General features: G+C 69.4%; 113 protein-coding genes and 1 riboswitch (2 of these 114 cut by a window edge). Of the genes, 44 read left to right on the top strand and 69 right to left on the bottom strand.

Annotated features, from left to right (window positions below; genetic code table 11):
- The 4 genes in view from ACZ6ZD_RS36720 to ACZ6ZD_RS36705 are tightly spaced (at most 37 nt apart) and all read right to left on the bottom strand, a layout consistent with a single transcriptional unit that may run on beyond the window.
- Positions 1 to 1,304, bottom strand: the 5' portion of a protein-coding gene (locus ACZ6ZD_RS36720) for a gamma-glutamyltransferase (RefSeq protein WP_465679133.1). 241 nt of this gene lie to the left of the window's left edge; only the first 1,304 of its 1,545 coding nucleotides appear in the window; it begins with the start codon at positions 1,302 to 1,304; the stop codon falls past the left edge of the window.
- 1 nt (position 1,305) lies between these two features.
- Positions 1,306 to 3,873, bottom strand: a complete 2,568-nt coding sequence (locus tag ACZ6ZD_RS36715) for a phenylalanine--tRNA ligase subunit beta (RefSeq protein ID WP_465679132.1) — start codon at positions 3,871 to 3,873, stop codon at positions 1,306 to 1,308.
- Positions 3,873 to 4,982: a phenylalanine--tRNA ligase subunit alpha gene (pheS, locus tag ACZ6ZD_RS36710; protein ID WP_465679130.1), complete on the bottom strand. Its 1,110-nt coding sequence runs from the start codon at positions 4,980 to 4,982 to the stop codon at positions 3,873 to 3,875. The genes ACZ6ZD_RS36715 and pheS overlap by 1 nt, the downstream gene beginning before the upstream one ends.
- Positions 4,983 to 5,019: 37 nt before the next feature.
- A complete protein-coding gene (locus ACZ6ZD_RS36705; RefSeq protein ID WP_465679129.1) occupies positions 5,020 to 6,534 on the bottom strand; it encodes an MFS transporter in 1,515 nt (504 codons plus the stop codon).
- Positions 6,535 to 6,592: 58 nt separating this feature from the next.
- On the opposite strand from ACZ6ZD_RS36705, the gene ACZ6ZD_RS36700 reads away from it, so the two are divergent.
- Entirely contained in the window at positions 6,593 to 7,291 is a 699-nt protein-coding gene (locus ACZ6ZD_RS36700) for a TetR/AcrR family transcriptional regulator (RefSeq protein ID WP_465679128.1), read from the top strand.
- 3 nt (positions 7,292 to 7,294) lie between these two features.
- Here ACZ6ZD_RS36700 and ACZ6ZD_RS36695 read toward each other — a convergent pair whose 3' ends face one another.
- Positions 7,295 to 7,855, bottom strand: a complete 561-nt coding sequence (locus tag ACZ6ZD_RS36695) for a hypothetical protein (protein ID WP_465679127.1) — start codon at positions 7,853 to 7,855, stop codon at positions 7,295 to 7,297.
- Positions 7,856 to 8,042: 187 nt separating this feature from the next.
- Here ACZ6ZD_RS36695 and ACZ6ZD_RS36690 point away from each other — a divergent pair, with 187 nt between their 5' ends.
- On the top strand, positions 8,043 to 8,423 hold the full coding sequence (locus ACZ6ZD_RS36690) for a hypothetical protein (RefSeq protein ID WP_465679126.1): 381 nt from the start codon (positions 8,043 to 8,045) through the stop codon (positions 8,421 to 8,423).
- Between the two features lie 62 nt (positions 8,424 to 8,485).
- Here ACZ6ZD_RS36690 and ACZ6ZD_RS36685 read toward each other — a convergent pair whose 3' ends face one another.
- From ACZ6ZD_RS36685 to infC, 4 genes are all read right to left on the bottom strand, one after another.
- Positions 8,486 to 9,298 (bottom strand): TrmH family RNA methyltransferase, encoded by an 813-nt coding sequence (locus ACZ6ZD_RS36685; protein ID WP_465679125.1) that lies wholly within the window; start codon positions 9,296 to 9,298, stop codon positions 8,486 to 8,488.
- A gap of 29 nt (positions 9,299 to 9,327) precedes the next feature.
- Positions 9,328 to 9,714 carry a 50S ribosomal protein L20 gene (gene rplT / locus ACZ6ZD_RS36680; RefSeq protein ID WP_360159249.1) on the bottom strand — a complete coding sequence of 129 codons (387 nt, stop codon included), beginning with the start codon at positions 9,712 to 9,714 and terminating at the stop codon, positions 9,328 to 9,330.
- Positions 9,715 to 9,812: 98 nt separating this feature from the next.
- Complete coding sequence (gene rpmI, locus ACZ6ZD_RS36675; RefSeq protein WP_171676769.1) at positions 9,813 to 10,007, bottom strand: 50S ribosomal protein L35; 195 nt, start codon at positions 10,005 to 10,007, stop codon at positions 9,813 to 9,815.
- A gap of 73 nt (positions 10,008 to 10,080) precedes the next feature.
- Complete coding sequence (infC, locus tag ACZ6ZD_RS36670; protein ID WP_465679123.1) at positions 10,081 to 10,806, bottom strand: translation initiation factor IF-3; 726 nt, start codon at positions 10,804 to 10,806, stop codon at positions 10,081 to 10,083.
- 285 nt (positions 10,807 to 11,091) lie between these two features.
- Between infC and ACZ6ZD_RS36665 the strand changes: the two genes are divergently transcribed.
- The gene (locus ACZ6ZD_RS36665) at positions 11,092 to 11,463 is read left to right on the top strand and encodes a DUF1844 domain-containing protein (RefSeq protein ID WP_465679122.1); all 372 of its coding nucleotides are present in this window, start codon (positions 11,092 to 11,094) and stop codon (positions 11,461 to 11,463) included.
- Positions 11,464 to 11,465: 2 nt separating this feature from the next.
- Here ACZ6ZD_RS36665 and ACZ6ZD_RS36660 read toward each other — a convergent pair whose 3' ends face one another.
- The 6 genes from ACZ6ZD_RS36660 to gabT all read right to left on the bottom strand — a co-directional run bounded on the left by ACZ6ZD_RS36660 (position 11,466) and on the right by gabT (position 20,020).
- On the bottom strand, positions 11,466 to 12,668 hold the full coding sequence (locus ACZ6ZD_RS36660; RefSeq protein WP_465679121.1) for a JmjC domain-containing protein: 1,203 nt from the start codon (positions 12,666 to 12,668) through the stop codon (positions 11,466 to 11,468).
- On the bottom strand, positions 12,658 to 13,911 hold the full coding sequence (locus ACZ6ZD_RS36655) for an MFS transporter (protein ID WP_465679119.1): 1,254 nt from the start codon (positions 13,909 to 13,911) through the stop codon (positions 12,658 to 12,660). Before ACZ6ZD_RS36655 ends, ACZ6ZD_RS36660 begins: the two co-directional genes overlap by 11 nt.
- On the bottom strand, positions 13,908 to 14,459 hold the full coding sequence (locus ACZ6ZD_RS36650; RefSeq protein ID WP_465679118.1) for a flavoprotein: 552 nt from the start codon (positions 14,457 to 14,459) through the stop codon (positions 13,908 to 13,910). Before ACZ6ZD_RS36650 ends, ACZ6ZD_RS36655 begins: the two co-directional genes overlap by 4 nt.
- Positions 14,449 to 16,992 (bottom strand): class III lanthionine synthetase LanKC, encoded by a 2,544-nt coding sequence (gene lanKC, locus ACZ6ZD_RS36645; RefSeq protein WP_465679116.1) that lies wholly within the window; start codon positions 16,990 to 16,992, stop codon positions 14,449 to 14,451. Before lanKC ends, ACZ6ZD_RS36650 begins: the two co-directional genes overlap by 11 nt.
- Positions 16,993 to 17,330: 338 nt before the next feature.
- Positions 17,331 to 18,710 carry an NAD-dependent succinate-semialdehyde dehydrogenase gene (locus ACZ6ZD_RS36640; protein ID WP_465679115.1) on the bottom strand — a complete coding sequence of 460 codons (1,380 nt, stop codon included), beginning with the start codon at positions 18,708 to 18,710 and terminating at the stop codon, positions 17,331 to 17,333.
- Positions 18,707 to 20,020, bottom strand: a complete 1,314-nt coding sequence (gene gabT, locus ACZ6ZD_RS36635; RefSeq protein WP_465679114.1) for a 4-aminobutyrate--2-oxoglutarate transaminase — start codon at positions 20,018 to 20,020, stop codon at positions 18,707 to 18,709. The genes ACZ6ZD_RS36640 and gabT overlap by 4 nt, the downstream gene beginning before the upstream one ends.
- A 74-nt stretch (positions 20,021 to 20,094) precedes the next feature.
- Here gabT and ACZ6ZD_RS36630 point away from each other — a divergent pair, with 74 nt between their 5' ends.
- Complete coding sequence (locus ACZ6ZD_RS36630) at positions 20,095 to 20,988, top strand: LysR family transcriptional regulator (protein WP_465679112.1); 894 nt, start codon at positions 20,095 to 20,097, stop codon at positions 20,986 to 20,988.
- A gap of 81 nt (positions 20,989 to 21,069) precedes the next feature.
- Here ACZ6ZD_RS36630 and ACZ6ZD_RS36625 read toward each other — a convergent pair whose 3' ends face one another.
- Genes ACZ6ZD_RS36625 through ACZ6ZD_RS36615 form a run of 3 tightly spaced genes read right to left on the bottom strand, consistent with a single transcriptional unit; the run spans position 21,070 to position 24,148 of the window.
- Entirely contained in the window at positions 21,070 to 21,981 is a 912-nt protein-coding gene (locus ACZ6ZD_RS36625; protein ID WP_465679111.1) for a carbohydrate ABC transporter permease, read from the bottom strand.
- Positions 21,978 to 22,853 carry a carbohydrate ABC transporter permease gene (locus tag ACZ6ZD_RS36620; protein ID WP_465679110.1) on the bottom strand — a complete coding sequence of 292 codons (876 nt, stop codon included), beginning with the start codon at positions 22,851 to 22,853 and terminating at the stop codon, positions 21,978 to 21,980. The genes ACZ6ZD_RS36625 and ACZ6ZD_RS36620 overlap by 4 nt, the downstream gene beginning before the upstream one ends.
- Positions 22,853 to 24,148 (bottom strand): ABC transporter substrate-binding protein, encoded by a 1,296-nt coding sequence (locus ACZ6ZD_RS36615; RefSeq protein WP_465679108.1) that lies wholly within the window; start codon positions 24,146 to 24,148, stop codon positions 22,853 to 22,855. The genes ACZ6ZD_RS36620 and ACZ6ZD_RS36615 overlap by 1 nt, the downstream gene beginning before the upstream one ends.
- Positions 24,149 to 24,233: 85 nt before the next feature.
- Here ACZ6ZD_RS36615 and ACZ6ZD_RS36610 point away from each other — a divergent pair, with 85 nt between their 5' ends.
- Both ACZ6ZD_RS36610 and ACZ6ZD_RS36605 read left to right on the top strand, forming a co-directional pair.
- A complete protein-coding gene (locus ACZ6ZD_RS36610; protein WP_465679107.1) occupies positions 24,234 to 25,250 on the top strand; it encodes a LacI family DNA-binding transcriptional regulator in 1,017 nt (338 codons plus the stop codon).
- A gap of 45 nt (positions 25,251 to 25,295) precedes the next feature.
- The gene (locus tag ACZ6ZD_RS36605; RefSeq protein WP_465679106.1) at positions 25,296 to 26,459 is read left to right on the top strand and encodes a glycoside hydrolase 5 family protein; all 1,164 of its coding nucleotides are present in this window, start codon (positions 25,296 to 25,298) and stop codon (positions 26,457 to 26,459) included.
- Here ACZ6ZD_RS36605 and ACZ6ZD_RS36600 read toward each other — a convergent pair.
- Positions 26,448 to 27,146: a TetR/AcrR family transcriptional regulator gene (locus ACZ6ZD_RS36600; protein WP_465679104.1), complete on the bottom strand. Its 699-nt coding sequence runs from the start codon at positions 27,144 to 27,146 to the stop codon at positions 26,448 to 26,450. The genes ACZ6ZD_RS36605 and ACZ6ZD_RS36600 overlap by 12 nt on opposite strands.
- 120 nt (positions 27,147 to 27,266) lie before the next feature.
- On the opposite strand from ACZ6ZD_RS36600, the gene ACZ6ZD_RS36595 reads away from it, so the two are divergent.
- Complete coding sequence (locus ACZ6ZD_RS36595; protein ID WP_465679103.1) at positions 27,267 to 27,692, top strand: hypothetical protein; 426 nt, start codon at positions 27,267 to 27,269, stop codon at positions 27,690 to 27,692.
- Here the strand turns inward: ACZ6ZD_RS36595 and ACZ6ZD_RS36590 are convergent.
- Complete coding sequence (locus tag ACZ6ZD_RS36590; RefSeq protein ID WP_465679102.1) at positions 27,682 to 28,176, bottom strand: SseB family protein; 495 nt, start codon at positions 28,174 to 28,176, stop codon at positions 27,682 to 27,684. The two genes, ACZ6ZD_RS36595 and ACZ6ZD_RS36590, sit on opposite strands and share 11 nt — an antisense overlap.
- Positions 28,177 to 28,264: 88 nt before the next feature.
- On the opposite strand from ACZ6ZD_RS36590, the gene ACZ6ZD_RS36585 reads away from it, so the two are divergent.
- Positions 28,265 to 28,750 (top strand): hypothetical protein, encoded by a 486-nt coding sequence (locus ACZ6ZD_RS36585; protein ID WP_465679101.1) that lies wholly within the window; start codon positions 28,265 to 28,267, stop codon positions 28,748 to 28,750.
- Entirely contained in the window at positions 28,737 to 29,399 is a 663-nt protein-coding gene (locus ACZ6ZD_RS36580) for a uridine kinase family protein (RefSeq protein ID WP_465679100.1), read from the top strand. Before ACZ6ZD_RS36585 ends, ACZ6ZD_RS36580 begins: the two co-directional genes overlap by 14 nt.
- 28 nt (positions 29,400 to 29,427) lie before the next feature.
- On the opposite strand, the gene ACZ6ZD_RS36575 is transcribed toward ACZ6ZD_RS36580, so the two are convergent.
- Genes ACZ6ZD_RS36575 through ACZ6ZD_RS36565 form a run of 3 tightly spaced genes read right to left on the bottom strand, consistent with a single transcriptional unit; the run spans position 29,428 to position 31,611 of the window.
- Positions 29,428 to 30,003 (bottom strand): maleylpyruvate isomerase family mycothiol-dependent enzyme, encoded by a 576-nt coding sequence (locus ACZ6ZD_RS36575; protein ID WP_465679099.1) that lies wholly within the window; start codon positions 30,001 to 30,003, stop codon positions 29,428 to 29,430.
- The gene (locus ACZ6ZD_RS36570) at positions 30,003 to 31,253 is read right to left on the bottom strand and encodes an RNA polymerase sigma factor (RefSeq protein ID WP_465679097.1); all 1,251 of its coding nucleotides are present in this window, start codon (positions 31,251 to 31,253) and stop codon (positions 30,003 to 30,005) included. Before ACZ6ZD_RS36570 ends, ACZ6ZD_RS36575 begins: the two co-directional genes overlap by 1 nt.
- 4 nt (positions 31,254 to 31,257) lie before the next feature.
- Positions 31,258 to 31,611 carry a YciI family protein gene (locus ACZ6ZD_RS36565; protein WP_465679096.1) on the bottom strand — a complete coding sequence of 118 codons (354 nt, stop codon included), beginning with the start codon at positions 31,609 to 31,611 and terminating at the stop codon, positions 31,258 to 31,260.
- An 83-nt stretch (positions 31,612 to 31,694) separates the two neighbouring features.
- Between ACZ6ZD_RS36565 and ACZ6ZD_RS36560 the strand changes: the two genes are divergently transcribed.
- A complete protein-coding gene (locus ACZ6ZD_RS36560) occupies positions 31,695 to 32,579 on the top strand; it encodes an aldose 1-epimerase family protein (protein WP_465679095.1) in 885 nt (294 codons plus the stop codon).
- Here ACZ6ZD_RS36560 and ACZ6ZD_RS36555 read toward each other — a convergent pair.
- From ACZ6ZD_RS36555 to ACZ6ZD_RS36540, 4 genes are read right to left on the bottom strand one after another with little or no spacing between them, the layout of a single operon-like run.
- Complete coding sequence (locus ACZ6ZD_RS36555; RefSeq protein ID WP_465679093.1) at positions 32,554 to 33,021, bottom strand: PH domain-containing protein; 468 nt, start codon at positions 33,019 to 33,021, stop codon at positions 32,554 to 32,556. The two genes, ACZ6ZD_RS36560 and ACZ6ZD_RS36555, sit on opposite strands and share 26 nt — an antisense overlap.
- Position 33,022: 1 nt before the next feature.
- Positions 33,023 to 33,871 carry an ATP phosphoribosyltransferase gene (hisG, locus tag ACZ6ZD_RS36550; protein WP_465679092.1) on the bottom strand — a complete coding sequence of 283 codons (849 nt, stop codon included), beginning with the start codon at positions 33,869 to 33,871 and terminating at the stop codon, positions 33,023 to 33,025.
- Positions 33,872 to 33,919: 48 nt separating this feature from the next.
- A complete protein-coding gene (locus tag ACZ6ZD_RS36545) occupies positions 33,920 to 34,183 on the bottom strand; it encodes a phosphoribosyl-ATP diphosphatase (protein ID WP_465679090.1) in 264 nt (87 codons plus the stop codon).
- A 24-nt stretch (positions 34,184 to 34,207) separates the two neighbouring features.
- A complete protein-coding gene (locus ACZ6ZD_RS36540; RefSeq protein WP_465679089.1) occupies positions 34,208 to 35,203 on the bottom strand; it encodes a helix-turn-helix transcriptional regulator in 996 nt (331 codons plus the stop codon).
- Positions 35,204 to 35,257: 54 nt separating this feature from the next.
- Here ACZ6ZD_RS36540 and ACZ6ZD_RS36535 point away from each other — a divergent pair, with 54 nt between their 5' ends.
- Positions 35,258 to 36,196 (top strand): hypothetical protein, encoded by a 939-nt coding sequence (locus ACZ6ZD_RS36535; RefSeq protein ID WP_465679088.1) that lies wholly within the window; start codon positions 35,258 to 35,260, stop codon positions 36,194 to 36,196.
- Here ACZ6ZD_RS36535 and ACZ6ZD_RS36530 read toward each other — a convergent pair.
- Positions 36,193 to 36,900: an SDR family NAD(P)-dependent oxidoreductase gene (locus ACZ6ZD_RS36530; protein ID WP_465679086.1), complete on the bottom strand. Its 708-nt coding sequence runs from the start codon at positions 36,898 to 36,900 to the stop codon at positions 36,193 to 36,195. The two genes, ACZ6ZD_RS36535 and ACZ6ZD_RS36530, sit on opposite strands and share 4 nt — an antisense overlap.
- A 53-nt stretch (positions 36,901 to 36,953) precedes the next feature.
- Between ACZ6ZD_RS36530 and ACZ6ZD_RS36525 the strand changes: the two genes are divergently transcribed.
- Positions 36,954 to 37,496 (top strand): MarR family winged helix-turn-helix transcriptional regulator, encoded by a 543-nt coding sequence (locus ACZ6ZD_RS36525; protein WP_465679085.1) that lies wholly within the window; start codon positions 36,954 to 36,956, stop codon positions 37,494 to 37,496.
- Positions 37,493 to 37,834 carry a hypothetical protein gene (locus ACZ6ZD_RS36520; RefSeq protein ID WP_465679084.1) on the top strand — a complete coding sequence of 114 codons (342 nt, stop codon included), beginning with the start codon at positions 37,493 to 37,495 and terminating at the stop codon, positions 37,832 to 37,834. The genes ACZ6ZD_RS36525 and ACZ6ZD_RS36520 overlap by 4 nt, the downstream gene beginning before the upstream one ends.
- Before the next feature lie 79 nt (positions 37,835 to 37,913).
- On the opposite strand, the gene ACZ6ZD_RS36515 is transcribed toward ACZ6ZD_RS36520, so the two are convergent.
- The 7 genes from ACZ6ZD_RS36515 to ribD form a co-directional block, all read right to left on the bottom strand.
- Positions 37,914 to 38,612, bottom strand: coding sequence for a hypothetical protein (locus ACZ6ZD_RS36515; RefSeq protein ID WP_465679083.1), 699 nt, complete (start codon positions 38,610 to 38,612; stop codon positions 37,914 to 37,916).
- Positions 38,613 to 38,814: 202 nt separating this feature from the next.
- Positions 38,815 to 39,375 (bottom strand): hypothetical protein, encoded by a 561-nt coding sequence (locus ACZ6ZD_RS36510; RefSeq protein WP_465679081.1) that lies wholly within the window; start codon positions 39,373 to 39,375, stop codon positions 38,815 to 38,817.
- A 449-nt stretch (positions 39,376 to 39,824) separates the two neighbouring features.
- Complete coding sequence (ribH, locus tag ACZ6ZD_RS36505) at positions 39,825 to 40,295, bottom strand: 6,7-dimethyl-8-ribityllumazine synthase (protein ID WP_465679080.1); 471 nt, start codon at positions 40,293 to 40,295, stop codon at positions 39,825 to 39,827.
- On the bottom strand, positions 40,295 to 41,518 hold the full coding sequence (locus tag ACZ6ZD_RS36500) for a bifunctional 3,4-dihydroxy-2-butanone-4-phosphate synthase/GTP cyclohydrolase II (protein ID WP_465679079.1): 1,224 nt from the start codon (positions 41,516 to 41,518) through the stop codon (positions 40,295 to 40,297). Before ACZ6ZD_RS36500 ends, ribH begins: the two co-directional genes overlap by 1 nt.
- The gene (gene pnuC, locus ACZ6ZD_RS36495; RefSeq protein WP_465679077.1) at positions 41,518 to 42,192 is read right to left on the bottom strand and encodes a nicotinamide riboside transporter PnuC; all 675 of its coding nucleotides are present in this window, start codon (positions 42,190 to 42,192) and stop codon (positions 41,518 to 41,520) included. The genes ACZ6ZD_RS36500 and pnuC overlap by 1 nt, the downstream gene beginning before the upstream one ends.
- Positions 42,189 to 42,797 (bottom strand): riboflavin synthase, encoded by a 609-nt coding sequence (locus ACZ6ZD_RS36490; protein ID WP_465679076.1) that lies wholly within the window; start codon positions 42,795 to 42,797, stop codon positions 42,189 to 42,191. Before ACZ6ZD_RS36490 ends, pnuC begins: the two co-directional genes overlap by 4 nt.
- Entirely contained in the window at positions 42,798 to 43,826 is a 1,029-nt protein-coding gene (gene ribD, locus ACZ6ZD_RS36485; protein ID WP_465679075.1) for a bifunctional diaminohydroxyphosphoribosylaminopyrimidine deaminase/5-amino-6-(5-phosphoribosylamino)uracil reductase RibD, read from the bottom strand.
- Between the two features lie 139 nt (positions 43,827 to 43,965).
- Positions 43,966 to 44,100: riboswitch (FMN riboswitch) on the bottom strand.
- A 226-nt stretch (positions 44,101 to 44,326) separates the two neighbouring features.
- Between ribD and ACZ6ZD_RS36480 the strand changes: the two genes are divergently transcribed.
- The 4 genes from ACZ6ZD_RS36480 to ACZ6ZD_RS36465 are packed head-to-tail and all read left to right on the top strand — an operon-like array spanning position 44,327 to position 47,419.
- Positions 44,327 to 45,181 (top strand): ABC transporter substrate-binding protein, encoded by an 855-nt coding sequence (locus ACZ6ZD_RS36480; RefSeq protein ID WP_465679074.1) that lies wholly within the window; start codon positions 44,327 to 44,329, stop codon positions 45,179 to 45,181.
- The gene (locus ACZ6ZD_RS36475; protein WP_465679072.1) at positions 45,181 to 45,930 is read left to right on the top strand and encodes an amino acid ABC transporter permease; all 750 of its coding nucleotides are present in this window, start codon (positions 45,181 to 45,183) and stop codon (positions 45,928 to 45,930) included. Before ACZ6ZD_RS36480 ends, ACZ6ZD_RS36475 begins: the two co-directional genes overlap by 1 nt.
- On the top strand, positions 45,914 to 46,657 hold the full coding sequence (locus ACZ6ZD_RS36470; RefSeq protein ID WP_465679071.1) for an amino acid ABC transporter ATP-binding protein: 744 nt from the start codon (positions 45,914 to 45,916) through the stop codon (positions 46,655 to 46,657). The genes ACZ6ZD_RS36475 and ACZ6ZD_RS36470 overlap by 17 nt, the downstream gene beginning before the upstream one ends.
- A 45-nt stretch (positions 46,658 to 46,702) precedes the next feature.
- Complete coding sequence (locus tag ACZ6ZD_RS36465; RefSeq protein WP_465679070.1) at positions 46,703 to 47,419, top strand: polysaccharide deacetylase family protein; 717 nt, start codon at positions 46,703 to 46,705, stop codon at positions 47,417 to 47,419.
- On the opposite strand, the gene ACZ6ZD_RS36460 is transcribed toward ACZ6ZD_RS36465, so the two are convergent.
- From ACZ6ZD_RS36460 to ACZ6ZD_RS36425, 8 genes are all read right to left on the bottom strand, one after another.
- Positions 47,416 to 48,207 carry an HAD-IIA family hydrolase gene (locus ACZ6ZD_RS36460; protein ID WP_465679068.1) on the bottom strand — a complete coding sequence of 264 codons (792 nt, stop codon included), beginning with the start codon at positions 48,205 to 48,207 and terminating at the stop codon, positions 47,416 to 47,418. The genes ACZ6ZD_RS36465 and ACZ6ZD_RS36460 overlap by 4 nt on opposite strands.
- Complete coding sequence (rpe, locus tag ACZ6ZD_RS36455; RefSeq protein ID WP_465679067.1) at positions 48,204 to 48,866, bottom strand: ribulose-phosphate 3-epimerase; 663 nt, start codon at positions 48,864 to 48,866, stop codon at positions 48,204 to 48,206. The genes ACZ6ZD_RS36460 and rpe overlap by 4 nt, the downstream gene beginning before the upstream one ends.
- 35 nt (positions 48,867 to 48,901) lie before the next feature.
- A complete protein-coding gene (locus ACZ6ZD_RS36450; protein ID WP_465679066.1) occupies positions 48,902 to 49,684 on the bottom strand; it encodes a cobalt-precorrin-6A reductase in 783 nt (260 codons plus the stop codon).
- Positions 49,681 to 50,421 carry a precorrin-4 C(11)-methyltransferase gene (cobM, locus tag ACZ6ZD_RS36445; RefSeq protein WP_465679064.1) on the bottom strand — a complete coding sequence of 247 codons (741 nt, stop codon included), beginning with the start codon at positions 50,419 to 50,421 and terminating at the stop codon, positions 49,681 to 49,683. Before cobM ends, ACZ6ZD_RS36450 begins: the two co-directional genes overlap by 4 nt.
- On the bottom strand, positions 50,418 to 51,608 hold the full coding sequence (cbiE, locus tag ACZ6ZD_RS36440) for a precorrin-6y C5,15-methyltransferase (decarboxylating) subunit CbiE (protein ID WP_465679063.1): 1,191 nt from the start codon (positions 51,606 to 51,608) through the stop codon (positions 50,418 to 50,420). The genes cobM and cbiE overlap by 4 nt, the downstream gene beginning before the upstream one ends.
- Positions 51,598 to 51,978 (bottom strand): TIGR03618 family F420-dependent PPOX class oxidoreductase, encoded by a 381-nt coding sequence (locus ACZ6ZD_RS36435; protein WP_465679061.1) that lies wholly within the window; start codon positions 51,976 to 51,978, stop codon positions 51,598 to 51,600. The genes cbiE and ACZ6ZD_RS36435 overlap by 11 nt, the downstream gene beginning before the upstream one ends.
- Before the next feature lie 60 nt (positions 51,979 to 52,038).
- On the bottom strand, positions 52,039 to 53,895 hold the full coding sequence (locus tag ACZ6ZD_RS36430; RefSeq protein ID WP_465679060.1) for an alpha/beta hydrolase: 1,857 nt from the start codon (positions 53,893 to 53,895) through the stop codon (positions 52,039 to 52,041).
- A 100-nt stretch (positions 53,896 to 53,995) separates the two neighbouring features.
- Positions 53,996 to 54,640: an NBR1-Ig-like domain-containing protein gene (locus tag ACZ6ZD_RS36425; protein ID WP_465679059.1), complete on the bottom strand. Its 645-nt coding sequence runs from the start codon at positions 54,638 to 54,640 to the stop codon at positions 53,996 to 53,998.
- Positions 54,641 to 54,770: 130 nt separating this feature from the next.
- On the opposite strand from ACZ6ZD_RS36425, the gene ACZ6ZD_RS36420 reads away from it, so the two are divergent.
- Both ACZ6ZD_RS36420 and ACZ6ZD_RS36415 read left to right on the top strand, forming a co-directional pair.
- On the top strand, positions 54,771 to 55,466 hold the full coding sequence (locus tag ACZ6ZD_RS36420) for an SH3 domain-containing protein (protein ID WP_465679057.1): 696 nt from the start codon (positions 54,771 to 54,773) through the stop codon (positions 55,464 to 55,466).
- A gap of 210 nt (positions 55,467 to 55,676) precedes the next feature.
- On the top strand, positions 55,677 to 59,618 hold the full coding sequence (locus tag ACZ6ZD_RS36415; protein ID WP_465679056.1) for a glycosyl hydrolase family 18 protein: 3,942 nt from the start codon (positions 55,677 to 55,679) through the stop codon (positions 59,616 to 59,618).
- A 443-nt stretch (positions 59,619 to 60,061) separates the two neighbouring features.
- On the opposite strand, the gene ACZ6ZD_RS36410 is transcribed toward ACZ6ZD_RS36415, so the two are convergent.
- A complete protein-coding gene (locus tag ACZ6ZD_RS36410; RefSeq protein ID WP_465679055.1) occupies positions 60,062 to 61,099 on the bottom strand; it encodes a LacI family DNA-binding transcriptional regulator in 1,038 nt (345 codons plus the stop codon).
- 125 nt (positions 61,100 to 61,224) lie between these two features.
- Between ACZ6ZD_RS36410 and ACZ6ZD_RS36405 the strand changes: the two genes are divergently transcribed.
- From ACZ6ZD_RS36405 to ACZ6ZD_RS36395, 3 genes are read left to right on the top strand one after another with little or no spacing between them, the layout of a single operon-like run.
- On the top strand, positions 61,225 to 62,184 hold the full coding sequence (locus tag ACZ6ZD_RS36405) for a carbohydrate ABC transporter permease (protein WP_465679054.1): 960 nt from the start codon (positions 61,225 to 61,227) through the stop codon (positions 62,182 to 62,184).
- Positions 62,165 to 63,034, top strand: a complete 870-nt coding sequence (locus ACZ6ZD_RS36400) for a carbohydrate ABC transporter permease (protein ID WP_465679052.1) — start codon at positions 62,165 to 62,167, stop codon at positions 63,032 to 63,034. The genes ACZ6ZD_RS36405 and ACZ6ZD_RS36400 overlap by 20 nt, the downstream gene beginning before the upstream one ends.
- 10 nt (positions 63,035 to 63,044) lie before the next feature.
- Positions 63,045 to 64,319 carry an ABC transporter substrate-binding protein gene (locus ACZ6ZD_RS36395; RefSeq protein WP_465679051.1) on the top strand — a complete coding sequence of 425 codons (1,275 nt, stop codon included), beginning with the start codon at positions 63,045 to 63,047 and terminating at the stop codon, positions 64,317 to 64,319.
- 42 nt (positions 64,320 to 64,361) lie between these two features.
- On the opposite strand, the gene egtD is transcribed toward ACZ6ZD_RS36395, so the two are convergent.
- The 10 genes from egtD to ACZ6ZD_RS36345 all read right to left on the bottom strand — a co-directional run bounded on the left by egtD (position 64,362) and on the right by ACZ6ZD_RS36345 (position 73,807).
- The gene (egtD, locus tag ACZ6ZD_RS36390) at positions 64,362 to 65,327 is read right to left on the bottom strand and encodes an L-histidine N(alpha)-methyltransferase (RefSeq protein ID WP_465679049.1); all 966 of its coding nucleotides are present in this window, start codon (positions 65,325 to 65,327) and stop codon (positions 64,362 to 64,364) included.
- The gene (egtC, locus tag ACZ6ZD_RS36385; protein WP_465679048.1) at positions 65,324 to 66,058 is read right to left on the bottom strand and encodes an ergothioneine biosynthesis protein EgtC; all 735 of its coding nucleotides are present in this window, start codon (positions 66,056 to 66,058) and stop codon (positions 65,324 to 65,326) included. Before egtC ends, egtD begins: the two co-directional genes overlap by 4 nt.
- Positions 66,058 to 67,389, bottom strand: coding sequence for an ergothioneine biosynthesis protein EgtB (egtB, locus tag ACZ6ZD_RS36380; RefSeq protein ID WP_465679047.1), 1,332 nt, complete (start codon positions 67,387 to 67,389; stop codon positions 66,058 to 66,060). Before egtB ends, egtC begins: the two co-directional genes overlap by 1 nt.
- The gene (locus ACZ6ZD_RS36375; protein WP_465679045.1) at positions 67,386 to 68,612 is read right to left on the bottom strand and encodes a glutamate-cysteine ligase family protein; all 1,227 of its coding nucleotides are present in this window, start codon (positions 68,610 to 68,612) and stop codon (positions 67,386 to 67,388) included. Before ACZ6ZD_RS36375 ends, egtB begins: the two co-directional genes overlap by 4 nt.
- A 118-nt stretch (positions 68,613 to 68,730) precedes the next feature.
- On the bottom strand, positions 68,731 to 69,657 hold the full coding sequence (locus tag ACZ6ZD_RS36370; RefSeq protein WP_465679044.1) for a TIGR03619 family F420-dependent LLM class oxidoreductase: 927 nt from the start codon (positions 69,655 to 69,657) through the stop codon (positions 68,731 to 68,733).
- Between the two features lie 83 nt (positions 69,658 to 69,740).
- Complete coding sequence (locus tag ACZ6ZD_RS36365; protein ID WP_465679043.1) at positions 69,741 to 70,358, bottom strand: TetR/AcrR family transcriptional regulator; 618 nt, start codon at positions 70,356 to 70,358, stop codon at positions 69,741 to 69,743.
- A 9-nt stretch (positions 70,359 to 70,367) separates the two neighbouring features.
- Positions 70,368 to 71,045, bottom strand: a complete 678-nt coding sequence (locus ACZ6ZD_RS36360) for a (2Fe-2S)-binding protein (RefSeq protein ID WP_465679156.1) — start codon at positions 71,043 to 71,045, stop codon at positions 70,368 to 70,370.
- The gene (locus ACZ6ZD_RS36355) at positions 71,045 to 71,821 is read right to left on the bottom strand and encodes an ABC transporter ATP-binding protein (protein WP_465679041.1); all 777 of its coding nucleotides are present in this window, start codon (positions 71,819 to 71,821) and stop codon (positions 71,045 to 71,047) included. Before ACZ6ZD_RS36355 ends, ACZ6ZD_RS36360 begins: the two co-directional genes overlap by 1 nt.
- Position 71,822: 1 nt before the next feature.
- The gene (locus tag ACZ6ZD_RS36350) at positions 71,823 to 72,851 is read right to left on the bottom strand and encodes a FecCD family ABC transporter permease (protein WP_465679040.1); all 1,029 of its coding nucleotides are present in this window, start codon (positions 72,849 to 72,851) and stop codon (positions 71,823 to 71,825) included.
- On the bottom strand, positions 72,848 to 73,807 hold the full coding sequence (locus tag ACZ6ZD_RS36345) for a FecCD family ABC transporter permease (RefSeq protein WP_465679039.1): 960 nt from the start codon (positions 73,805 to 73,807) through the stop codon (positions 72,848 to 72,850). Before ACZ6ZD_RS36345 ends, ACZ6ZD_RS36350 begins: the two co-directional genes overlap by 4 nt.
- Positions 73,808 to 73,904: 97 nt before the next feature.
- Between ACZ6ZD_RS36345 and ACZ6ZD_RS36340 the strand changes: the two genes are divergently transcribed.
- A complete protein-coding gene (locus tag ACZ6ZD_RS36340) occupies positions 73,905 to 74,873 on the top strand; it encodes an ABC transporter substrate-binding protein (RefSeq protein ID WP_465679037.1) in 969 nt (322 codons plus the stop codon).
- A 10-nt stretch (positions 74,874 to 74,883) separates the two neighbouring features.
- Positions 74,884 to 75,501 (top strand): hypothetical protein, encoded by a 618-nt coding sequence (locus ACZ6ZD_RS36335; RefSeq protein ID WP_465679036.1) that lies wholly within the window; start codon positions 74,884 to 74,886, stop codon positions 75,499 to 75,501.
- Here the strand turns inward: ACZ6ZD_RS36335 and ACZ6ZD_RS36330 are convergent.
- From ACZ6ZD_RS36330 to folP, 3 genes are read right to left on the bottom strand one after another with little or no spacing between them, the layout of a single operon-like run.
- On the bottom strand, positions 75,494 to 76,177 hold the full coding sequence (locus ACZ6ZD_RS36330; RefSeq protein WP_465679035.1) for a class III extradiol dioxygenase subunit B-like domain-containing protein: 684 nt from the start codon (positions 76,175 to 76,177) through the stop codon (positions 75,494 to 75,496). The two genes, ACZ6ZD_RS36335 and ACZ6ZD_RS36330, sit on opposite strands and share 8 nt — an antisense overlap.
- Entirely contained in the window at positions 76,177 to 76,923 is a 747-nt protein-coding gene (locus ACZ6ZD_RS36325) for a pyrimidine reductase family protein (protein WP_465679033.1), read from the bottom strand. Before ACZ6ZD_RS36325 ends, ACZ6ZD_RS36330 begins: the two co-directional genes overlap by 1 nt.
- Positions 76,920 to 77,732, bottom strand: coding sequence for a dihydropteroate synthase (folP, locus tag ACZ6ZD_RS36320; RefSeq protein ID WP_465679155.1), 813 nt, complete (start codon positions 77,730 to 77,732; stop codon positions 76,920 to 76,922). The genes ACZ6ZD_RS36325 and folP overlap by 4 nt, the downstream gene beginning before the upstream one ends.
- Before the next feature lie 159 nt (positions 77,733 to 77,891).
- Between folP and ACZ6ZD_RS36315 the strand changes: the two genes are divergently transcribed.
- Genes ACZ6ZD_RS36315 through ACZ6ZD_RS36295 form a run of 5 tightly spaced genes read left to right on the top strand, consistent with a single transcriptional unit; the run spans position 77,892 to position 82,147 of the window.
- Positions 77,892 to 79,208 carry an L-fuconate dehydratase gene (locus ACZ6ZD_RS36315; protein ID WP_465679032.1) on the top strand — a complete coding sequence of 439 codons (1,317 nt, stop codon included), beginning with the start codon at positions 77,892 to 77,894 and terminating at the stop codon, positions 79,206 to 79,208.
- Positions 79,205 to 79,957 (top strand): SDR family NAD(P)-dependent oxidoreductase, encoded by a 753-nt coding sequence (locus ACZ6ZD_RS36310; protein ID WP_465679030.1) that lies wholly within the window; start codon positions 79,205 to 79,207, stop codon positions 79,955 to 79,957. Before ACZ6ZD_RS36315 ends, ACZ6ZD_RS36310 begins: the two co-directional genes overlap by 4 nt.
- A complete protein-coding gene (locus ACZ6ZD_RS36305; protein ID WP_465679029.1) occupies positions 79,954 to 80,913 on the top strand; it encodes an aldo/keto reductase in 960 nt (319 codons plus the stop codon). Before ACZ6ZD_RS36310 ends, ACZ6ZD_RS36305 begins: the two co-directional genes overlap by 4 nt.
- A gap of 35 nt (positions 80,914 to 80,948) precedes the next feature.
- Positions 80,949 to 81,401 carry an ester cyclase gene (locus ACZ6ZD_RS36300; protein ID WP_465679028.1) on the top strand — a complete coding sequence of 151 codons (453 nt, stop codon included), beginning with the start codon at positions 80,949 to 80,951 and terminating at the stop codon, positions 81,399 to 81,401.
- Positions 81,401 to 82,147 carry an MBL fold metallo-hydrolase gene (locus ACZ6ZD_RS36295; protein ID WP_465679026.1) on the top strand — a complete coding sequence of 249 codons (747 nt, stop codon included), beginning with the start codon at positions 81,401 to 81,403 and terminating at the stop codon, positions 82,145 to 82,147. The genes ACZ6ZD_RS36300 and ACZ6ZD_RS36295 overlap by 1 nt, the downstream gene beginning before the upstream one ends.
- Here the strand turns inward: ACZ6ZD_RS36295 and ACZ6ZD_RS36290 are convergent.
- Entirely contained in the window at positions 82,131 to 84,113 is a 1,983-nt protein-coding gene (locus ACZ6ZD_RS36290) for a copper-translocating P-type ATPase (protein WP_465679025.1), read from the bottom strand. The genes ACZ6ZD_RS36295 and ACZ6ZD_RS36290 overlap by 17 nt on opposite strands.
- A 128-nt stretch (positions 84,114 to 84,241) precedes the next feature.
- Between ACZ6ZD_RS36290 and ACZ6ZD_RS36285 the strand changes: the two genes are divergently transcribed.
- Positions 84,242 to 85,213: a hypothetical protein gene (locus tag ACZ6ZD_RS36285; RefSeq protein WP_465679024.1), complete on the top strand. Its 972-nt coding sequence runs from the start codon at positions 84,242 to 84,244 to the stop codon at positions 85,211 to 85,213.
- Between the two features lie 39 nt (positions 85,214 to 85,252).
- Here the strand turns inward: ACZ6ZD_RS36285 and ACZ6ZD_RS36280 are convergent, their stop codons facing one another.
- Together ACZ6ZD_RS36280 and ACZ6ZD_RS36275 are read right to left on the bottom strand one after the other, a co-directional pair.
- The gene (locus tag ACZ6ZD_RS36280; protein ID WP_465679022.1) at positions 85,253 to 86,833 is read right to left on the bottom strand and encodes an ABC-F family ATP-binding cassette domain-containing protein; all 1,581 of its coding nucleotides are present in this window, start codon (positions 86,831 to 86,833) and stop codon (positions 85,253 to 85,255) included.
- Between the two features lie 163 nt (positions 86,834 to 86,996).
- Positions 86,997 to 87,668, bottom strand: coding sequence for a FadR/GntR family transcriptional regulator (locus tag ACZ6ZD_RS36275; RefSeq protein ID WP_465679021.1), 672 nt, complete (start codon positions 87,666 to 87,668; stop codon positions 86,997 to 86,999).
- A 471-nt stretch (positions 87,669 to 88,139) separates the two neighbouring features.
- On the opposite strand from ACZ6ZD_RS36275, the gene ACZ6ZD_RS36270 reads away from it, so the two are divergent.
- From ACZ6ZD_RS36270 to ACZ6ZD_RS36260, 3 genes are read left to right on the top strand one after another with little or no spacing between them, the layout of a single operon-like run.
- Positions 88,140 to 91,922, top strand: coding sequence for a multifunctional oxoglutarate decarboxylase/oxoglutarate dehydrogenase thiamine pyrophosphate-binding subunit/dihydrolipoyllysine-residue succinyltransferase subunit (locus ACZ6ZD_RS36270; protein ID WP_465679020.1), 3,783 nt, complete (start codon positions 88,140 to 88,142; stop codon positions 91,920 to 91,922).
- A 1-nt stretch (position 91,923) separates the two neighbouring features.
- The gene (locus ACZ6ZD_RS36265) at positions 91,924 to 92,100 is read left to right on the top strand and encodes a DUF6104 family protein (protein WP_171676625.1); all 177 of its coding nucleotides are present in this window, start codon (positions 91,924 to 91,926) and stop codon (positions 92,098 to 92,100) included.
- Between the two features lie 33 nt (positions 92,101 to 92,133).
- Positions 92,134 to 92,853 (top strand): AAA family ATPase, encoded by a 720-nt coding sequence (locus ACZ6ZD_RS36260; RefSeq protein ID WP_465679018.1) that lies wholly within the window; start codon positions 92,134 to 92,136, stop codon positions 92,851 to 92,853.
- Here ACZ6ZD_RS36260 and ACZ6ZD_RS36255 read toward each other — a convergent pair.
- Positions 92,850 to 93,203 carry an ArsR/SmtB family transcription factor gene (locus tag ACZ6ZD_RS36255; RefSeq protein ID WP_171676621.1) on the bottom strand — a complete coding sequence of 118 codons (354 nt, stop codon included), beginning with the start codon at positions 93,201 to 93,203 and terminating at the stop codon, positions 92,850 to 92,852. The two genes, ACZ6ZD_RS36260 and ACZ6ZD_RS36255, sit on opposite strands and share 4 nt — an antisense overlap.
- Positions 93,204 to 93,317: 114 nt before the next feature.
- On the opposite strand from ACZ6ZD_RS36255, the gene ACZ6ZD_RS36250 reads away from it, so the two are divergent.
- The gene (locus ACZ6ZD_RS36250) at positions 93,318 to 94,547 is read left to right on the top strand and encodes a sodium:proton exchanger (RefSeq protein WP_465679017.1); all 1,230 of its coding nucleotides are present in this window, start codon (positions 93,318 to 93,320) and stop codon (positions 94,545 to 94,547) included.
- Here the strand turns inward: ACZ6ZD_RS36250 and ACZ6ZD_RS36245 are convergent.
- The 4 genes from ACZ6ZD_RS36245 to ACZ6ZD_RS36230 form a co-directional block, all read right to left on the bottom strand.
- Positions 94,544 to 94,846: a WhiB family transcriptional regulator gene (locus tag ACZ6ZD_RS36245; RefSeq protein ID WP_465679016.1), complete on the bottom strand. Its 303-nt coding sequence runs from the start codon at positions 94,844 to 94,846 to the stop codon at positions 94,544 to 94,546. The two genes, ACZ6ZD_RS36250 and ACZ6ZD_RS36245, sit on opposite strands and share 4 nt — an antisense overlap.
- A 61-nt stretch (positions 94,847 to 94,907) precedes the next feature.
- Positions 94,908 to 95,384 carry a GNAT family N-acetyltransferase gene (locus ACZ6ZD_RS36240; RefSeq protein ID WP_465679014.1) on the bottom strand — a complete coding sequence of 159 codons (477 nt, stop codon included), beginning with the start codon at positions 95,382 to 95,384 and terminating at the stop codon, positions 94,908 to 94,910.
- Positions 95,385 to 96,353: a zinc-binding dehydrogenase gene (locus ACZ6ZD_RS36235; RefSeq protein ID WP_465679013.1), complete on the bottom strand. Its 969-nt coding sequence runs from the start codon at positions 96,351 to 96,353 to the stop codon at positions 95,385 to 95,387.
- Positions 96,354 to 96,780: 427 nt separating this feature from the next.
- Positions 96,781 to 97,977, bottom strand: a complete 1,197-nt coding sequence (locus ACZ6ZD_RS36230) for an NAD(P)-dependent malic enzyme (RefSeq protein ID WP_465679012.1) — start codon at positions 97,975 to 97,977, stop codon at positions 96,781 to 96,783.
- A gap of 227 nt (positions 97,978 to 98,204) precedes the next feature.
- Here ACZ6ZD_RS36230 and ACZ6ZD_RS36225 point away from each other — a divergent pair, with 227 nt between their 5' ends.
- From ACZ6ZD_RS36225 to ACZ6ZD_RS36205, 5 genes are all read left to right on the top strand, one after another.
- Positions 98,205 to 99,053: a transporter substrate-binding domain-containing protein gene (locus ACZ6ZD_RS36225; RefSeq protein WP_465679011.1), complete on the top strand. Its 849-nt coding sequence runs from the start codon at positions 98,205 to 98,207 to the stop codon at positions 99,051 to 99,053.
- Positions 99,050 to 99,871 carry an amino acid ABC transporter permease gene (locus tag ACZ6ZD_RS36220; RefSeq protein ID WP_465679009.1) on the top strand — a complete coding sequence of 274 codons (822 nt, stop codon included), beginning with the start codon at positions 99,050 to 99,052 and terminating at the stop codon, positions 99,869 to 99,871. The genes ACZ6ZD_RS36225 and ACZ6ZD_RS36220 overlap by 4 nt, the downstream gene beginning before the upstream one ends.
- Before the next feature lies 1 nt (position 99,872).
- Positions 99,873 to 100,658 carry an amino acid ABC transporter ATP-binding protein gene (locus tag ACZ6ZD_RS36215; protein WP_465679008.1) on the top strand — a complete coding sequence of 262 codons (786 nt, stop codon included), beginning with the start codon at positions 99,873 to 99,875 and terminating at the stop codon, positions 100,656 to 100,658.
- 86 nt (positions 100,659 to 100,744) lie between these two features.
- Positions 100,745 to 101,137 (top strand): ATP-binding protein, encoded by a 393-nt coding sequence (locus tag ACZ6ZD_RS36210; protein WP_465679007.1) that lies wholly within the window; start codon positions 100,745 to 100,747, stop codon positions 101,135 to 101,137.
- Positions 101,134 to 101,928: an RNA polymerase sigma factor SigF gene (locus ACZ6ZD_RS36205; RefSeq protein ID WP_465679005.1), complete on the top strand. Its 795-nt coding sequence runs from the start codon at positions 101,134 to 101,136 to the stop codon at positions 101,926 to 101,928. Before ACZ6ZD_RS36210 ends, ACZ6ZD_RS36205 begins: the two co-directional genes overlap by 4 nt.
- Before the next feature lie 11 nt (positions 101,929 to 101,939).
- Here the strand turns inward: ACZ6ZD_RS36205 and ACZ6ZD_RS36200 are convergent, their stop codons facing one another.
- Entirely contained in the window at positions 101,940 to 102,350 is a 411-nt protein-coding gene (locus ACZ6ZD_RS36200; protein WP_465679004.1) for a hypothetical protein, read from the bottom strand.
- Positions 102,351 to 102,809: 459 nt separating this feature from the next.
- Between ACZ6ZD_RS36200 and ACZ6ZD_RS36195 the strand changes: the two genes are divergently transcribed.
- Positions 102,810 to 103,061 (top strand): WhiB family transcriptional regulator, encoded by a 252-nt coding sequence (locus ACZ6ZD_RS36195; RefSeq protein ID WP_132169366.1) that lies wholly within the window; start codon positions 102,810 to 102,812, stop codon positions 103,059 to 103,061.
- A gap of 45 nt (positions 103,062 to 103,106) precedes the next feature.
- Here ACZ6ZD_RS36195 and ACZ6ZD_RS36190 read toward each other — a convergent pair whose 3' ends face one another.
- Positions 103,107 to 104,585 (bottom strand): sensor histidine kinase, encoded by a 1,479-nt coding sequence (locus ACZ6ZD_RS36190; protein WP_465679002.1) that lies wholly within the window; start codon positions 104,583 to 104,585, stop codon positions 103,107 to 103,109.
- A gap of 75 nt (positions 104,586 to 104,660) precedes the next feature.
- Here ACZ6ZD_RS36190 and ACZ6ZD_RS36185 point away from each other — a divergent pair, with 75 nt between their 5' ends.
- Positions 104,661 to 105,566: a DUF2785 domain-containing protein gene (locus ACZ6ZD_RS36185; RefSeq protein WP_171676597.1), complete on the top strand. Its 906-nt coding sequence runs from the start codon at positions 104,661 to 104,663 to the stop codon at positions 105,564 to 105,566.
- Here ACZ6ZD_RS36185 and ACZ6ZD_RS36180 read toward each other — a convergent pair.
- A complete protein-coding gene (locus ACZ6ZD_RS36180; RefSeq protein WP_465679001.1) occupies positions 105,553 to 106,527 on the bottom strand; it encodes an endonuclease/exonuclease/phosphatase family protein in 975 nt (324 codons plus the stop codon). The two genes, ACZ6ZD_RS36185 and ACZ6ZD_RS36180, sit on opposite strands and share 14 nt — an antisense overlap.
- Before the next feature lie 84 nt (positions 106,528 to 106,611).
- On the opposite strand from ACZ6ZD_RS36180, the gene ACZ6ZD_RS36175 reads away from it, so the two are divergent.
- The 3 genes from ACZ6ZD_RS36175 to ACZ6ZD_RS36165 all read left to right on the top strand — a co-directional run bounded on the left by ACZ6ZD_RS36175 (position 106,612) and on the right by ACZ6ZD_RS36165 (position 109,307).
- Positions 106,612 to 106,887, top strand: a complete 276-nt coding sequence (locus tag ACZ6ZD_RS36175) for a DUF3311 domain-containing protein (protein ID WP_465678999.1) — start codon at positions 106,612 to 106,614, stop codon at positions 106,885 to 106,887.
- 17 nt (positions 106,888 to 106,904) lie between these two features.
- Positions 106,905 to 108,539 (top strand): monocarboxylate uptake permease MctP, encoded by a 1,635-nt coding sequence (gene mctP / locus ACZ6ZD_RS36170; RefSeq protein ID WP_465678998.1) that lies wholly within the window; start codon positions 106,905 to 106,907, stop codon positions 108,537 to 108,539.
- A 141-nt stretch (positions 108,540 to 108,680) separates the two neighbouring features.
- Positions 108,681 to 109,307 (top strand): DUF5317 domain-containing protein, encoded by a 627-nt coding sequence (locus ACZ6ZD_RS36165; protein ID WP_465678997.1) that lies wholly within the window; start codon positions 108,681 to 108,683, stop codon positions 109,305 to 109,307.
- Here the strand turns inward: ACZ6ZD_RS36165 and ACZ6ZD_RS36160 are convergent.
- On the bottom strand, positions 109,269 to 110,246 hold the 3' portion of the coding sequence (locus ACZ6ZD_RS36160; RefSeq protein WP_465678995.1) for an HD-GYP domain-containing protein. It continues 291 nt past the right edge of the window; only the last 978 of its 1,269 coding nucleotides appear in the window; its start codon lies off the right edge, out of view; it ends in the stop codon at positions 109,269 to 109,271. The genes ACZ6ZD_RS36165 and ACZ6ZD_RS36160 overlap by 39 nt on opposite strands.

Raw genomic sequence — 110,246 nt, 5'->3', positions numbered from 1 at the left:
AGACCGCCGTGCGTGTAGAGCGCGTAGACCTGTGCAATCGCGGTGGGGATCCGGTCCGAGCCCGGGGAGCTGATGGCGAGCACTGCGCCGTCGCTGTCGCGGCGGGCGACGCTGGGCGCCATGTTCGAGGTCAACCGAGTGCCGGGCGCCAGACTGTGCGGACCGCCGTGCAGCAGCTCCTGCTCACCGAGCGCGTTGTTGAGCCAGATACCGGTACCTGGAGTCAGTACGCCGGAGCCGTAGCCCGACGACACTGTGATCGCGCAGGCGTCGCCCTCGTCGTCCACTACCGAGACAGTCGCCGTGCTGGGCGAGGTGAGCGCCCGCAGGTCACCGGCCGCGGCCAGCTCGAGCAGCTTCTGCCCCTCCAGCTGCCGCAGGTCCTCTGCATCCAGCTCGGCCAGCCGCTGCCCGAACACCGCATGCTGGACGTCGATCAGCCGCTCCAGCTCGGTCGGGCTCCAGCCGCCGTCAGCCGGGACGCCGTCGAGTAGCGCCAGCATCGCGGCAATAGCGACCCCACCGACCGCAGGCGGCGGGTTGGTCGCGAGGCGCCACCCGTTCTGCCGCACTGTCAGCGCCGGACGGACGACGGCCTCGTACGCGGCCAGATCCGCCGCGGTGAGGATGCCGTCGTTCTCAGCCATGTCCCGGATCAGCAGCTGCGCCAGCTCACCGGTGTACAGCGTCTCGGCGCCGTCGCGGGCGATCAGCTCGAGCGCCTCGGCCAGCTCCGGGATGATGACCGCGCTACCGGCCTTGATCACCGTGCCGTCGTCGTCGTGCACGACCCGGTGGCTCGGCTGATGCCAGCCGAAGATGATCTCGTGGGTGAACCCCAGGTAGTAGCCCGACGTCCGGCTGAGCGGGAAGCCCTCGCGGGCGACCTCGATCGCCGGCTGCACGACCTCACGCCACGGCGCCTTGCCGGAGCGGGCGTGCGCCAGCGCGAGCGCCTTCAGCCCGCCCGGAGTGGCGACGGAGCCATGCCCGACCGTGGTCGTCGTCCCGCCGCCGTAGTCCGTGGTGACGTCCCAGACACCCCGGCCGAACGCCTCCGTCGGCAGACCGCGGCCGGGCATCTCCACCCAGCCGTCGATCGTGACCGCGTCGCCGCCGGCGACCTGCAGCGTGACGAACCCGCCCGAGGCCGGCGACACCACGCCGATCTCGTTGACCATCGTGACGAGGGTCGCCGCGATCGCCGCGTCGACAGCGTTCCCGCCTTCGGCCGCTAGGCGGACTCCGGCGTCCGCGGCCGCCGCATTCGGTGCAGCGACCGCGACCCGGGGGTGCCCACTCATGTCAGCCCACTCTTTGGACGGCGCCGAAGCGTTCGACAGCCACCTGGACGGCGGCCTGGCGGGCTTCGGAGACCTCGTTCTCCTTGAGGGTGCGGTCGGCGGCCCGGAAACGCAGGGCGAACGCGAGCGACTTCTTGCCCGCGCCGATCTGCTCGCCGGTGTACAGGTCGAACAGCCGGACGGACTCCAGGAGCTCCCCGGCGCCCTCGACCAGCGCGGCCTCGACTGCCGCCGCGGCGACGTCCTCCGCGACGATCAGCGCCACATCCTCCTTCGCGACCGGGTAGGACGAGAAGGGCACCGCAGTGACCGACTCCGGCCCGGCTGCGATCAGCGCGTCCAGGTCGAGCTCGACAGCACTCGACCGCGCCGGCAGGCCGAACGCCTGGCACACCTTCGGGTGCAGCTCACCTGCGTGGCCGACCACCTTGCCGTCGACAGAGAACTCTGCGCAACGGCCGGGGTGCCACGGAGCGAGCTCCGTGTTCCGGACGGTCGGCTCGACACCGACCGCGGCGGTGATGAGCCGCGCGATCTGGACGGCGTCCGCCCAGCCGACCGGACGGCTCTTGCCCCACCAACCGGCCGGGGTGAGCGCACCGGTCAGCACGACGCCGACATGCAGCGGCTGCGCCGGAAGCGCGTCGTACAGGGACTGGATCTCGGCGTCGCTCGGCCGGGACTCGACCAAGGGCAGCGGCGCCGGAGTGGCGTCAGCCTGCGGCAGAAAGACCAGACCGGTCTGGAAGATCGCCAGATCGGTCGCACCGCGGCCGACGTTGCGCTCGGCCGTCCGCAGCAGTGTCACGAGCAGAGTGGTCTGCATCGACGGCTCTTCGTCCGACAGCGGGTTGACCAGCTTGACCGTCGTCCGGCGGACGTCGTCCGCGGGCAGGCCCATCGCGTCGAAGTCAGCCGCACCAGTGAACGGGTAGGACACCACCTCGGACAGACCGGCGCCGACCAGCGCGGTCGCGACCCGGCGGCGGCGCTGCTGCGACACCGTGAGCCCCTGGCCGCCCGGCGCCTTCGGCAGCACCGACGGCACGTTGTCGAACCCGAACAGCCGGATGACCTCTTCGGCGAAGTCGTTCGGGTCGCGCAGGTCCGGCCGCCAGGACGGCGGGGTGACAGCCCAGAGCGAGTCACCGTTGAGGTACTCGCAGGAGTCCTCCGCAGGAAACTCGAGCGGCTTGGCCTGGACTCCGACCGCGAGCGGCGCTGCAATCGCACCCTCCGCAGCCGGGTCGGCCTTGCAGCCGACGGCCTCCAAGTGCTCCAACGCAACCTCGACGGCGATCGGCGCGCCGGAGACCCGGGCGGCGTGGTCGCCGCGGATGACCACCGGCGCCGGAGCGGGGTGGGTGTCGATGAGGGTCTCGTCGGGCAGGACAGTGCCGCCGGCGAGCTCGGCGAGCAGGTCGGCGACCCGCTGCGCGGCGTACCGCGGCAGCTGCGGGTCGACCTCGCGCTCGAACCGGCGCGACGCCTCCGACGAGAGCTTGTGCCGCCGCGAGGCGCGGGCGACCACGATCGGGTCGAAGTGCGCGGCCTCGATCACCACGTCGGTGGTCGTCGCGGAGATCTCCGTCGACGCGCCGCCCATCACGCCGGCGATGCCGATCGGGCCGGAGTCGTCGGTGATCAGCAGGTCCTCGGCGTCCAGCTCACGGGTCTGGTCGTCCAGCGTGACCAGCTTCTCGCCGGACTCCGCCCGCCGGACGACGATGTCGCCGCTCAGCCGGGCCTTGTCGTAGCCGTGGATCGGCTGACCCAGCTCCAGCATCACGTAGTTGGTGACGTCGACGCCGATCGAGATCGGCCGCATCCCGGCCGCCTGCAGCCGCTTCTGCATCCAGCGCGGCGAGAGCGCCTCGGCGTCGATACCGGTCACCGTGCGCGTCACGAACACGCTGCACGCCGCAGCGTCGTCCACCCGCACCGGGTACCCGGCCGAGCCCGAACCGGTCAGCGTCAGCCCCGCAGCGTCCTTGAGCGCGACGCCGTACGCCGTCGCGGTCTCCCGAGCCACTCCGCGGATGGACAGGCAGTAGCCCCGGTCCGGCGTCACTGCGATGTCCAGGACGTCGTCGCTCAGCGAAAGCAGCTCAATGGCGTCGTCACCCGGTACGCCCTCACCTGGCTCCAGAACGACGATGCCGTCCGAGCCGTCGTCACCGAGGCCCAGCTCGACGCTGGAGCAGATCATCCCGTTGGAGACGTGGCCGTAGGTCTTGCGGGCCGAGATCGCGAAACCGCCCGGCAGCACCGCACCCGGCAGCACGACGACGACCAGGTCGCCGACCTCGAAGTTGTGCGCGCCGCAGACGACCCACTGCGGCTCGTCCTTACCGATGTCGAGCGAGCACCAGCGGATGGTCTTGCCGTTCTTCTGCGGCTCGTTCTCGTAGGTGAGGACCTTGCCGACGACCAGCGGCCCGGTCAGCCCGGACTCCTCGACGGTCTCCACCTCGAGGCCGGCCCGGATCAGCTTCGCGCCGACGTCGCGGCCGGTGACGCCCGCGGGCAGGTCGACGTACTCCCGCAGCCATGACAGTGGGACTCGCATCAGATCTCCATCCCGAACTGGCGGCTGAACCGCACGTCACCCTCGACCATGTCCCGCATGTCCTCGACGCCGTTGCGGAACATCAGCGTCCGCTCCAGGCCCATTCCGAACGCGAAACCGGAGTAGCGGTCGGTGTCGATCCCGCAGGCGCGCAGGACGTGCGGGTTGACCACTCCGCAGCCGCCCCACTCGATCCAGCCCTCGCTGCCACAGGTGCGGCACGGCCGGTCCGGGTTGCCGACGGACTCGCCGCGGCAGACGAAGCACTTCAGGTCGACCTCGGCCGACGGCTCGGTGAAGGGGAAGAAGTTCGGCCGCAGCCGGGCCTCCAGCCCCTCACCGAACATCGAAACGACGAAGTGGTCGAGCGTGCCCTTGAGGTGCGCCAGGGTGATGCCCTCGTCCACGACCAGGCCCTCGACCTGGTAGAAGACCGGAGTGTGCGTGGCGTCCAGCTCGTCGGTACGGAACACGCGGCCCGGGCAGATCACGTAGATCGGCGGCTTGCGGGTCAGCATCGACCGCGCCTGCACCGGCGACGTGTGCGTGCGCAGCACCTTGCCGGAACCCGCGGGCTCCACGAAGAAGGTGTCCTGCATCTGCCGGGCCGGGTGGTCCGGCTGGAAGTTCAGCGCGTCGAAGTTCAGCCACTCGGCCTCGACCTCGGGGCCTTCGGCGACATCCCAGCCGAGCGCGGTGAAGACGTCCGCGACCTGCTCGGAGATCAGCGACAGCGGGTGCCGCGCGCCCAGCTGCGGGGTGTGCCACGGCAGCGTCACGTCGACGCGCTCGGTGGCCAGCATCCGCTCCTCGTGCTCCGCCTCGAGCACGAGGAGCCGCCCGGCGAACGCCTCGTTGATCACCTTGCGGGCCGAACCGATCCGCTGCCCGGCCTCTTTACGCGCCTGCGGCGGCAGTGCGCCGATTTCGCGGTTGGCCAGCGCGATGGGCGACTTCTCGCCCAGATGCGCGACCTTGGCCTCCTGCAGGGCGGCCAGATCGGCCGCCTTGGTAAACGCGTCGAGGGCCTCGTCTCGGCTCCGCTCCACCTCATTGGCGTGCAACGGCGTCACTTCGACCGGGTCGTATTCAGTGTTGGGACCGGACATGGCTCGCTCTCGATTCGGAACTTCTGCGACTTGCAGTCTAGGAAGCTCCGGCCTTCAAGCGTGAATCGGCCGTCTCATTCGTCCGGCGCGGCAGGACGACGAGGGCGACCACTGCGCCCGCCACCGCGCCGACCAGGCCCACTGTCATGGCAATGGTCATCGCATCGGTGAAGGCCGCGCGGGCGGCCGCAGCGAAGTCCGGACCGAGCGCCAGCGTGCTTGCGATCGAGTCCCGGGCGGACTCCGGGACGGCGTCCGGCAGATTGGCCGAGTAGGCCGCTGCGAGCACGCTGCCGAGCACTGCGACGGACAGCGCGCCACCTGTCTGTTGGACGGTGTCGTTCATCGCTGAGCCAACGCCTCGGTATTCGGCCGGTACTGCCTGCATCAGGAGCGTGTACGCCGCCGGCCCGGCCAGACCGCCGCCGATACCCATCACCATCAGGCCGACGATCAGCAGACCGTAGCCAGTGGAGCCGGAGACCTGGGAGAGGATGGCGAACGCGCCGCCGATGACTGCGAGCCCGAGAGTGATCAGAGTCCGGTCGGCCAGCTTCTTACCCAGAGTGGCCCCGAGGACGTTGAAGACGGTTGCGGCCACGGCGTACGGGACCAGGGCCAGTCCGGCCTTCAGCGGGCTGTAGCCGAGCACAAACTGCAGGTACTGCGTCAGTGCGAGCATCAGACCGCCAGCGGTGAACGACAGCAGCACAATCGAGAAGCTGGTGCCGCTGAAGCGGCGGTCCTTGAACAGCGCCAGCGGGACCATCGGTTGCGGACTGTGCTTCTCCCACAGCGCGAAGCCGGTCAGGGCCAGTACGCCGATGGCCAGCCCGCCGAGCACGCGCGGAGACCCGAAACCGTCGACCGGGATCTCGATGATCGCCCAGACCACCGCACACATTCCGATGATCGACAGGACCGCCCCGACCGGGTCGATCCTGCGGGCCGGGCCGCGGGACTCCGGGATCAGCACCAGCGCTCCGATGATCGCAGCGATCGCGATCGGGACATTCAGCCAGAAGATCGAGCCCCACCAGAAGTGGTTGAGCAGAACGCCGCCAATGGTCGGACCGGCGACGACACCGACCATTGCGACCATCGACCAGCCGGCCATCGCCTTGCGCTGCTCATCCGGTGCGAACACCGTGAACAGCAGCGACAGCGTGCTTGGCATCAGCAGGGCGCCGCCGACGCCCATCAGGCCGCGGCAGGCGATCAGCTGCCAGGGCGTCTCAGCGAACGTCGCCAGCAGAGAGGCGATGCCGAACAGGACCAGCCCGATCAGCAGCAGCTTCCGCCGCCCGTAACGGTCGGACAGGCTGCCTGCGGTCAGCAGCAGCCCTGCGAAGGCCAGGATGTACGCATCGATCACCCACTGGATGTCGGCGGGAGTTGCCCCCAGATCGCGCATCAGCGACGGGATGGCCAGGTTGAGCACGGTGTTGTCGACCACCAGCACCAGCAGGCTCAGACAGAGGATCAGCAGGATCCACCAACGGCGCGGATGACCCGTCGCGGCAGTGGACGACTCGAACGGTGTACTAGTCACTCGAACACTGTACGACAAGCTCGCACAGTGTTCCAGTGCGGTTGTTAGGATGGCGCTCGTGAAGGAATCGATCTGGACCCGGCCGCCGAAGGCCGCCCCGGCGCGCGAGACGCTCACCCGGGAGCAGATCGTCCGCGCCGCGATGGAGACGCTGGACGCCGACGGCCTGGCCGGGCTGAGCATGCGCAAACTGGCCGCCAAACTCGACGCGGGCGCGACCAGCCTGTACTGGCACGTCCCGACCAAGGACGATCTGATCGACCTGCTGATCGACGAGGCCTGGGGTGAGGTCGACGTCCCCGATCCGGAGCTGGCCGGCTGGCGGAGCGGCCTGCTGCTCTACGCGCACAGCCTGCGGGCCGTCACGATGCGGCACCCCTGGCTGCCCGAGGTGATGTACACGCGGCCGAGCATGGGACCGCAGGCGATGGCGATGGGCTCACGCGGCCTGGCGCTGATCGACGCCGCCGGCTTCACCGGCCGCGACGCGGACTTCGCCCTCGGCGCCCTGATGTCCTACGTCCTCGGCAGCGCCGGCGGCGAGGTCGCCACCCGCCAGATGGCCGCCCGCGCGGGCCAGTCGATCGACGAGCTGGCCGGCGCTGTCTTCGAGCAGACCAACCTCCTGGCCGACGAGACCATGCGCGAGTCCGCCCGCCGCCGCGTCGACGGCGACGTCGAGGGCATGTTCTACGACTCCTTCACCTACGGCCTGGAGATCATCCTCGAAGGACTCCAGAGCCGCGCCGAACGCTGAGACTCAGCGGCCGCTCAAGAACTCCCGCGCCTCCCGCTGCAGGCTCTCCGGGGCCGAGCTCCAGGCGGGAGTCAGCATCAGCTCGCGCAGCTTGACCTCTTGCACTTCCCGCGGCGCATCCCGCAGCAGCCCCAGATGCGACCACACCAGCGTCAGCTCACCGGGCAGCTCCCAGTGCGCCGCGAACGACCCCGTCGGCTCCGGCTCCACCGTCGGCACCAACACCTCGTCCGCCTGCGCCGCCGGCTCGATCTCCACCAGCGTCAGCGCGAGGTGGTCGATCGCCGCCCGGAAGCCTTCTCGTACCGTCGCCACAGTCTGTGCGGTCGGCCGCTCACCGGCACTGAACAGCGTGAGCACCCAGCCCGACTCGCCAGTCCTGGCCAGATCCAGCACGATGGCGGTACCGCTGCCATCCGTCGCGCGCCGATGCGCCAGGCTCTGCGCAGCCCCAGGCCCCTCCTGCCGAGGCCCTTCCGTCAAGCCGAACCGCTCCCGCAGCCAATCCACCTGCTCCGCGGTGAGGTCGCCGTACGCGAGGGCACGCAACGCAGGCCAAAGCATTTGAAGTCCTTTCGTCGTGTGCACCTTAGTTGCTGACCGGGGCGACGGCACGTGGCTCAGGGGCGCGCGGGTAATCACACGGAGTAGTGCCTTCGTCAACCCTTTCGACAAGAACAGGGAGTGACGACCGGTGACACTCAGTTCTCGCGCGATGGTTCCTTCGTCATCAAACGAAGGAGATCTGTTCATGATCAAACGCTTCGCCACGATTGCCGCCGCGCTTGCTCTCGGCATTGCCGGAACCGGCCTCGCCGCGACGCAGGCCTGGGCAGGGAACGTGGACTCGCGGGGCTGCGTACGGGTCTATGTCGAGTACGAATCGATCAGCACGACGCAGCGTCGCCTGTTGTGGGCCGAGTCGACCAACGCATGCAGCTATTCCTGGTCCGGTCACTTCCAGACCGCGGAGGTCAACGGCCCCGACCGGGACCCGGCTCCGTCACACCGGGTGGACCTCAAGGGTCGCATCGTCAACAGAGGTGATTACTGCGTCCCGGGAGTCGCCTGGCGCAACGACGGCAACGGCAAGTTCTTCGAACTCGGACGGGTCTGCACCAAGGTCCTCTGACCTCGAGCCGACGGGGTGCCTGAGACGTCGCGAAGTCTCAGGCGCTCGGTCGTGCAGCCCGGTTATTGGCGGTGGGCGCGGGCGGAGGCGTAGAGGCAGATGGCGGCGGCGGTGGCCAGGTTGAGGGACTCGGCGCGGCCGTAGATGGGGACGCGGACGGAGTGGTCGACGAAGGCGTCGAAGCCGTCGGGGAGGCCGTGGGCTTCGTTGCCGAAGAGCCAGACGGTGGGTTTGGCGAGGGTGCCGTCGTCGATACAGGTGTCGAGGTCGGTGGTGCCGTAGCCGTCGGCGGCCAGGACCTGGAGGCCTTGGGCGCGCCAGGAGGTGGCGGCGGTGGCGAGGTCGGCGTCCACGGTGATCGGCAGGTGGAAGATGCTGCCGACGCTGGCCCGGACTGCCTTCGGGTTGTGCGGGTCGACGGATTCGGTCGACAGGACGACGGCGTCCGCGCCGGCCGCGTCCGCGGTCCGGATGAGGGTGCCGACGTTGCCGGGGTCGCGGACCTGGAAGCCGGCGGCGACCAGCCGGGCGGTCGGGCGGACGGCGGCGCTCAGCTCGACGTCGACGAGGGAGCAGACCGCGACGACGCCCTGGGAGGTGACCGTCTCGCTCAGCGCCTCGACGCCGGCCCGGTTGACCTCGAACCACGGGACGCCGGCCGCGGCGGCCAGGTCGAACAGGTCGCGATGGCGGGTCTCGACGCCCGGTTCGGCGTACACCTCGAGAACCAGCTCGCGGTGCTCGAGCGCCTCGCGGACGGCCTGCGGCCCTTCGACCAGGAAGCGGCCGGTCTTGCGGCGGAACGCGCGAGTGGCGAGCCGCCGGGCCTGCTTGATCCGCACGGACTGTGCGGTCAGCAGACCAGGGCTCGCCACTCGGGTGCTACTCAGAGAACCGGTACGGCTCAGGCCGCGCTGGAGGGCGCGTTGACGTCGGCCGGCAGGGCGGCCTTGGCCACCTGCACCAGCGCGGAGAACGCCGCCGGGTCGTTGACGGCGAGGTCGGCGAGGATCTTGCGGTCCACCTCGACCTCGGCCAGGCGCAGACCCTGGATGAACCGGTTGTAGGTCAGGTCCTCGGCGCGGACCGCAGCGTTGATGCGCTGGATCCACAGCTTGCGGAAGTCGCCCTTGCGCGCCTTGCGGTCACGGTAGGCGTAGACGAGCGAGTGGGTGACCTGCTCCTTGGCCTTGCGGTACAGCCGCGAGCGCTGACCGCGGTAGCCGCTGGCCTGCTCGAGTACGACCCGGCGCTTCTTGTGGGCGTTGACTGCCCGCTTCACGCGTGCCATGAGGTGTTACTCCTTGATTCTGCGCCGCGGCCGGTGGACCGGCGCGACGGTGATGTTCGGGGGAAGGGCCTGGCGGATCGACCCGGGAGGCGGGAGCCTCAGATGCCGAGAAGCTTCTTGGCCTTCTTCACGTACGACGGAGCAACCTCGGTCGTCCCGCTCAGCTTGCGCTTGCGCTTGGACGACTTCGCCTCGGCGAGGTGCCGGACGCCGGTCTGCTCGCGACGCAGCTTGCCCGAACCCGTGACCCGGATCCGCTTCTTCGTCCCCGAGTGGGTCTTCATCTTCGGCATGGCTATGAACTCCTGTTGATCTTTCGTTGACTCGAACTCGGTGCTGGTGCTCCGGCGCGAACCGGAGCAACCGTCACTCCGGGTCGAGGTTGTCTGCCGGCCCCTTGGGCTTCTTGACGGCCCCGGCGGCGCGCTCGGCCTCGTGCGCCTGAACCTGCTCGGCGCGCTCGGCGCGCTCCGCCTCCAGCTCGGCTTCACGCTCGGCCTGCTTCGCGGCCTTGTCGGCCTCCACGTCCACGCGCGCCTCGGACTTCTTCTTGTGCGGCCCGAGCACCATGATCATGTTCCGGCCGTCCTGGCGGGCGTTCGACTCCACGAAGCCGAGCTCGCTGACGTCCTCGGCCAGCCGCTGCAGGAGCCGGAAGCCGAGCTCCGGGCGCGACTGCTCGCGACCGCGGAACATGATGGTGATCTTGACCTTGTCCCCGGCTCGCAGGAAGCGGACGACGTGACCCTTCTTGGTCTCGTAGTCGTGCGGGTCGATCTTCGGCCGCAGCTTCATCTCTTTGATGACGGTGTTGGTCTGGTTCCGGCGGGACTCGCGCGCCTTCTGCGCGGTCTCGTACTTGTACTTGCCGAAATCCATCAGCTTGCAGACCGGCGGGCGTGCCGTGGCCGCAACCTCGACCAGGTCGAGATCGGCTTCCTGAGCCAGCCGAAGGGCGTCCTCGATCCGGACGATGCCGACCTGCTCACCGTTCGGTCCGACCAGCCGCACCTCGGGAACGCGGATGCGCTCGTTGACGCGCAGTTCAGTGGTGATGGGTCCTCCTGGGTTGTTCTCTGTGTCGAGTGCCACCTGTCGCCGGGAGACTCCGGAAACGACGAAGGCCCTCGTGCGATGTCACACGAAGGCCCAATTCCCTGATCCCCGGCGGCCCAACCCTGGCGGGACGGTACGCCGTACGATCGCCGCGGCGCCCGGAGCGGAACTCCGGAACCTCGGCGTGACCGGGAACCCGCCGACTCTGCATCGACTGGGTGGGAGGTGGCCCTCCGCTTGGATCCAACCACCGGCGCTCCTCGGGTATTCCACCCAGGGGGCACCGCTGGACCGGATCGGTCGCCATGTAAGAGTAACAGCATGAGCGACCAACTCTCCACTCCGCAGTCCGGACCGACTCCTTCGCGCGATATCGCCGAGGTTCCGAGCGTGGAGATCATCTCGACCGCGGCCCTGCACCTGCTCAGCGCGGCCGCCGTCAATCTCGGCCTGGCCGAGGACCTGCCCGAACACCGCGACCTCGACGAGGCCCGCTCGCTGATCGACGCCCTCGCCGGTCTGCTCGACGCGGCCGCCCCCTCCCTCGGCCACCACCACGCCGCGCCGCTCAAGGACGGACTGCGCTCGGTGCAGCTCGCCTTCCGGGAGGCGTCGTCCATCCCGGACGAGCCGGGCCAAGGCCCCGGCGAGAAGTACACCGGGGCCGTCTATCCGGCCACGAAGGCCCACTGAGCTCAGACGCGCGCAGCAAGGCCGGTACGGAGTAGCAGCGTCACCAGCTCGACACCTTGCGCCGCCGGCAGGTCGAGGGACGCCGCCGTCCACGGTGTCGTGGAGTCGGCAGCAAGTAGGTCGGCGACGACCTGTGCCGGAGCGTCTTCGAACTCGACGATGGAGTCGCCGAGGTGGACCCGCAGGTTGCCGTTGGACAGCCAGTCGACTCCGGCAGCCGCTTCGGCCACCGTACGGACCTGCGTCTCCGCGGTCGGTGCCAGCAGGAAGTTGTCGAGCGGACGGCGGGCTGATTCCAGCGAGAAGCGCCGGTAGGTATCGGCCAGCTCGGAGTTGTCCGCCGGCTGCTCGGACAGGGCCGTGAAGTGTTCCGCCAGCAGTTTGGCCGTAGCCGCCAGCGCCTCACCGCGCAGCTCGGCGGACCGGCCGAACCCCCACGGCAGCTCAGCCCGGAAGGCCCGCTCGCCACCTAGCGCGCGGACGAGCTCAGCCGCCAGGAAGTACGGCGTCAGCGTTGGGAACGAGAAGCTGACGTGCAGCGAGTGCTCATTGGTCGCGAAGCCGTTGTGAATCCATCCGCGCGGGATCCACAGGCTGTCCCCCGGCTGAAGCGTCACTTCGAGGTACGGCGTACCGGTGCGCAGCCGGGCCCACTCCGCCTCGGTCACCTTCGAACCGTCCCAGGGCTGGTGCTCCAGCGGGTCGTTGTAGACCGGCGCGTGCAGCTGCCAGGTCTTGCTCCCGGCCGTCTGGACGATCAGCACGGAGTGGGTGTCGTAGTGATGCGCGAAGCCCTGGCTACCGGACGGCGTCAGGTAGGCGTTCGCACTGATCGGCAGACCGGTCTCGTGGCTGAGCCGCCGGCAGAGGTCCCCGATCGGCTTCCAGGTGCGATGCAGTGACTCCAGCACGGTCGTCGCACCGGCGCCGATGTACGCCGAAACCTTCGTCGAGCGCACGACGTCGGAAAAGCCGGGCTGGATCGGCTGCCCGGCCCAGGTGTACGCCGACTGGGCCACCCGCTTCCCGTCATTGACCAGACTCACCATCTGGCGCTGCAGCGAGCCGTGGTCGAGCAGCTCACTCACTGCGGCCAGACCGAAGTCCAGCGAGGACGAGTCCCGCCAGGTGACGGCTTCGGTCGGCGGCTGCGCCAGGAAGTCGGCGGCATCCGGGATCAGACTGGACAGAGCTTCAGTACGCATGACGAGACTCCTCTGGCACGAGCGGGCGGGAGGCCACCGGTTCCGGTGACAGTTGGGCCCGAACAGGCCGGGCCAAGGTGAACAGGACGCATCCGGCCAACGCGACGGCCATCACGCCGTACGCCGGGCCTGGTCCGTGGTACTGCAGCAGCCAGCCCATGACGATCGTGCTGACCGGGTAGAACAGTGAGCCGACCAGCGTCATCGTGCTCTGGGCGCGAGCCATCATCGAGTCGTCCACGACGTGGTAGACCTCGGCCGTCATAGCGATGATCAGCACTGGTGCGGTGGCGCCCAGCAGGGCCAGCGCGGCAACCACGACCGGCATCGACGGTACGACGGCGACTGCGGTGACCGCTCCGGCAACCACCAGCCCACCGAGTACGACGGCCCGGAACGCGCCGGTCGCCACCAACCGCGGTGCGACCAATGAGCCGAGCAGCGCGCCCGCTGCGGTGACTGCGGACATCGCACCGATGACTGCGGCCGGCGTCTTGAGACCGACGAGCATCGGGACCATTCCGAAGAACGCGGCGGCGGTGGCGAAGTTCAGGACTGCGGACCAGAGCGTCAAGGTCCGCAGGAACGGCTGCGTGAACACGTACCGCAGTCCTGACCACATGTCGGTCGTGAGTCGTTCCTGGGTGACATGACGGCCGCCGAGACCAGCTGTGATCCGAACGACCAGGTAGGTGCAGAAGAGGAAAGTGACCGCGTTGACCGCGAACGGGATCCAGTGCGCGACGGCGTACAGCCCACCGCCGACCGCAGGGCCGATCAGACTGGCGGCGTACGAGCGGGACTCGTTCAACGACACCGCTTTGGTGATGTCGTCCGGGCGCACCAGATGCCGCAGCGCGGCAGCCAGCGACGGGTTGTAGATCGAGCTGACCAGTCCGTCGACCACTCCGACGACCGCCAACGGCCAGACCGATCCGCCGCCGGTAAAGATCACCACGGCCAGCACTGCCCAAAGCACCGCGCGCAGCAGGTCAACAACGATCATGACCATCCGCCGGTCCCACCGGTCGGCCAGAGCGCCGGCGGGCAGCCGAGCGACGTTCAGCACGATCAGGCGAACCGTCAGCAGCGCACCGGCCCACAGCGCGGACCCGGTCAGATCCAGAACCAGCAGTGGGATACACACGTCGCTGACCCGCGCACCCAACGCCGTGAGCGCCTGGCCCCACCAGAACCGGCTGAAGTCCCGGTTGTCGCGCAGCAGCGCGGTCCGCCCGCTCATGCCGCGGCCAGAGTCCGCCACTGGGCAGCAATCACCGCAGCGGTCCGCACGGGTGCCGGCATCGCCTTACTGGGCTCGAACTCACCGCTCCAGAGCGTGAGTACTTCGGTGTCCTCGGGGGAGACCACTACGACGTCCTGCTCGCGTAGTGAGCGCACAGCCTGTTGGGTCGTGCGCGCCTGCCACATCCGCGGATTCATATGCGGGAACACGATCCGCGGCGCCGGAGTGGCCAGCATCGCGGTCAGCGCCGGTGACGACGCCAGACCGAGCGCAGCCGAGACGAGGAAGTTCGCTGAGCACGGTGCGACCACGAACAGCTTGGCCTGGTTGGCGAACGCGACCGGATTCACCACCGGACCGCCGGGCTCGATCACCTCATCAGCGATCAGCGCTACCGCCGACGGCTGGACAAAGGTCAGAGCCGAGTGCGTCAGCATCACTGCGAGCGGACCGCTCACCTCACGCCGCCAGTGCGCCAGATGCGACGGCAGATCCAGTGCGGCGCTCGCACCGGTGCAGACGACGGCCAGACGATCACCCGGCATGGCTCAACACCCCCGCGGGCTGACCGAAGCGGACGTCGAGCGTCGCGCCACCGTTCTGAACCCGGTGCAGCGTCATGGCCACCCCCGCGCTGCCGGAAGCCACATCACAGCTCTGCCGCATCAGACCGTCCCCGGGGAACCCTGTCCCGCTGGAATCGACGCAGCGCAGCGAGACGATCTGATCGACCAGCCGAGCGATGGTCGCGTCCACGGTCTCCGCGTCCGCGGGCAGTGCGGCCTTGGCGTCGAGCAGGAACTCGATCAGACCGCTCATCCCGGCGAAGTAGCCCGGATTCACCGAGAACGGCATTCCGACGCCACGGACGATCGACCAGAGCGGATCGACCAGCGTCTCGTCGCCGGTCAGGCGGAGGTGATGCGCGACCGCGATCCCGACTCCCGAGCCACCGCGGACGACGTACGGCTCGAACGCCGACGTACCGACGTACGCGCCGAAGCCGGTACCGCCGTTGGCGCGCGGGCGAGCGTGCGCCAGATCGAAGCCGAGCGCACGCCGTCCCATCCGGACCAGGAAGGAGTCGCCGACTGCGACTCCCAGCTCGGTCAGGTACGTCGAGATGCCGGCCGAGCCGTGCAGGAAGCCGAGCGGGTGCGGGTCGGCCTGCGGCCACCACAGCCCGGTGCCGTCGTCCGAAGCGCGGTCGATCAGCCGGTCCGCAATCACGCGGGACTGTTCGAGGTAGTCGGCGTAGCCGGTGAGTCGGTAGGCGTGCAGCAGGGCGACGCCGACGCCGGCGAGGCCGGTACCGAGTCCACCGCGCTTGTCACCGGTGAGGGCCTCATCGGTGGCGCTTACGAGCAGACCGCGATCGTCCTGGCCCAGCTCGAGCAGTGCGAGTCCGATGCCCGCGCGTCCGACGTACAGACCCATCGGCAGCGGCCGACCCTCGTCGAGCCGGTCGGTGAGCCAGCTGGTCAGCGCTGGGTCGACCGAGCCGTCCAGCACTTTCAGCGCCCGCAGGACGCCGGCTGCACCGTACGCGAGCGAGAGCGTGTTGCTCTGGAACTGCTCCGGGTGCCCGGGGAACAACCGATCCCGGCGCTCCGGCGTCGCTGCGGCGCGCAAACCACGCAGGACGTCGGGCACCAAGGAGTCGGTCGCCCCGTCGCCGGACGGCAAGCCCAACCGAGAGGGCAGGTCGCCGAGCGGCAGATCGAGCTGGCGAGCGGTCACAGCGAGAGCCCGGCTGAACACCTCAGGGCGGAAGGCGAGCAGGGCGTTGCGTGGCATGACCGTGGCAGCCTCGATCGCGTCGACGCCGTACGCGAGGTAGGCCGCGTCATCGGCCCACGCCGCCGTCCCGGGCTCCGGTGCGAACCCGCTGGTCCGCGGGTACTGCGCCGGGTCCGAGCCGACCGGACGGCAGGCTTCGAAGTCCACCAGCCGCACGGTGTCGTCGTCGTCGATCATGATGTTCGTGAGCGAGACATCGGAGTACACGATGCCGTGCTCCAGACAGGTGGTCAGTGCGGTCCGGATCTGCTGCAGGATCGCCTGTGCGCGTGCCGGGTACGTAGCGTCCGCTTTGCCGGTCGCGAAGGGGTGATTGCGGGACAGCCAGACCTGCATAGTGATGCCGGGAACCTTGGACTGGACCAAGAAGGTGTGCTCCCAGACAGTGGCGATCTCGACGCCGTCCGGCGCGACACCGGTGCCTGCGAGCGCCTGCAGGTAGTCGTACTCGCGCTGCAACCGCTCCGGGGCATCGGAGCCGTCCGGCGCGAAAGCCGTGTGCGGCCGCGCTTCCTTGAGCACGTACTCCGCACCGTCCGGACCGGCGGCAAGATACACCCCACCAGCCGGCGAGTGCCGCAATACAGAGGTCACCTTGTAGCGCTTGAACAAGCCACTCGGGTCGTCGCTCACCGCTGGCCGATAGAACGGGTCCTCCGAGACCCACGACGGCAGTGTGAACGTCGGCGTCCGGGAGTCGTTCCACGGTTTGCCGTCTGGACCGGTGACGACGCTGATCGGGTAGCCGTCGTCGTCGACACCAGGCGGCTTGCGGAAGGTGCCGTAGCGGTACTGCACCACTCCGCTGCCCGGGTACCGGCGGTCCGTCAGTACATGTGCGCCCTGCAGGTCAGCGAGCCTGGCAGTGAGCCGGTCCGCGAGCGAGCGGGCATGGTCGGCAGAGAGCGGGTAGACAGTCACCGCCTTGCCGGCGCCGCCGCGCGTCCACCAGCGGCTGAGCTGCGCCAGCCCGAGCTCAGGTGAGCGGATGACCTTGAAGCTGAACGAGTCGGCCAGGTACTCGTCGATCACCGCGTTCATCAGCGTGGCCAGGTCGTCCGGCCGCGCGGAGAGGTGCAGCTTCCAGCCGTACTCCGGCAGCTCTTCCAGCGGCCGGTCGAGGCAGCGGGCCCAGATGCCGACGCCGTCGAGGACGGCCGCCCGGTCGCCCACGCGCTCGCGCAGCAGCTCCAGGAACGCGCCCGGCTCCGAGGACCGCTCGACGCGGTCGTAATACTGCGGGTCACTGATCGTATAGGCCCGGAACGAGTCGATCATCTGCACTCCCACCCTCGAGGACGACATGCGAAAGGGGGCCTGGGCCAATCGGCACAGGCCCCCCTTGAGTAGCGAAAATCAGCAGTTGTAGCTGACGCCGCTGCCGTCCGTGTGCAGCACCGGACCGGTGACCTCGTCCTCGGACAGGATCTGCAGGTCGAGAACCTCAGCCATGATTTTCTCCTTCGGGGTGGTGGGCGGTTGGGCCGGTCGGCCTTCCCGATGACCAGAAGTCAACCCTGGGTAGCCACTCCCCCACATGGGGTACGCACCCCCAAATTCCCGACCCCCGCACCTACCGACCGACCGGCGGCGGAATCTGGGTGCCGAACACCCATTTACGGCCAATCGATGCTGAGGTACTGCGTTTCGGAGTACTCGCGCAGGCCGTCCCGGGCGCCCTCCCGGCCGAGCCCGCTCTGCTTGACGCCGCCGAACGGCGCCGAGGGATCCGAGACCAGACCGCGGTTCACGCCGACCATCCCGACATCGAGTGCCTCACCGATCCGGATCGCCCGCTGCAGCTCACCGGCGTACACGTAACCGGCCAGCCCGTACTCCGTGTCGTTGACCCGGGCAACCAGCTCGGCATCGTCGGACCAGGTCGCGATCGCGGCGACCGGGCCGAAGATCTCCTCGGCGAACAGCTCCGAGTCGTCGGCCACATCGCGCAGCACGGTCGGCGGGTAGAAGTAGCCGGCCGCGGCCGGAATCGCTGCCTGGTGGGTGATTCGGGCCCCGCCGGCCACCGCCGCGTCGACCACACGGGCGACCCGGGCGACCGCCGTCCCGGAGATCAGCGGGCCGATCTGGGCGCCGTCCGTATAGGGGCCGACGGCAAGTTTCTCGACCGCGCGCCCGAACAGCTCGGTGAAGCGATCGGCCACGGACTCATGGACGTAGAACCGGTTCGCCGCCGTACAAGCCTGACCGCCGTTGCGGAACTTCGCGATCATCGCCCCGGCGACGGCCTGCTCCAGATCGGCGTCCTCGGTGACCACGAACGGCGCGTTCCCGCCCAGCTCCATCGCCGTCACGACCACCCGATCGGCCGCCTGCCGCAGCAGCGTCTTACCGACCGCGGTCGACCCAGTGAACGACAGCACCCGCACCCGCGAGTCCGCCAACCACGTCGACACCACCCCAGCCGCGTCCGTCGTCGGCACCACTGTCAGGACGCCGTCCGGTACGCCGGCCTCGGTCATTAGCCGGGCAATCGCCAGCGCGGTCAACGGCGTCTCGGCGGCCGGTTTGAGCACCGCCGTACAGCCCGCGGCGAGCGCCGGGGCAATCTTGCGGGTCGCCATCGCGGCCGGGAAGTTCCACGGCGTGACGAGCGCCGCGACACCGATCGGTTTGTGCGTGACGACGGTCCGAACGCCGCCCGCCGGGGCCGAGCCGTAATCGCCACCGGGCCGGACCGCCTCCTCGGCGTACCAGCGGAAGAACTCCGCGGCGTACGTGACCTCGGCCAGCGCATCCGCCTCCGACTTGCCGTTCTCGGCGCTGATCAGCGCGGCCAGCGACGTCCGGTCCCGGTGCATCAGCTCGAACACCTTGTGCAGCAGCACGGAACGCGCGCGGGGCGCCGTCCGGGACCAGCCCGGGAAGGCCGCGGCCGCCGCGTCCACTGCCACGCGCGCGTCCGCCGTCGTACCGTCGGCAACCTCGCCGATCACGGTCAGGTCGGCCGGGTCCTCGACCTTGAAGTGGCTCACGACAGGCCTCCGACCACGATGTCGAGCGCCTCGACGAGCAGCTCGTCGCTGATCGTCAACGGCGGCAGGAAGCGCAGGACGTTCCCGTAGGTGCCGCAGGTCAGCACGATCACGCCCTGCTGATGCGCCGCCGCGGCCACAGCCTTCGCCAGCTCCGGCGCCGGTACATCGGATCCCGGCTGGACCAGCTCGACCGCGATCATCGCGCCGCGGCCGCGGATGTCGCCGATCCGGTCGTCCTCGGCCTGCGCCTTCTGGAGCCGGGCCTTGATCAGCTCCTCGATCCGCCGCGCGCGCTCGACAAGGCCGTCGGCCTCGATCGTCTCGATCGCCGCGAGCGCGGCCGCGCAGGCGAGCGGGTTACCGCCGTACGTACCGCCGAGGCCACCGACCTGCGGCGCGTCCATGATCTCGGCGCGGCCAGTCACCGCCGACAGCGGCAGGCCGCCCGCGATCCCCTTCGCGGTCGCGACCAGATCCGGGACGACGCCTTCGCGGTCGCACGCGAACAGATCGCCCGTCCGCGCGAACCCGCTCTGCACCTCGTCGGCCACGAACACCGCGCCGTTCGCCCGGCACCACTCGGCCAGCGCCGGCAGGAACCCGGGCGCCGGCTCGACGAACCCGCCCTCGCCCTGGATCGGCTCGATCACCACGGCGGCCACCTCGGTACCGCCGACCTGCTTCTCGATCACGTCCAGCGCCCGGGCCGCGGCCTCCGCGCCGGTCAGCCCGCCGTCCCGGTAGGGGTACGAGACCGGCGCGCGATAGACCTCGGCCGCGAACGGGCCGAAGCCCTTCTTGTACGGCTGGTTCTTGGCGGTCATCGCCAGGGTCAGGTTGGTGCGGCCGTGATAGGCGTGGTCGAAGACGACGACGGCTTGGCGGCCGGTGTAGGTCCGGGCGATCTTGACGGCGTTCTCGACCGCCTCGGCGCCGGAGTTGAACAGCGCCGTCCGCTTCTCGTGGTCGCCCGGAGTCAGCCGGTTCAGAGCCTCGGCGACGGCGACGTACCCCTCGTACGGCGTGACCATGAAGCACGTGTGCGTGAAGGAATCCAGCTGCTCGCGGACGGCGGCCACGACCCGCGGCGCCCGCGCGCCGACGCTGGTGACGGCGATCCCGGAGCCGAGATCGATCAACTGGTTGCCATCGGCATCGACCACGACGCCGCCGTCCGCGGCGACCGCGAAGACCGGCATGATCGCGCCCACCCCGCCGGCCACGGCCGCCTGTTTGCGGGCCATCAGCGCGGCGGAGCGCGGCCCGGGAATCGCTGTCGTCAGGATGCGTCGCTGTTCGATCGTCATCTCTTCAGTCTTCGAGGCGCGATCTATGCTGTCCAATACTTGTTTCGCACCTGAGGCATGCCTGGGAGGCATCGATGGAACTGCGCACGCTGCGGTACTTCGTGCAGACGGTCGATGCGGGCACCGTCACCGCCGCGGCCGACCGGCTGCACGTCACCCAGCCCGGTCTGTCCAGGCAGCTCCGCCAGCTCGAACAAGAGCTCGGCGTCGACCTCTTCCACCGTGGCGGCCGCCTCACCCCGACCCGCGCCGGGCAGGCCCTGCTCCCCCTCGCCCGCGAAGTCCTCGAGCGCGCCGACGCCCTCCGGGTCGCCGCTACCTACCAGGCCCAGGGCCGCCTCGACCGGCTGACGATCGGCGCTCCGCTGACCACCCTCCGGGACGTCGTCGCCCCCTTCATCACCACCCTGGACTCCGACGACCCAATCCCCGAGGCGTTCCAAGCCGACGGCCGAACCGCACCGGACATTCTCGGCGGCGGTGCCGATCTGGCTGTCACAAGCTTCCCGACCCGGGCGCCGTACGAGAGCCGGCCCCTGGCCGAGCTACCGGTCTGGGCCTGTGTGCCGTCCACGCACCGCTGGGCGAAACGAGCCCGCCTCCGACTCGCCGAGCTCGTCGGCGACCCCGCTCGGCTCATCCTGCCGCCGGACACCTTCACGTCGCGGATCTCACTGGACGCCGCCCTCCGGCGCGAGGGCCGCTCGTACGCCGACCCGATCGAGGCCGCCGACGGCACCGTCGCCCAAGCGCTCGCCGCCGCGGGGCGCGGGGTCGCGGTGGTCTCGGATGATCCGCAGTTCGGGCTGCGCGCGCTGCCGATCCACACCGACGACGGCAAGCTCTCCGTCCGCCTGATCACCGCCTGGGACAGCCGCCACCCGGCCCGTGCGGCCCTCGCCGCCATCGCCGACCGGCTCAGCCACTTCGTCGCGCAGCGCTACGGCGACGCCAAGGACATGACGTAGTCGTCTACGTATACCCGCCATCACGCCTGCCGGAGGAGGCGGCGGCCGCGATCCGGCCACCACCTCCTGTCGTTACCGACGCTAACCCTTGACTGCGCCCTCCTCGACACCCTTGAAGAAGAAGCGCTGCAGGGTGGCGAAGACGATCACGATCGGGATGAAGGCGATCATGGTGCCGGCGGCGATCAGGCGCGGGTTGTTGCTGAAGGTGCCGGACAGGTACTGCAGGCCGACGGTCAGCGTGTACTTGTCGGGGTCGGTGAGCACGATCAGCGGCCAGAGGAAGTCGTCCCAGGCGCCGATGAACGCGAAGATCGCGACCACGCTGATGGTCCCGCGGACCGACGGCAGGCCGATGTAGACGAATCGCTGCCAGGCGTTCGCGCCGTCGACGATCGCGGCCTGGTCGACCTCGATCGGCAGCGAGCGGAAGGCGTTGTACATCAGCAGCACGTTCAGCGCGCCGATCATGCCGGGCAGGGCGACGCCGAACAGCGTGTTCGCCAGGCCGAACTCCCGAACCGTCACGTACTGCGAGATGATCGTGACCTCACCGGGCAGGACGAGCGTGGCCAGGAACAGCCCGAGCACCAGCTTGCGGCCCTTGAACTGCAGCCGCGAGATCGCGAACCCGGCCAGCGACGCGCCGATCACGTTGCCGCCGACAACCAGTACGGCGACGAACAGCGAGTTGCGCGCGTAGTCCCATACCGGGATGGTGTCGGCCACGGCCTTGTAGTGGTCGAACGTCGGCTGCCCCGGGAGCAACCGCGGGATCCGGGTGTAGATGTCCTCGCCGGAGCCCTTCAGCGAGGTCGACAACTGCCACAGGAACGGGCCGATCGTGATCAGCAGCACGAACAGCAGCAGGACGTAGCGGGCGACCTTCTCCCGCGGGGAGATCGTGTTGAACCCGAAGGTCCCGCTCCGGCGCCGGCGCTTCGGCGCGTCCGGCAGAGCGACCGGCCGGGCCGGATCGGTCACGGTGGTCACGAGGCCCCCTGACGGTTGAGGCGCGCGAGCACCAGCATCGGTACGACGGTGACGAAGAACAGCACGATCGACAGCGCCGAGGCGTAGCCGAGGTTGCCCTCGAAACCCTGGCTGTACTGCTGGATCAGCATCACGACCGAGTTGTCGCGACCGCCCGGGCCGCCCTTGCCGCCGCTCAGGATGAACAGCTCGGAGAACACCCGCAGCGCCGAGACCGAGATCAGGATCGAGATCAGGATCATCGTGCCGCGGACGCCGGGGACCGTGATGTGCACGAACCGGCGCATCGGCCCGGCGCCGTCCACCGCCGCGGCCTCGTGCAGCTCACGCCCGACGTTCCCGAGGGCGGCCAGGTAGATGATCATGTAGTAACCGAGCCCCTTCCAGATCGTCAGGCTGATTGCGCTCAGCAACAACAGCCACTGGTCGGACAGGAACGGCAGCGGCCCGGAGATCACGCCGAGTTTCTCGGCCAGGCCGTTGACCAGGCCGCGATCGTCCAGGATCCACTGCCAGATCAGCGCCACGACGACCGCTGAGGCGACCACCGGGGTGTAGAACGCCGTCCGGAAGAACGTGATCCCGGGCAGCTTCTTCTCCACCAGGACGGCGAGCAGCAGCGGCAGCACGGTCAGGAACGGCAGGCAGACGACCATGTAGATCACGCTGTTCAGCAACGCCCAGCGCAGCTGCTCGTCCTGCAGCAGGGTCTCGAAGTTCTTCAGCCCGACGAACGTGCCGCCGCCGAGCGGTTTGGCGTTCGTGAACGACAGGATGACGGTGTTGATCGACGGCCACAGGTTGAAGACCAGCAACCACGTGAGTGCTGGGACGACCAGCACCCACGGGGTGAACCAACGCTGGTGACGCATCACTGGGTGAGCAGCTGGTTGGCCTTGGCGACGGCCGCGTCCAGAGCTGCCTGCGAGCTGATCTTGCCCGAGATCGCGAGCGAGATCTGCTGCCCGATGAAGTCGTTGGTGGCGCCGCTGATGACCGCCGGGGTGAGCGACTTCGCCTTGGCCAGCGACTCGAACGCGAGCACCTTCGCGTCACTTTCCGGCGTCCCGTCGGACTTCGAGAAGTACGGGTCGGACGCCGAGGCCTTGGTGGAGGGGAAGATGTTGACGATCTTCGCGAACGCGGCCTGGTTCTCGGCACTCGTCACGAACCGGGCCAGCGCGATCGCGGCCGCCTGGTTCTTGGTCTTGGCCGAGACCGACAGGCCCTGCACGTACAGCGGCGGGGTGTCGAGGGCCGGCGACGGGACGATCTTGCCCTTCAGCGACGGGTTGTCCTTGGTGAAGTCCTGGATGGCGTTCCCGCCGCCGGTGGTCCAGGCGACCTTGGACTGGGTGAAGAGCTTGGAGTTGCCCAGGTACTCCTGGGTCAGGATGTCGCGCGGCAGGTAACCCGCCTTGTAGGCCTCGCGGTACTTGTCCAGCAGCGCGGCGGCCTCGGGGGTGTTGAAGGTGAACTTCTTGCCGTCCTCGGACAGGATCTGGACGCCGGCGTTGGTGAAGTCCCCGATCCCGGGCAGCCGGCTCATCAGGTATTCCTTGCCGCCGGTCTTGTCGTGCATCACCTTGGCGGCGGCGAACAGCTCGTCGAAGGTCTTCGGCGGGTTCTTCACGTCCAGACCGGCCGCTGCGAACTTGTCCGCGTTCCAGTAGTCGATGTCGGTGTTCAGGTACCACGGGTAGCCGAACGTCCCGTCCAGGCCCTGGTACTGATACGCCTGGACGCCGCCCTCGACGTACTCGTCCTTGATCTTCGGGTCGGCCGCGCCGACGTCCAGCAGCAGGTTCTGCTTGGCCAGCGGGAGCGCGAAGTCCGGCGGCAGGTTGGTAACGTCGGGCAGCTGCCCGGCCGACGCCTGGCTCAGCACCTTCTTGTCGTACCCGTCCCCCGGCTGGTCCAGCCAGGTCACCTTCGTCCCCGGGTACTTCGCCTCGAACGCCTTGATGACGCCCTCGACGTACGTGGTGAACTTCGGCTTCAGGGCCCAGGTCTGCAGCGAGACCTCGCCGGTCACCTGGGCATCCGCGCCGACGGTCGGCTTCGCGCCGCCGCTGCCGGAATCATCGGAAGAGCCGAGGCCGCAGCCGGCCAGGGTGAGAGCCGAGGCGGCGAGCAACGCCACCAGCGCCGAACGGCGTCTACGCATGGGGATTCTCCAGGGTTTGATAAACCGGTATAGCTCCCGAACTATTCACATCGTAGAATCCGCTGTCAAGGGTGAGGGAGGTTCCGTGGCCAGACCGACGATTGCGGATATCGCGCAGCGGGCAGGCGTGTCCAAGGGCGCGGTGTCGTTCGCGCTGAACGGGCGGCCGGGGGTCAGCGACGCGACGCGGGAGCGGATCCTGCGGATCGCCGAGGACATGAGCTGGCGGCCGCACAGCGCCGCGCGGGCGCTGGGGGCCTCCCGGGTGGACTCCGTGGGGATGGTGATCGCCCGCCCGGCGCGCACGCTCGGGGTCGAGCCGTTCTTCGCCCATCTGCTGTCGGGCGTGCAGTCGGGCCTGTCGGCGGAGTCCATCTCGCTGCAGCTGCTGATCGTGGAGGACGCCGAGGCGGAGGTCGAGGTGTACCGGCGCTGGGCCTCCGAACACCGGGTGGACGGCGTCATCCTGGTCGACCTGACCGTGCGGGACCCGCGGATCGACGCGCTCAAGGAGCTCGAGCTGCCGGCCGTGGTGATCGGCGGCCGCGGCGGCAAGGGCGCGCTCGCCTCGGTCTGGGCCGACGACCGGGACGCGATGCTGACCATCGTCGAGTACCTGGCCGCGCTCGGCCACCGCCGGATCGCGCACGTCGCCGGTACGCCGATCTTCCAGCACACCCAGCGCCGGATCCGCGCCGTCCGGGACGCGGCGCCCCGCCTCGGCCTGCTGGAGGCGCCGTCGCTGACCACCGACTTCAGCGACGCCGAGGGCGCCGCGACCACCCGCCGGCTGCTCGCCCAGGCCGACCGCCCGACCGCGATCGTGTACGACAGCGACGTGATGGCCGTCGCCGGGCTCGGCGTCGCGATGGAGATGGGCGTCTCCGTCCCCGGCGACCTGTCGATCGTCGCCTTCGACGACTCGATCCTGACCCAGCTGATGCATCCGGCGCTGACCGCGATGTCGCGGGACACCTTCGACTTCGGGCGGCAGGCGGCCGAAGTCCTGCTTGAGGTGATCGCGAACCCGGACGCCGTGGTCAACCGGCGGACCGCCGACCCGGTCCTCACCGTCCGCGAGTCGACCGCGCCGCCGGCCTGATCGCCTGGTTGCCCCCAGGGGCTAAACCGTTTTAGCATGCGGATCATGCCCACAGAACCCCGCTTCGGCGCGAACTACGTCCCTTCGAACGGCTGGTTCTACAGCTGGCTCGACCACGACGGCGACGCCGTCCGGCGGGACTTCGCGGACCTGGCGTCGATCGGGCTCGACCACGTCCGGGTCTTCCCGGTCTGGCCGTGGATCCAGCCGAACCGGGCGATCATCCGGCAGCGCGCGATCGACGACCTGCTGGACACGATCGACGCCGCGGCCGAACACGGGCTGACGGTCGCGGTCGACCTGATCCAGGGGCATCTGTCGAGTTTCGACTTCCTGCCGTCGTGGGTGCTGACCTGGCACAAGACCAGCGTCTTCGAGGATCCGACCGTCCGCGACGGGCTGACGGCGTACGTCGACACCGTGGCGCGCGCGGTCGCGGAGAAGCCGAACCTGTTCGCGATCACCCTCGGCAACGAGGTGAACAACCTCTGGCCGGACAGCCCGACCAGCTTCGCGGCCTCGACGTCCTGGGCGCAGGAGCTGCTGGGCACGGTCAAGAAGGCCGCGCCCGACGTCCTCGCGCTGCACTCGGTCTTCGACGACGCCTGGTACAAGGCGGATCACCCCTTCCACCCGACCGACGCGGTGGATCTGGGTGACCTCAGCACGGTCCACTCCTGGGTGTTCAACGGGGTCTCACGAGTGGACGGGCCGCTGGGTCCGGCGACGCTCAGCCATGCCGACTATCTGGTCGAGCTCGCGGCTGCGACGTCGCTGGATCCCACGCGGCCGGTGTGGTTGCAGGAGGTCGGCGTCCCGGGGCCGGACATCCCGGTCGAGCTGCAGGCCGAGTTCACCCGGCGGACGGTCGAGCATGTCTTGCCGAATCCGGCGCTGTACGGCGTCACCTGGTGGTCGTCGCACGATATCGACCGGCGGCTGCTGGACTTCCCGGATCGCGAGTACGACCTCGGGCTGTTCACGGTCGACCACCAGCGCAAGCCGGCGGCGCAGGCGTTGGCCGGTGTGATCGCGGAGGTGCGGGCGAACGGCGTACCGGATGCGCCTGCCGTGACGACGCTGACAGCTCCGGTCAATCTGCGGACGCAGCCGGAGCGGCGTCCGGAAGTTGCCCCGGGCAGCGAGTTCCACCTGCAGTGGGTGGCCGCGCGGACCGAAGGACCGGTCCGGATCGCCTTACCCGATTAGGACCTGGATGCCGTCCAGGACGCGGGTCAGGCCGAAGTCGAGGTCGTCGTCCAGCCCGTCCTCGTACTCCTGGTTGGTGTAGAGGGCAACGAGCATCGGGTAGTTGCCCTCGACAAGTTTTGGGACCAGGAACGCGCCGACCTGCGCGGCCTGGACCGGTACGTCGGCGCTCGCGCCGAGCTGGCGGGCCAGGTTCGCGTAATTGCGGGCGTAGCCGTCGAGCAGCATCAGGCAGCCGAGGCTGTCGTGCTGACTCAGGCCGGTCGGGGCGAAGGCCTGCAGCATCACCTCGGCCCAGCGCAGGACGTTCGGCGTGGTGGGCGCGCCGCGGATCGGGACGTCGAGCAGCCACGGGCGGTCGGCGTACATCCGGACCTGGGCCTGGACCCAGGCGGTCGCGGCCGCGCGCCAGCCCTCGGGGAGTTTCGGCGGCTGACCGACGGCGTGGTCGTGGACGAGCACGATCAGCTCGTCCTTGGAGCGGACGTAGCGGTACATCGCGTTGGTGGTGACGCCGAGCTGCGCGGCGATCTTCTGCAGGGAGATGGCGGCGAAACCCTGCGCGTCGCCGAACTCGATCCCGGTCGCGACGATCTGCTCGATGGTCAGGCCGGGTTTCGGGCCCCGGCGTCCGGTCGGCTGGACACCCCAGGACAGCGCGAGGCCCGGCGGCAGCTCGTCGGTCATCTCGCCCTCCTGAAGGGGTGTTAGGCCCACCTGCAACAGGCTCCGCAGCACCCTGGGAGCGCATCTGTGCAATACCTACGCTTTTTCTATCAGACCAGATGGAAAGCGCAGGTACCCCTGATGACCACAGTTCTCGACCCGCTGTTGCTCCCGGACCAGGTGGAGCTCTCGGAGGCCGACCGGGTTTCGGCGGCCGGGAAGATCGATCACGTCGCCCGGTTGGGGCGGATCAGCCCGTCCGGCGCGCTCTCCCGGCGTGAGCTGCTCGGGCAGGTTCGCACCCGCGGTGAGCTGCGGGAGGTGTTCGCCGGGGTGGACGACGCCGTACCGCCGCGGGGGCTGACGAACGCGCTGCGGGTGGCGACTGCCGTCTGGCTGGTCGCCTGCGTGGTGCAGTTCGTCGTCTGGACGTCGCTGGCCTTCTTCGGGCATTTCGACTGGCCGTGGTGGCTCTGGTCCGACCTCGGGCTCGGGATGGTCGTCGGCATCCTGTGGTGGACGCACGAGTCGTACCACCGGCGGCGGACCGTCTCCGTCACTCGGTGACGGGCTCGACCCACCCGTAGCCGCCGTCCTCCAGCCTGACCACCTGGAGACCGGCGGCCAAGCGGCGTACGTCATCGGACTCGATCACGCCGGGCGCGGGGCCGGCGACGTCCAGGACGATCGCGGCGGCCCCCTCCTGGACGGCGGCGGTCGCGACCAGCTGGGTCTGCGCGGGCATCGGCCGCGCCTCGGGACTCCAGCGGGCCAGGCTCTCGGTGCTGGTGAATGCGAGCAGGGCGTTGCGGCCGTCCTGGCCCTGGAGCAGCGCGACGGCCATGTCCGACGTCTTGTCGTGGGCCAGTCCCTGCTCGTCGTACTCGACCTCGCCGAGCATCGCGACCACGGGCACCAGCAGCCGCGCCCGGGTCAGCGCCGCGAGGACGGCGCCGTGATCGCCGGCCTGGAGCGCCTGCGCCAGCACGGCGTCCGCCGACCCGTCGTCGTTGTCGAAGCCGGTAAACGCCAAACGCCGCTCAGGTTGCACGCCGCCATTCTCCCCCGAGCACACATTCAGGGTGGTGTCAGGGCTGTTCCCCTCTTGGATCGGCGGCGGTCTGTGCGAGCCTGGGTATGTGCCTGACTTCAACGATTTGACGCTGCTGCCGATCTGCGTGGGCCTCACGCTGCTCGGCCTGATCGGCTCGTGGGCCGCCTGGCGGCGCCGCGGCGCCGCGGCCGGCACGCGCGGGCTCGCCTGGTCGCTGCTGCCGGTCTCCCTCTACCTGACCGGCCTGCTCGAGCTGCTCTGGGACGTCGTGCGCTCGGCCGTCAGTTGGGTCACCCACCTGATCTTCTCGCCGACCGTCTGGGCGGGCGTCGCGCTGTTCGGCGTCTCCGTCGTGCTGTACGTCGTCTCCGGCGTCGCCCGGGCCCGGACGCCGAAACAGCCGAAGAAGCCGAAGACCGCCGCGCCGGCCGGTGAGCTGACCGCCACGGGCCCCAAGCCTGCGTCGGCCGCCCCCACCCAAGCTGCGAAGCCCACGACCAAGGCCAAGCAGCAGGATTCGTCGGAATTCGACGAGATCGAGGACATCTTGAAGCGCCATGGAATCAACTGAGAACGCATCCGACACCCCCCTGACCATCGACTCGCTGCTGGACCACGTCATGGGCGCCCCCGCCCGGCTCGGCCGGACCAGACTGATCTCGATCGACGGCCCGGCGGGCTCCGGCAAGTCCACACTGGCCGCCGGTTTCGCGGCCCGCGCCAAGGCGCGCGGCCTGAACACCGACGTCGTCCACATGGACGACCTGTACGAAGGCTGGTCCGGCGCGACCCGCGGCTTCGCCCTGCTCCGCGACCACATCCTGCAGCGCCTCGCCGACGGCCGCGAGGGCCGCTACCGCCGCTACGACTGGCACGCCGGCGCTTACGCCGAGCTGCACCTCGTCCCAGTCACCGTCGACCTCCTCATCGTCGAAGGCGTCACCGCCTGCGACCGCGACGCCGACCCGTGGCAGTCGCTGCGGATCTGGATCGAGACCACCAACGAAGTCCGCCTCGATCGTGGCATCGCCCGCGACGGCGAAGCCCTCCGCGACCACTGGCTCGAATGGATGCGCTGGGAACGCGACCACTTCGCCACCCAATCCACCCGCTCCCGAGCCCACCTCATCGCCGACGGCAACCCCACCCTCCCCCACGACCCCACCCTCGAACTCATCGCCACCTCCATCGCCCTCCCCCACGACACCGCCGCCTCTTAACCAACCCCACCTCCGCAGGCGGGTCGGGTCAGGGGGTGGGGCGGCCGGTAGCGATCAGGAGCAGGTCGGCCAGGGGGGCTTGGAGGAGGTTGGGGCCGGTGCCGTGGGACCAGTCGGTGTCGGTGGCGACCAGGCGGGTGTTGCGGAGGCGTTTGCGGGCTCCGTAGAAGGGGCTGCTGAGGACGTGGGTCAACGCGGCTTGGGCGGGTTCGAGGGGCATGGGACGGCGGTGGTTGAGGGGGATAGAGATGTCTTGGCCGTGGACCAGGGCGTCGGTGAGGGTGTCGAGGGGTTTGGAGCCGGGTGAGCGGCGGGTGGAGGCCGCGGTCTCGCGGAACTGGGCGATGAGCTCGGCGGGGGTGAACTGGGCGGCTCGGGCGCGGGCGATATCGGCTTCCATCCGGTCGAGGTCGCCGCGGGCGCGGAGGACGCCGCGGAGGAACATCGGCCAGGTGGTGCGGGTGGACGTCGTCAGGTGGGCGAGGACGTCGTGGAGCGTCCAGCCCGGGCACAGGGAGTCGATCCGCCATTCGGGCTCGGTCAACGAGTCGAGGTAGTCGGCGAGGTCGAGGCGCTCGGCCACGATCCAGGGGTAGTAGTCCATCAGTTGTCCTCAGGGTGCGAGATCCGCGGGTCGGCCTCGGTGAGTTCAGCGAGGCGGTGGCGGATGTGGGTTCGTTCGGGGTCGGAGCCTGCGGTTTTCAGTGCTTGTTCGTAGGCGGCGAGCGCCTCGGGCCGGCGGTCGAGGCGATGCAGGAGGTCGGCTCGGGCCAGGAGGTACGGGTGGTAGGCGCGGAGCTTCGGCTCGTCGGCCATCGAGTCCAGGAGGGTGAGGCCGGCTTCGGGGCCGTCGCGGAAGGCGACGGCGGCGGCGCGATTGAGGGCGATCACCGGCGAGGGGTCGATGGCGTGCAGGACGTCGTACAGCGCGACGATCTGCGGCCAGTCGGTGCTCGCGAAGTCGGGCGCCTCGTCGTGGACGGCGGCGATCGCGGCCTGGACGGCGTACGCCCCGGCCGGGCCGCCGGTCAGCGCGGCGACAACGAGCGTGCGCCCCTCGGCGATCAGGTCGGCGTCCCAACGGCTCCGGTCCTGTTCCTCGAGGAGGACGACGTCGCCGCCCGGCCCGGTGCGGGCGGCGCAGCGGGCGTGGACGAGGAGCATCAACGCGAGCAGGCCGGTGACTTCGCGTTCGTCCGGCAGCAGGCTGTGCAGGATCCGGGCCAGCCGGATCGCCTCCTCGGCGAGGTCGGTCCGCTGCAGGTACGGGCCCGAGCTGGCGGCATACCCCTCGGTGAAGACGGAGTAGATCACCTGCAGGACGCCGGGGAGCCGCGCGGGCAGCTCGTCGGCGTCCGGGACGCGGAACGGGATCCGCGCGTCCCGGATCCGCGCCTTGGCCCGGACGATCCGCTTGGCCATCGTCGCCACCGGGACCAGGAAGGCCCGCGCGACCTCCGGCGTGCTGAGCCCCGCCAGGCAGCGCAGCGTCAGCGCCCCGCGGTCCTCCGGCGCGAGCGCCGGGTGCGCGCAGGTGAAGAACAATTCGAGCCGCTCGTCCGGAAACCCGCCCGGCCGAGGCGCTTCGGCGCGGTCGGCATCGACCTGCAGGATCGCGAGTTTGGCGGCGTACGCCTGGTCGCGCCGCAGCCGGTCGACCGCCTTGCGCCGAGCGGTGGTCATCAGCCAGCCGCCCGGATTCGGCGGGACGCCGTCCACCGGCCAGCGCACCAGCGCCGTCTCGATCGCCTCCGACGTGACCTCCTCGGCCAGGTCGAGGTCGCCGAACCGCCGGGCGAGCGCGGCCAGCAACCGCCCCCGCTCCTCCCGGAACACCGCCTCGACCTGGTCCACGGCCCTAGGCTCCCGGGAACTCGGCGACCGGGCGGACGACGATCGAACCGCCAGCTCGCGATCCCGGGCACTTGGCCGCCCAGTCGAGCGCGACGTCCAGATCCGGGACGTCGATCACGTAGAACCCGCCGAGCACCTCGCGGGTCTCGGCGAACGGCCCGTCGGTGACGGTGCGGGAACCGTCGTTCGCGACCTGGACTCGGGTCGCGGTGACCAGGTCGGCCAGCGACTCCGACGCGACCACGACGCCCGCCTCGGTGATCTCCTTGTCGAAGCGCATCCAGTCCTCGGGCTCGCACCCGACGGCGCCCCCGCTCAGGTCGAGCTCACCGGCGTTGATCAGCAGCAAGTACTTCACGGTCTTACCTCCTGTTGGCGTGTCTACAGCATCACCACGAACGGGTCAGGCCCGAATGGACACGCTCCTGAAAAGATGTCGGTATGAATGTCTTCCCCTCGGGCGAACAGTGGACGATTCAGGGCGACGGGTACGCCGGGACCGTGGTCAGCGTGGGCGGTGGGCTGCGCGGGCTGACGTACGACGGCCGCGACGTCCTGCTCGGCTACCCGGAGGACGAGCCGGCCCACGCCGGGATCGGGCAGCACCTCTTCCCCTGGCCGAACCGGATCACCGACGGCAAGTACTCCTTCGCCGGGCGCGACCAGCAGCTCTACCTGACCGAGCCGGCCCGCTCGAACGCCATCCACGGCCTCACCCGCTGGGCGAACTGGACCCGCCTGGACGATGGCTCCGACCCCGCGGTCGTCGAGGCCGGGCACGTCCTGCACGGCCAGCCCGGCTACCCGCATCAGCTGGAGCTGCGGCTGAGCTACCGGATCGACGACGGGCTGACCATCACCGCGGCCGCCACGAACGTGGGCGCGACGGCGGCGCCGTACGGGTACGGAGCGCATCCGTATCTGAGCGTCGGGCGGACGATCGACGAGTGCGTGCTGGAGTTCACCGCGGCGCAGCGGCTGGAGGTGTCGGAGCGGATGTCGCCGACCGGGCTCGCGCCGGTGGACGGTTCGGCGTACGACTTCAGTACGGCGCGGGTGCTCGGCGAGCTCGACATCGACAACGCGTTCACCGGGCTCGCCGCTGAGTGGTCGGTCAGCCTGACCGACCCGGACACCGGCGTCCGGGCGGTACTGAGCGGGGACACGCCGTGGGTGCAGCTCTACACCGGCGGCGCGATCGGACGGGCGGCGCTCGCGGTCGAGCCGATGACGTGTCCGCCGGACGCGTTCGTGACCGGGCAGGACCTGGTGGTCCTGGAGCCCGGTCAGTCACACACGACTAGTTTTCGGGTGTCGGCGGCCTAGGCCGGGCGCCGTTCGCGCGGGCGACGGCCGCCAGCTCCTTGGCGGCGATGCTCGCGCGGCGGCCCTCGGTCGCCTGGATCGCGAGGATGCCGAGCCGGTTGCCCTCGGCATCGAACAGCTGGAGCCACGCGTCACCGGGGCGGAACCGCAGCGCGGACACCTCCGACCAGGTCAGCGTGTACGACTTGAACACGTTGCGGACCCGGAGCCGATCGGCGTACGCCGAGACGCGGACGGTCGCCAGCCGGTAGAGCAGCCAGAGCACGAACCCGAAGAACGCGAGCAGCGTGAGCCGCTGGAACAGCGTGAACGTCTCCTTGGACTCCGGCGCGAGCCGGATCCAGATCACGCCGAAGACCGAGATCAGCGACAGCGCCATCCCGGTCGACATCACCGCCACGATCTTCGGATGGAACGTGAAGAGCCGGTCGGTCGCGGTCATCTCAGATTCGGCAAGCGTGGATGTCAGTGGTGAGGATTGCACGCGCGCCCACCTCCCACAGCTGGTCCATGATGCGTTGGGCTTCGGCTCGCTGCACCATCACGCGGACGGCGACCCAGCCGGCCCGGTGCAGCGGTGACACGGTCGGCGACTCCAGGCCCGCGGCGACCTCGGTCGCCGCGTCGATCTGCTCGGCCGGGATGTCGTAGTCCATCATCACGTAGTTGCGCGCGATCAGGACGCCTTCGAGCCGGCGGACCAGCTGCTGCAGCCCGGGCGGCGGGTTCTCGACGCCGTGCCGCTTGATCAGCACGCCCTCGGATTTCAGGATCGGGTCGCCGAAGACCTCGAGCCCGGCCTGGCGCAGCGTCGTCCCGGTCTCGACGACGTCCGCGATCACGTCGGCGACGCCGAGCTGGACGGCGGACTCGACCGCGCCGTCCAGGCGGACGACGGCCGCGTCGACGCCGAACTCGGCGAGGTGGTCGGTCAGGACGCCGGCGTACGACGTCGCGATCCGCTTACCGGCCAGGTCCTTGACGGAGGTGGCGGCGCCGGGCGGGCCGGCGAACCGGAAGGTCGAGGAGCCGAAACCGAGCGGCATGATCTCGTCGGCGTCCGCGTGCGAGTCGAGGACCAGGTCGCGGCCGGAGATGCCGACGTCCAGGGTGCCCTCGCCGACGTACACGGCGATGTCGCGCGGGCGCAGGTAGTAGAACTCGACCTCGTTGGCGACGTCGGTCAGGGTCAGGTCCTTGGTGGACCGGCGCTGTTTGTAGCCGGCCTCGATCAGGATCTCGGTGGCGGACTCGCTGAGTGAGCCCTTGTTCGGTACTGCGACGCGCAGCATCGGCACTGCCCAATCTGTGTGAAGTGAACCTCTGGGTCGGGATCCCTCTTACAGATGTCGGTAGACGTCTTCCAGCTCCAGGTCGAGCGCGTGCATCATCACCTGGGCGTGGTAGAGCAGTTGGGACAGCTCTTCGGCCGCCCGCTCCTTACCTTCGTGCTCGGCGGCCATCCAGGACTCGGCGGCTTCCTCGACCAGCTTCTTGCCGATCGTGTGCACGCCCGCGTCCAGCTCCGCCACGGTCCCGGATCCTTCCGGCCGTGTGCGTGCCTTCTCGCCCAGCTCGGCGAACAGCTCCTCGAAACTCTTCATCGCGCGCCCAGCCTACGGGACTGCTCAGCTACCTCTGCCCGCTGGTCCATTTTCGGGCCCGTACACGGCGGTCAGGCGGCGGGCCAGGGCGGCGAGGTCGGCCCGGAGTTCCGCGGGTTCGAGGACTTCGAGGCCGTCGCCGAACCGGCAGAGCGCGGCGGCGGCGTTCGGGACGGATTCGATCGGGAGCGTGACGACGACGCTCCCATCCGACTCAGGGGCGGTGGCGTGGACGGCGGTGACGAGTTGGGGGAACGAGACGTCGTACATCTTGGCGGCCAGCTGAGCGGAGACGCGGACGACGGCCTCGGCGGTGAAGCGGGCCTCGTCGAAATGGGCCAGGTGGTCCTGCCAGTAGGTGGGCAGGTCGAAGTCGTCGGCTCGAGTGAAGGTTTCGGCGGTTGGGGTGAGTTCGAGGATGTTGGAGACGCGGTAGGTGCGCATGCCGGTTTCGGTGGCGGCGACGACGTACCAGCTGCCGTTTTTCAGGACCAGGCCGTGGGGGTCGAGGGTGCGGTCGACCTCGCGGGGCGCCTCCCAGCGGCGGTAGCGGACCGCGATCCGGCGGTCCTGGAGGACGGCGTCGGCCACTGCGGACAGGTGGGGTGACGTCTCGGCTTCGGCGTACCAGGCGGGGATGTCGAGGTGGAAGCGGTTCTTGAGCCGGCCGGCGCGGTCTCTTTGGTCGGGGGCGAGCGCCGCGAGGAGCTTGAGCTCGGCGGCGTTCGTCTGGGCGGTCAGGCCGAGCGCGGCGGCTGGACCGGGCATACCGACCAGAAACAGCGCTGCGGCCTCTTGCTCGGTCAGACCGGTCAGTCTGGTGCGGTAGCCCTCGACCAGGCGGTAGCCGCCGGTGCGGCCCTGGTCGGCGTACACGGGGACGCCTGCGGCGGCCAGGGCCTCGACGTCGCGGTAGATGGTGCGGAGGGAGACCTCCAGCTCGTCGGCCAGCTCACGCGCGGTCAGCTGCCTGCGGGTCTGCAGGAGCAGCAGGATCGACAGCAAGCGGCTGGAGCGCATGTCGTCGAGAATAACTGCCATGGTTTGTCAGGTTTGATCGGCAGGGTTCTGCCTATGACGACATGGACCAAGGCGACCAGCGATTTCGACTTCCTTCAGGGCGACTTCGACGTCCGGCACCGGCAGCTGGTCGACGGTGAGTGGATCACTTTCGAGGGGACGACGTCCGCGTCGACGTACTTCGACGGGGCGATCAGCATCGACGAGATGCGGTTCCCGTCCCGGGGGACGTACGGGTTGTCGGTGCGGCTTTTCAACCCGGCGACGGCGGAGTGGACGATCTGGTGGGTCAGCAGCTCGACGATGGCTCTTGGCGCGCCGGTGCACGGGCGGTGGACGGCGGATGGTTCCCGCTGCCGGATGGTTGGGGAGGAGACGCCGGGGGTGTTGTGCAGCTACGAGTGGTCGGGAGTGACTTCCACGACAGCGCATTGGGAGCAGGCGTACTCGTACGACGGGGGCGCGACTTGGGAGACGAATTGGGTGATGGACTTCACCCGGCGATCGACTCCGGCGCCGGCGCTCGACGTCCCGAAGGTGACCGGTGACTTCGACTTCCTGGTCGGGCGCTGGGACATGGCCAACCGGCGACGGCGTCCGGCGTTGGGCTCGCCGTTCGAGTGGTACGACGTCGCGTCGGTGATGCAGGTGACGACGTACTTCGACGGGGCGATCAGCTTCGACGAAGGATGGTTCCCGACGGAGGGGTTCCGCGGGGCGACGCTGCGGCTGTTCGACCCGGCCACCCGGACGTGGTCGATCCACTGGATCAACAGCCTGCGCGGCCAGTTGGAGACCCCGGTGATCGGCGCGTTCGATGCCGCCGGGATCGGCGTCTTCGAGGGGCCGGATGTCTGGGAGGGGCAGGAGATCGACGTCCGCTTCGTCTGGACGCCGGGGCAGGACAAGGCCGCTTGGGAGCAGTTCTTCTCGACCGACGGCGGCCGGAGCTGGGTCTCCAACTGGCAGATGGAGCACACGCGCATCGGCTAGTGGGTTGTGAGGGCGCCGCCGTTCACGTGCAGGATCTGACCGGTCAGGTGGCGCGCGGCCGGGGTGGTCAGGAAGTGGATGGTGTCGGCGATGTCGCCGACCTGCCCCTCGCGTTTGGTGAGCGTTGCCTCCAGCAACATCTGGCGCCGCTCGGCGGACAGCTTGCCCCGGAAGAACTCGGTGTCCGCAGTGAACCCGGGCGCCACCACATTCGAGGTGACACCCCGGACGCCGAGCTCCGCCGCCACCTCGGCGCTCCACAGACTCAGTCCGGCCTTGGCCGCGCCGTACGACCCCGCCCCGCGCGCCCCGGCGATCGACCCCACATGCACGACCGCCTGGGTGAGCCGCGGGGCGAGCGCGGTCGTCGTCAGCACCGCGCTGATCAGATTCGACTCCAGATTGGCCAGCCAGCTCTGCTTGAGTTGCCGCAGGTCGTCCTGGGTGTGTTCGAAGTCGGTATTACCGCCGGCGTTGTTGACCAGTACGTCGACCTGCTCCGGCAGCTCTTGAGCCAGCCGCTCGACCTGCTCCGGATCGGTCGCGTCACACACCACCGCCGTCGCCCCGATCTCCGCCGCCGCCTTGGCCAGCAACTCCGCCCGGCGTCCAGTGATGAACACCCGCTCGCCGTCCGCCCGGAACCGCTCGGCAGTCGCCCGCCCGATCCCCACCGCTCCCCCGGTCACCACGATCGTCCGCATCGCCGTCCTCACGTTTAGGTCTAAATATTTAGTCCTAAACGTAGCATGGCCCCGTGACCGACAACTACCCCCTCGACGCCCCCAGCCCCTACCCCGCCGCGGAGATCGCCCGCGCCTGGGAACGCGAGCGCCCCGGCACCCCCATCGACTCCATCGAGATCGTCACCCCGCTCTGGCGCCTGGCCAAACTCTTCGCCGACGACCGCCGCCGCGTCCTCGCCGCCCTCGCCATCGACCCCGCCACCCTCGACCTCCTCAGCGTCCTCCGCCGAGCCGGCGCCCCCTACCAACTCACCACCCGCGAACTAGCCCACCGCACCCTCGTCACCGCCGGCGCCATCTCCCAACGAGTAACCCGAGCCGAATCCACCGGCCTCGTAACCCGAACCCCCGCCCCCCACCGCGCCGTCCTCATCACCCTCACCCCAGCCGGCCACGCCCTCGTCGAACGCTCCGTCGACCAAGTCCTCACCCGAGAGTCAGACCTGATCTCCTCCCTAACCCCCGAAACCCGAGCCCACCTAGCCACCGCCCTCCACTCCCTCCTGGAAGACGTCACCACAAGAACCGCCAACCAGCCATACTCCCCCTCATGACCGACCCCACCGACCCCCGCCTCGCCCCCTTCCGCGACGCCGTCTGGGAACTCCGCCACAACGGCCAACTGGTAGGCCACCTCACCACCCAAATCTGGACCATGCGCTCCCTCCCCGCCCTAACCACCAAACGCCCCCAACTCTGGTCCCAAATCACCTGGCTGGACGGCACCAAAGAACGCCCCGAAGAGGACTACGGCCCCGACTGGACCACCCTCGCCGAACTAGAATCCGGCACCTACGACCCCACCCACGGCGAGTACTCCGACCTAGAGGCCACCCGCATCACCGGCCCAGCCCGAGACACCCTCTGGCAAACCCTCGGCCCACCCGACTAACCGCGCCGCACTGAGCCGCGCCGAAACCGCTAAGCGTGTCCTGCAAGTCCAGACGGTTGATGCCTCTCGCGCTTGCCGATCAGCCGATACCAAACCGCTGGCGAGCTTCGGGGATCCCTACGACCAATGCCCCGCTCGGAGGTACTGCCGGATTGGTGACCAGCGCGGCCGGTCCGGCATAGAAATCGTCGTCGAACGGCGCCAGTCCCAGCGCGGCGGCATACTCCGCCAACATCGAGGCAGTGAACCGGTCGACCACCTTACGACGCTTGTAGGCCTCCGCGTCCTCGAAGTCCTGCGGCGTACCGGTGGCATCGAATCGCCACCGCGATCCGCCCCGCACAAGCGAGATCGTCCGCACGTAGTTGAGAAAGTCGGTTGGCACCGGACCAAACATTTCAAGCTGCCGCGCCCCGAACCGCTCCTTACCTTCGGCGGCCGACACATCCGGGATCGACACCACGACCAAGCCCTCGATCAGCATCGTCCGGGACAGGTAGCCGACCGTGGTGGTCTGGTCGCCTCCTTGAACGCCGCAATCGAACAACGCTGTCCACTCCGGATTCTCGGTCGCCACCAGGAGTTCACGCGGCCGCACGCCGCCCGTGAGCGGCTCTAGCCTGCCGAGGTTCCCCAGTCCCCCGTCGATGTAAGCAACGGAGGCAGAACCGTGAATATCGGACCGCCAACGCCGCAGCGACTCGGCCGCATCCCGAAGTGGTGCGCGGAGGAATCCAATCGCCGAAGTAACCGGGGCGAACCGGTCATCAAGCAGCACTGCCGCTCTACCGATCATTGGATCGTGAACAGATTGACGGTGCTAGCAGGAAAGTTGGAGAGGATTCGATCCCTTACTCCCGGATCTTGCGTCGAAGGCGGAATGTCGAACTCCTGGTCACGGCGAATACTCCAGAGCCAAGGCGACACAACGCCTCACGAAAATCCGAAGCGCCTTCAAGCAGAAGGCCGGCTCCTATTGTCTACATACTGTCACTTGCACCACGCCGCAGCCAATCCAATGCCGCTTGATGTTCATCAATTCCCAGATCAAGCTGCAGATAAGGCCCGCTGATGTGACGCCGAACCGTGCTCGACTGATACGGATCCCGCATGAGGATGCAACCTACCGATGAACTCCATGTCGTCCCGGAAAGGACCGTGCGCCCATCCACGGAACTCATCCCGAACTCAGGGTAGCCGGACTGATATCCGGTGATCCCTGCCGCGGTTCCAGTACCGAAGATATCCCATGAATCCAGTAGACGGACCCGGACCCATCGAGCGCGTTCATCGTCACCACCAGGGTATATCAGCAGAAAAGTACCATCATTCGCGAAAAGCTCGTACTCCTGAGCGAGCTGCAGCCACATCGCATTGAATTTCGAACCAACCTCAGGATCATCAAACTGCACGGTTCGATCGACACGCTCGGAAGGAGGACAACTTGCAAGGATCCGAGGCACCCCGAGTGGCGGTGCGCTCTCGACACCAACCGCCTGCAACAACTCGAACCCAGCGTCCGCGAAGCCCTTCGGATCCATCTCCACATCCTCCCGCACTCGCGTGGGTAGCTGACGCGACTCGGCCGCGTTCTCAGGCAAGCGGACGCATCCGCCTCGTCCGTCAGCCAGGCGCCATATTTCGCGACCCCAGCTTCCCGCCGGATGCGCGGTAGCGCACCATTCCCGGCGGCAGCCGGGAAGTCCCCGGGCGGCAGCCCGGAAGTAGAAGCGCAGGGTGGGAGGGGGAGCGGGCGGGACGGGAGCGGAGCGGACGGCACGCGCGCGGGGAGTGCGCGGGCGGCAGCACGCAACGCCCGCGCGGCAGCGCGCCCACCCGGCGGCAGCCGGGAACAACCGGGCGGAAGCCCGGGGCTCTAACTGAGGGTGGGAGGGGGAGCGGGCGGGACGGGAGCGGAGCGAGCGGCGCGGGCGCGGGGGGATGCGGGCGGTAGCACGCAGTCCCGCGCCGTGCGCGGCGGCGTACTGGGTTAGAGGGAGCGGGTGGCTATGAGGGTGGCTAGGGCGGCTTGGGTGGCTTCGTAGCCTTTGTCTTCGCGGCTGTCGGGGAGGCCGGCTCGGTCTAGGGCTTGGGGGTCGTTGTCGCAGGTGAGGACGCCGAAGCCGATGGGGGTGCCGGTGGTGAGGGCTACTTGCATGAGGCCGTCGGTGGTGGCTTGGCAGACGTATTCGAAGTGGGGGGTGTCGCCGCGGATGACGACGCCGAGGGCGATGACGGCGTCGTAGTTGGATTTGGCGGCGTGCAGGGCGGCGACGGGGAGTTCGAAGGAGCCGGGGACGCGGACGACGGTGTGGTCGGTGACGCCGGAGTCGGTGAGGGCGCGGAGGGCGCCGGCGACCAGGGAGTCGGTGACTTTGGGGTGCCATTGGGCGGCGACGATGGCGACGCGGGCGCCTTCGGCGCGGGGGGATTCGATGGTGGGGGCTCCGCTGCCTGACATCAGCCGGCTCCGTTCTCTGTGCTCAGTAGGTGGCCCATGCGGTCACGTTTGGTGCGCAGGTAGCGCAGGTTGTGTTCGGTGGGGTCGATCGAGATGCCGCGGCGTTCGACGACGTCGATGCCGTAGCCCTGGAGGCCGTTCACCTTGTCGGGGTTGTTGGTCAGCAGGCGGGCCGCCCGGACGCCGAGGTCGGCGAGGATCTGGGCGCCGGCGGCGTAGTCGCGGGCGTCGGCGGGCAGGCCGAGGTCGAGGTTGGCGTCGACGGTGTCGCGGCCGGCGTCCTGGAGCTCGTAGGCCTGGAGTTTGTGCAGGAGGCCGATACCGCGGCCTTCGTGGCCGCGCAGGTAGACCACCACACCACCTTCGGCCGCGACCTGGCGCATCGCCTCGTCGAGCTGCGGGCCGCAGTCGCAGCGGAGCGAGCCGAAGACGTCGCCGGTCAGGCATTCGGAGTGCAGGCGGACCAGCACCGGCCCGTCGCCGATCTCACCGCGGACGAGCGCCAGCTGCTCCGACCCGTCGACGGTGTTTCGGTAGCCGTGGGCAACGAAGTCGCCGTACCGGGTCGGCAGGGTCGTGGTCGCGACCCGCTCGATCTGGGTCTCGGTACGCCGCCGGTAGCGGATCAGATCGTCGATCGAGACCAGCACCAGGCCGTGCTCGTCGGCGAACGTACGCAGCTCCTGGCCGCGCTTCATCGTCCCGTCGTCGTTCACCAGCTCGGAAATCACCGCGGTCGTGTTCAGCCCGGCCAGCCGCGCCAGGTCGACCGCGGCCTCGGTGTGCCCGGGCCGGACCAGGACGCCGCCCTCCCGCGCCCGCAGCGGGAAGATGTGCCCCGGCTGCACCAGGTCGTAGGACTCGGACGCCGAATCGGCCAGCACCCGGATCGTCCGGGCCCGGTCCGCCGCCGAGATCCCGGTGGTGATGTTGTCCCGGGCATCGACCGAGATCGTGTACGCCGTCCGCATCCGCTCCCGGTTGTGCGGGGTCATCAGCGGAATCCCCAGCCGGTCCAGCTCCGCGCCCTCCATCGGGACGCAGACCACGCCCGAGCTGTAGCGGATCAGGAACGCGAGCAGCTCCGGCGTCGCCTTGGACGCGGCGAAGATCAGGTCGCCCTCGTTCTCCCGGTCCTCGTCGTCGACGACGACCACCGGCCGCCCGGCCCGGATCTCGTCGATCGCATGCTCGATCGTGTCGAGTTTCAGCACGTCACCCATCAACCCACCACCACTGCTTCCGGCGGGCTGACCCGCTCCCGATTCTGAATTCTCCACCACGAAAAGAAGCCGACCACGCAGAACAGGCCGTAGATCACGTACATCGCCGCCGAAGGATAGAACTTCGCCTGCACCAGCAGCGGTACGCCGACCACGTCGACCGCGATCCAGATCAGCCAGAACTCGACGTACCCGCGCGCCATCCCGTACGTCGCCAGGATCGAACCGGTCAGGATCCACGCGTCCCACTGCGGACCCCACGAGCCCAGCGCCCGCAGGACGAAGAACCCGGCCGCATAGAGCACGACGCCGATCCCGAGCAGCTCCACTCGCTCCCGCGCAGTCGCCCAGCGCGGCCGCACAGCGACGGCAGCACCATGATGACGAGTCTGATACCACTGATACCAGCCGTACACGCTGAGAACGAAGAAGAACACCTGCCGCCCGGCCTGACCCCAGAGGTCCTTGTCCTGCGGCGTGTCGAAGATCCCGCCGACGAACACCGTGAACAGCAAGATGTTCCCGATGATGCCGACCGGCCAGGCGGCGACCAGCCGCCGCATCCCGAACAGCGCGCTCGCCAGCCCGAAGACGTTGCCGACGATCTCCCGCACCAGCACCGGCGAGCCGGCGATCGTCACCTGCGCGTGCAGCAACCAGTCGACCGCGTTCATCGGGTGCCCCCGGCAACCAACAAGCGCTCGACGTACTTCGCGATCACATCGACCTCGAGGTTGACCGTGTCCCCGACCTGGTTCGTCCCGAGCACGGTCAGCTCCAGCGTGGTCGGGATCAGGCTGATCCCGAACGTCCCCGACGCGTCGTCCACGTCGACGACGGTCAGCGAGACGCCGTCGACCGTGATCGACCCCTTCTCGGCGATGTACTTCAGGATCTCCGGCCCGGCCGCGATCCGGACGTCCTCCCAGTGCTCGGACGGCGTCCGGCTCGCGATCGTCCCGGTGCCGTCGACATGCCCCTGGACGATGTGCCCGCCGAGCCGTGAGTGCGCCGTGACGGCGCGCTCCAGGTTGACCTTGGAGCCCTTCTCGACCGCGCCCAGGCTGGTCCGCTGCAGGGTCTCGCGCATGACGTCGGCGGTGAACAGGCCGTCGCCGTACGAGACCACGGTCAGGCAGCAGCCGTTGACCGCGATCGAGTCGCCGTGGCCGGCGTCCGCGGTCACCTTCGGGCCGCGGATCGTGAGCCGCGCCGCGTCGCCGTCCAGCAGGTCGAGCGCCTCGACGGTGCCGAGCTCCTCGATGATTCCGGTGAACATCTAGTTCCCTCCCAGGGGTTCCAGGGTGAGGCGGACGTCGTCGCCCAGTCGCGTCACGTCCGTGAGGTTGAAGCGCCGCAGGTCGCCGATCGATTCCGCGCCCAGGTCGCCGAGCGCGGCGAAGCCCGAGCCGAGGACGGCGGGAGCGACGTACGCGACGATCTGGTCGACCAGACCGGCGCGCAGGAAGGCGGCGGCCAGCGTCGGGCCGCCTTCGAGCCAGAGATGCCGGATCTGCCGGTCGTCCAGCTGCCGGAGCACCTCGGCGGGGTCGTGGGTAGGCAGCAGCAGCGTCGCCGCCCGGTCGTTGCGGACCCTCGCGGACGCCGGGATCTCGCGATCGCCGACCACCACCCGCAGCGGCTGCCGCGCCGCCGGGACGTCGTCCGCGTCGCGCACGGTCAGCTCGGGGTCGTCGGAAAGCACCGTTTGGGTACCGACCGCGATCGCGTCGCACTCGGCCCGCATCCGGTGGACGTCGGCACGCGCGGCCGGCCCGGTGATCCACTTGCTGGACCGATCCGGCGCCGCGGAGCGACCGTCCAGCGTGGTCGCGAACTTCCAGGTCACGAAGGGTCGCCCGGCCCGCACGCTGTGCAGCCAGACCTGGTTCCCGGCTTCGGCCTCGGCCTGCAGCAGCCCCTGCTCGACCTGGATGTTCTTCTCCCGCAGCTTCACACCGCCGCCGGCCGCCTGCCGGTTCGGATCCGGGACGGCGAACACCACCCGGGCCACCCCGGCCTCGATCAGCGCGTCGGCGCACGGCCCCGTCCGGCCGGTGTGGTTACAGGGCTCGAGCGTGACGTACGCCGTCCCGCCGCGGGCTCGCGATCCGGCCATCCGGAGCGCCTCGACCTCGGCATGCGGGCCGCCGGCAACGGCGTGGAAACCCTCGCCGGCCGGATGGCCGTCGGCGGCGGTGATCACGCAGCCGACCACCGGGTTCGGGTGGGTGCTGCCGACGCCGCGGGCGGCCAGCTCGATCGCTCGCCGCATCCAGGCGACGTCGATCGGCGATGCGTTTGTCACGTACGGTCCCTCGTCGTCACGGACGCACACCGGGGCCGTTGACGACCGGCGACTCGGACTCCGAAACCCGGTCAGCGCCGTCACGAGAGCACACCTGCTCCCGCGACGCCCAGCCCGGACGTCGGAGCTCTCCCGCCGATCGCGTGCTGCCTCCCATCCGGACTTTCACCGTCGGTCCCGGAATTCCACCAGGTCAACCGGCTGCCAACCTGCAGCAGCCGGGTCGCGGACTATCACCGCCGGCTCGGAATTTCACCGACCCCGGAGCACGCGAGTGGGTTCACTCGTACCTCCAGTATGCACCCGGCCCCAAAGGCCGCAACGACCTGGATCACATCCCGGGACGCCGCGGCGGGCGACTCATATAACACGAATCCGGTCGACATTGCGGGGCCGTCTCACCGGGTGTCGGACGGGAATCGGCGACCAGCGGGTGGTGTTGGCTCTGTCTGCGGGGTGGTTCGCCCTGCGTACCACTTGTTCGTTCTAAGGAGACACCCGTGCGCGCCTTCAGCGCTCCCTTCCGCCGGATCGCCGCCGCCGGCGCCGCCGTCACGCTGGCCCTCTCGATGGTTGCCTGCGGCAGCAATGACGACAAGGCCGCCGACGGGCCGGACCTCGGCCTGCTCAAGGCCGGCACGCTGCGCATCGGCACGCTCACCGACGCCCCGCCGAACGTGTACGTCAAGGACGGCAAGTTCACCGGGTTCGACAACGACCTGATCACCGCGGTGGCGGCCAAGCTGAACCTGAAGCCCGAGTTCGTCGGCACCGACTTCTCGGCGCTGCTGTCGCAGGTCAACGGCGGCCAGTTCGACCTCGGCAGCTCGTCGATCACGATCACCGAGGCCCGGAAGAAGACGGTTGCCTTCAGCAATGGCTACGACTTCGGCTACCTCGGCCTGAACACCACCAAGGACTCCGGGATCACCAAGTTCGACCAGCTCACCGGCAAGCGGGTGGTCGTTGTCCAGGGCACCGTCCAGGACGACTACGCGACCGGCAAGAACCTCGACCCGGTCCGCGTCCCGAACTACAACGCCGCCGTCGGCCAGCTGAAGGCCGGGACGGCGGACGCGTGGATCTCACCGGCCGAGATCGGCGAGAAGATGGCCAAGGAGCAGGGCGGCGGCGTGGTGGTCCTGGCCGCGAAGGAGCTCAGCTCCGCGCCGACGGCGTACGCGGTGGCCAAGAGCAACGACAAGCTGCGCGAGGCCGTCAACAAGGCCCTCGACGAGGTCATTGCCGACGGCACCTGGACGAAGCTCGTCGAGCAGTACTACCCGGGCCGCGCGGTGCCGGAGTCGTTCAAGCCGGGTAGCGGCACGGTCAAGTTCACCGCCCCCAAAGCCTGATGGATATCTGGTCCACCCTGAACGACACCTTCCTCGACTGGGAGTCGATGAAGGCGGTCCTGCCGGAGATGCTCAAGGTAGGCCTGGTCAACACGCTGATCCTGGCGGCCGCCTCGGTCGTGCTGGGCACTGTGCTCGGCATGGTCGTGGCGGTCTTCGCCCTGTCCAAGAAGCGCTGGCTGCGCTGGCCGGCCAAGATCTACACCGACATCTTCCGCGGCCTGCCGGCGATCCTGACCATCCTGCTGATCGGTCAGGGCCTCTCCCCCATCACCCGGCACTGGTGGGGGCCGAACCCGTACCCGCTGGGGATCCTGGCGCTGTCGCTGATCGCTTCGGCGTACATCGGTGAGATCTTCCGGTCCGGCATCCAGAGTGTGGAGAAGGGCCAGCTGGAGGCGGCGCGGGCGCTCGGTTTCAGCTACACCAGCGGGATGCGGCTGGTCGTCATCCCGCAGGGCGTCCGCCGGGTGCTGCCCGCGCTGGTCAACCAGTTCATCGCGCTGGTGAAGGAGTCGAGTCTGGTCTACTTCCTCGGGCTGCTGGCCAGCCAGCGGGAGCTGTTCCGGATCGGGCAGGACGCCGCCGCGACCAACGGCAACCTGTCGCCGCTGCTGCTGGCCGGGATCTTCTACCTGGTCATCACGATCCCGCTGACCCACCTGGTGAACTACTTCGACAAGCGGTTGCGCGAAGGCCGGCCCGCGCCCGACGTACTGGAGGAGCCCGCGTATGCCGACCACCGTTGAGGACGCCGCCAGCCTGGAGGTCCGCGGCGTCGAGCTGGCCTTCGGCGCGAACAAGGTGCTGCGCGGGGTCGACCTCGCGGTCCCGGCCGGGCGGACGGCGTGCGTGATCGGCCCGTCCGGATCCGGTAAGTCGACCCTGCTGCGGACGATCAACCGGCTGATCGAGCCGGACGCCGGCGACGTCCTGCTCGGCGGCGAATCCGTGCTGCCCGGCAGCCCCGACGTCCTGCGCCGCCGGATCGGGATGGTGTTCCAGCACTTCAACCTGTTCCCGCACAAGACCGTCGTCGAGAACATCACGCTCCCGCTGCGCAAGCTCAAGAAGCTGGACGCCGGGGCCGCGCGCGCCGCCGCGATCGAGCAGCTGGAGCTGGTCGGCCTGGTCGAGAAGGCGGACTCCCGCCCGGGGAACCTGTCCGGCGGTCAGCAACAGCGGGTCGCGATCGCCCGGGCGCTGGCGATGAAACCCGAGGTGATGCTGTTCGACGAGGCGACCTCGGCGCTCGACCCGGAGCTGGTGAAGGGCGTCCTCGGGCTGATGGCCGACCTCGCGCAGAGCGGGATGACGATGGTCGTGGTCACCCACGAGATGGGGTTCGCGCGGGAGGTGGCCGACCAGGTCGCGTTCATGGATCACGGCGTGGTGGTCGAGTCCGGCGTCCCGGATCAGATCTTCACCGCCGCCGAGTCCCCTCGCCTGCGGCAATTTCTGTCCCAGGTGCTCTAGTTTGAGCGGGTGAGGTCGTGAGGCACCCACCGCCATGGGGGACTTATGCAATTGACGCGGGCCGGTCAGCGCCTGGTCGGGCTGGCGATGATGATCGTCGTCAGCGCGGTGATCGGGACGGTCGTGGTGGTCGCGGCGCGCCCGCGGACGGCCCCGCCGCCCCCGGCGCCGGTGGTGACGCCGAGTAAGACCCCGTTACCGGCGAAGTACGTCGTCCTCACCTTCGACGACGGGCCGGACCCGGCGTACACGCCGAAGGTGCTCGAGGTGCTGAAGAAGTACGAGGCGAAGGCGACGTTCTTCGAGGTCGGGAAGAACGTCGCCAAGCACCCGGAGCTGACCAAGGCGATCCACGCGGCCGGGCACAGCATCCAGAACCACACCTGGGCGCATCAGGATCTGCGACACCAATCGGCTTCGGCGTTCCGGCAGCAGGTCCAGTCGACGGACGAGGCGATCCGCGCGGCCGGCGGTGCTGTGCCGACGTGCTTGCGACCGCCGTACGGCGGGGTCAGCGCGACCGTCCGGCAGCGGGCGAAGGCGCTCGGCAAGGAGCTGGTGCTCTGGACGATCGACTCCCGGGATTGGTCGAAGCCGGGGTCGCCGGCGATCGTCCAGCGGGTGCTGACCGGTGTGAAGAGCGGCTCGGTGATCCTGCTGCACGACGGCGGCGGCAACCGGAGCCAAACGGTCGCCGCGCTGCCGCAGATCCTGGAGCGACTGAAGGCCCAGGGCTACGGCTTCCGCACGTTGAGCTGTTAGGCCAGCGAGTCGATCAGAGGGACGACGTCCGCGATCGACTCGACGATCCGCGTCGGGCGGTAGGGGAAGCGGTCGACCTCGTGCTCGCCGGTCGAGCCGGTCAGGACGAGCACGCTGCGCAGGCCGGCCTCCAGGCCGCTGATGATATCGGTGTCCATCCGGTCGCCGATCATCACCGCGGTCTCCGAATGCGCCTCGATCCGGTTCAGCGCGCTGCGCATCATCAGCGGGTTCGGCTTGCCGACGAAGTACGGCGCGACGCCGGTCGCCCGGGTGATCAGCGCGGCCACCGACCCGGTCGCGGGCAGCGGGCCCTCCTGGGACGGGCCGGTCGGATCCGGGTTGGTCGCGAGGAAGCGGGCGCCGTCCGCGATCAGCCGGATCGCCTTGGTGATCGCCTCGAACGAGTACGTCCGGGTCTCGCCGAGGACGACGTAGTCCGGCGCGCGCTCGGTCAGCACGTAGCCGACCTCGTGCAGCGCGGTGGTCAGGCCGGCCTCACCGATCACGTACGCCGTCCCGCCCGGGCGCTGGTCCTCGAGGAACTGGGCCGTGGCCAGGGCGCTCGTCCAGATCGCCGCCTCGGGGATGTCGATCCCCGCGGCCAGCAGCCGGGCGCGCAGGTCGCGCGGCGTGAAGATCGAGTTGTTGGTGAGGACCAGGAACTTCTTGCCCGACCGCTGCAGGTTCGCGATGAACTCCGCGGCGCCCGGGATCGCCCGCTCCTCGTGGACGAGGACGCCGTCCATATCGGTCAGCCAGCTCTCGACCGGCTTGTGGTCGCTCATTGCGCGGCCCCTTCGGCCAGGGCGCGGAGCTTCTCGACCATCGCGTTCGGGTCGTCGGCGGCGTAGACGGCCGAGCCGGCCACGAAGACGTCGGCGCCGGCGCCGGCGCAGCGCTCGATCGTCTCGGTGGAGACGCCGCCGTCGATCTCGATCCAGAGGTCGAGGCCGTGTTTGTCGAGGAGGGCCTTGGTCCGGCGGATCTTGGGGACGCAGACGTCGAGGAACTTCTGGCCGCCGAAACCGGGCTCGACGGTCATGATCAGGATCATGTCCAGCTCGGCGAGCATGTCCTCGTAGGGCTCGATCGGCGTCGCCGGTTTGAGGGCCATCGCCGCCCGGGCGCCCTTGGCGCGGATCTCCCGCGCGGTCCGGATCGGGGCCCGGCAGGCCTCGACGTGGAAGGTCACGCTGGACGCGCCCGCCTCGACGTACCCCGGGGCCCAGCGGTCCGGGTCCTCGATCATCAGGTGCAGGTCGAGCGGGGTGTCGGTCGCCTTGGCCAGCGACTCCACGATCGGCATCCCGAGCGTCAGGTTCGGGACGAAGTGGTTGTCCATCACGTCGACGTGCAGCCAGTCCGCGTTCGACACCGCGCGGGCCTCGTCCGCGAGCCGGGCGAAATCCGCGGACAGGATGCTGGGTGCGATCTGAATGCCCATGGGCGTCAATCTATCGGTCGCGGATCGCTGGGCCATCACAACCGTCGGTCCGGCGGCGCCGCAGGCGGGGCGGCCGGTGGCGCGTCCGATTGTGATGGCCTGGCGGAACGTACCCACGTCACCACGGCCGCCACGCTGCCGACCACCTCGACCCCGTCCGGCAGTTGCGGGCGGTGGATCAGGACGACCGGGAGCTTCAACTGCCGGGCGGCGGTGAGTTTGGCCTCGGTTTGGGGGCTGCCGCTGTCTTTGGTGACGAGGACGTCGATGCGGTGGTCGCGCAGGAGCTCGAGTTCGGCGGGGACGGCGTACGGGCCGCGGTCGAGGAGGAGGGTGCACCAGGCGGGGGCCGGGTCGGGCGGGTCGACGCAGCGGGCGAGGGTCCAGAGGCCGGTGGCGGCGAACTCGTGGAGGCCCTGGCGGCCGATGGTCAGGAAGACCCGGCTGCCGAGGGCCGGGAGCGCGGCGGCGGCTGCCTGCGCGTCGTTCGCCCAGTGCCAGTCGTCACCCGGGCGCGCCGTCCAGCCGGGGCGCCGCAGGACCAGCAGCGGTACGCCGGCCGCGCGGCTGGCGGCGACGGCGTGCTCGGTCATCGTCGCGGCGAACGGATGCGTGGCGTCGATCACCGCGTCGATCGCGTGCTCGCGGAGCCAACCGGTCAGCCCCTCGACGCCGCCGAAACCGCCGACCCGGACGTCGCCGTCGGGGAGCCGCAGGTCCTTCGTCCGGCCGGCCAGCGAGGACACCACGTCGTGATCGTCGAGCTGCTGGGCCAGCTCGCGGGCCTCGCCGGTACCGCCGAGCAGCAGGATCCTCATCGGTCGCGGGTCGTCGAATACAGGTGGCTGTCGCGGAACTCGGTTGCCGCCAGCACCTTTCCGACGACGATCACCGCAGTCCGCCGGATCCCGGCCGCGGTGACCTGGGCGGCGATATCGGCGAGGGTGCCGCGGAGGATCTCCTCGTCGGCGCGGGAGGCTTTCGCGACGACGGCGACCGGGCAATCGGGACCGTAGTTCGGGAGGAGTTCGGCGACGACGCGGTCGATCTGCTGGACGGCGAGATGCAGGACGAGGGTGGCACCGCTCGCGCCGAGCGTGGTCAGATCCTCACCGGGCGGCATCGCCGACGCGCGACCGCCGATCCGGGTCAGGACGACCGTCTGCCCGACCTCGGGCACGGTCAGCTCCCGTTGCAGGGTGGCCGCGGCGGCGGCGTACGCCGGGACGCCGGGCGTCACGTCGTACGGGATGCCGAGCGCGTCGAGCCGGCGCATCTGCTCGGCCATCGCGCTGAACACCGATGGATCGCCGGAGTGCAGCCGCGCGACGTCCCGCCCGGCAGCGTGCGCCGCGGCCAGCTCGGCGACGATCTGGTCGAGGTCGAGGTTCGCGGTGTCGACCTTGTGGGCATCCGGCGGGCAGTGGTCCAGGAGTTCGACCGGTACGAGCGCTCCGGCGTACAGGCAGACCGGGGACGCCGCGATTAGGTCACGGCCGCGGACGGTGATCAGGTCCGCGGCGCCCGGGCCGGCCCCGATGAAGTGCACGGTCACTTCGTCACGCTCCAGATCGTTACCGGCATCGCTGGGCGCCAGCCGGTCATCCCGCCGACCGCGGAGGCGCGCTGCACATCCAGCCGGACCAGATCGCCACCGAGCTTCTGGTACCACTCGGCGATCAGCACCTCGGTCTCCAGCGTCACGCCGTTGACGACCAACCGACCGCCGGGCTTGAGGGCGTTCCAGCAGGTCTCGATCATGCCGGGCGCGGTGGCTCCCCCACCGACGAACACGGCGTCCGGTTCTTCAAGCCCAGTAAGCGCTTCTGGCGCCGCACCGAGGACAGCGGTGACATCGGAGCCCAGGGCAACGACATTTCGCTGGAGCCGATCGGCGCGCTCGGCATCACGCTCGACGGCGATCGCGCGGCAGCTCGGGTGATGCCGCGACCACTCGATCGCGATACTGCCGGCGCCGCCGCCGACGTCCCAGAGCAACTGTCCAGGGACCGGCGCCAACCGCGAGAGCGTCACCGCGCGGACTTCGCGCTTGGTCAGCTGACCGTCACTCTCGTACGCGTCGTCCGGTAGGCCGGGCGCGGTCGACAGGACCTGCGTGCCTTCGCAGTGGACGCCGATGACGTTGAGCGCGTCAACCGCGCCGGACCACGCATCGGCCGTCGTACTCGTGACGCGCTCGCCTGGACCGCCGAGCTGCTCGAGGACTGTGAACGCGCTGGAACCGTAGCCCCGGGCAACCAACAGCTCCGCGACCTCAGCCGGCGTCTGCGCGCCCCAGCTCAAGACGACCAGGCGACGTCCGGGCTGGACGTGCGGGTGGACGCGCGCGGTCGGATGCCCGACGAGGCTCACCACCTGCACCTGATCCTGCGGCCAGCCCAGCCGTGCACAGGCCAGCGAAACACTCGACGGATGCGGGAGCACGCGGACGGCGCTTGCCCCCAGCAACCTCGTCAGCGTCGTAGCGATCCCGTGGAAAGTCGGGTCCCCACTCGCCAGCACGCACAACCGGCGTCCGGCGTACTCACTCAGCAAACCGGGCAGCGCCTCCGACAATGGCGACGGCCAAGCGCGCCGCTCCGCCGTCCCCTCCGGTACCAACCCCAGCTGCCTACTGCTCCCCAGCAACACCTCAGCCGCGCCGATCGCCTGTTGCGCCGCCGGCGACAGCCCCTCCCACCCGTCGGCGCCGATCCCGACGACCGTCGCCTCAGCCGCCATTACCGAGCACCTTCGTCACCGTGATCTCAATGACCACCCGCTGCGGATTCACCCGCGGCTCCTTATACCGCGCCGCGTACCGCCGCTCCGCATCCCGAACCCGCTCCGGCGCATCCACCACCACCGCCCGGCCCTCGACCGTGCTCCAGCGCCGTCCGTCCACCTGAGTCACCGCCACCGCGGCCTCCCCCAGCCGCCGAATGACCCGAGCCTTGTACGACGTCCCCGAACAAATCACCCGAACCACCCCCGCCGCCACATCCAACGTCGCCCCCACCGGCGTCGCATGCACAGTCCCATCCCGCCGCACCGTGCTCAACACGCACAGATGCCGCTCACCCCAAAACTCCGCCAACCGCTCACTGAACACCCAGCGATCGTAAACACCAAGGCCCGCCCGCCCACCGGGCGGGCCTCGGCAGAGCGAGGGTCAGCGGAGGGTGCCGGCGGCTACGGTGTCGAGGACTTGCTGGAGGAAGGGGGTGACTTTCTGGGAGGTGGTGCGGGACTTGGGGAGGTGGACGGCGTTGCCGTCGAGGGGGCCGTTGACGGGGTAGACGGTGAGTTCGGCGGGGAGGGGGGTGGTGCCGCAGATCTTGTTGCGGGCGGGGAGTTCGCCGGTGAAGACGAAGGTGTCGCCGATGGCTTCGGCGCAGGCCGAGGCGGAGCCGACGTACTGGCCGTGCTGGCCTTCGTCGTCGATGGCGACGAAGCGGGTGGCCTTGGCGGTGTCCTTGTGGGTGCGGAGGGCGCCTTCGTAGGCGGTGGCCGGGTCCAGTTCGCCTTGGACCATGAGGAGGCGGGGGGAGCCGGTGAGGTCGAGTTTGCGGTCCTGGGGCTTGTACTTCCAGAAGGCGCACATCGGGACGCCGTTCATGTAGCCGAAGAAGTCGTACTTCTTGGCCATCTTGTCGGCTTCCTTGAGGTAGAACTTCGGGTCCTTGTTCCAGGCGGTGTCGTTACAGCGGACCGTGGTGCCGATCGCGGGTAGCAGGAGCGGCTGGCCGGCGGACTTCGTCCGGGCGGCCGCGCGGGCGTCGGCGAGCAGGGTCCGGGTCGAGTCCGAGCTGGCGGCCATGGTCTCGACCGCGGTCGCGGCGGCCGTCACCTCGTAGCGGGCGCGGATGTTGGCGATGGTGTCGAAGGCCTGCAGCTCCGGCGCCAGCCGGGCCCAGGCGCGGTCGATGTGCTTGGCCTCGATCTTCTTGGAGGCGGGCGGGTCCTTGACGAACTCGTCGTGGACGAGGACGTCCATCGTGCCGCGGATGAAGCGGACGTTGCCGTAGATGACGCTGTAGATCTTGCCGTCCAGGTCGACGCCCTGGACGTCGGACCGGTTCGCCTTGACCAGCTTGATCAGCTCGGCGCGGACCTTGTTGTACTTCGCCTTCACCTGCGCCGGCGTCGCACCGAGCCCCTGGATCTGGTCGGCGTGCCGGCCGATCCACGGGAAGAACTGGGTGTCGCGCCGGCGCTGGCCGGAGAACGGGTCGAAGTTCACGTTGTCCCACTGGGTGTGGGTCCAGTCCATGTTCGAGTCGATCACGAACCGGCCGACCCGCTGCGGGTAGGCGTCGGCGTACCAGCCGCCGAGCCAGGTGCCGTAGCTGTAGCCGATGAAGTTCAGCTGCCGGGCCTTGAAGAGCGCGCGCAGGAACTCCATGTCGTAGACGGTCTGCTGGCTGCTGACGAACTGGCCGAACTCCTCGGCCGCGCAGGCCTCGGCGTACAGCTTGGCCTCGGCGACCTCGACCTTGTGGGTCTGCGCCGTGCGCTCCTTGTAGTCCGGCGTCGTCGGCAGCGCGTTCAGCTTCTCGACGGTGGTGACGCAGCGCAACGGCGTACTGCCGCCGAAACCGCGCGGGTCGAAGCCGAGCAGGTCGAAGTCGCTGAACAGCTGGGGCTTCTCGGTGCCGAGTGCGGCCGACAGCCGCAGACCGGCGCCGCCCGGGCCACCCGGGTTGGTGGTCATCAGGCCCTTCGACGTACCGGTCGCCTTGCTGTAGGCGATCGCGACCTCGACATCGGGGTGCGCGTTCGGGTTGGCCCAGTCCATCGGGACCTTCACCTTGGCGCAGTTCGTGGTCGGCGCCTGCGGGTACGACGCCTTGATCGCGGCGTCGAACGCGCACGGGGCCCAGCTGATCTGCTGGTCCAGGTACCGCTGCGGGATGGACGGCGTCTTCGGGTCGACCGGCCCGCGGTGGGCGGCGGCGGTCCCGACGGCCAGCTGCGGCACGACGAGTGCCACCGCCAGCCCGACGGCGAGGGTGCGAAGTCTTCTCACGCTGAAACTCCTGAAGTCCGGGCGGGGTTCAAGAACAGCTTGCAACGTATGCCGGATCCGCGCCGGATGACAGGTACTACCGCTACGACAAGGGCATTCCCTAGAGCTCGTAGACGGTGAAAATGGTGCAGTAGACGGGTGGGGACTCCAGACCTGGGTAGTACAAACGGCCCGCGTCGTCGGTGATTTTGAAGTACGCCGTCGACGCTCCGACCTGCGACGGGGCCTGCAGCAACATGGTGACCGTCACCACGTCGCCGGGCTCGGCGTCCGGGACCCGCGCGCGGACCGGCGAGCGCAGCCACCCCGGCGTCCCGGCGGCGCCCTGGCGGGTCAGCCAGCGGTCCCGCCACGGCCGCTCGCCGCTGTTGCGGATCTCCCAGGTCTTCTCGAACGCCTGCTCCCGGCTCACCCGCGTCCCGTCCGGGATGGTCTCCCCGAACAGCTCGGCCCGGTCCTCCGGGTGATGGTCCGCCGGGACCGAACCGCCGAGGGACGTCGGGACGACGGCACGCCGCAGGTCCCGCTGCGACGTGTCGCGACCAGCCCGGACGGCGGCGTCCAGCTCGGTCAGCTGGTTGATCAGCGCCTGACCCGCGCCGAACGAGCCGTCGTACCACTCGATCAGCTCGCGGCTCGGCTTGGTATGGCCGCGCTCCACGCGCGACAGATGTCCCTTGTCCCAGCCGGACAGGACGGCGGCCCGGGACAACGGCACTCCAGCGGCCTCCCGGAGCTCACGCATCCGACAGCCGATCACAAAGCGAGCCTGCGCTGGCCTCACTGCCCACTCCCCAGTCATCTGTTGCCCACTGCGACAACACCGTAACGCTCTGATTGTCTGAAAGTCAGCGCCTTCCGGAAAGGACATTCTCATGCGTACCGCCCTCCTGCGCATCACCGCCCGCCTGTCCGCCCTGTCCCTGCTCACTGCCGGCGCCGTCCTCGGCACCGGCGTACTACCCGCTCACGCCGCCACCGGCACCGTTGTGACCGACAGCGGCGCCGGTGTGACCATTCGGTCCGGTAACGCGACCAGCTTCGGTTCAGTCGGCACCCAGCCGAACGGAACGGTCGAGATCGACTGCCAGATCTACGGCGAGCCGGTGACCGGCAAGTTCGGCCGCAGCCTGATCTGGGACCACATCCCCGGTAAGGGCTTCATCTCTGACGCCTACGTCAACACCGGCAGCACCGGGCTCGTGGCGCCGCTGTGCACCAGCAACCCGCGTGCCGACAAGGCCATCGCCTGGTACGCCGCCCGCAACGGCTCGACCGCGTTCCAGGGGTACTGCGAGATGGCCGCAGAGAACTCGTACGGCAAGACCGGCGTCTGGCCGTCGGCCAAGGCGGACTGGAACGACGCCGTCGCGCGCGGCGTCGCGCACCGCGGCGATCTGAACCCGCCGAAGGGCGCTCTGGTCTTCTGGGACCTGGCCGCCCCTTACGGTCACGTCGGCGTCGCCCGCGGCGACGGCTACTTCTGGGCCACCAGCGTCGGCGGCAAGATCGGCCTGGCGAAGCTGCCCTACTTCTCCAACTACCTCGGCTGGGCCTGGCCCAACTTCTGAGCCTGCCGCGAGTCTCGGACCCCCGCCGCCCCGGGGGTCCGAGACTTTCGAACGCTCAAACGTCGCCGTCCGTGTTAAGTCGATCACGGATAGCGTTTGCTGCCGATACCTTCCGCGACAGCTTTCTGTACGGTGCCGTGGGAGCGCTCCCATGCTTAGCTGGAAGCGCTCCCAAACGCAGTTCTTTCCGCCCCTACAGAAGGACTTCGCATGAGCTCACCACGCTCCCGAACCTGGCGCCGGCGCAAACCGCCGGCCTTTCTGATCGCCATCGTGACGGCGATCGCCGTACTGGTCTCCAGTACCGGCATCCAGCCCGCCACGGCCGCACCGGACGCCGTGTTCGTCCCGGCCGCCGGTCAGGACCACACCGTCCGGCACGACTTCCAGGACCCGGCGCTGGCCGCGCACTACGTCCAGCAGTTCGACGAGATCCGGGCCAGCGGCAAGAAGCTCAGCCAGGTCCTGGACGAGCGGACCAAGGGCCAGCTGCACGACGTCATGCCCAAGCTGCGCTACGTCGAGTTCGACGCCGAGATGCGGGTCGAGGGCACTGTCGCCGTCATCGTCATCAAGGATCCGGGGGTCGTCGTCGACGAGTCCTGGTGGCAGGGCGCGCTGATCGTCGCCGGAGCGATGCTGGTCGGAGCCGGCGCCACCGCGCTGTGCCTGACCTACGGCGGCGGCGTGCCGCTGTGCGCGGGGCTCGGCGGCTTCATCGGTGAGTTCGTCAACGGCGCCCTGACCCAGTGGGCCAACGGTGAGCTCGGCAACGCCGACGAGTGGGCCAAGACGATGGCCAAGTCGATCGCGGCCGGCCTGACCGGGTTCCTGATCGCCTTCGCGGGTACTGCCGAGGCGCTGGCCTGGTACAAGGCGACCAGCGCGTCCCTGGTGCGCTTCGTCCGGACAGTCGAGGCGTTCTTCGGCGGCACCACCGCCGGCGACACGCTGGCTAGCATGCTCGACGCCCTCGAGCGCTACCTGCCCAGCTACCTGCGCAACTCCGCTTCCGCCACCGGCACCTGCCGGGAGCCGGTCGGCGAGCCCGAGCCCGGCGGCGGCTGGACCCCGCTCGGCCAGATCATCTTCGCCGCGGACGGCGCCCAGACCCGGTTCATGGACGTCGACGGCGACCTCGACGTCGACCGCGCCATCTCGGTGAACGGCCGCCTGTACACCTGGCACAACGCCGGGTGCGGTCTGGACGGCAGCCGGGTCTGGATCCCGCGCGGCAACACCGCGCCGGGCGGTGTGTCCAATGTCGCCTACTTCGGCGACCTGGACGGCGACGGCAAGGACGACCTGGTCAACTTCCTGACCGCCGCCGAGTCCCCGACCGGCTTCGCCGCGATGCGGGTCTGGCGCAACGAGTCCAGCGGTTCGTCGGTGCGCTGGGCCAACCCGGTCATCGTCGCCAACGACCTCAGCTACGTCGGGATCCCGGTCTTCGCCGACCTGGACGGCGACAAGGACGACGACCTGATCATCCCGGACCGGATGGGTTTCGTCATCGCCTGGGAGAACCGCAAGTCCAGCGGGCTGCCCAAGCCTGGTGACTGGCGCAAGATCACCGGGTTCACCCACCCGGCCGAGGGCCGCGTCGGCACCGTCTCCTACCCCGACATCAACGGCGACCTGCGTGCGGACGTCGTCGTGGTCAAGTACATGACCGGCGACGTGGAGGCCTGGCAGAACCTCGGCACCGGCTGGGAGGAGGCCAAGTCGGGCAAGGCTGCGGCGGCCGACCCGTGGAAGTCGCTCGGCGTGATCCGGTCCGGTGACGCGTTCGGCGGGACGGTCGGCGACTTCGGCGACCTGGACGCTGACAAGGTCTCGGACTTCCTGTTGTTCAACTCGACGTCCAAGGGCGTCGACGGCTGGCTGCTGCCCAGTGACGTGGCCGCAGGCGCCAACGGGGGCGTCGGCGACCCGATGGAGGCGCACCCGGGCGGTGACGACGGCGGCACGCGCCCGCCGGCCAGTGGGGATTGCAGGCCGGACGGTCTGGCGACGACGCCTGGTGTCGCGACGCCGTACTGCAAGGTCTACCAGGGCGACGGCCGCGAGTGGCTCGGCCAAGGCCGGGACCGCCGGGTCGTGGCGTACTTCAACGGAGCCCGTACGGGCGCCGACGGGACGCCGCACTACCTGGTCAAGAACATCCCGTGGTCGAAGGTGACCCACATCAACTACGCCTTCGCGACGGTGGCGAACAACCGGATGTCGGTCGACGCCGCGGCCACCCAGATGGAGTGGCCGGGTAAGTTCGGCGCCGAGATGGACCCGGGGCTGCCGTACAAGGGGCACTTCAACCTGCTGACGAAGTACAAGCGGCTGCACCCGCGGGTGAAGACGCTGATCTCGGTCGGCGGCTGGGCCGGGTCCGGCGGGTTCTACGCGATGACGACGAACGCCGACGGCTCGGTCAACCAGGCCGGGATCGACACCTTCTCGGCGTCCGCGGTGGAGTTCTTGCGGACGTACGGCTTCGACGGGCTCGACATCGACTTCGAGTACCCGACGGTGCTGGACGACACGGGGAACCCGAGCGACTGGGCCACGGCGAATCCGCGGCGCAAGGGGTTGCCGACGTCGTACACGGCGTTGATGAAGACGCTGCGTGATGCGCTGAACCGGGCGTCGGTGGCGGACAACAAGTACTACCTGCTGACCTCGGCCTCGTCGGCGTCCGGGTACCTCGTCCGCGGGATGGCGAACCAGACCGCGCTGGACTACCAGGACTTCACGAACCTGATGTCGTACGACTACCACGGCACCTGGAACGACGTCGTGGGGCCGAACGCGGCGCTGTTCGACGACGGCAAGGACCCGGAGCTGGCCGAGCAGTACGCGACCCCGGAGTACGGCGGGATCGGGTACTTCAACACCAACTGGGCGATGAAGTACATGCGCGGCGCGTTGCAGGCCGGCCGGGTGAACCTGGGCGTGCCGTACTACACGCGCGGCTGGAAGAACGTGACCGGCGGGACGAACGGCCTGTGGGGCAAGTCGGCCAAGCCGAACGGGTGCGAGCCCGGCACCGGGATCAAGCGGCCCTGCGGTGACGGCGCGGTCGGGATCGACAACATCTGGCACGACAACACGTCGAACGGCGGCGAGCTCGGCTCCGGCACGAACCCGCTGTGGCACACGAAGAACCTGGAGAAGAACATCCTCCCCAGGTACGCGCCGAACGTCGGGCTCGACCCGACCAAGCCCGAGGACCGGCTGACCGGCTCCTACACGAGGCACTGGGACAACACGACCAAGACCTCGTGGCTGTGGAACAACGACAAGAAGGTGTTCCTGTCCACCGAGGACGAGCAGGGGATCGACGCGATCACCGACCTGGTGAAGTCGACCGGCGCCGGCGGCGTGATGATGTGGGAGCTCGGCGGCGACTTCGCCTGCCCGGCGGTCGTCGACGCGCAGCGCTCGTGCGGGATGGGCTACACGCTCACCACGCGACTGAACGACAAGCTGAACGGATCCGGTGCCTACAGCAACAGCCTGCGCGCGGGGAGCACCGCGCCCGCGCCGACGGCGACCGCCAACATCAGCGTCGACATGGTGAACTACCCGACCGCGACGGCGAACCTCTGGCCGTTGCAGCCGACCGTCCGGATCACCAACAACACCGGCCGGACGCTCGGCGGCGGCAAGGACACCAAGCTGGCCTTCGACATCCCGGCCTCGACGTCCCCGCTGGTCAAGGACGTCAACTGGCAGACCGGCGACCAGGGCGGCCAGTGGAAACTCACCGCCGGCTCGACCTTCCACCGGATCTCCACGACGCTGGACTACTGCCAGATCATCCCCGCGGGGAAGTCGCTCGATCTCCCGATCATCTACTTCCTCCCGATCACCGGCCCGATCAACACGAGCCTCTCGATCGGCAGCACGTCCTACTCCCCCGTCACCGACAACCTCAAGGGCCTGCCCGCCGCCACCCCACCCGCGGGCGGCTGCAACGCCGGCAACTGGGACGCGACCAAGATCTACGACCCCGCGACCCAGACCGTCGAACAAGTCACCGTCAAGTACAACAACAAAATCTGGAAAGCCAAATGGCAAACCCAGAACAGCGCCCCCGGCACCGGCCCCGACCCCGACCACGAACCCTGGAAACTAATCGGCAACGCCACCTAACCCCCTAACCCCACCGGAGGCCGGCGCCCCCCGCGCCGGCCTCCACCCATGCCGAACCCCAGCCACCCACCAACTCCCCGACAGGCCCACGACACGCCGCACCAACCGGCGCGTCGCGAAGCCCAACCCCAGTTGGTCAGTGCTGGCACGCGGCACGCGGCACGCGGCACGCGGCACGCGGCACGCGGCACGCGGCGAACCCAACCACCCAGTGTCGGCCTAGGCAACCACCTGCTTTCCGGCCGCAGCGCGGCCCGACCACCGGCAGAGAACCCGGCCGTGGCGACCAACCGGGGGCACGCTACGGCTGGGGGCTGGTGGAGCTGGCTGGTCGACTGCGGGGTACAGGCTCGGCTGGCTCGCAGCTCGGTGCCCTGGCTACCTGGGCCGGGCGAACGGGCGGTGCTGTGTAAGGACCCGCGTCGGCGGGTGGCGGGCTTGGTTCAGCGTTTGCGTTTGGGGGGTGGGCGTTCGCCGGAGCCGCGTTGGATGAGGGCGCAGGGGAGGACTATGCGTTGGGGTGGGCGGGTGTCGGTGCCGGCGGCTCGGTCGAGGAGGAGGCGGGCGGCGCTGCGGCCGAGTTCGGCGATGTCGGAGGCTACGACGGTGACGGGGGTGGGGAGCATGTCGGCGAGGCGGAAGTCGTCGAAGCCGACGACGGCGGGGTCGCGGCGGAGTTCGCCGAGGGCGCGCAGGACGCCTTCGGTGAGGAAGTTGGTGGAGGCGAAGATCGCGGTCGGGGGGTCGGGGCGGAGCATGAGTTCGCGGGTCGCCTTGGCGGCGGACTCCGCGTTGCCCTCGGGGAGCTGGACGACGAGTGACTCGTCGACGTCCAGGCCCGCCGTCCGGTGCGCCCGGCGGAAGCCGCGGAGGCGGCGTCCGGTGGTGTAGTACGACGGGGCGAGCAGGATCGCGATCCGTTCGTGGCCCTGGCCGAGCAGGTGCTCGGCGGCCAGCCGCCCGCCGCCCTCGTTGTCGACCATGACGATGTCGGCGTCGATCCCGGTGGCCGGCCGGTCGACGAACACGACCGGGACGCCGGCGCCCTGCAGGAATGCGTGGTCACCCTGGTCCGGGACAATCATCAGCCCGGCGACCTGCCGGCTGACCAGCTCGCGAATCGCGCGCTTCTCCCCCTCCGGGTCCTCGTCCACACTGCCCAGGACGACGGCGAACCCGGACTGCCCGGCGACCTCCAGCGACGCCTTCGCGATCGTCGCGTAGAACGGGTTGGTCAGGTCCCCCAGCACCAGCGCCAGACTCGACGACTTCTTCCCCGGGCGCAGCGCGCGGGCGACCTCGTTGCGCTGGAAGCCGAGCTGGTCGATCGCCGTCCGGACCCGCTGCGCGGTCTCGTCCCGGACGCCGTGCCCGCCGTTCACCACCCGGGACACCGTGCCCAGCCCGACGCCGGCCCGCCGGGCCACGTCGATCATCGTCGGCCGAGCGGCCTCGGGAGTGTTTGGAAACGTTTCGGGCACGGGGTTGACTTCCTTTTCACGGCACGGCATCGTCCACTCCACACTAAAACTTGGAAACGTTACCGTCCAGGACGTCGAGCGAGGAGATCCGATGAATCGAGGGCACCGATGCGGCGGTTGAGCGGGTGAATCGATGGAGGCTGCCGTTCCAACGTGAGAATGGTGGGAGGAGCCGGAATGCGCAGTCTCGTGGCGCCGGTTCGGACACGCTGGCGGCGTACCTGTTCATCTCCCCGGCGATCCTCGGGTTCACGGTCTTCGTCGGGTATCCGCTGATCCGGTCGTTCTACCTGGCGCTGACCAAGTACAACGGCCTGACCGACCCGGTCTTCGTTGGTCTCGGCAACTTCCGGCGGCTGTTCACGACCGACCCGGCGTTCTGGCCGGCGCTGCGGGCGACCGGCTACCTGGTGGCGCTGTACGTCCCGCTGTCGCTGATCCTCGGCCTCGCGCTGGCGATGTTCTGCAACCAGCGCTTCCGCGGGGTCCGGATCGTCCGGACGCTGTCCTACCTCCCGGTCGTCCTGCCGGCGGTCGCGACGATCACGCTCTGGAAGTTCATCCTGAACCCGCAGCTCGGTCTGCTGAACACGATCCTGGAGCGGCTCGGCCTGCCGACCAGCCTGTGGCTGCAGAGCCCGACGATGGCGATGCCGTCCGTCGTCCTGATGATGCTGTGGGGCGTCGGCGGCACGATGATCATCTTCCTGGCCGCGCTGCAGGCCGTCCCGACCGAGCTCTACGAGGCGGCCAAGGTGGACGGCGCCGGCCCGTGGTCGGCCTTCCTGCGGATCACGATCCCGACGATCAGCCCGATCATCCTGCTGCAGGTGATCCTGCAGACCACGGCCGCGCTGCAGACGTTCAACCAGCCGAAGATCCTGACCAACGGCGGGCCCGGGTTCAGCACCAACGTGCTGATGCTGTCGATCTACAACAACGGCTTCCCGAATCTCGGCCGCGTCCCGCAGCTCGGCTACGCCTCCGCGCAGGTGTGGGTGCTGTTCATCGTCATCATCGCCGTCATCGCGCTGGCCGCGAAGTTCACCTCTCTTTGGACCTACAGTGACAACACTCCCGACTGATCCGAAGCCACGCCGCCTGATCGGTACGACGGCGTGGTACGTGACGGCGTTGTTCATCGCCGCGGTGATGATCGTCCCGCTGCTGTGGATGATCACGATCGGCCTGAAGAGCGGTTCGGCGGTCTTCGAGATCCCGCCGCGGCTGCTGCCGCGCGAGTGGACCTGGCGGAACTTCATCGACGGGCCGCAGGCGATCAACTTCCCGCGGCTGCTGCTGAACTCGACGATCATCACTGCGCTCAGCGTGCTCGGCGGGGTGATGACCGCGATGATGACCGGCTACGCGCTGGCGCGGCTGCGCTTCCCCGGCCGGAAGCTGTGGTTCTACCTGTTCGTCGGCAGCATGCTGCTGCCGGGTGTGGTCGGGCTGATCCCGCTCTTCCAGCTCTACAAGAGCATCGGCTGGTACGACACCTGGCTGCCGCTGATCGTGCCGGCGTTCCTCGGCGGGAACCCGCTGTTCATCTTCCTGGCCCGGCAGTACTTCCTCGCGATCCCGTACTCGATCGACGAGGCGGCCAAGATCGACGGCGCCGGGCACCTGCGGATCTTCACCCAGGTGATGCTGCCGCTGACCCGGCCGGCCTGGATCACGATGGCGATCCTCGCCTTCCAGGCCTCCTGGAACGACTACCTGAACCCGCTGGTCTACCTCTACTCCTCCGGCAAGTGGCCGCTCTCGGTCGGGATGGCGGCGTTCATCTCGCCGTTCGCCGGCAAGACGCCGGACTGGAGCTACTACATGGCCACCAACCTGCTCTACATGCTGCCACCGCTGATCCTGTTCTTCGCCGCGCAGCGCTACTTCATCCAGGGCCTCGGCTCACTCGGCAGCACCACCCAGAAATGAGGGCATATCCGTGAAGACCAAGCTCATCGGCGCCGCGCTGGCCTGCGCCGGGTTGCTGACCGCCTGCGGAGGTTCGGACTCCGGCTCGGCCGACGGGCCGGTCACCGTCACCGTGATGACGTGGGAGTCGACGCAGACGAACGCTGTGATCAAGAAGGCGCTGGCCGAGTTCAAGGACGCCGACATCACGGTCGAGCTGCTCGACACCCCGAGCGGTCAGTACGGCGACAAGCTGTCGTCGCTGACCCAGGCGAAGAAGCTGCCGGATCTGTTCTGGTGCGGTAACGACACCGAGCAGCAGTACACGCAGCAGGGGCTGCTGGTCGACTGGAGCCCGAAGCTCACCGGCGACTTCGGGGCGGACAAGTTCGTCGCGTCCGCGATCAAGAACTGGACCACCGCGGACGGGCAGATGGGCGGGCTGCCGTCGCTGATGAACACGTACGGCGTCTGGTACAACGCCGACGCGTTCACCGCGGCCGGCGTACCGATCCCGAAGAGCGGCTGGAGCTGGGACGAGATGTACGCCGCCGCCGCGAAGCTGACCGGGAAGGGCGGCGCGAAGTACGGCCTGGTCGCGGACCAGCTCACCGGGCCGGACGGGCCGTTCACGATGAGCATGTACGCCGTCTCGGCCGGTGGCGCGCCGTTCACGGACGACGTCAACCACCCGACCAAGGCCGAGGCGGACGCGAAGTACACCGAGGGCGTGCAGAAGCTGGTCGACGCGGTCAAGAACGGCTCGGTCGCACCGCCCGGGTACGACGCCTCGAACGCGCAGTCGCTGTTCGCGGCCGGCAAGGTGCCGATGATGTTCGGCGGCCAGTGGCTGGCGGCCGGTTTCCAGGTCGACAAGCCGAAGGTCAAGTACGGTTTCGCCCCGTTCCCCCAGGTCACCACCCCGGCGACGCTCTACGACTCGGTCGGCATCTGCACCCCGCAGTACACCAAGAACCAGGACGCCACCTTCAAGGTCCTCGAGTACATCAACACGAAGGTCTGGGACGCCGTCCTGCCCGAATCCCCCGTCGCACCGCCGGCCTACACCCCGGCGCAGGCCAAGTACTTCGGCGCGCTGGCCGAGCAGCCGACCGTCGTCGACACCGTCAAGGCCGACCTCGCGATGGAGAAGACCGTCGGCGTCCGCTTCACCACCCAGTGGGCCCAGCAGGTCGGCGACCTCACCACCGCCGACTACCAGCCCATCCTCTCCGGCAAGAAGCCGATCACCGATCTCCCGGCGTACGTCGAGAAGATCAACGGCCTCATCAAATCCGGCGGCTGACCACGAACCCCCGCCCCGGCTATCGCGGGGCGGGTGGGGTGGTTAGGTGGCTTGCCAGAGGGATAGGGCGAAGCGGGCTTGGGGGTCGGTCCACCAGGCGGTGCGGGTGAAGTTGGCGGTGGCGAGTTCTTGGGTGACTTTTTCGGGGCGGAACTTGGCGGAGATCTCGGTGTGGAGTTCTTCGCCGGCGGCGAAGTTGATCTCGAGGTGGACTTCGGGGATGAGGACGCGCTGGGCGGTGGTGGCGCGCAGGCGCATCTCGATCCACTCGTGGTCGGGGTCCCAGGCGGCGACGTGGTCGAAGGCCTCGACGTCGAAGTCGGCGCCGAGCTGGCGATTGATGACGCGGAGGACGTTGCGGTTGAACTCGGCGGTGACGCCCTGGGCATCGTCGTAGGCGGCGACCAGGGTGGCCGGGTCCTTGACCAGGTCGGTGCCGAGCAGGAGCCATTCGCCGGGCTCGAGGACGTCGCGGATCGAGCGGTAGAAGACGGCGCGCTCGGCGGGGAGCAGGTTGCCGATGGTGCCGCCGAGGAAGGCGACCAGGCGCGGGGCGTCACCGGGGAGTTTGTCGAGGTGGGCGGTGAAGTCGCCGACGACGCCGTGGACGTCGACGGTCGGGTAGTCGGCGTTGATCGCGTCCGACGCCTCCCGCAGCGCGGACTCCGAGACGTCGAGCGGGACGAAGCTGGTCAGCGTGCCGTGGTCGCGCAGGCCGTCGAGCAGCAGCCGGGTCTTCTCCGAAGAGCCCGAGCCGAGCTCGACGAGTGTGTGCGCCTTGGTCAGCGCGGCGATCTCCCCGGCGCGGGCCTGCAGGATCTCGCGCTCGGCCCGGGTCGGGTAGTACTCCGGCAGGCGGGTGATCTCCTCGAACAGCTCACTCCCCCGCGCGTCGTAGAACCATTTCGGCGGCAGCCACTTCGGCTCGGCCGTCAGCCCGGCGCGCACGTCCTCGCGTAGCGCTCGAGCGGCGTAGTCCGGCGTCAGGTGTACGTCGATCTGGGTCACTGCGGTCCTTCCATCGAGGTGATGCGCACCGTCGTGGCGGTGGCCACGAGCAACGAGTGGTCAGGCACTTCCTCCCAGTGCCCGGCTCCGAACGGTTCCGAACTGACCGTCGTCGAGTCGTCGGTTCGGCGTACCCACAGCGAGTGCGTCCAGGTCGTCGCGACCAGCTGCTCGCCGTCCATCAGCAACACGTTCAACCGCGCCCCGGGCGCGGCCTCCGCCACCTCCCGGACGGCGGACTCCACCGCCGCCACCGGCTCGCCCATCCGCGAACGGATCAGCGCGAACAGGAACGCCGAATCCACCCCGGCGCCCAACGTCAACAGCTCAGCCACCGGCAAGCCCTCCGCCAGCTTCAGCACCGACCCCGGCCAGCCCGGAATCTTCCCGTTGTGGCTGAAGCTCCAGTTGCCGCTCTGGAACGGCGCGACCGCGGACTCGTCGTGCGGCATGTCGTCCGTCCCGTTGCGGACCGCGGCGAGGACGGCGCCCGAGCTGATCGACCGCGCGAGACCGGGCAGGTTGTCGTCGGTCCAGATCGGCACGTTGCGCCGGTACCTGACCAGCTGACCGTCGGCGTACCAGGCCAGGCCGAAGCCGTCGGCGTTCACGGTCCCGCCGCCGCGCATGTCTTTAGGCGCCCAGGACTGTTGGTAGAGGGAGTGCTCAGGGTCGAGGACGAGCCTGGCAAGGGGCACGGGTGGGCCCAGGTAGGCGAGGTGGCGGCACATCAGAGCTCTTCGGGGCGGGGGTCACGGGCGCAGCGGAAGCCGGCGAAGATCTGCCGGCGGATGGGGTAGTCCCAGTTGCGGAAGGTGCTGCGGGCGACGACGTCGTCGGTGCCGAAGGAGCCGCCGCGAAGGACCTTGTAGTCGGGGCCGAAGAAGACGAGCGAGTACTCGTCGTAGGGGAACGCGCGGAAACCGGGGTACGGGTCGAAGTCGCTCGACGTCCACTCCCAGACGTCGCCGATCAGCTGCTCGACGCCGAGCGGTGAGGCGCCGGCCGGGTACGCGCCGACGGGCGCCGGGCTCAGGTGGCGCTGGCCGAGGTTGGCGTGCTGCGGGCCGGGGCTCTCATCACCCCAGGGGAAGCGCCGTGTCCGGCCGGTGGCCGGATCGAACCGCGCGGCGAACTCCCACTCCTCCTCGGTCGGCAGCCGCTTCCCCGCCCACTTCGCGTAGGCCTCGGCTTCGTAGAAGCAGACATGCATGACCGGCTCGTCGAGCGGGAGCGGCTCGCGGTGGCCGAAGCGCGTCCGCCACCAGTCGCCGTCCACCTGCTCCCAGAACCGCGGGCCGACCAGCGAGCCCTTCTGCACATGCGCCCACCCGGCCTCAGACCACCACTGCGCCTCCTGATACCCGCCGCCGGTCACGAAGCGCAGATAGTCCCCGTTGCTGACCGGCACGGTGTCGATCACGTACGGCGCCACCCGGACGGCGTGCGCCGGCCGCTCGTTGTCGAGCGCCCACGGCTCTACCGACGTCCCCATCTCGAAGACGCCGCCCGGCACGAACACCTCAGGCGCCGGCAACCGCCGGCCAGCCGGTGGCGGCGGCGCGTCCAGCACCGGGACGCCGTTGCGCAGCTGGTGCGTCGCCAGCATGGTCTCGTCGTGCTGCTGCTCGTGCTGGACGATCATCCCGAAGGCGAACCCGTTGTCGACCAGCTCGCGCCCGGCGTCGAACTTCACGTGATCGAGGACGTCGAGGACCTTGTCGCGCACCTCCTCGACGTACGCGCGCGTCTCCACCGGATTGAGCAGCGGCAACGCCGGCCGATCCGCCCGCGGGTGCATGAACGCGTCGTACAGCTCGTCGATGTCCTGGCGCAGGGGCTCGCGGCCGCCGACGTCGCGGACCAGCCAGAGCTCCTCCTGGTTGCCGATGTGGGCGTAGTCCCAGACCAGAGGCGACATCAGCTTCGAGTGCTGCTTGACCAGGTCGTCGAGGTCGACGGCGTCAGCCAGCTGCGCCGTCCGCCGCCGCGACTTGCCGAGTTGCTCGGCGACGAACGAGCGGAGCCCCTCGTCGGACAGATCGGACAGTTGGTGGTTCATGAAGCTCGCCTTCCGTGGGTGTCGTCGACGATGCGCTGCAGCCGGATCGCGGCCGCAGCCTGTAGCTCTGTCGGGACGCCGGTCCGATCCAGCAGACCGGCACCCAGCTCGACCACGCTGCGCGCGGCCTGCCGGACGAGGTCGTCGCGCAGCCCCACGCGCGCGGCGGGCAACCAGCGCCCGGACGCCGGCTCGGCAGCGGCCAGCACCTCATCGAGGACGGCGGGGTCAGCCAGCAGCGCACTGAGCAGCAGCGTCGGGGCGATCCAGCCGTCACCGGACTGGGTGTCCAGGTATCTGACCTCCAGATAGCCCCGTGGGCGCACCGGCGGGAACAGCGTCGACAGGTGGTACTCCAGATCGTCGTACGTCGGTCTGTCACCCGGCAGCCGGCCGTCGGCCCAGGCGCCGAAGGTGAGCCCGGCCGGCGCCTCCCAGCTGTCGCCGCGGCGCAGGCACAGCACCGGCGCCTCCATCGCCATCCGCGCCCAGGCCGCGGCCGGGTCGCCGTCCAACGGCGGGGGCTCGGTGAACGGCGCACAGGTGCCGAACGTCGCCTCGGTGCGCGCGGAGGCCCAGCCGGTGGCGGAGCCCTCGCGGTACGCCGAGTTGGCGAAGAGGGCGATCAGAGCCGGGCCGAGGTCGTGGAGGGCCCGCCAGCGCAGCGCGGCCTGGCCGGCTTCACCGGCGTCCAGACAGACCTGCAGACCCGCTGTACTGCACATCATCCGCGGGCCGTGCGGACCGAGGCGCGCGAACGCCTGCTCCATCGCGGCGTAGCGCGGGACGGTGAGGATGCGGCGCGGACTGCGGAACGCATCCAGGCCGTGGTCGCCGAGGACGAGGCCGGCGACGTCCACAAGTTTGGCGAGCTCGGCCGCGTCGGCGGCCGTGTCGTCGATCAGCCCCGCGACGGACGCCGAGGCGGGGCCGGAGATCTCCACCTGGCCACCGGGCTCGACGGTGACCAGAGCGCCCCGGCCGAGCGGCAGCTGCGGGCTGCCGGGGACCAGGGTGGCGGGCGCGTGGACGCCCAGCGCATCAGCGAGCCGACCGGCGTCGAGGGGCCGGCGCGGATCCTCCGCGTGATGCACGGTCCACTCCAGCTCGACGCCGTGCAGGCGGGGCGGACCGTGCTTGAAACAGACCATCGCGACATAACCCTCCGCCTCGGCCCGGGAGCCGATCGGGGTCGTCGCCGGAGAACCACCGGACGAGGTCACGTCAGCGACCGTAGCCCCGGAGTCGGCCCTGGACAACCAAGACCGGATTACCCATCGGTGACGCCTTGCCTGTCTTCGTCATGCCCAGCATCCTGCAAGGCGCCACCGACATTTTTCCTTACAGGGCTAGAAATTCCTGGTGGAAGCGCTTCAATAGGTCGCTGTACTCCTCGATGTCGCGGGCGATCGTGTGCAGCGTCAGCACGGCCTCCTCGACCCCCACCTCGGCCAGCTCCGCGAGATCGCCCATGATCTGCTCAACACTGCCCTGGTACGGCGCCCGCTCGGCCGAGTCGACCCGGACGAACTCCCCGCCGAGCGCCACGATCGCGATCGCGCGCACCGACGCCGGGTCGCGGCCGAACTGCTCGGCCTGTTTCCGCAGGTCGCCGAGCGTCTCGCCGATCTGCCGCGGCGGGACCATCACCGGGAGCCACCCGTCGGCCCGCTTGGCCACCCGAGTCAGCGCCTTCGGCCCCCACCCGCCGAGGAACACCGGGATCGGCTCCGCCGGTTTCGGCCCGATCTCCGCGGGCCACAGCTTGTACCGCTCGTTCTCGAACGCCACCGGATCCGGCCGCCAGACGGCGTCCGCGACGTCCAGGAACTCGTCCAGCGCCGCACCCCGCTCCTTCATCGGCCGCGGCGCCGCCACCGCGAACTCGTCCACCGACCAACCGGTCCCGAGCCCCGCCACCACCCGCCCACCGCTGGCCGCCCCGATCGACGCCAGCGAACTCGCCAGCCGGAACGGCACGTGCAGCGGCGGCAGGATCACCGCGCTCCCCAACCGCACCCGCGACGTCACCGCCGCCGCCATACTCATCGCCACGATCGGGTCCAACACCTTCCGGTACACGTCCGGCCAGGCCCCGTCCCCGTACTCCGTCAGCCGGTGAATCCCCGTCTGGTCCTCCGGATACAAGATCCGCTCCGAGACCCACACGCTGTCGTACCCCACCTCCTCCGCCTCCCGGGCCGCCCGGATCAGATGCGCCCCCGGCGCGAACCGCCAGTTCTGCGGCAACATCACACCCAGCCTCATATCCACTCCCTACTGATCACCAGTCATTGATTGAAAGTCAATGAAAATCCTACGCGGGACTGGTTGAAGATCAAATGGGTGGGTCAGAGCTGGTCGAGAGCCGGGGTGAGGTCGAGGGTGGGTTCCAGGGCCTGGGCGGCTCGGAGAGCGCCGGTCAGGAGGGTGGTGACGGCGTCGACCATGGCCGGAAGCGGGTAGGGCTGGTTCTCGCGCAGCCAGGTGGTGGTGAGGCCTTCGGCGGCGTCGGCGAAGGACTGGAGCGCGGCCGACAGGGGTGGGCTCGGGGTGAGGGAGAGCAGGCGACTGATCTCCCGGAGACCGTGGGCGCGGCGGTCCACGAAGGCGGCGTCGCGGGTGGGGGCCAGGATGAGGTTGAGCGCGGTGGCGGGGCTGGCGGCGACGAAGGTGAGGAAGGTGCGGAAGCGGGCGCGGAGTTGCTCGACTGGGGTGCCTGAGGTTTCGGTGTCCTCGGCGGCCCGGAGCTGGTCGTAGACGGCGTCGACCGCGGCGGTATAGGCACCCTGCTTGCCGTTGAAGTGATGCGAGACCAGGCCGTGGGCGACGCCCGCAGTACGGGCGATGCCGGCGACGGTGACTTCGTCGTACGGGCGCTGGGAGAACTCCGTGATGGCGGCGGCGAGCAGCTTCTGCCGGGTCTGTTCGGCGGCGGCTTGGCGTGCGGTCAGGCGTTCTGGGGACACGGCCGCAGGCTACTGCAGCCGGGTCGGCAGCTCGCGGAATCTGGGGCAAGTGGTGCAGGCGTTCACCCGTGGCAGCACGTAGAAGTAGCAGCAAGAGGTGCGGAGTTTCTGCTCCAGTGACACGCCGAATGCGGCGGCAGCGCGATCGGCGTGCGGCGCGACCTCCAGAGACCGGATCGCGGACCTGACCTCGTCGTCGACGGCTCCGAACCGTTGTAGCGAGCTGAGCTTCACACCGGGGCGAAACGAGTCCAGAAACGCCGCAGTGTGGGCTCTGAGCTGAGTGGCCGCAGTTTCGACCGGAACGACCTGATCGGCGAGCAGCGCGACCTCAACCGGGTAGTGCGCCTTCGGATGCACCCGGAACGCCAGCGCGGCGGGCGAGACGTCCGGAGCGACGCCGAGCGCGGCTCCACTCACCGCAGCCATCAGAGCCGGCACCTGGACGTACCACATCAGCGTGAACATGGCCGCGACCTGCACCGGCGGATCGATCGCGTACTCCAGCGCATAGTCGTTCGCCACTCGGCGACGCCAGTCCGCGGTCGGGTCACCGCCCGCCTGCTGCTCCGCGACGACCGCCGCGCACGACACCCACTCCGACCCCGGCACGGCGTCCGCCGTCCGCACGGACAGCCAGCTGACCGAATCGGCCAGGGTGTCCACCAGGGTCTCGAAGGAGGGCATCACCCAGCCAGCCTACGATCCGGTACGACGACCGGCGCACCACCGACCTCCACCACGGTTGCCTGCAGCCCGAACACGGCGTCCAGCAGCTGCTCGGTCAGGACGTCGACCGGCCGCCCCTGCGCCGCGATCCGCCCCTCCCCCATCACCACCAGGTGCTCGGCGTACTGCGCGGCCAGCGTCAGGTCATGCAGGACGACGACGACCGTGCGCGCCGCAGTGTGCGCGGCCGCGTGGACGACGTTCATCACGTCGACCGCGTGCGCCAGGTCGAGGTACGTCGTCGGCTCGTCGAGCAGCAGGTGCGGAGTGCCCTGGGCGAGCACCATCGCGATCCAGACCCGCTGCCGCTGCCCACCGGACAGCTGCTCGACCGGGCGGTCCCGCAGCTCGGTGAGCTCGACCGCTGCGAGCGCCTGGTCGATCGCAGCGTCGTCCTCGGCCGTCAGCCGACCGAACAGACCCCGGTGCGGATGCCGACCACGCGACACCAGCTCCGCAGCAGTAATACCCTCCGGCGTCACCGGACCCTGCGGCAGGACGCCGAGCTTGCGCGCCAACTCCCGCGCGGGCAGTTTGTGGATGTCCTGCCCGTCCAGCACCACCTGACCGCTCTGCGGCGTGAGCAACCGGCTCATACCGCGCAACAGCGTCGACTTGCCGGAGCCGTTCGGCCCGACGATCGCAGTCAACCGACCGGACGGGACCTCCAGGGTCAGCCCGGCCACCACAGGTGCGTCCGTGCCGTAAGCCAGGGTGAGGTTCTCGACGTGCACTTCAGCGTCCTCTCTGCTGACGGCCGATCAAATGCAGCAAGTACGGCGCTCCGGCCGCAGCGGTGATCACGCCGACCGGCAACTCGTACGGTCCCACGTGAAGCCAGCCCAGCCCGTTTCGCGCGACCAGATCGGCCAGTACGACGAAGACCGCGCCGAGCAGCGCCGTCGTGACCAGTGGCGGCCGCTCCATCCTGGTGAGCCGCAGCGCGACCTGCGGCGCAACCAGAGCCACAAACGCGATCGGCCCGGCGCCTGCGGTCGCCATGGCGGCCAGCAGCGTCGCCACGATCAGCAACAGCAGCCGGATCCTCGCTACCCGGACGCCAAGGGACGACGCCACGTCGTCACCGAGCACCATCGCGGACAGATCCCGGTTGAACAAGATTGCCACCGGCAACAACACCACTACGGCGATCAGCACCGGGACGGCGTCGCTCCAGGCCCGGGCGTTGAGTGAACCGGCCAGCCAGGCCGCAGCCCGACCAGCGTCGTTCACATCACCGATGACCAGCATCCAGGCGACCAGCGAGTTCGCCGCGGCCGCGATGCCGACACCGATCAGCACGACCTTGCCGCCGTCCACCTGGCCACGCTGGATGGACAGCACGCCCACGATCACCGTCGCGAGCAGACCGCCCAGGATGGCAGCCAGCGGGATGCCAACCTTGCCGGCGAAGCCGGAAATGTTGCCGCCGCCGGTGCCGGCCAACACGATGACGGCTACTGCGCCAGCAGATGCGCCCGAGTTCACTCCGACGACATCCGGGCTGGCCAACGCGTTCCGGGAGAGCGTCTGCAGCAGGGCGCCAGAGACCGCGAAAGCGATGCCAACCAGCAGACCGGTCGCCACGCGCGGCAGCCGCAACTCCAGCACGATCAGCCGCTGCCCACGCCGCCCACCGCCGAGTAGCACCTCGACCACGTCACCAACCGGCACCTTCGACGTACCGATACTCAACGACAGCAGGGCGATGCCGATCGCCAGCGCGGCAAAGACCAGGCTCAGTACGACGGTGCGCGACTTCACAGCACCACCGCCCGACGACGTACCACCAGGACGAATAGCGGCGCACCGACGATGCCGAGGATCACACCGGCCTGTACTTCGCCCGCGCCACCGACCAATCGGCCAATCAGATCCGCGAGCAGCAGCGCGATCGCACCGATCACCCCTGCGGCCGGAATGAGCCAGGTGTTGCGCGCACCGAAGACCTGCCGGGCCAGATGCCCACCGAGTAGACCGAGAAAGCCGATCGGACCGCAGGCAGCCACTCCGGCCGCGGTCAGCAGACCGATCGCGCCCAGCCCGACCAACCGAGCCCTACGGATCGAAAGCCCCAGACCGGCCGCTACGTCGTCCCCGAGTGAGAGCAGGTCGAGGTCGCGCGCGTTGAACGCGGCAAGGGCCAGACCGACCAGCGCGAACGGCAGCACCTGGACTGCGACGTCCAGACCTCGCCCGGAGACCGAACCGACCGCCCAGAAGCGGTAGCCATCCAGAGTGTTGTTGTCGAGCAGGACGATCGCAGAAGTGAACGCACCGAGCATCGCGGCCACCGCCGCGCCAGTCAGTGCCAGACCGACCGGACTGGCGCCGCTCCCCCGCGAGGCCAGCCGCTGGACGCCGTACGTCGCTAGCAGCGCACCGACGAGCGCTACCCAGACCGTGGACGACACCGACTCGACCAGGCCGACCTGCAGCCCGAGGACCACCGCGAAGGCCGCACCGGAGCTCACCCCGAAGATGCCCGGCTCGGCCAGCGCGTTACGGGTGTGGCCCTGCATCAAAGCCCCAGCGACGCCGAGACAGAGCCCGATCAGGACGGCGACCACGCTGCGCGGCAACCGGAGGCTGCGGATGATCACATCGGCGTCCGAGCCGTTGTGAGCCGTGATCGCGTGCCAGAGCGCACCCGGCCCGAGCCAGCGGGAGCCGAAGGCGAGGCTCGCGACGAAAGCGAGTGCGAGCAGAATCACCAGCACCACAAGGGATGTGGCCCGCCGCGCCGAGGGGTGCATGAGTTAGGGTTGCCTTACTTGTCAGTGGTCAGGTGTCACCTTAACCCCTCTGGAGAGACCCGTGCGTCTGCGTCGCATCACCGCCCTGCTCGCCGTCACGGCGCTGGCCCTGACCGGGTGCGGCTCGACGGCGGATCCGAAGTCCCCCGAGGCGCCGGCCGCCGCCGGTTTCCCGCGCACGATCGAGCACGCGATGGGCAAGACCGAGCTGAAGACCAAACCACAGCGGGTCGTCGCGCTGGACGCGAGTTTCGTGGACGCGACGCTGATCCTGGACACCCCGGTCGTCGGCTACACCGACTACCGCAGCATCAAGGACAAGCTGCCGGACTACCTCGGCGACGACCGGAACACCCTCGGCAAGGACGCGCAGGCGGTCGGCACGCTGGCCGAGCCGAACCTGGAGAAGATCGCCGAGCTCGACCCGGATCTGATCATCACCGCGAAGGTCCGGCACGAGAAGCTCTACGACCAGCTGTCCGCGATCGCGCCGACGATCATGTCGGAGACCACCGGCCCGACCTGGAAGGACAACATCCGGCTCGAGGCCAAGGCGCTCGGCGCCGAGGAGCTGGCCGAGCGGGAGCTGACGGCGTACGAGACGGCGGCCAAGACCGTCGGCGCCGCGATCAACGCGAAGGCGAAGAACCCGACGATCTCGGTGGTCCGGTTCGTCGACGGCCCGACCCGGCTCTACCAGAAGTCGAGCTTCTCCGGCATCGTGCTGGCCGACGCCGGCCTGGCCCGGCCCAAGTCGCAGGACGTCGCCGGGTTCGCGCTGGAGATCGGGCCGGAGCGGATCAAGGACGCCGACGCGGACGCGATCTTCGTCACCGAGTTCGCCGACGACAAGGGGCTGAGCGCGAAGACCGCCGGGCAGTTCAAAGCGAACCCGCTGTGGAAGCCGCTGGCGCCCAAGGTCCGCGAGGTGCCGGACCTGACCTGGATGACCGCCGTCGGACTGCAGGGCGCCTGGACCATCCTCACCGACCTGGCCAAGTCCTTCGGAGTCGAGGCTCCGGCGAAGTAGTGTCAACGGCGTGACTGCACTGGAGCGTTGGCACGTCGGCCCGTGGACAACCCGCGGAACCGCTGTCGGTGAACCGTTCGCTCCGGGGCAGAAACGCACACCGGACGAGCTGAACTTCGACGTCGTCGGGCTGTCGCGCATCCTCGGCCGCCGACAGACGCTGCCGGAAGAGATGCTGATGCGCCGCGCGCAGGCCGCTCTGCGCCCGACCGACCCGCGCCCCTGCGGAGTCGCCGCGTTGGCCGATCCGGTGCTCGCACAGGAGCTGGCCGAGACCGCGGACCGAGCGTTCGCGTGGATCGCAGAGCGCGCGCCGAGCGGCTACGAGTTCGTCCGTACAGATGCGGTTGAATTGCGCCCGCTGCTCGATCTCAACGCACCAGTGGTCGCCGTCGAGGCAGTGCTGCACCACGCCGGCCAGCAGGCTCCGCTAGCGGTATCGCACGTACGCCGGGCACCATCGGGTGACTGGTACGCCGGCGACGCTGTGTGCAACTGGTCGGGGCCACACGAGACAGCCGCGGCGGCAATCGCTGCCGTCGAGGCGGCTCGCGCAGAGCTGGTCAAACGGCTCGGCCCGGCGCTGGCGGCGACAGCACCGCGTTGGGCACCGGTGCCTGTCAGCTGAAGCGGGCCACGAAGTAGCCAACGCCGTACGGCGCCGCGTCGTACAACAGCTCGCCGGTCAGCGGCGGACGCGCCCCCGCAAGCACCTGCCAGGGCGCCCGTCCGGCAGCATGCAGCTCCGCGCCGAGAGCTGGGTCGAGCGCTGCCAACAGGCCCCAGTCGGCCGTTGCGAGTGCACGCGCCACCGCGCTGTCGAACACCTCGGCGCGTGGATGCAGGTGCACCGGTGCATGGTCGCTGCGCCGTGCTGAACCGTCACCCATCACCAACAGAGCGATCCGCCGGTCGTCGTTCGCCAGCTCGTCCCCGAGGGCAGCGCAGGACGCGGGGGTCGCGTCCCCGGCGACCTCCAGGTAACTCCGCGGCAGGTCGGACGCGGCGGTTCGTTCGAGGAGCCAGGCAGCGACTGTGTGGGCAAGTGGCAGCACCGGAGCCCCGGAGCCGACGCGGACCTGCGGTGCGCCGTACGGTGCGAAGCTGCCACCGGCATCTGCTTCGTGACGGCGGCCGGTGACAGCCCCGGAGCCAACCACGACCAGCTCGTCCGCGACCGCGAGGCACGCAAGTGCTTGGCTGCAGGCGGCACGGAGGGAAGCCAACTCCGGGGCGGCGCCGAAGGCCAGCTCCGGAATGATGAGGGGTGGGTGCGGGCAGACGGCGGCGGCGACCACGGCCACTAGCTGTCTCCCCGACTGTGCCGAAGGAACAGGAAGCCGTCATCAGTGCTGAGAACATGTCGCAGCGCGAGCTGCCGGGCTTCGGTCGCAGCCAGGCCGTCGGTGATCCGGCGGGCACCTGGGCCGGCGAGCACCGGGGAGACGGTGAGGCAGAGCTCGTCGACCAGGTCAGCAGCGGTCAGCGCACCGAGCAGGTGCGGGCCGCCCTCGCAGAGGATCTGGGGCAGCCCACGCGCAGCCAACTCGCCGATGGCCTGCTCCAGGTCGACAGCGCCCTCACCACAGACCAGGACGTCGGCCACTTCAGCTAGCGCGGCCCGCTGCTCCGCCGGCGCTGAGGCGCAGGTGATGACGACAGCTCGCACCGGTGCCTCGGTGAAGACCGCACTGCTCGCAGCCAGCTCCAGCCGGGCCGAAACCACAGCGAGCACCGGATTCGCGGACAGGCCCTGGGCGGTCCGCCAAGAGCGTCGGGCTGCGCCGAGCTTCAGACCACCGTATCCCTCGGCGCGGATGGTCCCAGCGCCGACCAGTACGACGTCGGCCAGCGACCGGAGGCGGCCGAGCATGTTCTGGTCGTCCTTGCTCGACAAACCACCCGACAAACCGTCCAGCGTGACCGCACCGTCCAGACTGGTCACGAAGTTCGCCCGGACGTGGCGAACCGCTCGGTCGGGCACCGTGTAGGCCTCGATCAGCTCCTGCTCGGTCAGCTCGCGACCGTCACTCGTACGGCGATGGATCACGCCAGGCTCCTTCGGGTGTACGCGGGTGTCGCGGTCTTCCGCAGGACGGCGACCAGGTCGAGCGCTTGCCGCGCTCCGGCCACGTCGTGGACCCGGAAGACCCGAGCACCGAGCCAGGCAGCGACGGTCACCGCCGCGAGCGTGGCCGGGCCGCGCTGCGCGGACGGCAGGTCCAGCGTTTCACCGATGAAGTCCTTGTTCGACATCGCCACCAGCACCGGCCACCCAGTCGCCGCGAGTTCGTCGATGCGGCGGGTGACATCCAGCGAGTGCAGCGTGTTCTTGCCGAAGTCGTGCGTCGGATCGATGACGATGCCGTCCGGATGGACACCGGCCGCGACCGCACGCTCGGCCAGGGCAGTCGTCGTACGGATCACGTCCGCGACCACGTCGTCGTACGCCATCCGGTGCGGGTCGGTACGCGGCTTCAGCCCGCCCACATGACTGCAGACCAGACCGGCGCCGGACTCCGCGGCCGCCCCCGCCAGCTCAGGGTCATGGCCGGACCACGTGTCGTTGATCAGATTCGCACCGGCTGCACCGACCCGGCGCGCCACCCCGCTGCGATAGGTGTCCACGCTGATCAGCAGGTCAGGGTGCCGCTCACGAACGGCGGCCACGAACTCCACCGTCCGGCGCAGCTCTTCGGTCTCGTCGACCGGCTCGCCGTACCCGGCTTTGACACCGCCGATGTCGACCAGATCGGCGCCGGCCGCCACCGCCTGGTCGATCGCGGCCAGCGCGGCCGCGTCGGCGTACGTCGCGCCGCCGTCGAAGAAGGAATCCGGCGTCCGGTTCACGATCGCCATCACCGCGAACTCGCCGGCCCCGAACGACCGTTGCCCCAACCGGAGATCCGTCACACCGCGACCCTACGGGACGGCGGCCGGGAACCCCCTGCCCAAGCTGCCACATATCCTATAGGATTCGTCTCGACAGACCGCCCACCGCACCAGATCGGGTCCTCCATGGCACGTTTCACCGAGTTAGAGACGTACGACGTCCGCTTCCCCACCTCGCTGGACCTCGACGGCTCCGACGCGATGAACACCGACCCGGACTACTCCGCGGCGTACCTGATCCTGCGGACCGACGCCGGCGACGGGCTGGAGGGGCACGGGTTCGCGTTCACGATCGGGCGCGGTAACGACGTCCAGACCGCGGCCATCGAGGCGCTCCGGGACCATGTCGTCGGGCTCGACCTGGAGGCGACGCTCGCCGACCTCGGCGGTTTCTGGAAGTCGCTCGTGCACGACTCGCAGCTGCGCTGGCTCGGCCCCGAGAAGGGCGTCATGCACATGGCGATCGGCGCGGTCGTGAACGCCGTCTGGGATCTGGCCGCCAAGCGCGCCGGCGTCCCGGTCTGGAAACTGCTCGCGGACATGACGCCGGAGCAGATCGTCGACCTGATCGACTTCCGCTACCTGACCGACGCGCTGACGCCCGACGAGGCGCTCGCCATCCTGCGCAAGGCCGAGCCCGGCCGCGCCGAGCGGGAGGCGCTGCTGCGCGAGCGCGGCTACCCGGCGTACACGACCACGCCCGGCTGGCTCGGGTACGACGACGCCAAGCTGGTCCGGCTCTGCCACGAGGCGGTCGCCGAGGGGTTCACCCAGATCAAGCTCAAGGTCGGCGCCGACCTGGACGACGACATCCGCCGGATGCGGCTGGCCCGCGAGGCCGTCGGCCCGGACATCCGGATCGCGATCGACGCCAACCAGCGCTGGGACGTCCCGGACGCGATCCGCTGGATCGAGGCGCTCGCGCCGTACGACGTCTGGTGGGTCGAGGAGCCGACCAGCCCGGACGACGTCCTCGGGCACGCGACGATCGCGAAGGCGATCGCGCCGACCCGGGTCGCGACCGGTGAGCACGTCCAGAACCGGGTCGTCTTCAAGCAGCTGCTGCAGGCCGGCGCGCTGGCCGTGCTGCAGCTCGACAGCGCCCGCGTCGCCGGCGTGAACGAGAACGTCGCGATCCTGTTGCTGGCGGCGAAGTTCGGCGTCCCGGTCTGCCCGCACGCGGGCGGGGTCGGGCTCTGCGAGCTGGTCCAGCACTTGTCGATGTTCGACTACCTGGCAGTCAGCGGCTCGGTCGAGGACCGCGTGATCGAGTACGTCGACCACCTGCACGAGCACTTCCTGGACCCGGTCGTGATCCGGGACGGGCACTACGTGGCCCCGGTGAAACCCGGTTTCGGCGCCGAGATGGATGTCGAGACGCTGACCGACTTCCGCTTCCCGGGTGGCAAGATCTGGAACGACCTCACCAAGGAGAACCAGTGACGGACTTCAGTGGCCTCAAGGCCGTCGTGACCGGCGGCGCGTCGGGCCTCGGGCTCGCCGCCGCGCAGCTGCTCGCCGCCCGCGGCGCGCAGGTGGTCGTGTTCGACCTCAAGCCGGACGTCGCCGAGCCGCTGACCGGGATCGCCGCCGATGTCACCGACGACAGCTCGGTCCGCTCCGCGGTCGCCGCGGCCGCGCTGCAGCTCGGCGGGATCGACATCGTGGTGAACAACGCCGGCATCGGCGCCCAGGGCAACATCACCGCGAACGGCGACGACGAGTGGCACCGCGTCCTGGACGTGAACGTGGTCGGCATCGCCCGCGTCACCCGGGCCGCGCTGCCCTACCTGCGCAAGTCGGCCGCGGCCGCGATCGTCAACACCTGCTCGATCGCCGCGACCGCCGGCCTGCCGAACCGCGCGCTGTACTCGGCCAGCAAGGGCGCCGTCCTCGCGCTGACGATGGCGATGGCCGCCGACCACGTCCGCGAAGGCATCCGGGTGAACTGCGTGAACCCCGGCACCGCCGACACCCCCTGGGTCGGCCGGCTGCTCGACGCCGCCGACGACCCGGACGCCGAGCGCGCGGCCCTGGAGGCCCGGCAGCCGATGGGCCGCCTGGTCTCGGCCGACGAGGTAGCGCAGGCGATCGCCTACCTGGCCAGCCCGCTGTCCGGTTCCACCACCGGTACGGCGATCGCCGTCGACGGCGGCATGCAGAACCTGCGCCTCCCGGCGGCCCGGTCGTGAACATCTTCGGCGACCTGAAGGTCGGCCTCGGTGGCGCGCCGCTGGCCGGCCTGCGGACCGAGGTCAGCGAGGCGGACGCCGTCGCGACCGTGAACGCCGCCTGGGACGCGGGCTGGCGGTTCTTCGACACCGCCCCGCACTACGGGCTCGGGCTCGCCGAGGAGCGGCTCGGTCTGGGCCTGGCGGACAAACCGCGTTCGGAGTACGTGCTGTCCTCGAAGGTCGGCCGGGTGATCTACGAGGCCGACACCGAAGCGCCCGACGGCCAGGGGTTCGCCGTCGTCACCAAGCGCCGCCGCCGCTGGGACTTCAGCCGGGACGGCGTCCTGCGCAGTATCGAGGACTCGTTGCAGCGGATCGGCACCGACCGGCTCGACATCGTCTTCGTCCACGACCCGGACGACCACTACGACGAGGCCGTCGCGACCGCGTTCCCGACCCTGATCGAGCTGCGCGAGCAGGGCGTGATCGGGGCGATCGGCTCCGGGATGAACCAGTCGGCGATGCTGACCCGGTTCGTCGAACAGGTCGACGTCGACGTGATCATGCTGGCCGGCCGCTACTCGCTGATCGACCCGGACGGGTTGGACGACGTCCTCCCGGCCTGCCTGGCGAACGACGTCCAAGTGGTTGCCGTCGGCGTCTTCAACTCCGGCCTGCTGTCCGAGCCGCGGCCGGCGGCGGACGCGACGTACAACTACGCCCAGGCGGACGCCGCGCTGATTGCCAAGGCCAACCAGCTCGCGGATGTCTGCGAGGCGCACGGCGTACCGCTGCCCGCGGCCGCGCTCGCGTTTCCGCAGTTCCACCCGGCAGTCGCGGGGATCGCGGTCGGCTGCCGGAACGCGCACGAGGTCCAGGTGAACCACGAGCTGTACACGGCGGCGATTCCGGCCGCGCTGTGGTCCGACCTGAAGTCAGCTGGCCTGCTTCGGACAGACGCGCCGACCGGCTGAACGGCGTCCGCCCGGCAGTCGATAGGTTGCCGGGCATGGGACTGAGTGTTGACGCTGACCTGGCCGCCCGGCGGATCGCGGTGATCCAGGAGCACATGGACACCGAGGTGACGCAGGAGTTCGAGCTGACGCTCGCGACCTTCGACGGGCACCCGCTGTACGAGATCGTGCCGACCGGGCAGACCTTCGACGGCGCCGAGCAGGTGATGGCGTACTACACGCTGACCCGGACGGCGTTCCCGGACCAGCGGCACGAGAACGCGCGCTTCCACGCGGCCGCGGACTCGGTGATCGTCGAGTTCGACCTGCTCGGGACGAACCTGGGCGAGTTCTACGGCCTGCCGCCGACAGGTCAGGCGTTCCGGGTGCCGGTGATCGCGGTGTTCTTCTTCACCGGCGACCGGATCACGCTCGAGCGGGTGTACTTCGACACCGCGTCGCTGCTGCTGCAGATCGGCCGGCCCGAGCTGCTCACCGCGCCGCGCTGATGCGCGTCCACCACCTGAACTGCGGCTCGCTCCGCCTGCTCGGCGCGCCGCTCGTCTGTCACGTGCTGCTGATCGAGTCGGACGCCGGACTCGTGCTGGTCGACACCGGATTCGGGCTCGCCGACATCGCGGACCCGGCGCGGCTCGGGCCGTTCCGCCGGGTGATCCGGCCGGCGCTCGATCCGGCCGAGACCGCCGTCCGGCAGGTGCAGGCGCTCGGGTACGCGCAGGACGACGTCCGGCACGTGGTGCTGACGCATTTCGATCTCGACCACATCGGCGGGTTGGCCGATTTCCCGGCGGCCGCCGTCCACGTCACGGCGGCCGAGGCGCGGGGCGCCGTCCATGCGCCGTCCTGGCAGGAGAAGCGGCGGTATCGGTCAGCTCAGTGGGCGCATGGGCCGCGGCTGGTCGAGCATCCGGCGGACGGCGAGGCCTGGAACGGGTTCACCGCGCGGGAGATCCTGCCCGGAGTCGCGCTGGTTCCGCTACCCGGCCATACCCGCGGACACACGGCCGTTGCCGTGGACAACGGTCGGTTGCTGCATGCCGGGGATGCCTTCTTTCACCACAACACGCTGGCCGGCGAGCGGATCCCGCTGCCGCTGCAGCTGAACGAGCGCGGAGTCGCGTTCGATGCCGCGCTGGTGCGGGACAACCACGCGCGGCTCGCCGAACTCCATCAACAGGGCACGTCGACCGTGTTCTGCGCGCACGACCCTGAGCAGTTCAACGCCCTGGCCTGAGGTCGAGACGGCGCAGCAGCTGCGCGTTGAGCGCGACGACGATCGTCGAGATCGACATCAGCAGCGCGCCGACCGCCGGGGAGACCAGGATGCCGGCGAAGGCGAGCACACCCGCGGCCAGCGGGACGGTGATCACGTTGTAGCCGGTCGCCCAGACCAGGTTCTGCCACATCTTGCGGTAGCTCGCCTTCGACAGGTCGATCACCGACAGCACCGCCCGCGGATCGTCAGCGGCCAGCACGACCCCGGCCGACTCGATCGCGACATCCGTCCCGGCGCCGATCGCGATCCCGACCTCGGCCCGGGCCAGCGCGGGCGCGTCATTCACGCCGTCGCCGACCATCGCCACCTTCAGGCCGCGCGCCTGCAGCTCACTCACCTTGGCGTCCTTGTCACCCGGCAGGACCTCCGCGAACACCTCGTCGATCCCCAGCTCCGCCGCGACGGCGTCCGCGACCTGGTGCGCGTCCCCGGTGACCATCGCCACCCGCACACCCCGCTCGTGTAGCGCATCCACGGCCTGCCGCGACTCCTCCCGCACCGCATCTGCCAACGCCAGCGCCCCAACCACTTCGCCACCCCGCACTACATGCAGGACCGCGGCCCCCTGCGCCTTCCACTGCCCCGTCTCCAACTCCCGCAGCCCCAGCTCCCGCAACAACCCTGGCCCACCGACAGCCACGACCTCACCCCCGACAACAGCTCGCACTCCCCGCCCGGTCAGCGACGTGAACTCGGACGCAACCAACCGCCCTTCACCGCCACTCACCTCGGCGTCCGCCGCACGGACGATGGCCTTGGCCAGCGGGTGTTCGCTGTCGGCCTCGACCGCGGCGGCGAGCTCCAGCAGCTCCTCTTGGGTCAGCCCCTCGGCGGGGGCGACGCCGATGACGGCGGGCTCGCCTTTGGTGAGCGTGCCGGTCTTGTCGAAGAGGACGACGTCGATCGTCCGCATGCGTTCGAGCGCCAGCCGGCTCTTCACGAGGACGCCGGCCCGGGCGGCGCGCTCGGTGGAGATCGCGATCACCAGCGGGATCGCGAGACCGAGCGCGTGCGGGCAGGCGATCACCAGCACGGTGACCGTCCGCGTGACCGCCTGATCGAGATCGCCCAGCAGCGCCCACACCACGAACGTGAGGACGCCGACACCCGCCGCGAAGTAGAACAGGAACGCAGCTGCCCGATCGGCCAGCGCCTGCGCCCGCGAGGACGACGCCTGCGCCTGCGCCACCAGCCGCTGGATCCCCGCCAGCGCGGTCTCCTCCCCGACCGCACTGATCTCGACCCGCAGCGCGTTGTCCGTGGCAACAGTCCCCGCCACCACGGCGTCCCCCACTCCCCGCGCCACCGGTCGCGACTCCCCGGTGATCATCGCCTCATCGACCTCGGCCCGCCCGTCGACGACCGTCCCGTCCGCCGGTACGCGACCGCCCGAGCGCACCAGGACGACGTCCCCCACCCGCAACTCGTGCAGCGAGATCTCGACCGTGCCGTCGGGCGTGACCTTCTCCGCCGAGTCCGGCAACAGAGCCGCCAGCGCATCCAGCGCCCCGGACGCCGCCCCCAGCGCCCGCATCTCCAGCCAATGCCCCAGCAACATGATCACGACCAGCAGCGCCAGCTCCCACCAGAAGTCGAGATCGAACCCCCCGATCCCCAACGTCGTCACCCACGACGCCACGAACGCCACCGTGATCGCCATCGAGATCAGCAACATCATCCCCGGCCGCCGCGACCGCAGCTCCGCCCACCCACCACTCAAGAACGGCTGCCCGCCGTACAGAAAGATCGCCGTCCCCAACACCGGCGCCACCCACTCGGCCCCGGCGAACTCCGGCCGCGTGTACCCGAGCAGCTCCGCGAACATCGCGCTGAACCCCACCACCGGCACCGCCAGCCCCAAACTCACCCAGAACCGGTCCTTGAACCGCGCCGCATGATCCCCATGCCCGTGTTCCATCTCCATACTTCAAACCATACCCCCCTGGGGTATATGATCCAAACTGTTCGGAACAAAAGTGCCGCTGAGCGACACTTTGTTTCCGGCCAGCGGGTTATCCACAGGGCGCCCTGCAGGGGCGGCCGGGAGGGGTCATGCTGGAGCGGGTGGAGTGGTGGTGGGAGCGGCAGCTGGCCGACGCCGGAGTCGATGCGGTGATCCGAAGTCAGTACGGCGTCGTTGCTCGGGCTCAGCTGCTCGCCGCCGGCTGGTCGATCCCGCGGATCCGGCAACCGCTCCGCGGCCGCCGCTGGCAGGTCGTCCACCCCGGCGTCTACACGACCCACACCGGCCCGATCCGGTACGACGAACGCCTGGTCGCAGCCCTCCTCTACGCCGGGCCGACCGCAGCGTGGAGCCACCACACCGCCGCCGAACAACTCGGCCTCCTCAAACCCGACCCCAGCCGCCCGGTCCACGTCGTGATCCCCGACCACCGCCGCGTCCGTCCCCAACCCGGCCTCGTCGTCCACCGCGACGTCCACTGGGCCGATCGGCTCGCGCGCGCCAGCCCGCCTCGGCGTACGGCGGCGCACGCGGTCCTCGATATCGTCGGCGGCAGTCGTTCGCTGGATCAGGCCGCGGCGGTCATCGCCGAAGCCTGCCAAAGCGGCCGAGTCCGGCCCGGCGACCTTCTCGACGGTTTGACCACTCGCCGACGGCTTCGCCACGGCCACGCCCTGCGGGCGATCATTGCGGACGTCGCCGCCGGCTCCCACTCGCTGCTCGAGCTGCGCTACCAACGCGATGTCGAGCGCAATCACCACCTGCCGACCGGGACCAGGCAGCGGGCGGTGGGGCGCGAGTTCACGGACGTGTTCTATGCGGACTACGGCCTGGTGGTCGAGCTCGACGGCCGGTTCCACCTGGTCCCGCAGCAGCGGTGGCGCGATCTCGACCGCGACAACCGCGCCACCCTGCGCGCCGAGACCACCCTCCGGTACGGGTGGCTCGACGTCACCGAGCGCCCCTGCGCGGCCGCCGTCCAGGTCCTCCAAATCCTGCGCCGCACCCACCCCGCCCTCACCCCGCGCCCCTGCGGCCCGTCGTGCCCAGTGGGCCGTTAGGCGGAAACAAAGTGCCTCCTGGGGACTCTTTGTTTCCGGTTAGAGCGGGTCGATGCTTTGCAGGGAGTGCGGAGTTAGCTCTACCCAGCGGGTGATGGTGATGTCGCGGAGGAAGGGGAGGTCGTGGCTGGCGATGAGGAGGGCGCCTTGGTAGGAGGCCAGGGCGTCTTTGAGTTGGGCGACGCTGGAGAGGTCGAGGTTGTTGGTGGGCTCGTCGAGCATGAGGAGTTGGGGTGGGGGTTCGGCGAAGAGGAGGGCGGCGAGGGTGGCGCGGAAGCGTTCGCCGCCGGAGAGGGTGCTGACGAGTTGGTCGGCCGCGCGGCCGCGGAAGAGGAAGCGGGCCAGGCGGGAGCGGCGGTCCTGGTTTTCGGTGCCGGGGGCAAGTAGCGCGAGGTTGTCGGCGACGGAGAGGTCCTCGCGCAGCAGGTCGAGACGTTGGGGCAGGTAGCGGAAAGGGACCTCGGGCAACGATCCGCTGGTGATCGCCTGCAGGAGCGTCGTCTTGCCGGCGCCGTTCAGCCCGGTGAGCGCGATCCGCTCGGGGCCGCGGATGTCGAGATCGACCAGCGCGCCGGTGCGCAACTCGTGCTGCTCCAGGCGGAGCACCACGCGACCGGCCGGGACGGCGGTCTTCGGCAGGTCGACCTTGATCGTCTCGTCGTCGTGCACCTTGGCCTCGGCGTCAGCCAGCGCCTCCTGCGCCGACTCCATGCGATCGGTGTGCATCCCGACATGTTTGGCGGCGGACACCTGAGCGCCACGCTTCATGTTGCCCGCCATGATCTTCGGGATGCCGCCCTTCTCGAAGGCCCGCTGCCCGCGCGCCATCCGCTGGTCGGACTTCATCCGCGCCTCGATCAGATCCTTCTTCTGCTTGCGCAGATCGGACTCCGCCGCGCGCACCATCCGCTCGGCGGCCTCCTGCTCGACGGCGACCGCCTCCTCGTACGCCGTCAGGTTGCCGCCGTACCAGGTGATCTCGCCCTTGCGCAGGTCACCGATCTGGTCGACCCGGTCGAGCAGATCGCGGTCATGGCTGACCACCAGCAACGCACCGCGGAACTGGTCGACGGCGTCGTACAGATGCTTTCGCGCCCGCAGGTCGAGGTTGTTGGTCGGCTCGTCCAGCAGGAGGACGTCGGGACGCCGCATCAGCTCGGCCGCGAGACCGAGCAGGATCGTCTCACCGCCGGACAGCTCGCCGACGCTGCGGTCCAGGCCGATCGAGCCCAGGCCGAGCTTGCCGAGCAGGGCTTCGGCGCGCTCTTCGGCGTCCCACTCGTCGCCGACGGCGGTGAAGTTCTCCTCGGACGCGTCACCGGACTCGATCGCGACGATCGCCCGCCGGATCGCGTCGATCCCGAGCACCTGGTCGACGCGCAGCGACGTGTCGAGGGTCAGATCCTGCGGGAGGTAGCCGAGCTCGCCGTTGACGCGGATCGTGCCGCGCTGCGCCTGTAGGCGACCGGCGATCAGCCGGAGCAGCGTCGACTTCCCCGTGCCGTTGCGGCCGACGAGGCCGGAACGCACCGGGCCCGCGACGAAACTGAGCCCGTCGAAGACGAGATCGCCGTCCGGCCAGGCGAAGAAGAGGTCGGTACAGGTCAGGGAATGACTCATCAGGTGTACTCCAAGAGGTCTTCGAGGAGACCGCACGATCCCGAGAATCGGGCAGCGGTCAGCAACTGCGGAAGAAAGACCTCAGACGAGCAACCCGCACTCCTGACGTAGGCAATGTGACACCACTACTGTACGTCGCGCCCCGGACCCGCACCACTCATTTTCAGGGCGCCTGCCGCAACCAGGTCTCGACGCCGGCGATGTGCGCGGTCATCCAGGCCCGGGCGGCCTCGGCGTCCCCGGCCTCGATCGCGTCCAGGATCGCGGTGTGCTCGGCCAGCGTCCGCGCGACGGCGCCGGCCTGGGTGACGCCGCGCCAGATCCGCGCCCGCTGGGTCGCGCCGGAGATGCCGTCGAGCAGCGAGCAGACGACCTGGTTGCCGGTCGCCTCGGCGATGCCGCGGTGGAACCGCAGGTCGTTGGCGACGAGATCCTCGACGGCGGCGTCCGCGGCCAGATCGGCGCACAGCTGCCGCAGGTCGGCGAGCTGGGCCGGCTGGATCCGCGCGGTCGCGAGCGCGGCGACGCCGGGCTCGAGCAGCCGGCGGACCTCGAAGAACTGCAGCACCGAGTCGTCGCGGTGCAGGTCGACCATGAAGTTCAGCGCGTCGAGCAGGTGACCCGAGTCCAGGCTGGTCACGTACGTGCCGTCGCCGTGCCGGACGTCGAGCACGTTGACCAGCGTCAGCGCCTTCACCGCCTCGCGCAGCGAGTTCCGCGACAGGCCCAGCCGGGCGGCCAGATCCGCCTCCTTGGGCAACCGGTCACCGGGTCCGAGCTCCCCGGAGGTGATCATCCCCTTGATCTTGACGATCGCCTCGTCCGTCAGCGCCATTGCGTCAGTATGCCGAACCCCGTCGGCCCGCCGTCCGGAGGAAGACCAGTTGTGTTCAACTGGACTGATCCGGAGCGTGAGGTTCGCCACATTTCGATGAGCGCGCAACAGTCACCAACGGCACCGAACCGGCTGCATACAGTGGGCATTCACGCTCGCCGGAGTCACTGCAGGTGACCGGGCGCGGGGCCGGAATCCCACGTGGGCAACGAGTCCCGCAGTTGACCACACGTTCACCCCAGGCGTCCAGGGGGGTCGCGGCAACGAGGTGGCTGAAACACCTGTCAGCGCGGTGTTCCAGCGTTCGAACGATCGCAGCGACGGCTGCCGACCACTTGGCACACTGGTCCGGTGATCCCGGGCTGTGGAAGTCACCGCCGTGCTATTAGCCTTGCCTCGGGAACCAACCCATAACTGCAACGGTCATAACCCGCGGTATCTGACCCGAGATCGGAAGAGGCGAACTGCCCAGTGGCCACCGAGCCATCAGACTCAAATCCCCTTGCAGCCTTCGGTGCGAACGAATGGCTGGTCGACGAGCTGTACGAGAAGTACCTGCAGGACCCGAAATCGGTGGATCCGGCGTGGTTGGACTTCTTCAAGACGTACACACCTGATGGCGACGCGAAGCCGGTGACGACCACCCCGGCCGACGCTCCGCGGCCCGACGCCGTGTCGGACAACAAGACCCCCGAGGCGCCCAGCCGCGGCTCCGCGCCGACGGCGCCGGCCAGCAACGCTCCGGCGGCCGCCGCCGCGCAGGCGTCCCCGCCGCAGGCCCAGCCGGCCGCGCAGCCCCCGAAGGCCGCCGCCCAGGCCGCCGCCCCGACCGGAGGTACGGTGAACCAGCCGCCGCAGGCCCAGCCGAAGCCGGCGGCCGCCGCGGCCGGCGACGAGGACGAGCGCAAGATCCTGCGCGGCGCGCCCGCGCGGACCGCACAGAACATGGAGACCAGCCTCCAGGTCCCGACCGCGACCAGCGTCCGCCAGGTGCCGGTCAAGCTGCTGATCGACAACCGCATCGTCATCAACAACCACCTCAAGCGCGCTCGCGGCGGCAAGATCTCCTTCACCCACCTGATCGGGTGGGCGCTGGTCAAGGCCCTCAAGACGCTGCCCGAGATGAACGCGTCGTACGACGAGACCGACGGCAAGCCGACGCACGTCCAGCCGGCCCACATCAACCTGGGCCTGGCCATCGACATGGCCAAGCCGGACGGCACCCGGCAGCTGCTGGTGCCGTCGATCAAGGCGACCGAGAACATGGCGTTCGCCGACTTCTGGATGGCCTACGAGGACGTCGTCCGCCGGGCCCGCGACAACAAGCTCGCGCTGCCGGACTTCCAGGGCACCACGATCAGCCTGACCAACCCGGGCACCATCGGCACCCAGCACTCGGTGCCGCGGCTGATGACCGGGCAGGGCGCGATCATCGGCGTCGGCGCGATGGAGTACCCGCCGGAGTACCAGGGCGCGGCCGAGGAGACGATGGCCAAGCTGGCCGTCTCCAAGGTGATGACGCTGACCTCGACGTACGACCACCGGATCATCCAGGGCGCCCAGTCGGGCGAGTTCCTGCGCCGGATCCACCAGCTGCTGCTCGGGCAGGAGGGTTTCTACGACGAGATCTTCCAGAGCCTGCGGATCCCGTACGAGCCGATCCGCTGGGCCACCGACCTGCCGCACAGCCACGAAGAGGACATCAACAAGCAGGCCCGGATCCTCGAGCTGATCCACGCGTTCCGGGTGCGCGGCCACATCATGGCCGACACCGACCCGCTGGAGTACAAGCAGCGCAGCCACCCCGACCTGGACGTCGCCACCCACGGCCTCACCCTGTGGGACCTGGACCGCGAGTTCGCGACCGGGTCCTTCGGCGGCGACCGGCGGTTCATGAAGCTGCGCGAGATCCTCGGCATCCTGCGCGACTCCTACTGCCGCACCACCGGCGTCGAGTACATGCACATCCAGGACCCCGAGCAGCGCAAGTGGCTGCAGGAGCGGATCGAGCGGCCGCACACCAAGCCGCCGCGCGAGGAGCAGCTCCGGATCCTGGCCAAGCTGAACGAGGCCGAGGCGTTCGAGACCTTCCTGCAGACCAAGTACGTCGGCCAGAAGCGCTTCTCGCTCGAAGGCGGCGAGACCACCATCCCGCTGCTCGACGAGCTCTGCGAGGAGGCGGCCGGCGCCGGTCTGGACGAGGTCGTCATCGGGATGGCGCACCGCGGCCGGCTGAACGTGCTGGCCAATATCGTCGGCAAGTCCTACGGCCAGATCTTCCGCGAGTTCGACGGCAACATCGACCCGCGGACGGTCCAGGGCTCCGGTGACGTCAAGTACCACCTGGGCGCCGAGGGCGAGTTCGTCTCCGAGTTCGGCGACAAGATCAAGGTGTCGGTGGCGGCCAACCCGTCGCACCTGGAGACCGTCGACCCGGTCCTCGAGGGCATCGTCCGGGCCAAGCAGGACATCCTGGACCGCGGCGCCGCCTTCCCGGTGCTGCCGATCCTGGTCCACGGCGACGCGGCGTTCGCCGGTCAGGGCGTCGTGGCCGAGACGCTGAACCTGTCCCAGCTGCGCGGCTACCGCACCGGCGGCACCGTGCACGTGATCGTCAACAACCAGGTCGGCTTCACCACCTCCCCGGCGTCCTCGCGCTCGTCGATGTACTGCACCGACGTCGCGCGGATGGTCCAGGCGCCGATCTTCCACGTGAACGGCGACGACCCCGAGGCCTGCGTCCGGGTCGCCGACCTGGCCTTCGAGTACCGCCAGGCGTTCAACAAGGACGTCGTCATCGACCTGGTCTGCTACCGCCGCCGCGGTCACAACGAGGGTGACGACCCGTCGTTCACCCAGCCGCTGATGTACGACCTGATCGAGCAGAAGCGCTCGGTGCGCAAGCTCTACACCGAGGCCCTGATCGGCCGTGGCGACATCACGGTCGAAGAGGCCGAGCAGGCGATGCGGGACTTCCAGCAGCGCCTGGAGCGGGTCTTCACCGAGGTCCGCGAGGCGAAGAGCCAGCCGGACACCCCGGCGCCGTACGTCACCGTCCCGGACTACCCGGACAAGCCGCAGGGCCCGGACGCGACCGCGACCACGCCCGAGGTGCTGAAGAAGATCGCCGACGCGTACACCACGCTGCCGGACGGCTTCACCGTGCACCCGAAGGTGCTGCCGCAGCTGCAGCGCCGGGCGGCCGCGATCACGCAGGGCCCGATCGACTGGGCGTCCGCGGAGATCACGGCGTTCGGCTCGCTGCTGCTGGCCGGCCGGCCGGTCCGGCTCGCCGGGCAGGACAGCCGCCGCGGCACGTTCGTCCAGCGGTTCGCCGCGATCATCGACCGGGTCACCGGTCAGGACTACGTCCCGCTGCAAGCGCTCAGCGAGGAGCAGGCGAACTTCTACGTCTACGACTCGCTGCTCAGCGAGTACGCCGCGCTCGGCTTCGAGTACGGCTACTCGGTGGCGCGTCCGGACGCGCTGACCCTGTGGGAGGCGCAGTTCGGCGACTTCGTGAACGGCGCCCAGTCGATCATCGACGAGTACATCTCGGCCGGTGAGGCGAAGTGGGGCCAGAAGTCGGGTGTCGTGCTGCTGCTGCCGCACGGTTACGAGGGCCAGGGCCCGGACCACTCCTCGGCCCGGATCGAGCGCTTCCTGTCGCTGTGCGCGGAGAACGCGATGACGGTGGCCCAGCCGTCGACGCCGGCGTCGTACTTCCACCTGCTGCGCCGGCACACGCTCGGCGAGGAGCACAACCCGATGATCGTCTTCACGCCGAAGCAGCTGCTGCGGCGCAAGGAGGCGGTGTCGCAGCCGGAGGAGCTCACCCACGGCACCTTCCGGCCGGTTCTCGGCGACGCCGAGGCCGAGGCCACCGCGGCCACCGTCGAGCGGGTCATCCTGTCCTCGGGCCGGATCTCGTACGACCTGTTCGCGGAGCGCAAGAAGGCCGAGCCGGACAAGATCAGCACCGCGGTCGTCCGCGTCGAGCAGCTCTACCCGCTGCCCGCCGAGGAGATCGCCGCGGAGCTGGCCAAGTACCCGAACGCGACCGAGATCCGCTGGGTCCAGGACGAGCCCGCCAACCAGGGCCCGTGGCCCTTCATGGCCCTCAACCTGACCGAGCACCTCGGCGGGAAGCCCTTCTACCGGGTCTCCCGCCCGCCGATGTCGGCCACCTCGGTCGGCTCGATGGGTGCGCACACGGCCGAGCAGCAGACGCTGCTGAAGCAGGCGTTCAGCTGACGTGTACTTCACCGACCGAGGGATCGAGGAGCTCGAAGGCCGGCGCGGCGAGGAGGATGTCTCGCTGGCCTGGGTGGCCGAACGCCTCCGCGAGTTCGTCGACCTGAACCCCGAGTTCGAAACCCCGATGGAACGCTTCGCCACCTGGCTCGCCCGCCTGGACGACGAGGACGACTGAGTTCTGTCGGAGCCAGTTGTTAGCTTTGCCGACATGCCCTTCGCCGATCACCCCGTCCGCCGGGTTGCCGCGGCGAAGGGCATTTCGCTGTCCGGCGCCTGGCCACACACGATTCCCGCCGTCCGCCAGCTGCTGACCGACGGTCTCGATCTCGACCCCGGCGTCACCTTCCTGGTCGGCGAGAACGGCGCCGGCAAGTCGACCCTCGTCGAGGCGATCGCGATGGCGTTCGGGATGTCAGCCGAGGGCGGCTCCACCGGAGCCCGAGTCAGCACCCGCGAGTCCGAGTCGCCGCTCGCGGGGCAGCTCCAGCTCACCCGCGGCGCGGGCGCACCGCGCTGGGGGTTCTTCCTGCGGGCGGAGACGATGCACGGCTACTACACCTACCTCGAACAGAACCCGGGCGCCTCCCGCGATCCGCGGTTCCACGAGCTCAGCCACGGCGAGGGTTTTCTCGAGGTGCTCCGCAGCCGGTTCAACAGCCCAGGTCTGTACTGCCTCGACGAGCCCGAGTCGGCGCTCTCGTTCTCGAGCAGTCTCGCCCTCGTCGGCGTCCTCGCGGAGCTGGCTACCGGCGGAGCCCAAGTCTTGTGCGCGACGCATTCGCCGGTGATCGCGGCGCTGCCCGGGGCGACGATCCTCGAGGTGGGCGAGTGGGGGATCCGGCGTACGGCGTGGGCGGAGCTACAGCTCGTGCAGAACTGGAAGGCGTACCTGGCGGCGCCGGAGCGGTACCTGCGGCACGTGCTCTAGTCGGTGTGCGGCGGGCGGGTCCGGCGCGGCGGGTCGGGGGCCAGCGAGCCGTCGGGGGCGATGTGCTCGAAGATCTGGTCGACGAGGTTGAGGACGTGCGGGTCGTCGACGGTGTAGATGTGCCGGCGGCCTTCACGGCGGGCGGTGATGATGCCGGCCAGGCGGAGTTTGCCGAGGTGCTGGCTGGCGGTGGCGATGCTGACGCCGACGCGGTCGGCGAGCGTGCCGACGTCGTACTCGCCCTGGGCGGCCAGGGAGACCAGGTGCAGCCGGACCGGGGCGGAGAGCATCGCGAAGGTGCCGGCGGCAGAGTCCAGCTGGGCCTTCGTCGGTTCGGGGAACGTCGTCATCGCGCAGTCATTGTGACCGCTGAACGGCCCGCAAGTCGCCACGCCGGGCCGGGGTGATGACAGTCTCATACTTTCGCAATTGCGAAAGTGTCGAAACGATGCGACGCTGGACGCATGGTCAGAGCACTGCGCCCCGTGCTGATGTTGCTGACGGTCGCCGTCCCGGCGGTCGTCCTGCGGCTGGTCGGCACCCATCCGCCGGCTCTGCTGTCGATGCTGGTCTTCGGGCTCGCGGTGGTCGCGGCGTCCTTCGTGCTCGCCTGGGCGGCCGAAGCCGCGGAGGTGGACATCTCGGGCGGTCTGGCGATCGCGTTGCTCGCGGTGATCGCCGTCCTGCCGGAGTACGCCGTCGATCTGTACTTCGCCCACACCGCGGGCAGCAACCCCGAGTACGTGCAGTACGCCGCCGCCAACATGACCGGCTCGAACCGGCTGCTGCTCGGCCTCGGCTGGTCCAGCGTCGTCCTGATCAGCCTGTACGTCGCCTCCCGGCGCAGCGGCCGCACGGTGCGGGAGCTCGTGCTGGAGTCGGGCTACCGGCGAGAGCTCGGCTTCCTCGCGATCGCCGGTGTGGTCGCGTTCGTCATCCCGGTGACCGGTGAGATCCACCTGGTGCTGGGGCTGCTGCTGCTCGCGTTCTTCGCCTACTACCTGTACCGCGCGGCGCTGTCCGGGCACGATGACGAGCCGGAGCTGATCGGCCCGGCCGCGACGATCGGCGGGCTGCCGAAGCTGCAGCGGCGGATCACGGTGATCGGGATGTTCGCCGTGGCGGCCGGGGTCATCCTGGCCGCGGCCGAGCCGTTCGCCGACTCGCTCGTGGACGGCGGGCAGGCGCTCGGCATCGACCAGTTCCTGCTCGTGCAGTGGCTCGCGCCGCTGGCGTCCGAGGCGCCGGAGTTCATCATCGCGCTGCTGTTCGCCTGGCGCGGCAAGGGCGCGGCCGCGCTCGGCCTGCTGATCTCCGCGAAGGTGAACCAGTGGACGCTGCTGATCGGTAGCCTGCCGATCGCCTACGGCCTCGGCGGCGGCCCGGCCGCGCTGCACCTGGACGGCCGACAGATCGAGGAGTTCCTGCTCACCGCGACGCAGACCCTGCTCGGGATCGCCGTCCTGCTGAGCCTGCGCTTCCCGCGGTGGGCCGCCTGGACGCTGCTCGGGTTGTTCGCGATCCAGTTCGCCGTACCGGGGCAGACCGGGCGGTACGTGCTCTGCGGGATCTACTTCATGCTGGCCGTGATCGCCGTCGTCCGGAACCGGAAGTACCTGCTGGTCACGCTGCAGGCGCCGTTCCGGAAGGTCGAGGAGCCCGCGGCCGAGGACCGCGAGCTCGTCAACGCCTAGCTCGCCTGCTGTTGCTGTTGGGCGGCGGGGACGCGGTTGCGGCGTTCGGCCGGGCCGGGGCGGCCGCGGCGGCGTCCGGACAGGAACTTCTCACCGGCGGCGGTGCCGGTGAACTTGGTCCGGCGGGCCCAGTCGCGGCATTCCTCGAGGACCGGGCACGAGGTCAGGCAGATCGCCTGCGCCTTGCGCTGCTCCCACTGGCTGGCACTCTCGTCGTACGACGGGGCCTGGCCGATACACGCGGCGCGGCTCATCCAGTTGTCGGCGGGGTCGACGATCACCGTCAGAAGTGGCCTCATGGGACCAGCGTGCGGCACGGTCGTTGCCTCGGTGCGACGCGCATGTTTCCGGCAGGAAACGTCAGCCGCGGACGAGCCGGATCTCGTGCAGGCCGAAGAAGTCGTCGTACTTGCGGACGCCGTCCGCCGCGAACCCGTGCCGCCGGTAGTACCGCAGCGCCCGGGCGTTCGCCTCGAACACCCACAAGCTGGCGGGCTCCTTGCCGATGGCAACATCCAGCAGCCGGTCGGCCAGGCCGCTCCCCCAGCTCGCCCGCCGGACATAGATGGACTGCAGCTCGAGCTCCGTCGGCGCATCCTCATCGCGACTCGGACCGGCGATCGCGAACCCCAGCACCTGGTCGGCGTCGATCGCCAGCCAGCGGGTTTGTCCTTCGCGGAGCGCCTGCCGCCAGCGGTCGATACGTTTGGCGACGTCCGCGGTGCGCTGGGCGAGGAGGTCGGGGGCCGCGAGGTCGGCGTACGCCTCCTGCCAGCACCGGAGGTGGCACCAGGCCGCGGCTTCGGCATCCGCGACCGTCGCCTTGCGCACCTCCATCTAGACGGTGAAGACGATCTTGCCGAAGACGCCGCCGTCGTTCATCTTCGCGAACCCGGCGCGCGCCTCGGCCAGGGGCAGGACGGAGTCGATATGCGGCTCGATCCCGGCGTTCGCCATGAACTGGACGAGCTCGGCCAGCTCCGTGCGGGTGCCCATCGTGGAGCCCTGGACGCGGAGCTGCAGGAAGAAGATCCGGTTGAGTTCGGCGGACGGCGGCGCCTGGCCGCTCGTCGCACCGGAGATGACCACCGTGCCGCCCTGTTTGAGCGACTTCAGCGAATGCGACCACGTCGCCTGGCCGACCGTCTCCATCACGGCGTCCACCCGCTCCGGCAGCCGCGCACCGGACTCGAACACCTCGTGCGCCCCGATCTCGACCGCCCGCGCCCGCTTAGCCTCGTCACGGCTGGTCGCCCAGACCCGGATCCCGGCATGCCGCGCCAACGTGATCAGCGCCGTCGCCACACCGCCGCCGGCACCCTGCACGAGCACGGTGTCCCCCGGCTTCAGGTCGGACTGCGTGAACAACATCCGGTACGCCGTCAGCCACGCCGTCGGCAGACACGCGGCCTGCTCGAAACTCAGCCCAGCCGGCTTCGGGACGACGTTCCCCGCCGGCACGATCACCTTCTGCGCCAGCGTCCCCTGATACCGCTCACTCAGCAACGACCGCTTCGGATCAAGCGTCTCGTCACCCTTCCACCCCGGATCCGACACCACCGCATGCACAACCACCTCGTTGCCATCCGGATCCACCCCCGCCGCATCACACCCGAGGATCATCGGCAGGCTCTGCTCCTTCAGCCCGACCCCCTTCAACGACCACAAATCATGGTGGTTGAGAGCCGAAGCCTTCACATCCACCACCACCCACCCCGCCCGCGCCTCCGGCTCCGGCCGCTCCCCCACCTCGAGCGCCCCCACCGGATCGTCCCCATCGAACCGCGCAGCATAAGCAGCAAGCATGCGAACCACCATAAGCCGCCCACCCCAACCCATCAGTAACCAACCTCACCCACCTATCCCGCAGGCGGCCGGGGGCTTCCTGCGGGCCGGGCTGGTCAGCGGCCGAGAACTGCCGAGGGGACATCCGAGGGGCGCTTTCCCTGAGGTGGGCGGGCAACCCGCCCACCTTTCCCGCAGGCGGCCGGGGGCTTCCTGCGGGCCGGGCTGGTCAGCGGCCGAGAACTGCGGAAGGAGGTCCGAGGGCCGCTTCCCTGGGGTGGGTGGGCAACCCGCCCGCCTTCCCCGCAGGCGGCCGGGGGCTTCCTGCGGGTCGGGCTGGTCAGCGGCCGGGAACTGCGAGGGGAGGTCCGAGGGGCGTATTCCTGGGGGCGGGCACCCCGCCCGACCTTCCCGTGGGGTGGCGTGGGCTGTGTGGTCGAGCCGGGTTTCAGCTTCGCGCGATGCCTTCGGCGTGGGCGGCTTCGGCTACGGCGGTGGCTACGGCGGGGGCTACTCGGGGGTCGAAGGGGGAGGGGATGATGTAGTCGGGGCGGAGGTCGGCGGGGGCGATGAGGGTCGCCAGGGCTTGGGCGGCGGCTAGTTTCATGCCTTCGGTGATGCGGGTGGCGTTTGCGTCGAAGGCGCCGCGGAAGATGCCGGGGAAGGCCAGGACGTTGTTGATCTGGTTGGGGAAGTCGGAGCGGCCGGTGGCGACGACGGCGGCGTGCCGGTGGGCCAGGTCGGGGTGGACTTCGGGGTTGGGGTTGGCCAGGGCGAAGATCATCGCGCCGGGGGCCATCCGGGCGATGGCCTCCTCGGGGACGGTGCCGCCGGAGACGCCGAGGAAGACGTCGGCGCCGTCGAGGGCGTCGACGAGCCGGCCGGACAGGCCGCCGGTGTTGGTGTCGCGGGCCAGGGAGAGTTTGACCGGGTTCAGGTCGGCGCGGTCCTCGTGCAGGACGCCCTTGGAGTCGACGACGGCCAGGTCGCCGACGCCGGCCTGGAGCAGGATGCGGGCGCAGGCCACCCCGGCGGCCCCGGCGCCGGAGATGACGACGCGGATGTCGGAGATCGACTTCCCCGTCACCCGGAGCGCGTTCTGCAGCGCGGCCAGGACGACGACCGCCGTCCCGTGCTGGTCGTCGTGGAAGACCGGGATGTCGAGGCGCTCCTTGAGCCGGCGCTCGATCTCGAAACAGCGCGGCGCGGAGATGTCCTCGAGGTTGATCCCACCGAAGGACGGCGCCATCCGGACGACGGTCTCGACGAACTCGTCGACGTCCGTGCAGTCCAGCGCGATCGGCACCGAGTCGACCCCGCCGAACTCCTTGAACAACAGCGCCTTGCCCTCCATCACCGGCAGCGAGGCGGTCGGCCCGATGTCACCCAGACCGAGGACGGCGGTACCGTCGGTGACGACCGCGACGACATTCGACCGCCAGGTGTAGCGGCGGGCGAGCGACGGGTCCGCCGCGATCGCCGTACAGACCCGGGCGACACCCGGCGTGTACGCCTTGGACAGCTCGGCGGCGTCGGTGACGTGCACCGAGGACGTGACCTCGATCTTGCCCCCGACGTGCAGATCGAAGACCGGATCACCGGCGTAGGCATCGGTGAAAGCAGCGGAAACAGGCTGGGCGACCATGTGAGAACCCCTCGAACAAGCGTGTGAACAGATGTGAGCGCCTCGACAAAGGTGCGTCGATCGGCAGTGTTTCCAGGGGGTCGCCCGTGCTCATCGAGTAAACCACAGCGCCTACTGGTCTGCTGTGAGCGGCCCCACACAGATAACGATCCCGGCCATCTCCGGGCCGGGAACTCCCCGCTGTGCCAGGATGCGGGAATTCAGACCCCTGTCGAGGAGTATTCGCGATGAACATCGTCCGCACCTTCCGTAAGCATCGCCGGACTGTGGCGGCCACCTCCGCCGCCGTCCTCGCGCTCTCGCTGGCCGCCTGCGGCGGCGGCGACTCGGGCAGCTCGGGCGGGTCCGAGGACAAGGCCAAGGCCGCCGGGATCGACCTGGTGAAGTCCGGCCAGCTGACGATCTGCACGCACCTGCCGTACAAGCCGTTCCAGTACAAGGACGGCACCGACGTGGTCGGGTTCGACGTCGACCTGCTGAAACTGCTGTCCGACGACCTCGGCCTCAAGGTCGACGTGGTCAACATCGAGTGGGCCCAGGTCACCTCCGGCGCCGCGTTCAAGGCGAAGAAGTGCGATATCGGCATGGGCGCGATGACGATCACGCCGGAGCGCCAGGCCGCGCTCAGCATCACCGACCCGTACATGGACGCCACCCAGGTGCTGATGGCCAAGAAGGACTCCGGGATCAAGAGCCTGGCCGACCTGAAGGGCAAGAAGATCGGCGCCCAGGCCGACACCACCGGCAAGAAGTACGCCGATGACAACGCCGCGGCCAACGGCTACACGGTGATCCCGTTCAACGACCTGGCCCTGCAGGTGAACAACGTGAAGTCCGGCCGGGTGGACGCCGGCATCAACGACAACGGCGTCCTGTACGACTTCGTCAAGGACAACCCGGACATGGCCGTGGTCGCCGAGTTCGACACCGGTGAGCAGTACGGCTTCGCCGCGCTGAAGGACGGCGCCGGCCCGAAGATCGTGGCCAAGTTCAACGAGCTGCTGACCAAGGCGAAGTCGGACGGCAAGTACAACGAGATCTACAAGACCTGGTTCGGGGTTGAGCCGAAGAAGTGAGTACTCCGACCGACACCGTCGTACGGAAGGGGCTGAGCCCGCGTAAGCGGGCCCAGCGCTCCCGCCTGATCCAGTACGCCGTCCTGGTCGTGCTGGTCCTGGTCGCGCTGTTCAGCGCGGACTGGGGCCAGATCGGCTCGGTGTTCTTCAAACCGGAGTTCATCAAGTCGACGTTCCAGGACGGCGTCCTGCAGGCGCTCGTCAAGACGATCGAGTACACGGCCGGCGCGTTCGTGATCGGCCTGGTCGGCGGCACGGTACTGGCGCTGATGCGGCTGAGCAGCGTCGGCCCGTACCGCTGGATCGCCACCGCCTACATCGAGTTCTTCCGCGGTCTACCGGCGATCGTGGTGTTCATCGCGTTCAGCCTGCTGCCGCTGGCCTTCGAGGGGATGACGATCCCCTGGGACCCGTACGGCGTGGTCTGGCTCGCGCTGGGCATCGTCGCCGCGGCGTACATGGCCGAGGTGATCCGGGCTGGGATCCAGGCGGTGCCGAAGGGTCAGGTCGAGGCGGCCCGCTCGCTGGGGATGCCGCCCGGGCTGGCGCTGCGCAAGATCGTGCTGCCGCAGGCGTTCCGGATCGTGCTGCCGCCGCTGACCAACGACCTGATCCTGCTGGTCAAGGACTCGTCGCTGGTCTTCATGATCGGCGTCGCGGCCGACGGGTACGAGCTGACCGGCTTCGGCCGGGACCTGGCCAACACCTACTCGAACCTGACCCCGATCGTGGTCTGCGGTTTCTGCTACCTGATCATCACCCTGCCGCTGGGCATCCTGGTCCGCCGGCTCGAAGCCAAGGCTGCGAGGGCGCGCTGAGATGGCTAGCTTGAATACTTCTCCCACCCCACCGCCCCGGTCGGTAGAGATCAAAGACCTGCACAAATCCTTTGGCAGCAACCACGTCCTGCGCGGGATCGACTTCACCGTCGAGCAGGGCGAGGTCGTCTGCGTGATCGGCCCGTCCGGCTCGGGCAAGTCGACGCTGCTGCGCTGCGTCAACCTGCTCGAGGTGCCGCAGGAGGGTCAGGTGATCGTCCGCGGTGAGGAGATCACCGATCCCGACGTCCATCTGGACGCCGCCCGCGCGGGGATCGGCATGGTGTTCCAGCAGTTCAACCTGTTCCCGCACCTGAGCGTGCTGGCCAACTGCACGATCGCCCAGACCACGGTGCTCAAGCGGAAACCGGCCGAGGCCGACAAGGTCGCTCGCGGCAACCTGGAGCGGGTCGGCCTGAGCGAGAAGGTGGACGCCTTCCCGGCGCAGTTGTCCGGCGGGCAGCAGCAGCGGGTCGCGATCGCCCGCGCCCTGTCGATGGATCCGGCGCTGATGCTCTTCGACGAGCCCACCTCGGCGCTCGACCCGGAGCTGGTCGGCGACGTGCTGACCGTGATGCGCAAACTCGCGCTCGAGGGGATGACGATGCTCGTCGTCACCCACGAGATGGCGTTCGCCCGTGAGGTCGCCGACCGCGTCGTGTTCATGGACGGCGGCGTCATCGTCGAGCAGGGCCCGCCGGCCGAGGTGATCGGCAACCCGCGCGAGGAGCGCACCAAACTGTTCCTCCGCCGCGTCCTCGACCCGACCCACGTCGAGCCGTCGTAAACCAGATCTCCGGAGTGGCTGGCGCCGTGCATCAAATGCGCTGAGAGTGGTAGATGTACGGCGTCAGCCCTACTGAAGGAGACGAAGTGAGCAGCACGGGGAAATCGGCCGAGGTCCGCCTGAGCATTCCGGCCGACGGCGCCTACATCGCGGTGCCACGGTCGGTGGTGGGCAATCTGGCCGCCCGCAACGACTTCACGGTGGACGCGATCGACGATCTGCGGATCGCCGTCGACGAGGCCTGCGCGCTGCTGCTCCCGCACGCCACGGACGGCGTCCTGGACTGCGTCTTCGAGATCGACCCGCCGCAGCTGACGGTGCGCACGAGCGCCGCCGTCCCCGCGGGCTGGACGCCGGACACGACGTCCTTCGGCTGGACCGTACTGACCGCCCTGGTGGAGACCGCGGGCGTGGAGACGATCGACGGGAAGCTCACCATCACCGTGACGGCCACCGCCACCGCCGCGGAGAACGCGTGACCGACGAAAACAACCTGGGCACTGGCCAGGAATCCCCTGATCTCCGGACGCGTACCGCCACCTTCTTCGCGGCCATGGAGGCGAACACCGCCGGGACGCCGGAGCACACGGCGGCCCGGGAGGGGCTGGTCGCGCTGCACATGCCGCTCGTCGAGCATCTCGCGCGCCGGTTCCGCAATCGCGGCGAGCCGTACGACGATCTGGTCCAGGTGGCCACGATCGGGCTGATCAAGGCGATCGACCGGTTCGACTCCGAGCGCGGGGTCGAGTTCTCGACGTACGCGACCCCGACGATTCTCGGCGAGATCAAACGCTACTTCCGGGACAAGGGCTGGGCGATCCGGGTGCCGCGGCGCCTGCAGGAGCTGCGGTTGTCGCTGACCGCCGCGACCGCGGAGCTGACGCAGGAGCTCGGCCGCGCGCCGACCGTCGCGGAGTTGTCGGTCCGGCTCAGTCTGCCGACGGATCTGGTGATCGAGGGCCTGGAGTCCGCGAACGCCTACAACACCTTGTCCCTGGACGCGCCCGATCAGAACGAGTCCGACGCGACGACGGTGCTGGACGGGCTCGGCGGCGAGGACGAGGCGCTGGAGAGCGTCGAGTACCGCGAGTCGCTGAAACCCCTGCTGGCCCAGCTGGACACCCGCGAGAAGCGGATCCTGACGCTGCGGTTCTTCCGGGGGATGACGCAGTCCCAGATCGCCGAGGAGATCGGCATCTCGCAGATGCACGTCTCCCGGCTGCTGGCCCGCACGCTGACCGAGCTGCGAGCGGGCCTGCTGAAGGAATAGAACTTCCTTGTTTACAAGACCGGGTGGTCCTTTTCGGGGTCATCGGCAAGGGCCGCCCGGGACTCCTTGCGGAAGATCGCGAACAGGACGCCGGCCGCGGTCAGCGCGAGCGCCGTCGCGACGCCCTTCGTCCCGCCGCCCCAGAAGCTGTAGGCGATCAGGATCTGGATGAGCTGGGCGAAGACGGCCGGGCCGCGGCTCCAGGTCGCCGCCCGGGACAGCCCGCGGGCGACCAGGCCGAGGCCGGCGCCGTACAGCACGAAGAACACCGTCGTGGTGGCGCCGAGCAACAGGCGCGAGCTCTGGATCGTAAATGCTTCGGCAATTCCGAGAACGACGAGCACAAGCCCTTCCGCTGCGACCACCGCCGCGGCTAACTTGAGCGCTCTCGGTACTACGGCAGCTGGGGAGTCGTTCGGCACTCCGCCAGCCTAGTGGCAGTGTGCCGGGATCTCGGGCCTACGCGTGCTCCACCTGCTCGTTGCGCGGCCCGGCCGGGTGCGTGAACCCCAGCCCCACAGGGATTCGAGGTTGTGCGTAACCAAAGCGTTGGTAGATCGGTTACTTGCAGTGAACGGGTGAATGCGAGTTAGCGCCTCTGTCCGCTTAACGGACGGGGCAGGCCGTCACGCACCGGTTCGTAGTGTTAAGGAAGTGTTGTGATCTGATCGACAACTCCAGAACCCTTGTTTCACTCGCCTGAGATTGGGAACATGGAGTCGTTCGTGAAAGCGTTCACAACTTGCCACGAACATTGAGACCCTCGCACTCCGGACGCCTCCGTCCTCCGTTGCGAGCAGCATCACGAGTACAGCACCCGCTGATCGGGCACAGAACCGACCGACAGCGTACTTCCACTACTGAGAGAGATGGGATTCGCCATGGATTGGCGCCACCGGGCCATTTGCCTCGATGAGGACCCGGAACTGTTCTTCCCCATCGGCAACACCGGGCCCGCGATCATGCAGATCGAGGAGGCCAAGCAGGTGTGCCGCCGGTGTGACGTGCGTGAGCAGTGCCTCGCGTGGGCACTGGAAGCCGGCCAGGACCACGGTGTCTGGGGCGGCCTGAGCGAGGACGAGCGACGTGCGCTGAAGCGCCGTAACGCCCGCCAGCGCATCCGCACCGCCTGAACCACGAGAACTTGTCAAGGCCCCGCGGGATCCGCGGGGCCTTTGCTATTCCGCGACGCCGAAATCCAGGGTGACCTGGGTGCCGGACTTACCGTCGCGGCGCGGGCCGAATTCCAGCGTCCCGTCCAGCTCCCCCAGGACCAGGGTGCGGACGATCGACAGGCCCAGATTCCCGGACAACTCGGAATCGAAATTCGCCGGCAATCCCTGACCGTCGTCGACGACGGTCACATGCAGCCGGCCCACTGACCGCTCTCCGGACAGCTCGATGACCCCACTGGACGCACCGCCGTCCCGGGTGCCGAAAGCGTGCTCCACCGAGTTCTGCATCAGCTCGGTCAGCACCATCGCCAGCGGGGTCGCCTGATCCGAGTCCAGGACGCCGAAACTGCCGCTGCGCCGGATCTCCACCGCGGTCGCGACCGTCGACACGTCGGCCACCATCGCCGCGACCCGATCGGCCACGTCGTCGAAGTCCACGTGCTCGTCGAACGACTCCGACAGCGTCTCGTGGACGATCGCGATCGAGCCGACCCGGCGGACGGCCTCGGCCAGCGCCTCCTGGGCTTCCGGCACGGTGATCCGCCGGCCCTGCATCCGCAGTAACGCGGCGACGGTCTGCAAGTTGTTCTTGACGCGATGATGAATCTCCCGGATGGTCGCCTCCTTGGTGACCAGCTCCCGCTCCCGGCTGCGCAGCTCCGTGACGTCGCGGAGCAGGATCAGCGCGCCCACGTGCTGCCCGTCGGCGCGCAGCGGGATCGCCCGCAGGAACAGCGTCGCGTCGGCGTTCTCGATCTCGATCTCCTGCGCCGCGCGCCCGGTGAGGACGGTCGCGAGGACGTCGTCCACCTTGGCGCCGCTGTGCAGCAGCTCGGCGGTGACGTCCTTCAGCCGGCTGCCGACCAGGTCGGTGACGAGGCCCATCCGCCGGTACGCCGACAACGCGTTCGGGCTCGCGAACGTCACCATCGCGTGCCGATCGACGCGAATACAGCCGTCGCCGACCCGGGGCGAGGTGGACAGCAGCCGCTCCCCGCCGTACGGGAAGATCCCGTCGGTGATCATCCGGGCCAGGTCGGTGGCGCTTTGCAGGTAGGCGATCTCCAGCCGGGACGGCGTCCGGACGCCGAGCAGGTTGGTGTTCCGGGCGATCACCGCGATCACCCGGGAGCCCCGGCGGACCGGGATCGTCTCGACCCGGACGGGGACGTCGTCGCGCCACTCCGGGTCGCCCTCGCGGCAGATCCGGCCGCCGTCGTACGCCTGGTCGAGCAGGTGCCGGCGGCCGCGCGGGATGAAGCTGCCGACGATGTCGTCCAGGTAGGCGGTCGGGCCGGTGGTCGGCCGCATCTGGGCGCCGGCCCAGAAGCCGAGGCCCTCGGTGTCGGGCAGCCAGAGGACCAGATCGGCGAACGACAGGTCGGCCAGCATCTGCCAGTCCGAGACGAGCAGCTGGAGCCGATCCAGGTCGGCCTGGTCCAGTGTTGTGTGGTTTCTGGCCACATCACTCAAAGACGGCACAAAGCTGATGCTAGCGAGCTCGACATTTGGGTGTAGACAGGTGTTTGATCTGAGACGGGCGGAAGGATGGAATTGGTGGAGTCGACGTACTGGCAGGACGTGATGGCCGCGGACTACGCGGTACCCCACGATCGTGCGCTGACCGACCTCACCGAAGAGCTCGTCCGCGGTCTCGCGTCGACCAACCCGCAGGTGCGGGACGCACTGGCCTATCCCACTCTGGCCACCTGGCTCGAGCGCGGCATCTACGACGACCTGCTCCCCGGCTTCGGTGACGGCCTCTGTGCGGGCCTGTCGTACGGCCTGGGCGAGGACGGCACCGACAGCGTCTTCCGGCGCTCCTTCACCGCGCTGACGCTCGCTGAGGTCATCCACCGCGACAACGCCGAGTTCCTCGTCCACGACGAGGTGGTGATGCGCTGGGGTGACCGCCTGGCGACCTGGCTGCTCCGCGAGCGCGACCTGCGCGGCTACGTGCCGGACTGCGGCTGGGCGCATGCGGTGGCCCACGGCGCGGATGCCATCGGCGCGCTGGCCCGCTCGCGACACTGCGACATCGGAGTCCTGCGCGCGCTGCTCGACGTCCTGGCGGACCGGATCGTCAAGGAGACGCAGTACCGCTGGGTGCACGAGGAGCACGACCGGGTCGCCCACGCCGTCATGACGATCCTGCACCGCAACATGCTGACCAGCGACGAGCTGGAGCGCTGGCTGAAGCCGATCGCCGCGACCGCCGCGCAGCAGCCGCTGATGCATGACACGCTGCCCGAGTGGCCGACGCCCTCGGTCTTCAACGCCCGCGGCGTCCTGCACGTCCTGCTCAGCCAGCTGGCGATCGGCGTGAAGGGCTTCCCGATTCCTGGGGACGACGAGTTGTTCGGGCGCCCCATCGAGGCCCGGGCGGACCTGCTCCTGATGCTGACCGAGGCCGTCCAAGGCTCGCAGCCCTACATCTACCGCCCGGCGGCTAACCCGTCGTAGGCACGGCGAGCGTCACGACGACGGCCAGGTGGTCGGTGCCCTCGATCTCGTACGCCGCGAACCGGCTGGGGACGATCGGCCGGGTCGCCAGCACATGGTCGATCTGGGTGCGGAGTACCGCTGGCTGGTCGGCGGGCCAGGTGCCGACGAAGCCGCGACCCACCTCCGGCGCCACGCTCCGGCAGTTGGACGCCATCGCCCAGCGGAAGTCGGAATGGTCCAGGGTGGCGTTGAAGTCGCCTGCGATCACAGTCGGCGGATCTGCGGCACACCAACGCCGCAGCTGTTGCAGGTCGTGTTTCCAGGCCGGTACGGCGTCCGGTAGTGGCGGGAAGCCGTGGTACGCAACCAGCCGCACCTCCCCCAGGACGCCGCCCGTCACCATCAGGTGGCCGAACTCGGTCGGCAGGTCGCGCTTCACCTGGACCGCGCCCAGCGTCGACGAAACGAGGACGCTCGTGGCGCTCTCGACCGCGGTGGTCGGCTGGTCGGTGTAACCGGCGTACTGGAGCCCCTGCAGCTGGGCGCGAATCTCCTCCCGGACGTCGACCTGTGCCTCGGGCAACGACACCAGGTCGGGCTTGCGCTGCCGGATCAGCTCAGCGACCGCGCCGGCGTTCGCACCGCCGCCGAGGACGTTGGCAACCATGATGGTCAGCTCACGGGTGCCCGTCGGCGGTGGCTTGGGGTCACTGGTCAGCCGGGGCAGTGTGAGGCCGGCACCGGTCAGAACGAGCACACCGACCAGCGCGGCCGCGATGCGCCATCCCTTGCGGAGCAGCATCAGCAGCGCCAGTGCGAAGACCAGCACGAGCCCCTGCGGCCGGAAGGCGACCAGCTGCGTGAACGGCGGCACTTCGTCCAGCCCGAACAGCTCCGGATAGAGCGGAACGGCAACTAACACCAGGAAGAGCACCGACAGCACGATCCGCCGGACGAACCATGCCTTTTCGTTATCCACGCTGCACCTTGAAGGTCTAGTCGCTTGTCCGGACGAAACGGTAGCGTGCTCGGTTGCGCCCACACCGTCCCGAGGAGGTCCGCAGTGTCCCGATTGTCCGCGGTCAAACCCGCGTACTGGATCGCCGGTGTACTACTGGCGGCCACAGTCATCGCTCCACTCATTGTCTCGACCTACGCCAAGGCCGAGCCCCGGCTGTGGGGATTCCCGTTCTTCTACTGGTACCAGCTGCTGTGGGTCGTGCTGTCCGTGTTCACGGTCGGCATCGCCTATCGGCTGGTGATGGGCGAGGAGCGCAAACGACGGGCGGCGCAGGGTCTCAGTGACCCGGACAAGCCGGCGAAGGGGGCCGACCGGTGAACCACACAGTCGACTGGGTGCAGTTGTCCGTGGTCGTGGTGATCTTCGCCGCGGTCACGGTGATGGGCTTCATGGCCGCCCGCTGGCGCTCCACGGGCGACCTGGACAACCTGGACGAGTGGGGCCTGGGCGGTCGGGGCTTCGGCACCTTCATCACCTGGTTCCTGCTCGGCGGCGACCTCTACACGGCGTACACGTTCATCGCCGTACCGGCCGCGATGTACGCCACCGGCGCCGTCACCGGCTTCTTCGCGGTGCCGTACACGATCGTGGTCTACCCGCTGATCTTCGTCTTCATGGCGCGGCTCTGGTCGGTCTCGCACCGGCACGGCTACGTCACCCCGGCCGACTTCGTCCGCGGCCGCTACGGCAGCCGCTGGCTGTCGCTGGCGGTGGCGCTGACCGGCATCCTGGCCACCATGCCGTACATCGCGCTGCAGCTGGTCGGTATGCAGGCGGTCTTCGAGACGATGGGTCTGGGCGGCGACAACCTGCTGGCCAAGGACCTCCCGCTGCTGATCGCGTTCGCGGTGCTGGCGGCGTACACGTACTCCTCGGGCCTGCGCGCGCCGGCGATGATCGCGTTCGTCAAGGACGGCCTGATCTACCTGGTGATCGCCGTCGCGATCCTCTACCTGCCGAGTGCGCTCGGCGGCTGGGACGCGATCTTCGGCGCGGCCGAGGAGAAGCTGACGACCACGAACCCGGCCACCGGTAAGCCGGTCGGCTCGTTCATCCCGGGTGCGACCGGGTACTCGGCGTACTGGACGCTGGCGCTGGGCTCGGCGCTGGCGCTGTTCATGTACCCGCACTCGGTGACCGCGGTGCTGTCGACCAAGACCCGCAACGTCGTCCGGCGGAACGCGGCGATCCTGCCGGCGTACTCGCTGCTGCTCGGTCTGCTCGCGCTGCTCGGCTTCATGGCGATCAAGGCGAACGTCGACATCAAGGGCCTGGACGGCCTGCCGAACCCGCAGCTGGCGATCCCGCGGCTGTTCGACCAGGAGTTCCCGTCCTGGTTCGCGGGGATCGCGTTCGCGGCGATCGCGGTCGGCGCGCTGGTGCCGGCCGCCATCATGTCGATCGCGGCGGCCAACCTGTTCACCCGCAACATCTACAAGGAGTTCCTGAAGAAGGACGCCTCGCCGGCCCAGGAGGCCAAGGTCTCCAAGCTGTCGTCGCTGCTGGTGAAGTTCGGGGCGCTGGTCTTCGTCCTCGGGATGGACAAGACGATTTCGCTGAACCTGCAGCTGCTGGGCGGGATCTGGATCCTGCAGACCTTCCCGGCGATCGTGGTCGGCCTGTTCACCCGCTGGTTCCACAAGTGGGCGCTGCTGGCCGGCTGGGCGGTCGCGATGATCTACGGCACGATCGAGGCCTACAACGTCGTGAACCCGGCCACCGGTAAGCACTTCGGCGGATCGGTGGCGAACATCCCGTTCACCGACACGACGGCGTACATCGGCCTGATCGCGTTCGCGCTGAACCTGGTGATCGTGATCGTGCTGACGCTGATCCTGCGGGCGCTCAAGGTCGCCGACGGCGACGACACGACACACGCGTCGGACTACACGGCCGACCGGGGCGACCCCGGCGTCCACGACCTGCCCGACCTGCTCGACGAGGGCGGCGCCGCACCGGCGAAGTCCTAGCGATTCAGCTGACGGGTGGTTCCGCGATTGTTGCGGGACCACCCGTTTCGCTTGTCCTGACGTTACATTTTGCCACCATGTCGACACGCTGCGCGGTCAGCTTGCCCGATATCGGGCTGTCGGACCGGCAGAATCGCCAACGTGTTGCTGGTCCTCCTCGTCATGGCGCTCGCCGCCCTCGCGGCGCTCGCCACGGGCGGACGCCTCGGACGCCTGGCCGACAACACCTTGACCGGTCTGCACTGGCTGGCCGCGGCCGCGATCGGCCAGCTCCTCGGCGCCTGGTTCGGCGGTACGGCGTACCCGGTCGGTCTGATCGGCTCCGCGGTCTGTATCGCCGTCTTCCTCCGCGAGAACCTCCGCCACCCCGGAGTGGGCCTACTGGCACTCGGCTTCTTCTCCAACGCCGCTGTGGTCGCCCTGAACGGCGCCATGCCGGTCTCCGCGGCCGCACTGGCCCGTGTGGGCCTCTCCCCCACAGTTGTCGCCGATCAGCGCCACGAGCTGTCCAGCGCCGCGACGACCTGGCCCTGGCTGGGCGACGTCGTCCCGGTCGCTCTCCCCGGCATCGGCCAAGCCGTCAGCCCTGGCGACGTCCTGATCGCCGCAGGCGCCGGTCTCCTCCTGTACGCCGGCATGGGCGGATCCGGCCGCATCCCGGCCGCCACCGCGCCGACCTGGGACGACCTCCAGCCGTCCGCCGCCGACCCCGTCGTCCTGCGTCGTCCCTCAGAACCGGAAGCCGCGCCCGATCACGCGCCGGAGTGACTCCACGACGACCGGGTCGTACTCCGCACCGATGCCCAGCCCGATCGACTCCATCGCCTTGTCCGGCGACTGCCCCGTCCCCTCACCCACCAACTGCTCGTAGGCCAGCGCGACGTTCACGATCCCGCTCTCCACCGGGATGCCCGGATTGTTCGCCCGTCCCATCCGGTACGGATCGTTCGAGTGCCGCACGATCTCCGCCACATGATCCAGCACCCCCGACCGCTCGATCACCGACGCCCCGATCTCCGCCGCCCGCTGCCGCTCCTCCCGCGTCCGCAACAAACTAGCCCCACCCGGACTCGGATCCGCCAGCGCCAACTGCCCCACCCCCGACAACAGCGCCGCATACTCCAGCGCCTCCATCCGCGCCGGCGTCAACCCCAAGTCATTCCCCAAAGCCACCGCCAACTGCGCCGTCCGCGCATTCTGCCCCGGACTACTGAACCCAGCGATCTCCGTACTCCGAGCCATCGACCGCACTGTCGCCCGATAAGTCCGCTGCGCCGAAGCAAACCGCCGAAACGCAAACTGAGTCAACAACAACGGCACCACCACCAACGGCACCGCCCACAACCCGATCAACGAGGTACTGGCGGCTAGCAGGACTCCGCTGATCCCCATACCGAAACCGATCCGGGCCAGCACCGACAGCTCGTCGCGCAGCGCCGCGGGGAACGGCCGGTTGAGCATCTCGGTCGCCTGGCCGGCGCCGACGAAGGCGTCGCTGACGCCGGCGGTCAGAACCGCCAGGAACATCGCGGCGGTGATCGGGAACGCGGTCCCCCAGTTGCCGTCCCAGCTCATCCCCGCGGGCAGAACGCTCGAGTACACGGCTGACGCGGCGGCGACGGAGATGACCCGTCGGCTCGCGACCACGACGTCCCAGGAAAGGCCGGCGATCAACCTGGGGACGATGCCGGCGAACGTCGCGACGGT

It is taken from the genome of Kribbella sp. NPDC104218 (assembly GCF_055584105.1).
Note: the sequence above shows the minus strand (reverse complement) of the source record. Positions and strands in the feature narration are given on the sequence as shown.

What these genes read in the sequence shown, in the direction of transcription:
- ACZ6ZD_RS36715 (WP_465679132.1), bottom strand. Translation starts at nt 3,873, where the DNA reads ATGCGAGTCCCACTGTCATGGCTGCGGGAGTACGTCGACCTGCCCGCG.
- pheS (WP_465679130.1), bottom strand. Translation starts at nt 4,982, where the DNA reads ATGTCCGGTCCCAACACTGAATACGACCCGGTCGAAGTGACGCCGTTG.
- ACZ6ZD_RS36695 (WP_465679127.1), bottom strand. Translation starts at nt 7,855, where the DNA reads ATGCTTTGGCCTGCGTTGCGTGCCCTCGCGTACGGCGACCTCACCGCG.
- ACZ6ZD_RS36690 (WP_465679126.1), top strand. Translation starts at nt 8,043, where the DNA reads ATGATCAAACGCTTCGCCACGATTGCCGCCGCGCTTGCTCTCGGCATT.
- rplT (WP_360159249.1), bottom strand. Translation starts at nt 9,714, where the DNA reads ATGGCACGCGTGAAGCGGGCAGTCAACGCCCACAAGAAGCGCCGGGTC.
- rpmI (WP_171676769.1), bottom strand. Translation starts at nt 10,007, where the DNA reads ATGCCGAAGATGAAGACCCACTCGGGGACGAAGAAGCGGATCCGGGTC.
- ACZ6ZD_RS36665 (WP_465679122.1), top strand. Translation starts at nt 11,092, where the DNA reads ATGAGCGACCAACTCTCCACTCCGCAGTCCGGACCGACTCCTTCGCGC.
- ACZ6ZD_RS36660 (WP_465679121.1), bottom strand. Translation starts at nt 12,668, where the DNA reads ATGCGTACTGAAGCTCTGTCCAGTCTGATCCCGGATGCCGCCGACTTC.
- ACZ6ZD_RS36655 (WP_465679119.1), bottom strand. Translation starts at nt 13,911, where the DNA reads ATGAGCGGGCGGACCGCGCTGCTGCGCGACAACCGGGACTTCAGCCGG.
- ACZ6ZD_RS36650 (WP_465679118.1), bottom strand. Translation starts at nt 14,459, where the DNA reads ATGCCGGGTGATCGTCTGGCCGTCGTCTGCACCGGTGCGAGCGCCGCA.
- lanKC (WP_465679116.1), bottom strand. Translation starts at nt 16,992, where the DNA reads ATGATCGACTCGTTCCGGGCCTATACGATCAGTGACCCGCAGTATTAC.
- gabT (WP_465679114.1), bottom strand. Translation starts at nt 20,020, where the DNA reads ATGACGATCGAACAGCGACGCATCCTGACGACAGCGATTCCCGGGCCG.
- ACZ6ZD_RS36630 (WP_465679112.1), top strand. Translation starts at nt 20,095, where the DNA reads ATGGAACTGCGCACGCTGCGGTACTTCGTGCAGACGGTCGATGCGGGC.
- ACZ6ZD_RS36620 (WP_465679110.1), bottom strand. Translation starts at nt 22,853, where the DNA reads ATGCGTCACCAGCGTTGGTTCACCCCGTGGGTGCTGGTCGTCCCAGCA.
- ACZ6ZD_RS36615 (WP_465679108.1), bottom strand. Translation starts at nt 24,148, where the DNA reads ATGCGTAGACGCCGTTCGGCGCTGGTGGCGTTGCTCGCCGCCTCGGCT.
- ACZ6ZD_RS36605 (WP_465679106.1), top strand. Translation starts at nt 25,296, where the DNA reads ATGCCCACAGAACCCCGCTTCGGCGCGAACTACGTCCCTTCGAACGGC.
- ACZ6ZD_RS36600 (WP_465679104.1), bottom strand. Translation starts at nt 27,146, where the DNA reads ATGACCGACGAGCTGCCGCCGGGCCTCGCGCTGTCCTGGGGTGTCCAG.
- ACZ6ZD_RS36595 (WP_465679103.1), top strand. Translation starts at nt 27,267, where the DNA reads ATGACCACAGTTCTCGACCCGCTGTTGCTCCCGGACCAGGTGGAGCTC.
- ACZ6ZD_RS36580 (WP_465679100.1), top strand. Translation starts at nt 28,737, where the DNA reads ATGGAATCAACTGAGAACGCATCCGACACCCCCCTGACCATCGACTCG.
- ACZ6ZD_RS36575 (WP_465679099.1), bottom strand. Translation starts at nt 30,003, where the DNA reads ATGGACTACTACCCCTGGATCGTGGCCGAGCGCCTCGACCTCGCCGAC.
- ACZ6ZD_RS36560 (WP_465679095.1), top strand. Translation starts at nt 31,695, where the DNA reads ATGAATGTCTTCCCCTCGGGCGAACAGTGGACGATTCAGGGCGACGGG.
- ACZ6ZD_RS36555 (WP_465679093.1), bottom strand. Translation starts at nt 33,021, where the DNA reads ATGACCGCGACCGACCGGCTCTTCACGTTCCATCCGAAGATCGTGGCG.
- hisG (WP_465679092.1), bottom strand. Translation starts at nt 33,871, where the DNA reads ATGCTGCGCGTCGCAGTACCGAACAAGGGCTCACTCAGCGAGTCCGCC.
- ACZ6ZD_RS36545 (WP_465679090.1), bottom strand. Translation starts at nt 34,183, where the DNA reads ATGAAGAGTTTCGAGGAGCTGTTCGCCGAGCTGGGCGAGAAGGCACGC.
- ACZ6ZD_RS36540 (WP_465679089.1), bottom strand. Translation starts at nt 35,203, where the DNA reads ATGCGCTCCAGCCGCTTGCTGTCGATCCTGCTGCTCCTGCAGACCCGC.
- ACZ6ZD_RS36535 (WP_465679088.1), top strand. Translation starts at nt 35,258, where the DNA reads ATGACGACATGGACCAAGGCGACCAGCGATTTCGACTTCCTTCAGGGC.
- ACZ6ZD_RS36530 (WP_465679086.1), bottom strand. Translation starts at nt 36,900, where the DNA reads ATGCGGACGATCGTGGTGACCGGGGGAGCGGTGGGGATCGGGCGGGCG.
- ACZ6ZD_RS36520 (WP_465679084.1), top strand. Translation starts at nt 37,493, where the DNA reads ATGACCGACCCCACCGACCCCCGCCTCGCCCCCTTCCGCGACGCCGTC.
- ACZ6ZD_RS36510 (WP_465679081.1), bottom strand. Translation starts at nt 39,375, where the DNA reads ATGGATCCGAAGGGCTTCGCGGACGCTGGGTTCGAGTTGTTGCAGGCG.
- ribH (WP_465679080.1), bottom strand. Translation starts at nt 40,295, where the DNA reads ATGTCAGGCAGCGGAGCCCCCACCATCGAATCCCCCCGCGCCGAAGGC.
- ACZ6ZD_RS36500 (WP_465679079.1), bottom strand. Translation starts at nt 41,518, where the DNA reads ATGGGTGACGTGCTGAAACTCGACACGATCGAGCATGCGATCGACGAG.
- pnuC (WP_465679077.1), bottom strand. Translation starts at nt 42,192, where the DNA reads ATGAACGCGGTCGACTGGTTGCTGCACGCGCAGGTGACGATCGCCGGC.
- ACZ6ZD_RS36490 (WP_465679076.1), bottom strand. Translation starts at nt 42,797, where the DNA reads ATGTTCACCGGAATCATCGAGGAGCTCGGCACCGTCGAGGCGCTCGAC.
- ACZ6ZD_RS36475 (WP_465679072.1), top strand. Translation starts at nt 45,181, where the DNA reads ATGGATATCTGGTCCACCCTGAACGACACCTTCCTCGACTGGGAGTCG.
- ACZ6ZD_RS36470 (WP_465679071.1), top strand. Translation starts at nt 45,914, where the DNA reads ATGCCGACCACCGTTGAGGACGCCGCCAGCCTGGAGGTCCGCGGCGTC.
- ACZ6ZD_RS36465 (WP_465679070.1), top strand. Translation starts at nt 46,703, where the DNA reads ATGCAATTGACGCGGGCCGGTCAGCGCCTGGTCGGGCTGGCGATGATG.
- ACZ6ZD_RS36460 (WP_465679068.1), bottom strand. Translation starts at nt 48,207, where the DNA reads ATGAGCGACCACAAGCCGGTCGAGAGCTGGCTGACCGATATGGACGGC.
- rpe (WP_465679067.1), bottom strand. Translation starts at nt 48,866, where the DNA reads ATGGGCATTCAGATCGCACCCAGCATCCTGTCCGCGGATTTCGCCCGG.
- ACZ6ZD_RS36450 (WP_465679066.1), bottom strand. Translation starts at nt 49,684, where the DNA reads ATGAGGATCCTGCTGCTCGGCGGTACCGGCGAGGCCCGCGAGCTGGCC.
- cbiE (WP_465679063.1), bottom strand. Translation starts at nt 51,608, where the DNA reads ATGGCGGCTGAGGCGACGGTCGTCGGGATCGGCGCCGACGGGTGGGAG.
- ACZ6ZD_RS36425 (WP_465679059.1), bottom strand. Translation starts at nt 54,640, where the DNA reads ATGCGTGAGCTCCGGGAGGCCGCTGGAGTGCCGTTGTCCCGGGCCGCC.
- ACZ6ZD_RS36420 (WP_465679057.1), top strand. Translation starts at nt 54,771, where the DNA reads ATGCGTACCGCCCTCCTGCGCATCACCGCCCGCCTGTCCGCCCTGTCC.
- ACZ6ZD_RS36415 (WP_465679056.1), top strand. Translation starts at nt 55,677, where the DNA reads ATGAGCTCACCACGCTCCCGAACCTGGCGCCGGCGCAAACCGCCGGCC.
- egtC (WP_465679048.1), bottom strand. Translation starts at nt 66,058, where the DNA reads ATGTGCCGCCACCTCGCCTACCTGGGCCCACCCGTGCCCCTTGCCAGG.
- egtB (WP_465679047.1), bottom strand. Translation starts at nt 67,389, where the DNA reads ATGAACCACCAACTGTCCGATCTGTCCGACGAGGGGCTCCGCTCGTTC.
- ACZ6ZD_RS36370 (WP_465679044.1), bottom strand. Translation starts at nt 69,657, where the DNA reads ATGAGGCTGGGTGTGATGTTGCCGCAGAACTGGCGGTTCGCGCCGGGG.
- ACZ6ZD_RS36360 (WP_465679156.1), bottom strand. Translation starts at nt 71,045, where the DNA reads ATGCCCTCCTTCGAGACCCTGGTGGACACCCTGGCCGATTCGGTCAGC.
- folP (WP_465679155.1), bottom strand. Translation starts at nt 77,732, where the DNA reads ATGGCGATCGTGAACCGGACGCCGGATTCCTTCTTCGACGGCGGCGCG.
- ACZ6ZD_RS36315 (WP_465679032.1), top strand. Translation starts at nt 77,892, where the DNA reads ATGGCACGTTTCACCGAGTTAGAGACGTACGACGTCCGCTTCCCCACC.
- ACZ6ZD_RS36300 (WP_465679028.1), top strand. Translation starts at nt 80,949, where the DNA reads ATGGGACTGAGTGTTGACGCTGACCTGGCCGCCCGGCGGATCGCGGTG.
- ACZ6ZD_RS36295 (WP_465679026.1), top strand. Translation starts at nt 81,401, where the DNA reads ATGCGCGTCCACCACCTGAACTGCGGCTCGCTCCGCCTGCTCGGCGCG.
- ACZ6ZD_RS36290 (WP_465679025.1), bottom strand. Translation starts at nt 84,113, where the DNA reads ATGGAGATGGAACACGGGCATGGGGATCATGCGGCGCGGTTCAAGGAC.
- ACZ6ZD_RS36285 (WP_465679024.1), top strand. Translation starts at nt 84,242, where the DNA reads ATGCTGGAGCGGGTGGAGTGGTGGTGGGAGCGGCAGCTGGCCGACGCC.
- ACZ6ZD_RS36280 (WP_465679022.1), bottom strand. Translation starts at nt 86,833, where the DNA reads ATGAGTCATTCCCTGACCTGTACCGACCTCTTCTTCGCCTGGCCGGAC.
- ACZ6ZD_RS36275 (WP_465679021.1), bottom strand. Translation starts at nt 87,668, where the DNA reads ATGGCGCTGACGGACGAGGCGATCGTCAAGATCAAGGGGATGATCACC.
- ACZ6ZD_RS36260 (WP_465679018.1), top strand. Translation starts at nt 92,134, where the DNA reads ATGCCCTTCGCCGATCACCCCGTCCGCCGGGTTGCCGCGGCGAAGGGC.
- ACZ6ZD_RS36255 (WP_171676621.1), bottom strand. Translation starts at nt 93,203, where the DNA reads ATGACGACGTTCCCCGAACCGACGAAGGCCCAGCTGGACTCTGCCGCC.
- ACZ6ZD_RS36250 (WP_465679017.1), top strand. Translation starts at nt 93,318, where the DNA reads ATGGTCAGAGCACTGCGCCCCGTGCTGATGTTGCTGACGGTCGCCGTC.
- ACZ6ZD_RS36245 (WP_465679016.1), bottom strand. Translation starts at nt 94,846, where the DNA reads ATGAGGCCACTTCTGACGGTGATCGTCGACCCCGCCGACAACTGGATG.
- ACZ6ZD_RS36240 (WP_465679014.1), bottom strand. Translation starts at nt 95,384, where the DNA reads ATGGAGGTGCGCAAGGCGACGGTCGCGGATGCCGAAGCCGCGGCCTGG.
- ACZ6ZD_RS36235 (WP_465679013.1), bottom strand. Translation starts at nt 96,353, where the DNA reads ATGCTTGCTGCTTATGCTGCGCGGTTCGATGGGGACGATCCGGTGGGG.
- ACZ6ZD_RS36230 (WP_465679012.1), bottom strand. Translation starts at nt 97,977, where the DNA reads ATGGTCGCCCAGCCTGTTTCCGCTGCTTTCACCGATGCCTACGCCGGT.
- ACZ6ZD_RS36225 (WP_465679011.1), top strand. Translation starts at nt 98,205, where the DNA reads ATGAACATCGTCCGCACCTTCCGTAAGCATCGCCGGACTGTGGCGGCC.
- ACZ6ZD_RS36215 (WP_465679008.1), top strand. Translation starts at nt 99,873, where the DNA reads ATGGCTAGCTTGAATACTTCTCCCACCCCACCGCCCCGGTCGGTAGAG.
- ACZ6ZD_RS36195 (WP_132169366.1), top strand. Translation starts at nt 102,810, where the DNA reads ATGGATTGGCGCCACCGGGCCATTTGCCTCGATGAGGACCCGGAACTG.